Origin of the sequence: Amycolatopsis sp. CA-126428, from assembly GCF_002904335.1 — a bacterium.
Lineage (GTDB): Bacteria > Actinomycetota > Actinomycetes > Mycobacteriales > Pseudonocardiaceae > Amycolatopsis.
The window spans coordinates 166,169-259,493 of sequence record NZ_PPHF01000155.1; the positions used below are offsets into that span (position 1 = coordinate 166,169).

A 93,325-nucleotide genomic window follows, 5' to 3' on the forward strand; every position below is an offset into this window, starting at 1 on the left:
CGGTGGCGACGCGGCGGTTGCCGTCGAGCAGCTCGACGTCCAGTTCGGGCAGGTCCAGCTCCTGGTAGACGTGACTGGCGGCGAGGCTGCGGGTGATCATCGCGAGCAGGAACCGGGCCCGGGAGTAGGGCAGGTCGGCGCGCAGGTAGCGGATGTCGAGCAGGCCGGTGTCGAGCGCCGGGCGCCGGCTCGGGGCGAACCCCTTCGGCGCGTACGTGCCGTTGCCGACGAACAGCAGCCAGACCTGCGTCCGCTTGCCGTTGAGCCGGACGGTCAGCGGCTTGGCGTGCCGCAGCGTCCTGGCCAGCGCGATCGCCGCCGAAGGCCACTTCGGGTGCTTCTCCTGCAGCTTCTCCCGCAGCCGGACCATCTCCGGGTAGCCGCCGAGGCTGGCGGTGTTGACGAACCAGCGGTGGTCCGGCTCGCCGGCGCCGTCGATCTCGACTTCGCCCAGGTCGACGCGGACCGCGTTGCCGACCTCGGTGGCCGCGTCGGCGTCGGGCATGGAGCTGACGCCGACGTCGCGGGCGAAGTGGTTGAGCGTCCCCGCCGGGACCAGCGCGAGCGGCAGGTCGCGCTCGGCGGCGACCGAGGCCACCGCCGCGACGGTGCCGTCCCCACCCGCGACGGCCAGCGCGCGGACCGTGCCACGGGCGTCGATCTCGGCTTCGAGCTGGGCGCGCAGGCCGCGCTCGGGGTCCGGGTAGAGCAGCGTGGCCTTGGGCCAGGCGAACTTGACGTCCTCGGTCGGGTCCTGGCCCGCCACGCCGGAGTTCGGGTTGACGACGGCGAGCATGTCCTCGCCGTCGACCATCTCGGGCGCGTCGGCGTGGTGGGCGGTGCGGCCTGGGACGTCGTCGTGCAGCGGCCACCAGTGCCGGGTGGCCAGTCCCACGCCGACGCCGATGCCCAGGCCGACGCCGACGTCGGACGGCCAGTGCACGCCGGTGTGGACCCGCGAGTAGGCCACGGCCAGCGCCAGCGGCGCCACCACGAGCCCGGCCTGCGGCGACTCCATCGCCACCGCCGTCGCGAACGCGGCCGCGGACGCGGAGTGGCCGGAGGGGAAGGACGAGGACGTGGGCCGTTTCCGCAGGCGGCGACGCATCGGCGTCTCTTCTTCGGCCGGTCGGCGGCGGGGGAAGAGCGGCTTGCCGATCAGGTTGGCCGCGGCGCTGGCCCCGGCGATCGCCACGACCCCGCGCAGCGCTCCCCGGCGGGTCGCGCCCGGGCGGGTGGCCAGCAGCGCGGCGACCCCCCACCACAGGCGCGACTTGTTCGCCGATTTCGACAGCGTCATCAGTGCGTCGTCGACCTTCGAGGCGGGGAGCGCGGCACTGCGGCGCATCAGGGCGCGGTCGGTCCGGCCGACCCGCCGGAAGGCCCGGATGAGCTGGTGTGACAAGGAGTCCGCCTTCCGCACGTCGTCAAGAGCTGTGCTCCAATCGTGCCTGATTCGGGGAGATTTCACCGTCTGTGGCGTACTGGGGGCGTGTCGACGCCCGAACGGCGCACCGTCGACGGGGGTGCAGCGCCTACTCTGGTGGAATGCAGCGGCGGATCTTTGGCATCGAGACCGAGTTCGGGGTCACGTGCACCTTCCACGGACAGCGCAGGCTCTCGCCCGACGAGGTGGCGCGCTACCTGTTCAGGCGGGTCGTGTCGTGGGGACGCTCCTCCAACGTGTTCCTGTCGAACGGCTCGCGGCTCTACCTCGACGTCGGCTCGCACCCCGAGTACGCGACGGCCGAATGTGACGATCTGGTCCAGCTCGTCACGCACGACAAGGCCGGGGAGCGGATCCTCGAGGACCTGCTGGTCGACGCCGAACGGCGGCTCGCCGACGAAGGCATCGGCGGCGACATCTTCCTGTTCAAGAACAACACCGACTCGGCGGGCAACTCCTACGGTTGCCACGAGAACTACCTGGTGACCCGGGCGGGGGAGTTCTCCCGGATCGCGGACGTGCTGCTCCCGTTCCTGGTGACCCGCCAGCTCATCTGCGGCGCCGGCAAGGTGCTGCAGACCCCGCGGGGCGCGGTCTACTGCCTGTCCCAGCGGGCGGAGCACATCTGGGAGGGCGTCTCCAGCGCCACGACGCGCTCGCGGCCGATCATCAACACCCGGGACGAGCCGCACGCCGACGCCGAGCGCTACCGGCGCCTGCACGTCATCGTGGGCGACTCGAACATGGCCGAGCCGACGACCATGCTGAAGGTCGGCTCGGCGAACCTGGTGCTCGAGATGATCGAGGCCGGCGTCCAGTTCCGCGACTTCACCCTGGACAACCCGATCCGGGCCATCCGCGAGATCAGCCACGACCTCACCGGCCGCCGCCAGGTGCGGCTGGCCGGCGGGCGCGAGGCCTCGGCGCTGGACATCCAGCGCGAGTACTACGCCCGCGCGGTCCAGCACATCAAGGACAACGGCACGACCGCGGCGAACGAGCGCGTCATCGAGCTGTGGGGCCGGGCGCTGGACGCGGTCGAACAGCAGGACTTCGGCAAGATCGACACCGAGATCGACTGGGCGATCAAGCACCGGCTGGTCGAGCGCTACCGGCACAAGCACGACCTGGACCTGTCCAGCCCGCGCATCGCCCAGCTCGACCTGGCCTACCACGACATCCGCCGGGGCCGGGGCATCTTCGACCTGCTCCAGCGCAAGGGCCTGGTCCGCCGGGTCACCGACGACGGCGAGATCGAAGCCGCCAAGGACACCCCGCCCCAGACGACCCGCGCGAAGCTGCGCGGCGACTTCATCGCCGCCGCCCAGGCCGCGGGCCGCGACTTCACGGTCGACTGGGTGCACCTGAAGCTGAACGACCAGGCCCAGCGCACGGTCCTGTGCAAGGACCCGTTCCGTTCGGTCGACGAGCGGGTCGAACGTCTGATCAGCTCCCTCTAGCCCGTACCCGTCGTGAGTGGTAACGCGGGTTCTAACCCGCCTTACCACTCACGACGGGGATCGGGGCGTTCCCGACGAAAGTCGCGTGACGGGTGCGGCAGGATCGCCGCATGCGTGTCGTGCTGATCGTGGTCGCCTTACTGGTTTCGCTCGCGGTTCCGGCGTCGGCGGGGGAGCACCTGCCCGCCTGGGAGCTGAAGGCGACCGGCGTCACCGCCCAGTTCCGCGGCCTGGCCGCGGTCAGCGCCCGGGTCGCCTGGGTCAGCGGTACGCAGGGCACCGTCCTGCGCACGGTCGACGGCGGCCGCACCTGGGCGCCGGTCGGGCCGCCCGGGACCGAGGCGCTCCAGTTCCGCGACATCGAGGCCTTCGACGCCGACCACGCCGTGGTCCTCTCGATCGGGCCGGGGACCGACTCCCGCGTCTACCGGACCGACGACGGCGGCGCGCACTGGCGCCAGACGTTCCAGAACACCGACGCGGCGGCGTTCTACGACTGCCTCGCCTTCTTCGACCCGTGGCGTGGCCTGGCGATGAGCGACCCCGTCGACGGCCGCTTCCGGGTGCAGACCACCTTCGACGGCGGCCGCAGCTGGCTCCAGGTGCCCGACAGCGGCTTCCCGCCGGCGCTGCCCGGGGAGGCCGGGTTCGCGGCCAGCGGCCAGTGCGTCACGACGGCGGGCCCGTTCGACGCCTGGCTCGCCACCGGCGGCGGCGCGACCGCCCGCGTCCTGCACTCCGGCGACGGCGGCCGGCACTGGACGGCGTCGGACACGCCGTTGCCCAGCAGCTCGTCGGCGGGCGTGTTCGCCCTGGCCTTCCGCTCGCCGTCGCAGGGCATCGCGATCGGTGGCGACTTCGCGAACCCGGGCGCGCCCGGCCCGGCCGTCGCGCTGACCCGGGACCGCGGCCGCACCTGGACGACCCCGCCCCAGTACCCCGCCGGCTACCGCTCGGGGCTGGCCTGGCGCGGCGGGACGGTGCTGGCGGTCGGCCCCGGCGGCAGCGACTACAGCCCCGACGGCGGCCGGCACTGGACGTCGTTCGACACGGGCAGCTTCGACAGCGTCGACTGCGCCGGGGCGGCCTGCTGGGCCAGCGGCGCCGGAGGCCGCGTCGCCCGGCTTCGCTAGAGCACCTGGCCGGTCGGGCGGACCATGATCTCGTTGACGTCGACCGAGGGCGGCTGCTGCAGGGCGTAGAGGACCGCGCGGCCGATGTCGTCGGGGTGGAGGTGCGGTTTCTCGCGCTGCTCGTCGGTGAGGATGTCGGTGTCGGTGATGCCGGGGTTGATCAGCGTGACCCGGACGCCGGTGCCGACGGCCTCCTCGCGGATGGCTCCGGCCATCCCGGTCACGGCCCACTTGGTCACGGAGTACAGGCTCGCGTTGCGGATGTAGCGACCGGCAACGGACCCGGTGATCAGCAGGTGGCCTGCGGTTTCCTTCAGTGCGGGGAGTGCCGCGCGGGCGGTGTAGGCGGCGCCGAGGACGTTCGTGCGGACCATGGGCTCCCACACGCGCGGGTCGGGATCGTCGTCGCCGAAGAAGGAGGTCCCGATCCCGATCCCGGCGTTGGCGAAGGCGGCATCGAGCCGTCCGAACTTCTCGACGGTCTCGGCGACGGCCCGGGAGATGCTCGGCCAGTCACCGACGTCGGCGCCGAGGGCGAGCGCCCGGTCTTCACCGAGTTCGACGGCGAGCGGAGCGACGGATTCGGCCTTGCGGGCGACGAGGGCGACCTTGAACCCGGAGGCGGCGGCCAGGCGCGCGGTCGCGGCGCCGAGGCCGCGGGACGCACCGGTGATGAGGAGAACGCGATCATCCATGGCTCCAGACTAGGGAGTCAGGACGAGCCGGCCGCGCAGTCCGCCCGCGGCCAGCCGTTCGTGCGCGGCCCCCGCCTCGGCCAGCGGCAGGGTGCCGGCGACGCGGAGGGGGAGCGTGCCGTTTTCCGCCAGGCGGGCCAGCTCGGCCAGGCGTCCGCCGTCCGCGCGGATCCAGACGGTGCGGACGCGGATCCCGCGCAGGGGGATCGGGGCGGCGCCCGCGGCGAAGGCCACGAACTCGCCGCCGCCGCGGACCGCGTCGAGGGCGTCCAAGCCGAGCAGCGCCGTGTCGAGGGCGGCGTCCACCCCGCCCGGGACCACCGCGCGCACCCGGTCGCCCAGCGACGGCCCGCGTGGCACGAACTCGTCGGCGCCGAAGGCCCGCACCTGGGCTTCGTCGGCTTCGGAGGCCACGGCGACGACCCGCAGCTTCCGCGCGTGCGCCAGCGCGACGGCATACCCGCCGACCGCGCCGGCCGCCCCGGTGACCAGGACCGTGCCGGTGGTTTCGACCAGGTCGAGCGCCTGCGCGGCGGTCAGGGCGTTCAGCGGCAGGGTCGCCGCTTCGACCGCCGAAACACCCACCGGAGCGGGCGCGACCGCCGACGCGTCCAGGACGATCCGCTCGGCGTAGGCGCCGAGCGGCGTGGCGATCCGGTCACGCAGGCCGACCACCGCCTCGCCTGCCCGGAACCCGGTGTCCCCGGCGTCGTCGATCGACCCGGCGACGTCCCACCCCAGCCCGAGCACCGCCCGCGCCGGAACCACCCCGGCCGCACTCAGCACCCCGCTCCTGGTCGCCAGGTCCACCGGGTTCACCGCGGCCGCCGCCACCCGGATCCGCACCTGACCCGGACCCGGCTCGGGCACGGGTACCTCGGCGAACTCCAGGACCTCCGGCCCCCCGAACCGCCGGACCACCACCGCACGCATCGCCTGCTCCTCTCCACCGGGCACCTTCCCCCACGAACGTATGGGGAGCTACTCTCCGATGGGAAGTACGCACCCGCAGGTTCCCTGCTCACCAGGAGGTTCGCCCGGTGCCCACGCGCACGGCGGAACAGCGGCGGCAAGCCGAAAAAGCCGCCTACGACGCCTATCTGGCGGCGTGCCCGACCCGGAAGCTGCTCGACGAGATCGCCGGCAAGTGGGTCAGCCTGATCCTGGTCGCGCTCGGTGACGGCCCGCAGCGCTACAGCGACCTTTCGCGGCGCATCGCCGGGGTCAGCCAGAAGATGCTCACCCAGACCCTGCGGGTGCTCGAACGGGACGGTCTCGTCCGCCGCGAGGTGACGCCGGCGGTGCCCGTCCGCGTCGACTATTCCCTTACGCCGCTGGGGGAATCGCTGCGCGCGCTGATGGCCGGGTTCAAGGCGTGGGCCGAGGCCAACTTCGAAGCCGTCGACGCCGCCCGGACCGATTACGACGCGCGTACCCCGGACCTCACGATCGGGCCGGGCGGCGCGGGCTAGGCTCTACCGGGTGTCCACCGCACGCGCCGAACGACTGGTCAACCTGGTACTGGCCCTGTTGTCCACCCGGCAGTACCTCACTGCCGAAAAGATCCGCGGCATCGTGCCCGGCTACGGCGACGCGGCCAGCGACGAGGCCTACTTCCGGACGTTCGAACGGGACAAGACCGAGCTGCGCGAGCTCGGCATCCCCCTGGAGACCGGCCGCAACTCCGCGTTCGACGCGATCGAGGGCTACCGCATCGCCCGCCGCGACTACGAACTCGGCGAAATCGACCTCGCTCCCGACGAAGCCGCCGCGGTCGCGCTGGCGTCCCGGCTGTGGGACTCCCCGGAGCTGACCGGCCAGGCGCAGGGCGCGCTCGTGAAGCTGCGCGCCGCCGGCCTGGAGGTCGACGACCAGGCGCCCACCGTGGTCGAGCCGCGCGTGCGCGCCGAACCGGCGTTCGGGCCGCTGCTGGCCGCGGTCCAGAACGGCCAGGCCGTCCGCTTCGAGTACCGCCGCAGCGGCTCCCCGGAGCGGATCATGCGCACCCTCGAACCGTGGGGCGTGGTGTCGTGGCGGGCCCGCTGGTACGTCGTCGGGCACGACCGGGACCGCGGCGCCACCCGCTGCTTCCGGCTCTCCCGCGTCACCGGGCAGGTCCGCCCGGTCGGCAAGCCCGGCGAGGTCCGGCGCCCCGAGGGCGTCAACCTGCTCAAGCTCGTCACGGCCACCGTCGACAGCGAACCGGCCCCGGTCACCACCGCCCGGCTCTGGGTCGCCGACGGCCGCGCGGCCGGCGTCCGCCGCCGCGGCACCGTGGTCGGCCGCGCCACCGTCGACGGCGAAGAGGGCGACCTCGTGGAGATCGGGCTGCTGTACCCGGAATCGGCCGCCGACTGGATCAGCGCGCAGGGCCCGGACGTCGTCGTGTACGAACCCGACGTGCTGGCCAAGAGCGTCCAGGACCGGCTGGAAGCCGTCGTCGCCCGGCAGGGGAGCGCGTTGTGAGCGGGTCCACCGACCGGATGCCGAGACTGCTCGCCCTCGTGCCGTACCTGCTCGCGCGCCCGGGCGTCCGCATCGACGAGGCCGCGCACGACTTCGACGTCTCGCCGAAGCAGCTGCGCAAGGACCTCGAGCTGCTGTGGATGTGCGGGCTGCCCGGCTACGGCCCCGGCGACCTGATCGACCTGTCCTTCGAGGGCGACACGATCGTCGTCACCCACGACGCCGGGATGAGCCGCCCGCTGCGCCTGACCGGCGGCGAAGCGACCGCGCTGCTGGTGGCGCTGCGCGCGCTGGCCGAGACCCCGGGCGTGGTCGACGGCGACGCCGTCCGCCGCTCCATCGCCAAGATCGAGGCCGCCGCCGGGCAGGCCCAGCCGGCGGGCGTGATCGTCGGCGGGGGAGTCCGCGAAGGCAAGAAGACCGCGCGGACCCGCGAGGAGGTCGCCCGCGCGCTGCAGGGCGGGCGGGCGCTGCGGATCCGCTACTACACCGCCTCGAAGGACCAGATCACCGAGCGCACGGTCGACCCGATGCGGCTGCTGATCGTCCAGGCGGTGGGCTACCTCGAGGCCTGGTGCCGCCGCGCCGAGGACGTCCGGCTGTTCCGGCTCGACCGGATCGACGAGCTGACGGTCCTCGACGAGCCGGCGCGCCCGCCCGCGCACGCCCACCCCACCGACATCTCCGAGGGTGTCTTTCGTGAGCGTCCCGACCAGCGGGAGGCCGTCCTGGTCCTCGACCCGGACGCACGCTGGGTAGCCGAGTACTACCCGTGCGAGGAGCTCGACGAGCTCGACGGCGGCCGGCTGCGGATCCGGATGCGCTACGCCGACCAGTCCTGGATGGTGCGCCTGGTGCTGGGTCTGGGCGGGGAAGCGCTGGTGGAGAGCCCGGCCGACCTCGCGTCCGACGTCGGCCGCCGGGCCGCCGACGCCGTGGCCCGAGCCCGTCACCTTCCGTCAACCTGCGACCACTAGGCTGATCGCGTGCCGTACCTGCCCGCCGCCGTGCTCATCCTGATCGGTCTCGCCGGCCTCGTGGTCCTGCTGGTGCGGACCGTCAAGGTCTTGCGTGCCTTCCGGCAAACCACAAGCATGGTGGTGACGAACACCCAGGACCGGGCCGGGCTCGTCCGCGCCCGGTCGGCGGGACTGCGCGTCGCGTTCGCGCGGCGCCACCGCAAAGCGGAAAACCAGTAACATCCCTACCAGACGCAGATAGGAGGCCACCATGCTGAACGGATTGCAGCCGTGGCATTTGATCATCTTGGTGCTCGTCGTCGTGCTGCTGTTCGGGGCCAAGAGGCTTCCCGACGCGGCCCGGTCCATCGGCAAGTCCATGAAGATCTTCAAGGCCGAGACCAAGGATCTCACCGGCGATAAGGCCGCGGCGCACGAAGACGCCGAGCCCGTCGAGACGAAGCAGATCCCGGCCACGCCCGCCGCACCCGCTTCGACCGACCAGCAGGTCGCCGACCTGCAGCGGCAGCTCGACGAGCTGAAGAAGCAGCAGGCGGCCGAGCAGCCGCAGAAGAACGTCAGCTGAGCGGCTCCGGCCACACCCGGTCCCCGGTCCACGGAGCGCGCCGCACCCGGCGCGCTCCGGCGGACTCCGACGAGAACGGAACAACCCGTGGCGGAATCCGCCTCCGGAAACGGTGACAGCCGCACTTCCAAGCGGCGCAAGCGCAGCCGTCGCACCAACCCCGACGGCACGATGACGCTCATCGAGCACATCTACGAGTTCCGGCGCCGCCTCGGCTTCGCGCTGCTCGCCGTCGTCATCGGCGGCATCTTCGGGTTCATCTGGTTCGGCACCAACATCGGCCCGATCCCGTCGCTGGGCGACCTCGTCAAGGACCCGTACTGCGCCATCCCGCCGCAGCGCCGGCTCGACAGCGCCGAGGGGTGCCGGCTGCTGCAGACCGTGCCGTTCGAAGCCTTCATGACGCAGCTGAAGGTCGGGATCGCCGCCGGCGCCGTGCTCCTCTCGCCGGCTTGGCTGTACCAGCTCTGGGCGTTCATCGCGCCCGGCCTGTACAGCAAGGAGCGCAAGTACGCCCTGACCTTCGTCGGGTTCGCGTCGGTGCTGTTCGCCACGGGGGCCGTGCTGGCCTACATCCTCTTCCCGCACGCCCTGCAGCTGCTCATGGGCTTCGGGCAGGACGCGTTCGTCACCGCGCTCACCGCGGACAAGTACATTTCGTTCCTGCTGTCGCTGCTGATCATCTTCGGGATCAGCTTCGAGCTGCCGCTGCTGGTGGTGATGCTCAACCGCGTCGGCATCGTCAAGTACGTGCAGCTGAAGAAGTGGCGCCGCGGCATCGTGTTCGCGTTGTTCGTCTTCGCGGCCTTCGCCACCCCCGGCTCGGACCCGTTCTCCATGCTCGGCCTCGCCGGCGCGCTCACCGTGCTGTTCGAGATCGCCGTCCAGATGGCGCGCTTCCACGACCGCAAGCTCGAAAAGAGCCGTGGCGAGGAAGGCTGGGACAAGCTCGCCGACGACGAAGCCGCGCCGTTCGACTACACGCCGAGCACCGTCGACGACGAGCCGTCCACCCCGACCGCGTCCGGCGGCCGCTCGAGCACCGACGACGTCACCTAGTGGGGATCCACGCCGCGCTCGCCGTGCACCCGGCGTCGGGGCACGGCGCGGCCGCCCGGATCGCCGACACGGTCGCCGAGCGGCTGCGCACCGCCGTGGACCGCCTCGACGTCCTGGTCGCCAACTCGGTCGAAGAGTCCCGCGCGCTGATGCGGTCCTCCCACGCCGCCGGGCTGGACGTCCTGATCGTGCTCGGCGGGGACGGCGCCGCCCACCAGGGCGTCCAGTTCTGCGCGAATCACGACGTCGCGCTCGGCCTGGTCCCGGCGGGCACCGGCAACGACTTCGCCCGCGCCCTCGGCATCCCCGGCGAGCCGCTCCCGGCGGTCGACGCACTGGTCGCGGCGCTGCGCTCGGGCGCCCGCCGGCGGATCGACCTCGGCCGCGTGGGCGACACCTGGTTCGCGACGGTGCTGTGCGCGGGGTTCGACGCGAGCGTCAACGAACGCGCCAACCGGATGCGCTGGCCGGCCGGGCCGCGCCGCTACGACGTCGCGATCCTGGCCGAACTGGCGGCGTTCCGCTCCCGCCCGGTGGTCGTCGACACCGGCACCGGCCGCCTCGAACTCGACGCGACGCTCGTGGCGATCGGCAACACCCGCTTCTACGGCGGCGGCGTCCCGATCTGCCCGACGGCCGACCCCGAGGACGGCGTCTTCGACGTCACGATCATCGGCCACGCCACCCGCCGCGGCCTGCTCCGCCTGCTCCCGGGCCTGCGCACGGGCAAGCACCTGACCCACCCGGCGGTTCGCACGCTGCGCGCCCGCTCGGTGACCCTGGCGGGCAACACGTGGCCCGCGTACGCCGACGGCGAACCGCAGGGCACGGTCCCGGTGACGGCCAGCTGCGTGCCGGGTGCCCTCACCGTGCTGGCCTAACGGTCGTAGCCGCCCGCTCGCGCCACCAGGTGCCGGAAGTGGGCCGGGGTCAGCAGGCGGCCCGCCTCGGCGAAGTAGACGCCGCCGCAGCGGTGGCAGAACCAGCCCTGCTCCCACACCTGCCGCGCCGCCGGGACACCGCGCCGCTGCCGCCGGTGCGCCCGCACCCGCCGCGCGTACAGCCACACCAGCACGCCCGCCGCCACGAACACGCACACCGACGGCAGCGAGAACAGCCCGATACCCAGCGCCATCGCCGCCGCGCCGCCGGGCGGCGGGGCGTCGGACACCGAGAACGGCAGCAGCAGGAAACAGCTGCCGGCCACGGCCAGCACGATCGCCGCCGCCAGCAGGCCGCCGCCGCGGCGCGGGGGAGGGAAGGGGTCCAGCGAACGGGCGACCGCGGTCACGGAGACCCCGCTGACCTGACTGCTGGTGTAGACGAGGCCGTCGCCGGCCGGCACGGCCACCGTCGGGCCCTGACCACGGTAGAAGGAGTGCCCGCCGTGGTAGACCGCGGGCACGTGCTGCACCTGGTCCAGCGAGCCGCAGCTCGGGCACGGTTCCGTCATGCCCGCTCCGACGCGACCGGACGGAAACCGGTTCCGTGGTCCGTCCGGGTGTATAACGACCTATTCGGCAGATCGTCATACGCAACGTGCGAACTGTCGGAGGGGTGTGAAACCCTGGCGAGGTGGCCAGTAGCCCTTCTTCGTCCCCGGCCGAGGCCTATGCGGCCTCCGCGCGCCGCGGGAAGTACCCCCAGCTGACGCGCTTCGCCGCCGAGGCCTCCTTCGAGTTCGACCCGTTCCAGATCCGCGGGTGCGAGGCCCTGGAAGACGGCCACGGCGTGCTGGTCTGCGCGCCCACCGGGGCGGGCAAGACCGTGGTCGGCGAGTTCGCCGTGCACCTGGCGCTCGCCGAGGGCCGCAAGTGCTTCTACACGACGCCGATCAAGGCCTTGTCGAACCAGAAGTACGCCGACCTCGTGGCCCGGTACGGCGCCGACGCCGTCGGGCTGCTGACCGGGGACACCTCGATCAACGGCAACGCGCAGGTGGTCGTGATGACCACCGAGGTGCTGCGCAACATGCTCTACGCGGGCTCGTCCACGATCATCGACCTCGGGTACGTCGTGATGGACGAGGTCCACTACCTCGCCGACCGGTTCCGGGGCGCGGTGTGGGAGGAGGTGATCCTGCACCTGCCCGAGCACGTCCGCGTGGTGGGGCTGTCGGCGACGGTCAGCAACGCCGAGGAGTTCGGCGAGTGGCTGGTGGAGGTCCGGGGCGACACGACGGTCGTCGTGGACGAGCACCGGCCGGTGCCGCTGTGGCAGCACATGCTGGTGGGCAACCGGCTGCTGGACCTGTTCGCCGGGGACGACGTGCACGCGCCGAACGCCGAGCTGCGGATCAACCCGACCCTGCTGCGCCGGACGGAGGAGATCGGCCGCCAGTACGCGCCGGCGGGGTTCCGCGGGCCGCGGGGCCGGCGGGGTGCGCCGCCGCGGATGCCGCGGTTCCGGCCGCCGTCGCGGGTCGACGTCGTCGAGCAGCTGGACCGGGCCGGGTTGCTGCCGGCGATCGTGTTCATCTTTTCCCGCGCCGGTTGTGACGCCGCGGTGGCGCAGTGCGTCCGGTCGGGGTTGCGGCTGAACGGGCCGGGTGAGGTCGACGAGATCCGCCGGGTCATCGAGGAGCGCACGGCGGATCTGCCCGAAGGTGACCTGGGCGTGCTGGGTTACTGGGAGTGGCGGGAGGCGCTGGAGCGCGGGATCGCCGGGCACCACGCGGGCATGCTGCCGGCGTTCAAGGAGACCGTCGAGGAGCTGTTCGTCCGCGGGCTGGTGAAGGTCGTGTTCGCCACGGAGACCCTGGCGCTGGGGATCAACATGCCCGCCCGGACGGTCGTGCTCGAGCGGCTGGTGAAGTACAACGGCGAGGCGCACGTCGATCTGACGCCGGGGGAGTACACGCAGCTCACCGGCCGGGCCGGGCGGCGGGGCATCGACGTGGAGGGGCACGCCGTCGTCGCGTGGCAGCCGGGGGTGGATCCGAAGCAGGTGGCCGGGCTGGCCTCGACGCGGACCTATCCGCTGCGGTCGTCGTTCCGGCCGGGCTACAACATGGCGGTCAACCTGGTGGCGCAGGTCGGGGCGGCCGAGGCGCGCGAGCTGCTGGAGCAGTCGTTCGCGCAGTTCCAGGCCGACCGGTCGGTGGTGGGCACCGCGCGCCGGATCGAGCGGAACAAGGAAGCGCTGAAGGGCTACACGGCCGCGGTGACCGGCGATTTCGACGAGGTCCTGGAGTACGTCGAGCTGCGGGCGAAGATTTCGGCGCGGGAGAAGGCGTTGTCGAGGCAGAACACGGCCGTGCGGCGGGCCGGGACCGCGGAGTCGCTGGAGAAGCTGCGCAAGGGTGACGTCATCGCCGTGCCGGCCGGGCGGCGGGCCGGGCTGGCGGTGGTAGTCGATCCGGGGCTGGACCCGATCCGGGAGCCGCGTCCGGTCGTGGTGACCGAGGACCGGTGGTCGGGGCCGTTGTCGGTGGCGGACTTCCCGGCGCCGGTGGAGGTGCTGGGGCGGATCAAGCTGCCCAAGCACATCGAGCTGCGGTCGCCGCGGACGCGCCGGGACATCGCTTCGGCGCTGCGCAGCGCCGGGATTTCGCTGCCGGGCCGGCAGAAGCGGCGGTCGGGGGCGAACGAGGACGGCGAGCTGGCCGTGTTGCAGCGGGCGCTGCGGGCGCATCCGTGCCACGGGCTGGCCGAGCGCGAGGCGAACCTGCGCTGGGTGGAGCGTTATCAGCGACTGGCCGAGGAAACGAAGCAGCTGGAGCGGAAGGTCGCGGCGACGACGCACTCGCTGGCGCGGGCGTTCGACCGGATCCTGGCGCTGCTGGGTGAGCGCGGCTATCTGGGGCCGGAGTCGGCGGGTGACGGCGAGGATCGCGTCACCGAGCACGGCCGGCGGCTGACCCGGCTCTACAGCGAGTCGGACCTGCTGGCCGCGGAGTGCATCCGGCACGGCGTGTGGCGGAAGCTGAACCCGGCCGAACTGGCCGCGGTCGTGTCGACGCTCGTGTTCGAGGCGCGCCGGGACACCGCCGGTGAGCCGCGGCTGCCGGGTGGGGCCGTGCCGGAGGCGTGGCAGGAGACGGCGCGGCTGTGGGTGGAGCTGACCGAGGACGAGCGGCGGCACCGGCTCGACCGCACCCGGGAGCCCGACGCGGGGTTCGCGTGGCCGGTTTATCGGTGGGCCCGGGGTGAATCCCTGGAGAAGGTCCTCACCGCGGCCGAGGCCAACGGCCAGGAGCTGTCGGCCGGTGACTTCGTGCGCTGGTCGCGCCAGGTGATCGACCTGCTCGACCAGATCCGGGACGTGCTCGGCAAGGCGGATCCGGTGGGTGCGGCGGCGGCGGAGGCGGTGAAGGCGCTGCGCCGCGGAGTCGTGGCCGCGGGCGCGGCGTGAACTCGGTGTTAGCCCTGCTCGGTGGCCGCGCGGGCGGTGAGCGTGGACACGTGTGCTCGGCTCCGACCTGTGGTTGGATCGCGTGCGACACCGTGTGTGCGGCTTGCCGGTGTTTCGGGGTGGACAGCGAGATGAGCGAAGCAGGCGGAGGCAGACGATGAGCACGCCGTATGGCGGCAACGACCCACAGCAGCCCCAGTACGGGCAGCAGCCGGGCGGCGCGTACCCGCCGAGCGGTTCGCAGGAGCAGCCGCAGTGGGGGCAGTCGCAGCAGCCACCTTACGATCCGAACCAGCAGCAGCCGTGGGGCCAGCCGCAGCAGCCCCAGCAACCGCAGCAGTGGGGGCAGCAGCCGGGCGGGTACACCCCGCCGCAGCAGCCGCAGTGGGGCCAGCAGCCGCCGCCCTACGGGCAGCAGCCCGGAGGCGGGTACCCGCAGAGCGGGCCGCAGGCCCAGCCGCAGTACGGCCAGCAGCCCGGCGGGGCGTACCCGCCGAGCGGGCCCCAGGCGCAGCCCCAGTACGGGCAGCAGCCGGGCGGCCAGTACGACTACGGCCAGCAGTTCCCCGGCGCGGCCGCCCCGGAGGAGGAGAAGCCGGCGAAGTCGAAGAAGGGCCTGCTGATCGGCGTGGTGGTGGCGATCGTGGCCGTCGCCGTGTTCCTGGTCCTGGGGTTCGTCGCGCCCGGGTTCCTGAAGACGCAGGTCTTCAACAACACCCAGATGCAGACCGACGTGCAGAAGCTGCTGACCGAGACGTACAAGATCGACGGCGTCACCGGCGTGACCTGTCCCGCCGAGCAGAAGGTGGAGGACGGGGCCAAGTTCTCGTGCACCGCCACGATCGCCGGGAAGCCGCAGCAGGTGCCGATCACCGTGAAGGGCACCGGCGGCAACTACGAGGTTTCCCCGCCCGTCGCCAAGTAGGAGCGACCCCGGGCGGCCCCGAGTCCCGGCTGCCGGTGTTTCCGGTGGCCGGGTTTCGTCGTTTCCGGAGATGATCCGGGCATGAACGACTTCGAGATCCGGACGCTGGGCACCGGGGAGCACCGGGCGGCGAGCAACCTGTTCCGGGAGACCGTGCACAACCCGCCGTCCGACGACGCCGAATGGGTGTACGCGGCGCGGTACTACCAGCCCGGGGGTGCGCTCGGGGCGTTCGATCCGGAGCTCATCGGGACTGCCCGGTTCTTCGACGCGGAGCTGACGGTGCCCGGCGGGGCGCGGCTGCCGATGGTGGGGGTCACCTCCGTGGGGGTGCGCGCCGATCGCACTCGCCGCGGGGTGCTGCGGGCGCTGATGACGACACAGCTGGCGGACTTCGCCGCCCGCGGGGTGGTGTTCGCGAACCTGCTCGCGTCCGAAGCCGGGATCTACAGCCGGTTCGGCTACGGCTTGGCCACCCGGTACCGCACCTACAGCGTCGACCGGCACCGGGCGCGGCTGCGACCGGATGCGCCGATCGGTGGGGAGCTGGAGCTGCTGGACCTCGACCGGGCGCTGGAAGTCTGCCCCGGTGTGTACGACGGTCTCGAGCACCGGCCGGGGATGATGTCCCGGCCGGAGGTGCTGTGGCGGCTCTACGAGATGCAGCTGCGGCGGCACGCTTCGCCGGTGAAGGCGGTCGTGCACCACGGGCCCGGTGGGCCGGACGGGTTCGCGACCTACTCCGTCGGGGGCGCGCTCGCCCACCCGTGGACCAAGACCCTGGAGGTGGCGGACCTGTTCGCCGGTTCCGCGACCGCGTTCGCGGGGCTGTGGCGGTTCCTGCTGGGCGTCGACCTGGTCGATCGGGTCGTCGCGGATTCGCGGCCGCTGGACGATCCGATCGAGCTGCTGCTCGCCGACCACCGGAGCGGGAACGTCGACCGGATCGGCGACGAGCACTGGATCCGGCTCGTCGACGTCCCGGCCGCCTTGGCCGGCCGGGCCTACGGGCACGCCGGCCCGGTGGTCGTCGAGGTGACCGACCCGCTGCTGCCCGGCAACAGCGGCACCTACCTCGTCGGCCCGGACGGTGCCGGGCGCACGGACCGGCCGGCCGGGCTCCGGATGGACGTCACCACCCTGGCGATGGTCTACCTCGGGACCTGGCGGCCTTCGGCGCTGGCGGCGGCCGGCCGGATCGAGGTCCGCGACCCGGCCGCGCCCGAGGCGGCGGACCTGCTCTTCGGCACCCGCGTGGCGGCCTGGAGCGGCAGCCACTTCTGAGCGGGCGCGGAAATCCGCGTGCCGGGCCCGGTCGCGGGCGGCAAGATCGGGAGGATGACCGCCTTCGACGTCCGCCCGATCACCGAAGAAGAACGCCGCGGCACCTTCGACCTGCTGCGCCGCGCGCTGCACCGGCCGCCCGTCACCGACGACGTCTGGGCCCGGGCCGGGGATTCGTGGCCCGCCGCGCACAAGTTCGGCGCGTTCGACGGCCGCGCGCCGATCGGGATCGTGAGCTCCTACGAGACCGAGCTCGCCGTGCCGGGTGGTCGGACGCTGCCGGTCGCCGCGGTGGAGGGCGTCGGCGTCCGCGCCGACCGGACCCGCCGCGGCGTGCTCAGCGCGATGATGGCCGCCCAGCTGGCCGATTTCGCCGCGCGCGGGCTGCCGCTGGCGGCGCTGCACGCCAGCGAACCCACCATCTACGGGCGGTTCGGCTACGGCTCGGCGGCGCTCGGCAAGACGCTGCGGGTGACGCGGCCGGCGGCCCGGCTCCAGGAGCGCGTGGCGGCCGGCCGCGACGTCCGGCTGCTCACGCCCGAGGAGGCGGTGAAGGAGGTTCCGGGGCTGTACCGGCGGATCGGGCTGCACCGGCCGGGCATGATCGGGCGGCCGGAGCTGTGGTGGCCGATCTCGCACGACCGGTACGTCGGCCCGGACGGCGGCCGGCTCGTCGCCGTCCACAGTGGACCGGACGGGGACGACGGCTTCGTCGTGTACGCCACCATCGACCGCCGGTCGTTCGATTCACCCGATCACGGTGCCGCGCTGGAAGTCTTCGACCTGCACGGGGCGAGCCCGGCCGCGCGCGCCGCGCTCTGGCGGTTCCTGCTGTCGGTGGACCTGGTCTCGGAGGTGCACGCGCGGCACCGGCCGGTCGACGAGCCGCTGGCCCTGATGCTGACCGACCCCCGGCACGCGGCGACCACCGCCGTCGAGGACGACCTGTGGCTGCGGCCGATCGACGTCACCGCCGCGCTCGCCGCCCGGACCTACCGCGCGGCCGGCCCGGTCGTGCTCGCGGTGACCGACCGGCTGCTGCCGGCCAACACCGGGCACTACGAGATCGGCCCGGACGGCGCCCGGCGCACCGACGCGGCCGCGGACCTGGCCCTCGACACCGGCACGCTCGGCATGCTCTACCTCGGGCACTGGGCCGCGACGACGCTGGCGGACGCGGGCCGCATCGACGTCCGCGACGCGGCGGCGCTCGGGCGGGCCGACGAGCTGTTCACCACGACGGCCGCTCCGTGGTCCGGCACGCACTTCTAGGCGCCGGGCAGGGCCTTGAGCAGCCGTTCGACCGAGTTGCCGAGGTTCCACCGTTCGGCCAGCTCGGCGACCCGCTGCGGGTCGGCCGGCGTCGCGGGCACGGTGTCGGGGCGCGACTGCTCCACCGGCGCGTCGACCGCCACCCGGACGACGGTCGGGGCGACGGCGAGGTAGTCCGCCGCGTCCTTCAGCCGCAGCCGCGTCTTGAGCGGAACCGCGGAATCCCCGGCGTTGGCGGCGGCCAGCAGGGCGTCGAGCGACCCGAACTGCGTGATCAGCTTCGCGGCGGTCTTCTCGCCGATGCCCGCGACGCCGGGCAGGCCGTCGGAGGGGTCGCCGCGCATCATCGACATGTCCGCGTACGCGGGCCCGGCGGTCTTGCGGGGCAGGCTGTAGCGCTCGGCGATCTCGGCGGGCCCGAGGACTTCGGCCTTGGCCCAGCCCTTGCCGACGTAGATGACCGAGGTGGGCGTGGGTTCGCTGCGCACCAGCTGGAAGAGGTCCCGGTCGCCGGTGATCACCTCGACCGGGTCGGTCTTTTCGCGGGTCGCCAGCGCGCCGATGACGTCGTCGGCCTCGTAGCCGGCGGCTTCGGCGGTGGCGAACCCGAACGCTTCGAGCAGCTCGAGGATGATCGGCACCTGCGGGGTGAGCGTGTCGGGCACCTCTTCGACGTCCGGGCCGCTGCCGGTCTCTTCGGCCACCCGGTGCGCCTTGTAGCTGGGCAGCAGGTCGGTGCGGAACTTCGGCCGCCAGTCGGCGTCGAGACAGCAGACCAGCCGCGCGGGCCGCCGGTCGGTGAGGATCCGCGCGATCGTGTCGGCGAACCCCCGCACGGCGTTGACCTGCGTCCCATCGGCGGCGCGCATCGAGTCGGGCAGGGCGAAGAAGGAGCGGAAGTACAGGCTCGCGGAGTCGAGCAGGGCAAGGGATCCGGTCACCCGCACAGCCTGCCATGCCCCGGTCCGGGTGGGGGCCAAGCCACGCGACCCGGCACGGGGACGCGCTCGAGATGTGCGCGGCGGTGGTCCGGGCTCGCGTCGAAGGCCGCGGCTGACCGGTTCGGTCTTCCGGGGCCCGGAATTGTCGGTGGTGACCGGTAGCGTGGAAAACGGGGGGCGCCCCCGCGGGCCGGGGCGGCTCGCCCTCTGCGGGGCAGGGCGGCTCGGACCTGCAGGCAGGGAGCGGCGGGCGCTGGGGCGGCTCCACTCGCACCGGCGTGCCACTCGCACCGCCCATCGCAGCGCAGCCGGCGGCGGGGCCGAGAAACTCCACTCGCACCAGCGTGCCACTCGCACTGGCCATCGGAGCTCAGCCAGCGGCTGCCGGGCGGGCCCCGCTCGCACCGGCGTGGTGCCCCTCGCACCGCCCATCGGAGCGCAGCCGGCGGCGGCAGGCCGCGTCACCCGGCCCGGCATGTCGTGGGCCCGGGCGCGTCCGTCGCCCGCGGCGCCCTACTAGGCTCGGCTTCATGTCGCGCCGTTCCCTCCACACGCCCGCTCCCGACGCCGCCGCCCTGCGGGCGCGGCTGGACCGTGCCCGCGCTGCCGCGGCCGCCGCGGGCACCGATGCCCTGCTGATCGCGCCCGGCTCCGACCTGCGGTACCTGCTCGGGCAGGCCGGGGGCTCGTTCGAGCGGCTCACCACCCTCGTCGTCCCCGCCGACGGCACTCCCGCGCTGGTCGTGCCGAAGCTGGAGGCGCCCGGGTACGCCGACGTCCCCACCGATGACCTCGGCGTGGAGCTGCTGACCTGGGTCGACGGCGACGACCCGTACAAGCTCGTCGCCGACCGGCTCGGCAAGCCCGGCCGGGTCGCCGTCAGCGACTTCACCCCGGCGCTGCACGTCCTCGCGCTGCGGGCCGCGCTCGGGGAGGCCGAGCAGACCCTGGCCGGTCCGGTCGTGCGGGAACTGCGGATGCGCAAGGACGCCGCCGAGATCGCTTCGCTGCGTGAGGCCGGCGCGGCGATCGACCGGGTGCACGCCCGCGTCCCCGAGTGGCTGCGGCCGGGCCGCACCGAGGCCGAGGTCGGCGCCGACATCGCCGCGGCCATCGTCGAGGAGGGTCACGTCCGGGCGGACTTCGTGATCGTCGGCTCCGGCCCGAACGGCGCCAGCCCGCACCACGACGTCTCCGAGCGCGTCATCGAGCGGGGTGACGTCGTGGTCGTCGACATCGGCGGCCCGCTGCCGGCCGGCTACAACTCCGACTCCACCCGCACCTACGCCGTCGGCGAGCCGCGGGACGCCGACGTGGCCGAGACGTACGCGGTGCTGCAGCGCGCCCAGGCCGCCGCGGTCGCCGCGGTCAAGCCGCGCGTCACCGCCGAGGCCGTCGACGCCGCCGCGCGGGACGTCATCGCCGAGGCGGGCTTCGGCGAGTACTTCATCCACCGCACCGGGCACGGCATCGGCCTGGACGTGCACGAGGAGCCGTACATCATCGCCGGGAACGCGCTGCCGCTGGAGCCGGGCATGGCCTTCAGCGTCGAGCCGGGCATCTACCAGCCGGGCCGGTGGGGCGCCCGGATCGAGGACATCGTCATCGTCACCGAAGACGGCGTCGAGTCCGTCAACAACCAGCCGCACGAGCTCGTCGTGCTGGACGCATGACGACCGGCGGCCTGGAGCCGCTGGACCAGTCGATCGTCCAAGAGCTCGCGTCCGATGGCCGGCGCAGCTTCACCGACCTCGCCGAGCGGGTGGGGCTGTCGGTGTCGGCGGTGCACCAGCGGGTGCGCCGCCTCGAGCAGCGCGGGGTCATCCTCGGCTACACCGCGCGGCTCGACGGCGAGCAGATCGGCCTGCCGCTGACGGCGTTGATCTCGCTGACGCCGAACGACCCGGGCGCGCCGGACGACTACCCGCAGCGGATCCAGCACATCAAGGAGATCGAGTCGTGCTACTCGGTGGCCGGCGACGAGTCCTACATCCTGCTGGTGCGCGTCCAGTCGCCGCTGGCCCTGGAGGACCTGCTGCGCCGGATCCGGGAGGCCGCGAAGGTGTCGACCCGGACGACGGTGGTGCTCTCTACGCCGTTCGAGGGACGTTCGCCGACGTTCTGACACCGGCGCTCCGTCCGGCGGCCGGGGCGCTGGTACGGTAAAAGGTATGGCAACACGTAAGGTCACTCTTTCGCTGGACAGCGGCGCGCTGGAATTCGCCGAACGAGCCGCGAAAGCCCACGGAATCTCGGTCTCGTCCTGGCTGTCGAAGGCGGCCAGGCGCGAGGCGGTGCGCACGGGTTACACCCCGCAGAGGCCGGAACCGGCCGTCGCGGAATCGGACGAGGCCGAGCGCAGCGCGGCGGAAAAGGATCTGCGTGCGCAGGGGTGAAGTCTGGACGTACCACCCCCCGACCGATCCGGCCCGGCAGCGCACGGTGGTGCTGCTGTCCTCGGACGGGGTGAACGAGTCCGAGCGGCCCTGGCTGCTCGGCACCGAACTCCTCGACCGCGACCCGATGGACATCCTCGGCGTGGCGGTCGACGCCCGCTACTGGGTCTCGACGCTCAACCTCACCCGGCTCTACCGCCCGTGGTTCGACGAGCGGATCGCCGAGATCGACCAGGACGTCCAGGAACGCATCGACATCGCGTTGCGGGCCGCCCTCGACCTCTGACCCGCGTACCGGGAAGGCCGGCCGGCGTACCCCGACGGTCGGCTGGCGTACCTGGAGGGTCGGATGGTGAGCCGACCCTCCGGGTACGCGAACCGACTCCCTGGGTACGCGAGCCGACCGTCCCGGTACGCGAGCCGGCCCTCGGGGTCAGCGGGCCACGACCTCCGGGACCGCGTGGAGCTTGCCGTCCGCGCCGGCCAGGCAGGAGGCGTTGCCGTCCTTGGCCGCGATGAACTCCGTCAGGCAGTTGGCGATCGCGGTGTGGCCGGCGGCGTTGGGGTGGAACGACTCCTGCAGCGCGTGGCCGGCGCGCTCGGCCTGGGCGAGGTCGGCCAGCTGCAGCGTCAGCCGGGTGAACCACTCCGTCGCCGGGTTCGCGCCGCCGCTGCAGGCTTCGTGCTTGACGCCCGCCTTGGCCAGGTCCAGGAAGCGGGCCCCGGTCTGCCGAGCTGCTTCCTTCAGGCCGGAGGACAGCACACCGATGCCGGTCTGGGCGATCCAGCGCAGGTCTTCGGTGCGGAACGGGCAGCCGTCGAGGGTGCGCAGGTTCTCCGGCAGGTCCGGGCCGATCGGGGCCGCGTAGGACTGCAGGATCAGCTGGTAGTCCGCCGGGACGTAGCCGGCGGCGGCCAGCACCGCCTTCACGTCGGAGACCGCCTTCGCCACCTTCGGCACCATGGCGTCCACTTTGGACTGCCAGGTCTGCTTCAGCGCCGTGCTGCAGGGCGGGCCGCCGGCGTCGAACCAGGCCTTGAAGCAGTCGTTGACCTGGTTGGAGAACTTCGGCTCGTCGTTCGCGCCGACCGCGATCACCACCGCGGCCACCCGGTGGTCCTTCACCAGCGCGGCCAGCTGCTGCGCCTGCGAACCCTCGGTCCACTGCTTGACGTCGCCGAGCGCGACCTGCTCGGCGGGTGCGCCGGAGCAGCCGAGGTTGACGTGCGCGGTGATGCCGGGGGCGGCGATCTTCCCGGCGAAGGCGTTGGGGGAGCGGTGGCACCAGTTGCCGCCCTGGCCGTTCGTGGCGGCCGTGTACTGGCCGGCGCCTTCGCCCGAGACGGTGCTGTCACCCATCGTGACGACGGTGAGCGGGCCGGTGCCCGGCGGGCCCGGCCGCGGCTGTGGCCGCCCGGGCTCGCTTTCGGAGCCGAAAAAGACGAAGAACCCGGCCAGCAAGGCCACGCACGCGAGGACGAGGGCTCCCCAGTACCACCGAAGACGTCGCATCGCCGTCGATTCTACGGACCGGGTGATCGACTCCCGCTCCGGACACCGTGCGTCACGGCAGCCAGGTCCGCACCAGCCGGACGAGCGACGTGGCCAGGGTCTTCGAGCTGATCTCCCGGTCCCGCCGCCAGTGCCGGACCTGCTCGGCGGAGAGGGCCGCGAGCAGGACGTCCGTGGCGATCTCGGCGCCGTCCGCGCCGCCGGTTTCGAGCAGGTGCCGGCAGTGCTGCCGCCACAGGGTGTGCGCGCCGGTCCGGAACCGGGCGCCGGTCGTGGCGGTCTCGGACAGCAGGACGAGGTCCAGCTGCCGGTCGAGGAGTTCGAGGTAGGCCTCGATGAACGCGCCGAGGCGATCGGCGGGCTCCGCGCCGGGGCCCAGCGGTGGCGGGCCGGTGAGGATCTGCTCCTGGAGTTCGCGTTCGCGCTGGTCGAGCAGGGCCATGGCGAGGCCGCCCTTGTCGCCGAAGCGGCGGTAGAGCGTGCCTTTGCCGACGCCGGCGGCGCCCGCGACGTCGTCCATGGTGACCGCGTCGACGCCGCGCTCGGCGAAGAGTTTCTCGGCGGCTTCCAGAACGCGGATCCGGTTGCGGGCGGCGTCCGCCCGCTCGCGGACGGGCGCGCCGAGCACCGGCAGCTCGGTGGGCGTTGACGAAGCGGACTGCGGTCCGCTACGGTTCGAGGACATAAGCGGACTCTAGTCCGATTCTTTGCCCGGCGGAAGCCGGCACCCCCGCAAGGAGCCTCGTCATGCCCGATCTGCTGCACATTTCCGCGTCCCCACGAGGGGAAGACTCCCAGTCGCTGCGTCTGGCAGCTACTTTCCTGGACACCTACCGCAGCCTCCACCCGGACGCCGACATCGACGAATGGGACCTCTGGGACGGCTCGCTGCCCGCGTTCGGCCCGGCCGCGGCCCGCGCCAAGATGACCGTCTTCGGCGGCGGCACCCCGCAGGGCGAGGAAGCCGACGCGTGGGCGGCCGCACAGGCGGCGTTCGCCCGGTTCGACGCCGCCGACCGGATCCTGTTCAGCGTGCCGATGTGGAACTCCGGCGTGCCGTACGTGCTCAAGCAGTTCGTCGACGTCGTGTCCCAGCCCGGCTGGATCTTCGGCGTCGACCCGGCCACCGGCTACCGGCACCTGCTCGAAGGCCGCGGCAAGCGCGCCGCGGTCATCTACACCAGCGCGGTGTGGGCGCCCGGGCTCGGCCCGGAGTTCGGCGCGGACTTCCAGGCCCCGTTCTTCACCGGCTGGCTGAACTGGACCGGCATCGACGACGTGACCGAGATCCGGTTCCACCCCACCCTCACCGGCGACGCCGGGGAAGCCGCCCGCATCGCCGGCGAAGCCGCCCGCGACACCGCCAAGACCTTCTGATCCGGAAGGAGAAGCGTCGACGGCGAATCGTCCGGGCCAGGGCCGCCGCCGGCGATCTCGCGACCGAGGCGCCTCGGCCGCTGCCGGGCCGGGCCGGGTCAGCCCGCCTGAGTCAGGTCCGCGGCCGCCGCCAGTTCGGCCGCGACGTCGGCGATCGCCCGTACCGCCGGGTTGTCGTTGCCCGGCACCCACACCAGTTCCGTGCGGGCGACATCGCCGTCCAGGGGCACGAACGCCACGCCGGTGCGGCGCAGGCTGTGCGAGGAACGGGCCAGCCGGGTGACGCCGACGCCGGCCGCGACCAGTCCGAGCAGGCCCTGCACGGTCGTGGCCCGCTGCACCACCCGCGGGGTGAAACCGGCCGCGGCGAAGTCGTCGTCGTAGCCGCGGTGCCACGGCTCCCAGCTGCCGCGCGGGGTGAGCACCCACGGCTCGTCCGCCAGGTCGGCGAGCTTCAGCGAGGCACGCCCGGCCAAGGGGTGGCCGGTGGGCAGCACCGCGCACACCTCCTCGGTCAGCAGCGTCCGGGAAACCAGGTCGCCGACCAGCGGTGGCCGGGTGAACGCCAGGTCGAACCGGCCCTCGCGCAGGCCGTCGACGAGCTCGGCGATCGACGCCTCCGCCGTCGTCACCGCCAGCCCGGGCAGCCGCTCCCGCACCGCGCGGACCACCGGCGGCAGCAGGTAGTTCGCCGTCGTGGCGAGGAAGACGAGCCGGACGTCGCCGATCTCGCCGCGCACCGCCCGGCCGAGCGTCGCGACGGCTTCTTCGGCCCGGGCCAGCACCGCGCGGGCCTCGGGCAGGAACAGCCGGCCGACGGCGGTCAGCCGCGCCCCGCGCGCGTCGCGGTCGAACAGCCGCACGCCGAGGGCCCGTTCCAAAACGGTGATCTGCTGGGACAGCGACTGCTGCGCGAGGTGCAGGCCGGCGGCGGCGCGGGTGAAGCTGGTCGCTTCGGCGACGGCGACGAAGTAGCGGAGCTGCCGCAACTCGGGGGTCACAGGCTCCGACTGTAGCCGCGGCAGGACATCGGTGTTGGCGCCGCGGCCGTGATCATCCCCAGGATGGAACGGAGGAAAGCACTGGGAGGAAACGAAGATGACGAACACCGACGGCCGCGTCTGGCTGATCACCGGCTGCTCCGCCGGCTTCGGCCGGGAGATCGCGCTGGCCGCCCTCGCCGCCGGCGACCGCGTGCTGGCCACGGCCCGCCGCCCGGAAACCCTGGATGACTTGCGGGAACGCGGCGGCGAGCGGCTCCGGACCGCGGCCCTCGACGTCACCGACGCCGGGCAGATCGACACGGCGGTGCAGGCCGCGCTCGAGGCGTTCGGCCGGATCGACGTCGTGGTCAACAACGCCGGCAGTGGCTCGGTCGGCGCGGTCGAAGAACTCACCTTGGCCGAGCTGCGCGAGCTGATGGACGTGATGTTCTTCGGCGCGGTCGCGGTCACCAAGGCGGTGCTGCCGCACCTGCGCGCGCAGGGCAGCGGCACGGTCGTGCAGATCAGCTCGATGGGCGGCCAGCTGTCCCCGCCCGGCTACGGCGCCTACTGCGCGGCGAAGTTCGCCCTGGAAGGCATCTCGGAGGCGCTGGCCGCGGAGGTGGCGCCGTTCGGGGTGCGGGTGCTGATCGTCGAGCCGGGCGCCTTCCGCACCGAGTTCGGCGGCGGCCGCATGCACCGCTCCCGCACGATCGACGCCTACGCGGTGTCGACCGGCGGAACGCGTGAAGCGGTCGACACCATGGACGGCACCCAGCCCGGCGACCCGGCCAAGGCGGCCGCGGCGATCGTCCGCGCGGCCGGCAGCGACGACGCGCCGCTGCGGCTCGCGCTGGGCGCGGACGCCGTCGAAGCGATCCGCGCCCACCACGAGGCCGTCGCGGCGGACCTGGCCGCCTGGGAGGAGGTCAGCCGGGCCACCGCGCTCGATTAACCCAGCGGGTCCTGCAGCAGGCCGAGGACGTTGCCGTCGGCGTCGGTGAAGGTCGCCACCAGGCGCCCGTTGCCGACGTCCTTCGGCTCGTCCTTCACCTTCCCGCCCGCCGCGGTCACCTCGGCGAGCTTCGCCTCGATGTCGCCGACGTGCCAGTAGGTCACCGGCCCGGTCATGCCCTGCTGCGCCCCGTTCGGCACCAGGCCGATGTGCTGGCCTCCGGCGTCGTAGCCGACGTAGTAGGGCGCGTCGGCCTGCGGCTCGATGCCGAGCAACGCGGTGTACACGGCCTTGGCGGCGGCCAGGTCGGTGACGGGGTGCAGGACGGTCTTGATCCCCTGGGTGCTCATCTTCGGTGCTCCTGAAGTCGTGGTCTGCGGTACGTCGGCGACGCTATTCGCGGACCGCTGAACAGCGCTTCTCGATTCCTGATCGGTTGCCGCGGCCGCTACACTCCCGACCGTCATCCGGACAGGCGATGGGGGGAACCGCGATGAGCGGGAACAGGGTTTTGGTGGCCGGAGCGAGCATCGCGGGGCCGGCGCTCGCCCACTGGCTGTGCCGGCGGGGCGCCGAGGTGACCGTGGTCGAGCGGGCCCCCGGGCTGCGCCCCGGCGGGCAGGCGGTCGATGCGCGCGGGGTGGCCAAGGAGATCATCAAGCGGATGGGGCTCGACGCGGCGGTGCGCGCGGCCCGCACCGAGACCGCCGGTGCGCACACCGTGGACGCCGACGGCACCGTGCTGGAGACCTTCAGCGCCGACGACGACGGCGGCGACGGGTTCATCGCGGACATCGAGATCCTGCGCGGGGACCTGTCCGAGATCCTCCACGAAGACACCCGCGGTGCCGCCGAATACGTCTTCGGCGACCGGATCGCCGAGCTCACCCAGGACGCGGACGGGGTCGACGTCACCTTCGCGAGCGGCGCCCGGCGGCGCTTCGACCTGGTGATCGGGGCCGACGGGCTGCACTCCGCACTGCGCGCGATGGTCTTCGGGCCGCGCGAGCGGTTCGTCCGCCACCTCGGGCTCGTGCTGGCCTTTTACAGCGTTCCCAACGAATTCGGGCTGGATCGCTGGATGATCGACCACCAGGACCCCGCGTCCGGGCGCTCCGCCGGCCTGCGGCCCCTCAAGGACCCCACCCGGGCGATGGCCATGCTGTCCTTCCCCTCGGCCGGCTTCGACGTCGACTACCGCGACATCGACGCGCAGAAGAACCTGCTGCGGGAGCGGATGGCCGGCCTGGGCTGGCAGACCCCGCGCATCCTCGCGCACCTGGACGACACCCCGGACTTCTACCTCGACCAGGTCGCCCAGGTGGTCATGGACCGCTGGTCGGCCGGCCGGGTGGGGCTGATCGGCGACGCGGCCTTCTGCTCGTCGCCGATGTCCGGTGGCGGCACCGGGCTGGCCCTGATCGGCGCCTACCTGCTGGCCGGCGAACTGGCCGCCGCCGGGTGGGACCCCGAGGCCGGGTTCGCCGGCTACGAGCAGCGGATGCGCTCGTACGTCGAGGCCAACCAGGAAATCGGCCGGCTGCACATCCGGAGCCGTGGGGCGGACGCCGAGGACGCCGAGCTCGACATGGTGGCGCTGATGCCGCTGATCGAGCGTGCGATCAACGGTGCCGCGCTGCCGGGTTATGCCGGTGTGCCGGATGCGCGGGCTTCGGTCAGTCCAGCAGGGCGGTGAGGACTCCGTCGAGGAGGCGGACGCGGCGGTCGGCGATGCGGTGCACCTCGTCGTCGTGCGTCGCGACGATCACCGCCGCTCCTTCCTCCGCACACCGGCGCAGCAGCCGCAGCACGCGGGGCGTCGAGCCGGCGTCCAGGTGGGCGGTCGGCTCGTCGGTGAGCAGGACCCGTGGCCGGCCGGCGACCGCGCGGGCCAGCGCCACCCGCTGCTGCTGCCCGAAGGAGACCTCCAACGGGTAGCGGTCGCCGAGCTCGCCGATGCCCAGCTCGTCCAGCAGGCCGGTGACCCGCTCGGCGATCGCCGAGGGCGCCGGGCGCGGGACGTCGGAGCGCAGCCGCAGCGGCAGGGCGACGTTCTCGGCGATCGTCAGCTCGTTGGCCAGCCCGAGCGCCTGCGGCAGCACCGCGCACGTGTGCCACGGCGGCGCGCCGCTGATCGGGACGCCGTCGAGCAGCACGCAGCCGGAGTCGGGGGAGTCGAACCCGCACAGCAGGGCCAGCAGCGCGCTCTTGCCCGATCCCGACCGGCCCGACACCGTCACGAGCTCACCGGCGCCGACGCGCAGTTCCAGCCCGCGCAGCACCTCGATGTCGCCGCTGGGGTGGGCGAAACTGCGGCGCAGCCCGACCGCTTCCACGAGTGTCATGCCGGCAGCTCCCGTTCTTCGATGCCTTCGAGCGCGCCCTTGTGCAGCCGGGCCACCCGCGCGCCGAGGTCGATCAGGCGTTCGTCGTGCGAGGCGACCAGGACCGCGAAATCCTGGTCCACCAGGTACTGCAGGGTGTCCAGCACCAGGTCGGCCGACGCCTCGTCCAGCTGCGACGTCGGCTCGTCGGCGAGGATCACCGTCGAGCGCGCGGCGAGCACGCACCCGAACGCCAGCCGCTGCTGCTGCCCGCCCGACAGCGCCGAAATCTTCCAGCTGCCGGTGCCGTGCAGGCCCAGCTGCCCGAGGATGTCGTCCGCCGCGCACTCGGTCCCGGCGGCCTCGGCCGCGGCGTGCAGGTTCTCGGCCACGGTCAGGTAGCCCAGCAGGTTGTCGGCCGGGTTCTGGAACACCAGCCCCAGGTGGTGGCGCCGCAACGCCCGCCGCTCGCGGTGCTTGAGCCGGCGGACGTCGGCGCCCTGGAACGTCAGCGTGCCGCGCGCGGGCTGCTCGAACAGCCCCAGCACCCGCAGCAGCGTCGACTTCCCCGACCCCGAGGGGCCGGCGAGCACGGTCATCCCGCGCGCGGGCACGTCGAGGCTGACGTCGTCGACCCCGGTGACGAGCCCGGCGGGCGTCGGGTAGTCGACGCCGATGCCGCGCAGGGAAAAGATGGGCTTCTCAGGCACGGATCAGCTCCGCGGTCCGGGCGGTGCGCACCGAGCGCACCGCGATCCAGCCGGCCAGCGCGACCACCGCCACGCCGATCGCGACGACGGTCAGCACGAACGGCAGCGGATCCGGGAGTTCCGAACGCGGCGCGAGGAAGGTCGCCGGGTCGAACCGCGGCACCGACAAGCCCGCCACCGAGACCCCGCACACGACGCCGACGACGATCGCCAGCCCGCTCAGCGCCCCCAGCTCCATCAGGTGACTGGCCAGCAGCGTCCGCGGCCGCATGCCCATCCGCAGCACCAGCGCCCCGGCCAGGGCGTTCTGCCGCCGCCGGACTTCGACCGCCACGAGCAGCGCGAGGATCGCGACCACGCCGAGCACCGCGCCCAGCAGGGCCACGAACGAGAACGTCCACGACACCACGAAGAACGGCAGACCGTCCAAAGCGGACTCGCGGCTGATCCGGTTCGGGAGGTACACCCCCGCCGCGCGCAGCGCGGCGGTCGCCTCCGCCATCGGCGCCGTCGTCAGCACGCTCCACTTCGGAATGCCGTCCAGCTGCGCGTGGCTGAGCACCGTGCGCGAGACGACGTAACCGGGGGAGGTGCCGATCATCGGGAACACCGGCAGGTCCCCGGCGACGACCGCGTCGGGCAGGCCGTCGGGCAGCCGGGCGTCCTGCTTGGCCGTGTGCCCGACCCGGAGCACCGGTGTGCCGCGCGGGTCCGGCCGCGAGATCTTCTCGAGCAGCCCGGCCAGGTCGTCGCCGGGCACGCGGTCCACCGCGGCGCCGCGGGTGAACGTCGCCGGGTCGACCACCAGCACCACGCTGCCGGTCCCGGTCAGCTCGCCGACCACCGTGCTGGTCCCCGCCAGCGACGCGGGCATCGGGACCTGGCCCATGCCGATCGGGCTGTCGGTGTCGAGGCGGGCGTTGCTGCCGACGAAGATCGCCGACTTGGTGTCGAGGGCCTCCTCCTGGCCGTCGGCGATGCCGATCCCGGTGGCCAGCGTCCCGATCGCGAGGGTGCCGATGACGAGCACCCCGGTCACCGGGGCGCGGGCGCCGGCCAGCCGCCGGATCGCCAGCTGCAGCGCCGGGCGCGACCAGAACCGGGCCCGGTGCGAGGCGTGCAGCGCCAGCCACGCCAGCCGCGCGGTCAGCAGCCCCACCGTCAGCACCACGAACACCGGGTAGGTCAGGGCCAGCGGGTCCACCTGCGGCAGCGGATTGCCCAGCCGTGACGTCGTGCCGTAGTGCGCCAGGCGGGTCCAGCCCAGCCACGCCATGCCCGCCGTCGCCAGCTCCCAGGGGAAGTAGGCCAGCAGCCGCACTTGCTTGCTCCTGCCGCGGCGGATCCGGCCGAGCTCGAACTCCCGGTGCACCCGCACCGCGACGACCAGCGCCAGCAGCGCCAGCGACACCGCCAACGTCACGGCCGCGACGCCGGCGGCGCGCAGCTCGGCTGCCGGATCCGGGCTGCCGGGCGGGCCGTACACGCCGAGCAGCAGCCGCGCGGCGACCGCGCCGGCCGCTCCGCCGAGCAGGATCGGCAGGCCCAGTTCCGCGACGGCGAGCCCGCCGAGCGCCGCCGGGCCGCTGCCGCGCGCGGAGAGCAGCCGCAGCTGCGGGTGCCGCCGCTGGTACCACTGCAGGGCGACCGTGCCGAGGCCCGCGCAGCCGACCAGGACGCTGATCAGCGCGAGCGGCAGGATCGAGACGAACACGTTGTCCTGCGCCTGGCGGGAGATCTGCACCGAACGCTGGAACGTCGGGACGTCGGCGGCGATCAGCGAACCGAGCCCCTGGGCGGTCAGGTCGGCGCGGACGTCGGCGACCAGGTCCTGCGACCGCTGCAGCAGGTCCTCCGCCGCGCTCAGCGTCGTCGGCGCCGGCTCGTAGAAGGAGACGTGGAAGTACTGCATCGTCGGCAGCCCGATCGCCTGGATCGCGTCGTCGAAGGTCTTGCGGTCGGTGGCGAAGACGATGGAGTCGATCGGGTCGTCGACCAGCCGGTCGATCACGGCCCCGGACTGCTGGGAGCACCACCACCGCGGCGGCGGGTCGAGCAGGTCGCCGTAGATGCCGGTGATCGGCGGCAGCGGGATGCCCTGGAGGCTCGGTTTGGTGCCGACGCCGATGTGCTCGGCGTCGGCCACCACGTTGCCCAGCCACAGCCCCGGCGTGCGCGCGCCCTGCCGCAGCGTCAGGTTGTCCAGGCCTGCCTGGTCGCGGTAGCCGAGGCGGATCTTGTAGTGCGGGTCGCCGTTGAACTCGGCACCCCGCAGCACGTTCGTGAACTGGCCGACGACGGGCGCGCCGAACCCGTGGGCGGCCGCGTGCCGCTGGATGGCGCCGGTCACGGCGGGGATGTCCCGCACCGGCATGTTGCCCTTGCCGAACATCGGGCCGTAGCTGTCCGGGCAGGTGATGCCCGTTTGGTACCGCACCGCCGCGCCGCCGGCCGCCGACGCCTGCAGCACCGCGGCGCTGCCGAGGAAACACGCCAGCAGTGCGGTCACGGCCGCCACGACCAGCGTCAGCGGGCTGGAGAGGGCGGCCTTCGGGGCCGCCCGCCACGGCTTGGTCACTGTGCGTCGTCCATTCTTCCCCCACTTCACCCGCATGGACCAGGACGCTACCGGTGACCCGCGGTAGTTGGAACGTTTTTGTTCCGATCGTTGCTCACCCCATGTGTTCGCGCCCGGGTGCAATCACTACCGCCATCCGGCCTGTTTAGTGGTCTAGACCTTGACGGGCCGATTGGTCTGATCCAATCCTGAAGGTGTTCCCGCCGTGCTCCGCCGCCGCACGGCTCCCCGCCGGCTCTGGAGCGCAGATGCGTCGACGCAGATCTTTCTCCCGATTGTCCGTTTCCCTGGCCCTGGCGGCGTTCTCGGCCGGTTCACTGGTCGCCGCCGCCGGAACCGCCCACGCCGCCACGCCGCTGCCCGCGCACGTCTTCGCGCCGTACTTCGAGGCCTGGACCGGCGAGAGCCCCGCCGCGCTGGCGCAGCAGTCCGGCGCCAAGCACCTCACCATGGCGTTCCTGCAGGCCGCCACCAAGGGCTCCTGCACGGTGTACTGGAACGGCGACACCGGGATGCCGGTCGCCACCGGCACCTTCGGGGCCGACATCGCCACGATCCGCTCCCGCGGCGGCGACGTCATCCCGTCCTTCGGCGGCTACACCGCCGACAACACCGGCACCGAAATCGCCGACAGCTGCACGAACGTCGATTCGATCGCCGCGGCCTACGAGTCGGTGATCACCACCTACGACGTCCCCCGCCTGGACATGGACATCGAGGACAACTCGCTGACCAGCTCCGCCGGGATCGACCGCCGCAACAAGGCCATCAAGAAGGTCCAGGACTGGGCCGCGGCCTCCGGGCGCTCGCTGCAGATCTCCTACACCCTGCCCACGACCACCCGCGGCCTCGCCGACAGCGGCCTGGCCGTGCTGCGCAACGCCGTCACCAACGGCACCCGCGTCGACGTCGTCAACATGATGACCTTCGACTACTACGACAACGCCGCCCACGAGATGGCCACCGACACCCAGACCGCCGCGAACGGCCTGGTTTCGCAGCTGGGCACGCTCTACCCCGGCAAACCGCAGGCGCAGCTGTGGGCGACGGTCGGGATCACCGAGATGATCGGCGTCGACGACTTCGGCCCGGCCGAGACCTTCACCACCGCCGACGCCGCCACCGTCTACGACTGGGCCGTCGCCAAGGGCATCAACACCCTCTCCTTCTGGGCGCTGCAACGCGACAACGGCAGCTGCCCCGGTGGCGCGGCGGCGGACAACTGCTCCGGCATCGCCCAGGACACCTGGTTCTTCAGCCACGCGTTCGAGCCCTTCACCGGCGGCACGTCCGTGCCCGGCAACGACTTCTCCCTCGCCGCAAGCCCGGCTTCGGCCGCGGTGGACCCGGGTGGCTCGGCGTCGGCGACGGTGACCACCGCCGTGACGTCCGGCTCCGCCCAGCAGGTCACGCTGTCGGTCACCGGCGCGCCCGCCGGCGTCACCGCGTCGGTCAGCCCCGGTTCGGTGACCGCGGGCGGCAGTGCGACGCTCTCGGTCGGCACCACCTCGGCCGCCGTCCCCGGCAGCTACCCGCTCACCGTGACGGGCACCGCCGCCTCCGGCCGCCACAGCACCACCTTCACCCTCACCGTCAAGGGCACCCCGCCCGCGGGCGGAGTGGTCAACGGCGGCTTCGAAACCGGCACGCTGAGCCCGTGGACCGGCCCCGGCGACGCGGTCGTCGCCTCGCCGGCGCACTCGGGCACCCACGCGCTGCAGGTGTCGCCCTCGGCGTCGGCCACCGGCGAAGCGGCGCAGAACGTCACGCTCGCCGCGAACCACGCCTACACGCTCACGGCGTGGGTCCAGGGCAGCTACGCCTACGTCGGTGTCCGCGGCGGGGCCACCGCGAGCGCGTGGACTTCGAGCAGCGGCTGGACGCGGCTGTCGGTGCCGTTCACGACCGGCGCGTCCGGTGCGGTGACGGTGTACGTCCACGGCTGGTACGGCCAAAGTGCCGTCTACGCCGACGATTTCTCGGTCGGCTAAGGCTTTCGGCGGCGGCCCGGTTGAGCAACACGGAGGTTGGCCGGGCCGCCGCGGGCCGCGAGACTGCGGGGGACGATCTTTCGCCCACCAGGAGGAATCGATGCCGCACATCCCGCTCGACCCGCAGCTGCCCGGCATCCGGTCGCTGATGGCCTTCCGCCCCGAGACCGCCGTCCCGCTCAACCACCTGGCGCAGACGCTGCTGCGCGGCCCGGGCAGCCTGACCGTCGGCGAGCGCGAACTGATCGCGGCGGTCGTGTCGAACGGCAACGAGTGCCGCTTCTGCCACGGCTCCCACGCCGCCGCGGCGGCCGAGACCCTCGACGGCGGCCGCGCGGTGGTCGACGCGGCCTGCGCCGGGATCGACGACGCACCGGTGGGGGAGAAGGTGAAGGCGCTGCTGCGGATCGCCCTCGCCACCCGCGAGACCGGTCGCGCCGTGACGCCCGAACTGGTCGCGGCGGCCCGCGCGGAAGGCGCCACCGACGTCGAACTGCACGACACGGTCCTGATCGCCGCCGCGTTCTGCATGTACAACCGCTACGTCGACGGCCTCGCCACGGTCGCCCCGGACGACCCCGCGGCCTACGAGCAGATCGGGAAGGCGCTGGCCGCCGAGGGTTACGGCGGCTGAACCGGAGCTCCGACGTCGGATAGGCCCCCGCCGGCAACGTTGAGGGGGGACTTCGATGTCGAGCTGCCCACCTGTGCGGTCGGACCGCACGTCGAGTTCACCGAGATCGGCGACGGCATCCGGGCCGCCGTCCGGTTCCGGATCCCGGACGGCGCGAAGTGCGGGCAGGCCCCGGCCGACTTCCCGGTCAAGACGGCCGCACCGATCGGGGAGCGGCTGGTGATCGTCAACTCCACAGACCCCTGGGGACCCGGCGTGGGTCGCGGAAATCGAGTACGGCACCGAGGCGGAGTTCCCCGGCACCACCCGGGCGTGCGACCAGAACTGGCTGATCCACGACCTGCAGCGGCACCGCGCGGTGAGGCTCGCGACGGCTTTCCGGATTCGGAAGCGGTTTGGAAGCCGGAACCGGCACAATGCGGGGGAACGCGAAGGAGCCTGACGATGAAACGTGCTGTAGCTGCCGCTTTGCTCACCGCGGCCGCGCTCGCCGTGCTCGCCCCCGCGGCGTCCGCGACGAGCGGACCCCCGAACGACCCGTCGCCGGTCGGCGGGGTGGGCAGCGGTCCCTACATCGGCGATGTGCCGCAACCCGGTCCTGGGGGTCAGTGACCGAAGTGGTCGAGGACCACGGTGTCCTGGGAAACCCGCTCCGGGTGTCCTAAGGCACCAGCACGACGCGGCCCGGGCGGTTCCACGCCCGGGCCGCGTCCTGCAGCGGGACGCGCTCGTAGCCGGCCGTCAGCGCGCCCGTCATCGTCTGCGCCACCACGGTCAGCAGCGCTTCGCGGCGCTCGTCGGCGGTGAGCTCGTTGTTCGTGTAACCCAGGATGCGCAGCGACCGGCCACGCAGGACGGCTGAGGGCACCGCGCACACCTCGCCGGCCGCGCTGCCGAGGTTGACCAGCCGGCCGCCCGGGCGCAAGGTGCGCAGCGCCGCCGCGGCCGGGAGCCCGCACACCGGGTCGATCACCAGGTCGACCGGCCCGGCCGCCGCGCCGAGCCGCCGCGCCAGCCCTTCGGCGTCTTCGCCGTCCTCGAGCCGGACCGTGCCGTCCGCACCGAGCCGGCGGGCCTGGTCGAGTGCCGCGTCCGACCGCGCGCACGCCACCACCCGGCCCGCCCCGGCCACCCGCGCGAACTGGACGGCCGACTGCCCGACCACCCCACCCGCGCCGAGCACCAGCACCGTCTCACCCGCGGAGAGTTCTCCCGTGCCGGTCAGGCATCTCCACGCCGCGACGGCCGACAGCCCGAGCGCCGCGACGAGCGGGGGATCGGCCTCCTCCGGCAGGGTGACCACGTCGGCGGGCGCGGCCACGGCGTACTCGGCCATGCTGCCGTCCCCGGGCCGCATGCCCGCCGCCGTGGCGAACCAGACCGGCTTCCCCGCCAGCACCCCCACGCCCTGCACTCCGGGCACATAAGGCGTGGCGGGCACGCCGAAGTAGGACGTGCCGGATGCGCAGAGCAGGTCGAGCGGGGTGATCGGCGCCGCCGTCACCCGCACGGCCACCGCACCGGGCCCGGGTGCCGGTTCCGCGCGCTCGGCCACCACCGGGGGTTGCCCGGGCGTCCGGATCTCGGCCGCGATCACACCGGCTGCAGGACGAAGTCGTACCGGGCCTCGAGCCACGGCTCCGCCGATTCGCCGCCGTCCGGCGTCGGCCCGGGCTCGCGCGGCTCGAACGCGACCACCAGCTCCTGCTTCGTGCCGAACACGACGTCGCTGTCCAGGTACTGCGCGCCCTCCTGGAACAGGTGCGTGATCAGCGGCTCGAACCCGGCGGCGTTGATCAGGAAGTGCACGTGGGCGGGCCGGAAGTGACTGATGTCGGTGTCCCGGATGAGCGCGCCGACCGGGCCGTCCATCGGGATCGAATACCCCTTCGGCGCGATGGTGCGCAGGCAGTAGGTCCCGTCGGCGCGGCTGGTGTACTTCGCGCGCAGCCGGGCCTCGTCGACGTCGGCGACCTGCGACTCGTACGCGCCCTCCTCGTCGGCCTGCCAGACGTCGAGGACCGCGCCGACGACGGGGAAGCCGTCCAGGCCGCGGACCGTGCCGGTGACGTAGAGCGGCGTGCCGGGCAGGCCGTCGGACATGTCGCCGCCGAACTCCTTCTCCGGCGAACCCTCGATGTGGAAGGGGCCGAGCACGGTGGCCGGGGTCGCCTTCGCGTCGAAGGCGTGGTTCATCTGCACCACCAGCATGCTCAGGCCGAGGACGTCGGAGGCGAGGATGAACTCCTCCCGCTTCTCGTCGCTGATCCGCCCGGTCTCGGTCAGCCACCGCATCGCGGCCATCCACTCGGGCTCGCTCAGCCGCACCTCGCGGGCGAAGGCGTGCAGGTGACGGACGAGCGCCGACATCACCTCGGCCGTCCGCGGGTCGTGCGCGCTCGCCCAGCGCTGCGCGGCGAGCTCGGTGATGTTGTCCTCGGTGACCAGCTGCATCGGCGTTCCTCTCACGCGTGCGGATCCGGCGGGACCGACCGGTTGTTCAGGTCGACGGACAGGAAGATGTCGTTGGCGACGGGGTGGCGCAGCTCCTCGGCGAGCTGGCCGATCAGCCCGGCGGTGCGGGCCAGCAGCGCGAACCCGCGCAGCAGCTCCAGCGGCAGCCCGAGGTCGGCGAGCGCGGCGCCGCAGACGCCGGCCCCGTTGAGCGGCAGCGTCTTGCCCAGCACCCGCGGGTGCACCCGGCCGATCGCGGCGAACAGCTCCAGGTGCGGGCCGCGCAGGCCTTCGGCGTCGGCGATGGCGAACAGCCGCGGGGTGCGCGGGTCGCCGTCCTTGTGCACGTGGTGCCCGAGGCCGGGGACGAACTTGCGCTCCGCACGGCGCTTTTCGACGGTTTCGAGCGCGAGCGCGTCCCAGCCCGCCTGGTCGGTGGGCGGTTCGACGCCGGTGAGGACGTCGTGCAGGAACCGGCCGCAGTCCTCGGTGACGCCGAGGAACCGTGACCCGCCGCCCAGCAGGCCGGCCGCCAGGGCACCCTGGACCGAGTCCGGCGCGGACAGGTACGTCAGCCGGGTGACGATCGCGGTCGGGGTGAAGCCGTGGTCGGCCAGCGCGGCCAGCACCGCCTCGAAGACCCTTGTTTCCCCTTTGGACGGACGTCGTTGCGTCGCCAGCCAGAAGGCGAGCTCGCCGAAACCGACCGTGCCCATGACGTCTTCGGCCAGGTCCTGCCCGAGCAGGGTGATCTTGTCCTTCGTGGACGCCCCGAGGGCGGTTTCGTAGACCGGGTCAGCCATCGGCGGCCTCCGTCAGCCACGCCCGCAGTTCGGCGCCGTGTTCGTCGAGCTCCGGCGGCGGCAGCCGGTAGCCGGCCGGGGTCGCGGAGAACCGGATGGGGTGGCGGGTCGTCGGGACCGCGCGGTCGCCGGCGCCGACCTCGACGATTGGGTCGAGGCCGAAGCGTTCGGCCATCGCGAACCCGCCGTCGATCGTGTTGATCGGTCCACACGGGACACCGACCTTCGTCAGCGCGTCGAACCAGTCCACCGCACCGCGTTTCGCCAGCCGCTCGACCAGGAGCGGCCGGAGCTCTTCGCGGTTCTTCGTGCGGTCGGCGTTGCGGGCGAACCGCGGGTCGTCCGGGACCTCGGGCAGGTCGAGGACCTCGCACAGCCGGCGGAACTGCCCGTCGTTGGCCGCGGCGACGATCAGGTCGGCGTCGGCGGTCGGCAGCGGTTCGTAAGGGAACACGCTGGGGTGGGCGTTGCCCATCCGGTACGGCACCACGCCACCGGCGGCGAAGGCCGAGCTGTGGTTGACCAGCCCGGTCAGCGCCGAGGACAGCAGGTTGACCTCGACGTGCTGGCCCGCGCCGGTCGCGTCGCGGTGGCGCAGCGCGGCCAGGATGCCGATCACCGCGTGGTTGCCCGCCATGACGTCGAACACCGAGATCCCGGCCCGGTACGGCGGGCCGTCCGGATCGCCGGTCAGGCTCATCAGCCCCGAGATCGCCTGCACCATCAGGTCGTAGCCCGGCACGTGCGCGCCTTCGCCGGCCCCGAACCCGCTGATCGAGGCGTAGACGCTGCCGGGATTGGCCCGGCGGACCGTCTCGTAGTCCAGGCCGTACTTGGCCAGCCCGCCGGGCTTGAAGTTCTCGATCAGCACGTCCGCGCGGGCCGCCAGCTCGCGCGCGACGACGGCGTCGGCCTCGTCGCGCAGGTCGAGCGCGATGGACCGCTTCCCGCGGTTGACGCCGAGGTAGTAGGTCGAGACGTCTCCGCGCACCGGGGGCATCCACGTGCGCGTCTCGTCGCCCTGCGGCCCCTCCACCTTGACGACGTCGGCGCCCAGGTCGGCGAGCAGCATCGTGGCGTACGGGCCGGCCAGCACCCGGGAGAAGTCCGCGACCAGCAGCCCGGACAGCGGGCCGGGGGGTGGTTCCACGCGACGCCTCCACTCCTGTCCGTCTGTCGGACTGTTGTCCGCCAGTCTGCGACAGGGCTGGGTCCCGGTCAAGGCGCCGGTCATGAGCCTGCCGCGGCCGTCGTGAGTGGTAAGGCGGCTTCTAACCCGCCTTACCACTCACGACCGCGTGGGGGACGGCGTCGAGGCGGGCGAAGTCCGCGCTGATCTCGCCGGCGGTCTGCAGCAGCAGCGGCAGGTGGTGCTCCAGCAGCTTCTCGACCGGGGTCTCGGCGGCGTGGCAGTTGACGTTGACCCCGGCGATCACCCGCCCGGACCCGTCGCGCAGCGGCGCGGCCACCGACCGGATGCCCAGCGCGAGCTGCTCGTCGGTGAGCGCCCAGCCGCGGGCGCGGACCTCGCGCAGTTCGGCGTCGCGCTCGGCGCGCTCCGGCTGCCAGCGCGGCACCAGCCCCGACCGGGTCGGTTCCGCGAGCACCGCCTCCAGCTCCTCCGGCGGCAGCGCCGCCAGCTGGACCTTGCCCAATGACGTCGGCAGCGCCGGGAACCGGGTACCGATCTGCACGCTCAGGCCGACGATCTTCGGCACCGCGACCCGGGCGACGTAAACGATGTCCGAGCCGTCGAGCTGGGCGATCGAACACGACTCGTTCGTGCGGGCGACCAGGCGCTCCAGGTGCGGCCGGGCGACGTCCCACAGGCCCATCGAGCGCACGTAGGCGACGCCGAGGTCGAGCACGCGCGGGGTCAGGGCGTAGCCGCGCCCGTCGGTGCGGACGTAGCCGAGTTCTTCGAGGGTGAGCAGGATCCGGCGGGCGGTCGGGCGGGCCAGCCCGGTGGCGGTGGCCACCTCGGCGAGCGTCATCTCCGGCCGGTGCGGCCCGAACGCCGTGATCACTTCGAGCCCGCGCGCCAGCGCTTCGATGAAATCGGGACCGGTTCCCTCGCGTGGCATGCGCCACCTCCCTCTCCGATGGTCCTGACCGGCGATCTTTCGGGGGTCCGGGTGGCGGAGCCCCCGGCTCGGAGCGAAGCTCCGGGTGTTACCGCAGCGTAGCCGCGGGGATTGACACCGGCGCGGCACTGGGCAAAGGTGACTTCACCCACCGAGTGTCCGTGGAGCGGACAAGTGTACGCAGTGTTCGTAATGGAGGCAGTCATGTCCGGATCGATCGTCCTGCGGGGTGGCACCGTGCTGACCCTCGACGACGCGCGCCGCGTCCTCACCGGCGAAGACGTCCTCGTCGAAGGCGACCGGATCACCGCGATCGGGCCCGCCCTGGAGGTCCCGGCGGGCACGACGGAGATCGACGCCTCCGGCGGCATCGTCATGCCCGGGATGATCGACACCCACCGCCACCTGTGGCAGACGGCCATGCGCGGCTACGGCGCCGACTGGACGCTGACCCAGTACTTCGTCTGGTACTACCTCGAGTGGGGCAAGGTGTTCCGCCCCGAGGACATCTACGCGGGCAACCTGCTCGGCGCGTGGGAAGCCCTGGAAGCCGGCGTCACGACCACCGTCGACTGGTCCCACGGCCTGCAGACCACCCGGCACGCCGACGCGGCGGCCGACGCGCTCGAAGCCGTGCCCGGCCGGTTCGTCCTGGCCTACGGCAACATCCAGGACGCCCCGGCGAACTGGACGGGCACGGGGGAGTTCCGCGACTTCGTCTCCCGGCGCACGGGTGGCGACGGTGGCCTCGAGGACTTCCAGCTCGCCTTCGACGTCACCGGCGACCCGGCGTTCCCCGAGAAGCCGGCCTTCGAAGTGGCCCGTGACCTCGGCGTGCCGGTGACCACGCACGCCGGCGTGTGGGGCGCGACCGGCGACGACGGCATCCGGCTGATGTACGACCACGGGTTCATGACCCCCGAGACGATCTACGTCCACGGCGCCTCGCTGTCGGCCGACTCCTACCACCGCATCGCCGCCACCGGCGGGTCGGTGTCGGTCTCGACCGAGAGCGAGCAGAGCGCCGGCCAGGGCTATCCGCCCACCTGGGCGCTGCGCCAGTACGGCATCCCGGTGTCGCTGTCGATGGACACCTCGGTGTGGTGGAGCGGCGACCTGTTCTCGGCCATGCGCGCCACCCTGGGCGCCGACCGGTCCCGGGAGCACCTGGAGGCCCACGCCAAGGGTGAAACGGTGACGCACGCGGCGTTGCGCGCGGAACAGGTGGTGGAGTGGGCCACCCGCGGCGGTGCCGCGGCTCTCGGCCGCTCGGACCTGGGCAGCCTGGAGGTCGGCAAGAAGGCCGACGTCGTGCTGCTGAAGAACGACGACTCGCCGGTGTCGTTCCCGCTGCTGAACCCTTATGGTCACGTGGCGTTCCAGGCCCAGCGCGCCGACGTCCACACCGTGCTGGTCGGCGGCCGGGTGGTCAAGCGCGACGGCAAGCTGGCCGGCGTCGACCTGCCCGCCGTCCGGCGGCACGTCGAGGGGACGGTGGAGCACCTGCGCGCCCAGCTGGGCGAGGAGGCGTGGCAGCAGGGGATGAACCCCGACGTCCCGGAGGCGAAGATCCTCGACAACCCGTACACCTACACCGACTACCAGAGCGACACCACCCACGGCGGCTGAGCTACCGTTTCCCACCGTGGCCCAGGTCTTCGTCCAACCCGCCTACGGCACCGCGGACGCCCGCCGCTACGGCGCGGAAACCCTCGACTTGACCGTGGCCTTCCGCGAGCTCGCCGACCTGCTCGAGCCCGCGGACCTCGCCCGCCTCGACGCCCTGCACCCGGGCGGCCGGGCCCGGTTCTGGGGCGCGAAGGACAAGTACGACCGCCGGATGGACACCGTGACCACCGGCGACGTCGTGCTCTTCACCGGCCGCAAGCACGTCCGGGCCGCGGCGGAGGTGGGCCACGGGTTCCGCAACCCCGCCTTCGCGCGCCGCCTCTGGAACCCGGACCCGGGCAGGTGCCTGTTCAGCAACGTCTACAGCCTGCGCCGCTACCGGCGCGTCGAGCTGCCCTACGAGGCGATCTGGGCGCTGCCCGGCTTCAACCCCGGCGACAACTTCATGGGCCTGCGGTTCCTGGACGAAGCGAAGTCCGCCGCGGTGCTGGGCCTGCTTTCCGGCGCCTCCGCGCGCTGAGCGCGGTGCTCAGCAGCGCGGCATCACGTCGTCGAAGGTCGCGCAGTTGTCCTGGTACCAGGGGGTCGACTGCCACTCGTCGGCCGTCAGGATCCGGGACGTGTCGCCCGGGACGAACTTCCAGGGGCCGTAGTAGGAGTTGCTGAACCAGTAGTTGCCCTGGTCGCGGGTGATGGCGTCCTGGACGACCTTGCCCTGGTACGGCGACCAGGACGGGTACGTCCCCCAGTTGGACAGCAGCGCCATCTTGCCGCAGGACCCATTCGTGCAGCCGACGTGGGCCGGGTCGAAGCGGAACGTGTTGTCGTGCACCTCGACCAGCTGGGTCTTCCAGCGGCAGTCGTCGTACAGCGGCGGCGACGCGATGCCGGGCGCCGAGCACTGCGTCCGGTCGGCGACGAGCTTGGTGCAGGTGTTGATCGAGGTGTTGGCCGGGCTGTTGCAGAACCGGTCGGCGTTCTCCCAGGCGGTGATGCCGGACCAGTTGTCCTCGAAGGTGTTGTCGTAGATGTCGATGAGGTGGGTCCGGGCCGGCACCCGCGGCTCGCCGCCCGACTCGGACAGGTAGACGCTCGCCACCGGGAAGTTGTCACCGCGGTCCGCGCGGCGCTTGCCCGCCACCAGGCTGTTGCGGCGCAGGACGTTGTCGCGGAACACGAGGTTGTAGCTGATCTCGTAGAACAGCGCCTCGGCGTCGTTGTCCTCGATGAGGTTGTTCTCGACCAGGAAGTCGTTGTTGTCGGTGTCGGCCCAGAGCCCGGCGCCGTGGTTGTGGTGGATCCAGTTCCCGCGGACGTCGGCCTTGTCGACCACCCAGAACTTGACCCCGCCGCTGCAGCCGCACCCGGGGCTGCGCGTTTCCCAGTCGTCGGTGTTGTTGCCCGAGATTTCGTTGCCTTCGATGATCAGCGCGGTGATCGTGCTGTCCGATCGGTAGGCGTTCATGCCGTATTGCCCGTTGTTGCGCAGGCAGCTGTGCCGCACCTCCTGGCGGGCACCGGCCATGATTCCCGCGCCTTTGTTGTTCTGCACGGTGGTGTTTTCGATGATCCAATGTTCGCCGGAATCGTGGTTCACGACGCCCTGGTCCTGCGGGGCGACGAAGTTCTGGATGGTGAGCCCGCGGATGACGACGTCCTTCGCCTGCTGGGTGAAGGCCGCGCGGTTGATGCCCTGGCCGTCGAGCACCGCGCCCGGGGCGCCGAGGTAGACGTCGCCGTCCTTGGGGATGACCTGGCCGAACGGGTCCGCCGCCAGCAGGTGCGTGCCCGCGGGCAGCCAGAACGTCGTGCCGGGCGGCGACTCCTGCGACTTGTGGTAGAGGTCGCCGGGCACCGCGGCGTCGATGGCGACCGCGCCCGCGGGGGCCGTCGTGTTGGCCAGTGGCTGGTGATCGCACACCGGCCCGGGCGTCACTTCGGCGGCGGCCACCGCCGGGCCGGGCGACACCACGAACGCGGCCAGCAGAACGACAGCCAGAATGGATCTGATCGGCGACATGCCGTGAACCTACGCAATTGACCGCGCAACGGCTTGGGCCGAACGAGTCCATTCCTGCGCTTTTCGGGTGTACCAGGTACCGAAAAAACCAGTGATTACTCCACGACTGTGAATACCGTGGGAACAATCGGTGGACGGTTCTGTTACCGTGGCCCGGCGGCGGCTCGTGGCCGGAATTCGCCGCCGATGCGGCGCTCGGGACACCCATCCGGCCCTCCGCGGGTGGGCCGCCTGCCGCGCTCCGGGCGCCCGCCCGGCCGAGCGCGGCCGCGGGCGACCGGCCGACGGCGGCCGCGGTGGCCCCCGCCGTGCCCGCCGAGCCGTCCCGTCCCGTCCGGGGACCACGGTTCTTTCCGCTAAACCGAGGACTACCTGAGCGAGTGATTTCCCGCCATTCATTCCGGCCACTCCGGCTGCGGCGAACTAGGCTGGTCCGACCCCATTCCCGGACTGTCCTCCACTCGGTGCGTACCGACGCACCGATCGGGTATTTGCGCAGGTCAAAGCCGCATCGAGACCCCATGGGGGCGGTAACGTCACCTATCGGACAGAACTTCTGCCCCGGCGTCCGGGCCCCGAATGAAACCCGGTTGCCGCACTCAGGAAGGAACCCCGAAAAATCATGTCCACATTGCGACGACTGGCAGTCGCCGGCGCTTTCGCGTTGCCGCTTTCCCTCGTCATCGCCGGGCCGTCGACGGCGCAGCCGCTCGGCTGGCCGAACGACTCCTGGAGCGCCGAAAGCTCCAGCAGCTGGGCCGGCATCGGCGGCGCGGGCACGACCGACACCGACGAAGGCACGACCTGGTGGGGACACCACTGGTCGGACTCCGACTCGGCCGTGGCCGGCATCGGCGGCGCCTACGTCACGCACAGCGGCGAGTCCGGCGACGACGGCTGGAACCACGCCTGGCACCACCCGGCGCAGGGCGGCTGGCACGACGGGGACGACGACTGCGACTACGACGGCGACGACGGCGGCCACCACCACTACGTCAACGGCGACTACGACCACGACGTGACCGAGCACCACCACGTCATGAGCCACCCCGACCCGGTGGACCAGGAGCCGGCCGGCTACGTCGTCCACCCGGTCTACGCCGCCGACGACAACGACGATGACGCCGACGACGTGGGCTACTACGCCGAGCAGCACTCGGCCGGGGCGGACGGCGCCACCTCGGCGCACGTCGTCAGCCACGCGGGTGAGCACCACGCCACGTACGACGCGGAGAAGTACACGGCCGGCCCGTACGGCGCATCGTCGGAGGGTGCGCACGCGGTGGCCGTGCCGGACTACGCGGGTTACCACGCCTGGTACACCGCGGCGGGTGTGGGCGGTGCCGCCGCCCACTCGGTCACGGCGGTGGCCGACGCCACGGACGACGACGACGTCTGGGCCGACCACGACGCGGACAGCGACTTCGACTACGACCGGGGCTGACGCTCCCGATCGCAGCCGAGGCTGAGCGAGCCGGGTCCGCACCGCGCGGACCCGGCTCGCTCAGCAGGGTGCGTCCGGGTCCGCGGCCGGGGTGAACTCCAGCCGCAGGGAGTCGGTGCGCGGCAGTACCACGGCGGTCCCGTCGGCCTTGTGCCACTGCACGGGCAGGAGGAAGTACTGGCCGCCGGACTGCAGGATGAGCTTCAGCCCGGTGTACCGGTAATGATAGGCGGTGTCCGGGTTGCGGCAGGCGGTTTCGCGCACACCCGGCGCGGTGAGGTTCAAGCTCTTCGCGCTGTAGAGGACGGTCTCCGGCGGCCCCCCGAGCGCCGCCTCGATCTGGATGGCCCGGCCGACGCCGACCGAAGCGGAGTAGTCGGCCACGGCCCAGAAGAGACCCACGCTGACCAGCGCGAACGCCGCCAGCCACTCGGCCGTCGCGACCGCGGCCGGCAGCGGCTGCCGGGCCCAGACCGCGAGCAGGCGCGAGGCCGACACGAGGAACAGGACGCCGAGGGAGAGCCCGGCGCCGGGCACCGAGTACGACGAGGCGAACGCTTCGGGACGCACCACGCCGACGGCCGCCACCGCGAACCCGGCCAGCCCGCAGCCGACGGCCACCGGGGTCGCCAGGCGGAGCAGCCGCTCCCACGCCGCGTCGCCGAGCCGGGCGCGCAGGAAGCGGTACAGCCACAGGAGCGTCAACACCGCGGCCAGCACGACGGCGATCGGGGCGAAGAGGCCGTCCGCGCTGCGGACCAGGTAGTCCTGCGCGGTCAGGCCGGTCGTCGAGAGCGGGACGCCGAAGTAGTCGAGGAGCCAGTTGGCGTGCTGGCGGCCGAAGAAGAACAGCAGCCCGGTCAGCACGGTCGTCGGCGCGAGCACCGAGCCGAGCACGCGCAGCGCCTTCGACGGGCTTTCGGGCTTCGCCTCCGCCGGAGGGGCCGGGGGCCGCAGGGACCGGAGCCGGTTCGCCATCGCCGCCGCTAGCCGGTGGGTTCGGGTGGTTCGGTGAAGTCCCCGCAGGGGTCGGAAAGCACGAAGGTGATGGTGTCGCCGCGGTAGATCGGCACCGACTGGATGATCCGCTTGACCGTGCAGTCCTGCCTCGGGTCCGGCGGTCCTTCGATCGTCTCCCGCAGCGTGACGCAGAGGGTGCCACCGCACTCGTCCGCGAGCTGCGCCTCGGTCACCGGTCCCAGTGCGGCGTACGACGTACCGATGATCTCGATCGGCGCGGTCCGCACGGGCGACCCCTTCGCCGGCGGTTTCGCCGTCGTGGGGGTGGACTTCGGCGTCGGCGGCTTGCGGGACGTCTTCGCGGTGGACGACCCGGCGGTCCGGGAGACCACGGTCCCCGGCGAACTCCCCGGAGCGGCGGTCGACGCGGGTTCGCTCCCGTCGGTGGCCGACTCGGCGGCCGAGGCCGAGGCCGTGGTCGCGGTGCCGGTGGCGAGCGGCGTCGGCGTCCCCGGTGGTGCTGGACCGCCGCAGCCGGCCACCAGCAGGCCCAGGGCCAGGCCGGCCGGGCCGGAAATCCGTCGCATGCGCGCCACCTCGTTCTCTTGAATCCGTCGCATGCGCGCCACCTCGTTCTCTTGAAGCGGTAGTCGTCCCGGCACCGGGCCCGGTTACAAGATCGGACGTGAACGGGGTCCGGGCGCCGGCCGCGGTTGCGCTGAAGCGCCGGACCGCGGCGGCGGGCGTTGCCCATACGGGCAGCCGGGTGTACCCGAAGGTTTGCCGCTGCGCGGCTGGCCGGGGCGCCCGGTCGCGATCATCGTGGACGCACCGCCAGTGCGAGGAGGTCCGCCGGTGATCCACGAGGTCGACGAGGCGCTGCGCCGGCTGGTGAAGGACGAGGCGCTGCGCGGCAGCGAGGTCGACGTCGCCTTCGACGCACCCACCAAGGACTGGGCCGCCCGGCGCAACGCTCCGACGGTGAACATCTACCTCTACGACGTGCGCGAGGACATGCGACGCCGGTCGCGGGGGCTGCTCAACGAGTACGACCAGCGCGGTGAGGTCGCGGCGCGGCACCTGCCGCCCAAGCACGTCAAGCTGTCCTACCTGGTCACCGCCTGGACCCAGCGGCCGGAGGACGAGCACCGGGTGCTGTCGGACCTGCTGCTCGGCCTGCTGCGCCACGAAGCCGTGCCGGTCGAGATGCTCACCGGCTCGCTGGCCGAAATGGGGCTGCCGGTGCCGATGACCGTCGCGCTGCCGCCTCCGGAGGACCGCGCGTTCGCCGACGTGTGGACCGCGCTGGGCGGCGAACTCAAGCCGTCGCTGGACGTCGTCGTCTCCGCGCCGATCCACAGTGGACGCGTCTACCCGGCCGGGCCGCCCGCCAAGGAAGGCCTCAGGCTCGACACCGGCGACGGCGAGCTCCTCGGGCACCACGTGTCCGCGACCGGGGCCGTCGAAGGGCAGCGCCGGGTCGCGATGGCGCGCACCCACCGGAAGCCCCGGTGAGCCTGGAGTACCTGTTCGAGCGGCTGGCCCGGCTCGAACAGCGCATCCGCGACGCCGTCGACAGCCGTCGCGCGGCCGACCCGAACCCCGACGACCCGTTCCGCGGCCTGTACCTGTCCAACGAGACGATCGATGCGCTGCTGGACGGGCTCCGCGAGCCGTTCACGCCGTTCACCGACTCCGTCCCGGACGGCCGGCTGCGGCTGCTCGCCGAACGCGCGGGACTCACCGGTGTCGACGTCGAACTGCTGCTGGTCGCGCTCGCCCCCGACCTGGACAGCCGGTTCGAGCAGTTCTACGGCTACCTCAACGACGACGTGACCCGACGCCGCGCCAGCGCCGGGCTCGCGCTGCGGCTGTGCGGCCTCCCCGAGGCGTCGGCCGCCGGCCGCGCCCGGCTCGACGCCGACTCGCCGCTGGTCACCTGCGGCCTGCTCACGGTGGGCGAAGACGAACGGCCGTTCCTCTCGCGCACGCTGCGCGTGCCCGACCGGGTGGTCAACCACCTGCTCGGCGACGACCGGCTCGCGCCCGAGCTCGCCGGCTGCGCGCACCTGGGCACCGAGCTCGTCGAAGTGCCGGGCCGGGAGCGGCTCGCCCGCGCGATCCGCGGCCGGGTCGGGCTCGTCTACCTGAGGGAACAGCCCGGTGGCGGGGCCGAAGAGCTCGGCGTCGGCGCGCTGGCCGAGGCCGGCTACCCGGCGCTGGTGGTGGACGCGGCGCGCTGGCAGGCCGAGCCCGGCCACGCCGAGCTCACCGCGTCGCTGCGGCGGGAGGCGCTGCTGCGGGGCGCCGGGATCGTGCTGGGCCCGGTCGAGGACCCGCGGCTGGAGGGCCTGGCGCACCCGGCGATCCCGCTGGTGGCGCACGGCACCGGGGCCTGGGACCCGCGCTGGAGCGCGACGCCGCCGCTGCAGCTCGACGCGCTGCCGCTGTCCGGCGCCGCCCGCGCGGAACTCTGGCGCAGCCGCCTCGACGGCTGGCTCGCCCCGGGCGTCGACCCGGGGGAGGAGACCGCCCACTTCGTGCTGGGACCCGGGCAGATCGCCCGCGCGGCGAAGGCCGCGTCGGTGACCGCGCTGGCCGACGACGGGCTGGTCCGCACCGCCCACGTCCGGGCGGGGGCGCGCAGCCAGAACGCGGCCGGCCTGCAACGGCTCGCGCGGCGGATCGAACCGGTCGTCGGCTGGCCCGACCTGGTGCTGCCGGCGGGCGTGCTGTCCCTGCTGGACGAACTCGCGGCCCGGGCGCGCTACCGCGACCAGGTGCTCGACGACTGGCGGATGCGCCCGGGCGGCGGCCGCGGCCGGGGCGTCACCGGGCTCTTCGCCGGGGATTCGGGAACCGGCAAGACGATGTCCGCCGAGGTGATCGCCTCGTCGCTCGGGCTGGACCTCTACACCGTGAACCTGGCGACCGTGGTCGACAAGTACGTCGGCGAGACGGAGAAGAACCTGGAGCGGATCTTCACCGAGGCGTCCGGCGTCAACGGCGTCCTGCTCTTCGACGAGGCGGACGCGATCTTCGGCAAGCGGTCCGAAGTCCGCGACGCGCACGACCGGTACGCCAACATCGAAAGCGCGTACCTGCTGCAGCGGATGGAGACCTTCGACGGGATCGCGGTGCTGGCCACCAACCTGCGGGCGAACCTCGACGAGGCCTTCACCCGGCGGCTCGACGTCATCGTCGACTTCCCGCTGCCGGACGTCGCCCTCCGGCACCGGCTGTGGGACCGCTGCCTGGGCGTCCGGATGCCACGCGGGGCGGACCTGGACCTGGGGTTCCTCGCCGAGGCGTTCGAACTGGCCGGCGGGCACATCCGGTCGGCCGCGGTCACCGGCGCGTACCTGGCCGCCGAGGCGGGCCGCCCGGTGGCGATGAGCGACCTGGTCGGCGCGGTCGCGCGGGAGTACCGCAAGCTGGGCCGGCTCTGCCTCGACCGGGAGTTCGGGCCCTACCTGGCGATGGTGACGGACGGCTGAACTGCCCGTGGGGGCAGGTTTCGCTGCCCTTCCGGACGGGCCCGCCAGTCTGGCGCGCGGCGCGGCGGCGGGGCAAGCTTTACGGGCGGCGGAGGGAGCTGTCATGCGCGGGCACAGTCACGAAAACGACCTCGAACCGGCCCTGCGGCCGAAGGGCGACCGCATCGAGCGGGACGACCACGACCTCCTCGGCCGGGCGGCCGCGGCCGGCCGCACCGACGTCCTGGGTCCGGCGGGCATGCTGGGCTTGCAGCGCGCGGTGGGCAACGCGGGGACGTCGTCGCTGGTGGAGGAGGAGCGCTCACCGGTCCACGACGTCGTCGGTTCCGGCGGCGGCTCGCCGTTGGACACCGCGACCCGCGAGGACATGGAGACCCGCTTCGGCCACGACTTCGGCGACGTCCGGGTCCACACGGACGGGGCGGCGCACGACTCAGCGAAGTCGGTGAACGCGCAGGCGTACACGGTGGGCTCGAACATCGTGTTCCAGCGCGACAAGTACGACCCGTCCTCCGATTCCGGCAAGCACATGCTGGCGCACGAGCTGACGCACGTGGTGCAGCAGCGGAGCGGGCCGGTGGACGGGACGGACGCCGGGGGCGGGGTGAAGGTGTCGGATCCTTCGGACCGCTTCGAGCGGGAGGCCGTGTCGAACGCGGACCGGCTGATGTCTGCGCCGGCGGCCGCTGGGCCCGCGGTGCAGCGTTGTGAAGACGGCGGGCATTCCGCGGCTTCTCCGGAGGAATCGGCGGCTGTCCAGCGGGAGGAAACGCCGGAGGCCGAGGAAGGCGAAGAGAAGATGGCGCAGACCTTCGTGCAGCGTGAGGAAGAGGCCGAAGAAGAGGCCTGATCGGCTGAGTGCACGCGCTATTCCCAGGGGAAGCTGGGAATTTTGTCCAGCGCCCCCAGGGAGAAGTCCGGTTTGACAACGGAATCGAAGCGGTAGTAGAGGGCTGCCGTCCACACGGTGGCTCCCTTGTCGGCCAGGATGTCGCGGGCTTCGGCCAGGCTTCGGCCGGACTCCAGCGCGTCTTCGACCAAGAGAACGCTGTCCCCGGCTCCGAGTGGAGAGGGGGTCGTGTACACCTCACGGCGAGATCGGCTGCTATCCGTGTATGTAATCCCTATGCTCGACAGCTTTTTTACCCCGATGCCGTCCGAAAGCAGCCTGGCTGGGATGAATCCGCCTCGAGCAACCGCCACTATCAGATTCGGTCGACATTCGCTTTTGCGGATCAAGCTCGACAGGTCATTTGCAAGACTTCGCACGTGATCCCATGTGATGGCCTCCATGGTTTCCTTTCGGGGTCTCTCGGCTTGAAATTTGCGACGGTAGTATATACCCACGTCATCTCGCCTTGGATTTCAGGTGCTCGCATTGAAGTGGCAGCGGATCGTCAATGCGCGGAAATATCTCTCAGCTTACGCTGGATCTTGGCCAAGTCTGGATGCTTGAGTCTCTCAAAGATCGCTTCGGCGCGAGCCCATGCACTGCGCGCGGCATTGTGGTCATTTTGACCGTGGAATAGGTCACCTAAATGCCCTAGTGTTCCGGCCATGTTGAACCAATCGCCGGCGTCCTGGTACTTGTCGATGGATTGACCATAGTGCTCGGCTGCCTCGCGAGGGTTTCCCATTCGATGATGACAGTAGCCTATCGTGTCGAGCACGTGAGCCTCGCCGTGTGCGTCTTTCAGTTCCCTTGTCATGACAAGGACCTCAAGGCAACGCATCAGGGCGTGCGGATGGGATCCTGTTCGAGCAAGATTCCAGCTGAGTGAGCTGAGGGCGCGTATCTCGCCTTGTCGGTTTCCCTCGGAACGAAATATTTCCAGTGCGTCCGCGGCATACTCCAGTGCCTGTGTAAAATCACTTCTGCGCTCGCTGATCAGACCTAGGGTCAGTTTTACTCCGGCTCTACCGATGTGGTCCCCCAGTTTGGTGAACAGGTCGATGGCTTGTTGGGCATGATTGAGCGCGTCGCCTTCGTGACCTAGTCTCATATATGTACTGGCAAGGATTCGGTGGCTCCTCGCCTTCGCTGTACTGTCGGCAATGCGGTCGCCTGCTGTCAGGCTGTCAAGGTGGATGGCAATCAGATCGCTCCAGTATCCTTGGCGATAAAGAAACGTAGTCAAGTTCCACGGAAGATGCCAGGCTTGCTCGTAGAAGCGGTTTCGCGCTGCCATACGTGAGGCTGCGACCAGGTTGTCATGCTCCAGGTGAAACCATTCGAGAGCTTCTTTCCTGCCCTTGAATTGCTTCGTCAATGCGTTGCGCTGAAGTGGTGGCGATGGTACCAATTCCCGGGATGGATTGAGTTGCCTGTCCGCGTTGGCCGCGGTGTGCACGTAGAAATCGACCAGTCGGCGGAGGGCGGTTTTTCGGATGTCTTCCGGCAGGTCGTGTTGTGCCTGCTCAGTGGCGCCCAGTCGGATCAGGTCATGTATACGATATTGATGTGGCGCGTGTTGGTGAATCAAGGAAGCTTGTTCGAGGCCTCTCAATGCTTCTCTCGCCTGGTGCAAGGGTAATGCGTTAAGGCTGGCGATGGCATGCAGGCTGATGTCCGGTCCTGTGGCAAGGCCCAGGTGCCGGAACACGTCGGCATGTCGAAGGGGGAGAGCGCTGAAGGAACACCGCAACGCGGCGGGGAGGCTCGATGCGGGATCACTGTCGTTCAGGGCGTTCAGCCTGGATGGGGTGTCGTGCAGTTCATCTGCCAGTGCCGAAAGCGGGAAGTCGGGGTGTGCGGCGGCCTGCCCGGCTACAATGCTCAGAGCCAACGGAAACCCGTCGCAGTAGGCAAGCAGCTCGTCCACTGCATGAGGTTCGGCGTTGAGGCGTTGCGCGCCGAGCCGGCCGGTCAACAGGGTGCGAGCTTCCGCGTTCCCCATCGCGTCGAGGGGTAACCTCCGTGCGCCGTGGAGGTTGATCAGTCCGGTCAGGTGGTCGCGACTGGTGACCAGCGCCATGCAGGTCGGACTGCCTGGCAGCAGGGGAACTACTTGCCTTGTGTTGCGAGCGTTGTCCAATACAATCAGTATTCGCTTGTCGGCCAGCAAACTCCGATAGAGTGCGGACTGGTTGTCAAGCCCTGTGGGGATTGACTTTGAATTGATTCCCAACGCATGGAGAAATCCACGCACTGCTGACTCGGGATGCACCGGATCGCCGGACGGGTCGAAGCCTCGCAAGTTGACATACAACTGTCCGTCGGGGAACCGATCTACCCTGCGGTGGGCCCAGTGCAACGCCAGTGCGGTCTTGCCGATACCGCCGGCCCCGGCGATGAGCGAGACCGGGGTGGCTTGCAGGCAAGCGACAGCGTCATCCAGTGCTGCCAGCTCGTCGGCTCGCCCGACGAACAGCTGCGGAGCGGCCGGCAATTGGTGCGGTACGACAGTTGATGGTGGCATGGAATAGAGGTGGAGTCCCCCGTGGATGGCACCGGTCTGGACGAGTGATCCGGTCATCGATCCGCTGAATTCGTTCCGGCCATCCGGCGCGTCCACCACCACGTCAGTTTGACGCACGCCGTACCGCTGGGGCGCACCTTGCGAAACTCCTGAGCCGACGTCACCCAATCGGTGCACCTGAAAAGGTGACCGAGCCGGCTTCCCGGAGGTTCGTCACTCTTTCCCGTCGGGGCCGGTGAAGCCCGGGATCTCCACGTCCTTGCGGTACCGCTCGGCCGCACCCGTGTCGGCGTCCTTGGATCCCTTCTTGCTGTTGCACGACGCACACAGGACCTCGAGGTTGCCCGGATCGGCGTAGAACTGCGAGCGGTCGGTCTGGCCCTTCTCCCGGCCCTGGGTGTTCCAGTGCCCGGCCACGGACTTGCGGTGGTCCAGCGCGTAGTTGTCGGCGTTGTTCGGCTTGACGCGGGCGGCGACGTGCGGGGCGATGCCGAGGAACGGGACACCCGGGCAGGTGAACGTCAGCCCGTCCGGCCGCATCACCGCGGCGATCTTGGCGGCGTCGTGGCCGCTGTACTTGTGGGAGCCGCCGTAGAAGACCGCGCGGACGTCGTGGTACTCGGGCCGCAGTGTCTTGCCGTCGATCGTGTACTGCGTCTGGCTCGCGCCGCCTTCGGCCGGCGCGAGTTCGGGCCCGCCGTTCGGGGTGTTGGCCAGGAACTTGAGCACCGGGAACGCCGGCCGCCCTTCGGAGCTCCGGCTGCGGCCGCCGGCGTTGCGTTCCAGCTCGTACTGGAGCGTCACCCAGCCGTCGGGACGGACGTCGGTGACCTTGGCGACCCGGTTGGTCGCCTTCACGACGAACCGCTTGCCCAGGTAGACCTTCGCTTCGTCGACCGGCGCCATCGGTCCCAGCGGGAGTTCGCCGGTGTCGTCGGTCGGGTTGACCTCCAGGTGGGTCTTGAACTTGCCGTTGCTGGTGGGCACCAGCGCGATCGTCGTGAGCTGGTAGGTGTCCTTGATCTTCGGCAGCGCCGCTTCGACCGTGTGCTGGGTGGCGTTCGGCTTGCGCATCTCGGCGTCGGCCGCCTGCTTGGCCTGGGCCAGCGCCTGTTGCTTCTGGCCGGCACTGCGCGGGTCCGGTACCCCGCTGCCCTTCTTGCCCTTGAGCTTCGACCAGACCTTCTTGCCCGCCTTGACGATCGTCCCCACGACGGAGTCGATCACCTTGCCGACCGGGGCCTGGACCTTCTCCAGCACCGACTTGATCTTTTCCGAGATCCCGCCCAGCCCCAGCAAACTCGCCAGGAACCCCAGCACCATCGGCAACGCCTTCGCCAGCGTCCGCTCGATCAGGCCCGCCACCGCGCCCGCGCCACCGCGGGCGATCGACTCCACCGAGTCCAGGACCGAATCCACGAACTCCTTGATCTGCGCGGCCTTGTCCACGAAGAACATGACGATGTCGTAGATCGCCTTGCAGGCCTTGATGAACGCCGCCGCCGGGTTGAGCATCGAAATGATCCAGGTGATGCCCGCCTTGACGATCTTCTCGATCACGAAGTCCTTGATCTGGCCGAGCACCATCTCCTTCAGGTCGCCGAGCTTCGCGACGATCCAGCGCCACAGGCCCGGCACGCCCTCGGTGAGCAGGATCTTGACGACGTCGAGGGTCTGCTCCAGCTTCGCCAGCACCGGCTCCGGGATGAACCGCAGGATCCGCGCGCGGACGCTGGCCCAGGTCAGGCCCAGCAGCGACAGGACCATCTTCAGGATGCCCTTGGCGTCCAGCGCTTCCGGGATCTCGATGCCCGCGCTCGCCAGGTTGCCCAGCAGCCACCCCTTCAGGCCGTCCTTGAGGTGCTGGACGATGTTGGCGCCGAAGTTCATGACGCCGGTCTTGACCGCGTTGACCAGGTTGCCGAGGAACTCGATCGGCTTCGCGATGATCAACCCGACCGCGTTCGCGGCCCGCGAAAGCACGCCGAGCAGCATGTCCTTCAGCTTGAGGATCGTTTCGATCGCACCGCCGACGGCTTCCTGCGCCTTGCTCCACAGGCCCTTGTTCTCGGCCTGCAGCGTCTTGATCTCCTCGTCGACGGCGTTGCGGGCCTCGCCGTACTTCTGGGCCAGGTCCTCGACCAGCGCATCCTGCTTCTCGTCGACGGACTTCTCGAGGTCGTCGAACTGGCCGCCGAACTCCTTCGCCGCCTCGCCCGCGATCTTGCGCAACGCCGGTGACTGGGACGCCACCTTCTGCTGCACGCGGGCGCGGCCGTCGGCGATCAGCTGCTTCGCCTCGCACAGCTTCTGGCCGACGAAGTCCGCGATGTCGCCGATGACGCCCTGCATCTTCGACTCGTAGACCTTCTTGGCCTCGAGGAAGAGGTTGTTCGCTTCGGCGGGCAGGTCGGCGAAGAGGTCGTACGCCCAGCGCGCCGCGCCGGTGATCCCGTCGTAGCGCTCGTCCTTGTAGCGCTTCATCCGCGCCTGGTGGTCGGCGGTGAACGCGGCCTTGGCCTGCGCCTCGCCCGCCTCGAACTTCTTCGCCACCTGGTCGTCGAGCGCGCCCAGCACGCCCTCGACCTTCGTCTTGGTCTCGTCGAAGATCGCCTTGATCTCGCCGGTGATCCGCGCCCGGTCCTGCTCGTCCTTCGACTTCGTGGCCGACTTCGCCGCCTGGCCCCGCTGGGCCGACGACGACCGCGCGCCCGTCATGCCCGCCATCGCCGCCTGGCCGGACGCCTGAGCCGCGCCGGTCACCGCGGCCAGCTGCCCGGCCTCGGACTCGCGGACCGCGGCCGGCGCCGAAGCCGTGTGCTGCTCGCCTTCCCGCTTCGCCGCCAGTGCGCCGGTGAACTCCGGCTCGTTGGACTCGGCCAGCTGCTGCTCGGTGACGCCCGCCGCGGCCATCGCGCCCTGGGTTTCGCACTGGCCGGCGCGCAGATCGGTCTGCTCGGGCGGCGCCTTGTCCGGGGTCGCCCTGCGGGCGTCCGGCGGCGCCAGCGCCGGCGGGGCCGGTGGTTGCGGCAGCGGCGTGACCGGCTTTTCCACGGCCCGGCCGGGGTCCGGCGGTTCCTTCGTCCGGTTGGTGACGTCCTTGGCCGAGGCGTCCTTGCCGCTGGTGACCTTGCCCAGCACCTCGGTCTTCACCTGGTCCGCCTTGCCGGAGGTGGCGAACTTGTCGGCCTCGTCGAGGTTCTTCGGCGCCTGCTTGGCGATCGCGGTGTTCACCGCCGCGATGAAGGCCGCCTTGTCGAAGCCGGCCGGCTTCGCCGCGGCCATCTTGTCCGCCTGGGCGGCCTTGGCCTGCGCGTCCTTGTCGTCGGGCGGCGCCACCGCGGCGTCCTGCGCCTGCTTGACCTCCGCGCCGGCGGGCGGGTGTGCCTTCGCCGTCTTGGCCTTGCCGGCGACGTCGTTCTTCAGCGACTGGAACTTCGGATCGGACGCCGGCGTCACGCCGGGCGGCGCGACCGGGGGAGCGGGACAGCCCTGCCGCTGCAACGCGACCAGGCCCGACACCGCCGCGTTGCCCGCCGAGGACTGCAGGCGCAGCAACCCGGGCGGCGTCGTCCGCGGGGCGGGCCGGACCGGCCGCGCCGGCTGTCCGGACGGCTCCCGTGGCGCCTTGTCCCGGCCCGTTGGCATGCGTTCAACTGTCGGCTCTGCCGGGCCGGTTGCCAACGACCGGACGGGCGGGCACGGCTGCCCGAACGGGCAGTTGCCTTTAAGGGCAGAGATCGGTTCCCGCGGGCCTAGCCGCACGGTCGTTCCGCGCGGAACGCCCTGGCAGCAGCATCGCCGGGGACAAGACTTGTGCGTCGACAAGGGAGGCACGCATGCCCACCTATCTCACGCCGGGGGTGTACGTCGAGGAGATCGAGGCGGGCGCACGGCCGATCGAGGGCGTGGGCACCGCGGTCGCCGCCTTCGTCGGCTTCGCGGCGGACGGTCCCTTCAACACCCCGACGCTGGTGTCCAACTGGGGCCAGTTCACCCAGACCTTCGGTGACTTCCTCGAGGGCTGCTACCTGGCCCAGTCGGTCTACGGCTACTTCCTCAACGGCGGCAGCAACTGCTACATCGTCCGCATCGGCGGGTCGCGCGCCCAGAACAACGGCGCCGCGCCGAAGCAGATCGAGGCCCGCCAGGCCGTGCTCGGCGGCTACCGCTTCGTCGCGAAGGAGCTGCCGGAAGGCAAGCAGGGCGGCGAGATCACCGTCGAGGTGGCCGACCCGACCGGCGACAACCCGGCCGAGGACCGGTTCACCGTGCTGGTCAAGCAGGACGGCAAGGTCGTCGAAACGCACAACGTGACGACCAAGCGCACCAAGGAGAACGTCGTCACCGCGGTGCGGGAGAAGTCCGGCCTGATCACCATCGAAGAGGTCGCCACCGGCGGCGCGGTCACGAAGCCCGACAAGGGCACGGCGGTGCTTTCGGCGCCGCCGAAGGAGGCGGAGGCCCCGCCGGTCCCGGGCCGGGTCGCGGCGAACGACTACGTCGGTGACGTCGCCGACCGCACCGGGTTCGGCGGCCTGGAGGCCATCGACGAGATCACCATGGTCGCGGCGCCGGACCTGATGGCCGCCTACCAGCGCGACCTGATCGACCTCGACACCGTCAAGGCCGTCCAGCTGGCGATGATCGCGCACTGCGAGCTGATGGGCGACCGGATGGCGATCATCGACCCGCCGCCGGCGCTCAACCCCCAGGAAGTCCGCAGCTGGCGGATGGACGCGGCCGGCTACGACTCGAAGTACGCCGCCCTGTACTACCCGTGGGTGCAGGTCCTCGACCCCGCGTCGGGCACCAACACGTACATCCCGCCGAGCGGCCACATGGCCGGCGTGTGGGCCCGCACCGACGCCACCCGCGGCGTCCACAAGGCCCCGGCCAACGAGGTCGTCCGCGGCGCGCTCGCGCTCGAGACGCACCTGACCAAGGCGGAGCAGGAACTGCTCAACCCGATCGGCGTCAACTGCGTGCGGTCGTTCTCCGGCAAGGGCATCCGGGTCTGGGGCGCGCGGACGCTGTCGAGCGACCCGGCGTGGCGCTACCTGAACGTCCGGCGGCTGTTCAACTACCTCGAGGAGTCGATCCTCGGCGGCACCCAGTGGGTCGTGTTCGAGCCGAACGACGACGCGCTGTGGGCGCGGATCCGGCGCACGATCAGCGCGTTCCTGGTGATGGAGTGGCGCAAGGGCGCGTTGTTCGGGCTCACCCCGGACGAGGCCTTCTTCGTCAAGTGCGACCGCGAGACCAACCCGGCCGAGGGGATCGACCTCGGCCAGGTCATCTGCGAAGTCGGCATCGCCCCGGTGAAACCGGCGGAGTTCGTGATCTTCCGGCTGGCCCAGATGTCCGGTGGCACCAGCCTCGTCAACGAGTGATGAAAGGGCTTCGCAATGGCACTTCCCGATCTTGACAAGGCGGTAGGCCACTCCTTCGGGCTCGAGATCGACGGCGTCCAGATCAAGCAGATCTCCGAGGTCTCCGGCCTCAAGATGGAGCAGGACGTCATCGAGCTCAAGCAGAACACCGTCGACGGCAAGTACGTCATCAAGAAGCTCCCCGGGCGCCCCAAGGCCGGCGAGGTCACGCTGACCCGCGGCCTGACCGAGGACAACAGCTTCGAGAAGTGGGTCAAGGACGCCCACTTCGGCAAGATGGCGACCGCCCGCAAGGGCGGCGCCATCATCGTCTACGACTACGAAGGCACCGCGCTCAAGCGCTACAAGCTCACCAACGCGTGGCCGAAGAGCCTGGAGATCGGCTCGCTGAAGGCCGGCGACACGAGCGTGCTCACCGAGAAGCTCGTCATCACCTACGAGCAGATGGAAGTCGAGTGAGCCGATGCGCAGGGTGATGGCGTCGGCTCCGGTCGAGGAAGCCCCCGCCGCCCCGGCGGGGGAGCCCCGGGCGGAACGGCCGAAGCTGCGGACGGAGTTCGCGTTCGAACTCCCGCGCGGGTACGTCGACGACGAGGGCAAGGTGCACCACTCCGGCGTGATGCGCCTGGCCACCGCGCGCGACGAGCTGATCCCGCTGCGGGACGACCGGGTGCGCGAGAACTCGGCGTTCCTCACGGTGGTGCTGCTGGCCCGGGTGGTCACCCGGATCGGCGACATCACCGACGTGCACGCCGGGGTCATCGAGAACCTGTTCGCCTCCGACCTGGCGTTCCTGCAGGACATGTACCGCCGGGTCAACAGCGAAGGCCACACCAGGGCGGGCGTCGCCTGCCCCGAGTGCGGCCACAGCTTCGTCGTCGACGTCGCCGGTGGCCGCCTGGGGGAATCGTGACGTACGCGGCCGACCGGCTGCACGAGGAAGTCGCGTACGTGGCCTACCACCTGCACTGGTCCCTCGACGACATCCTCGACCTCGAACACCCCGACCGGTTGACCTACGTCGCCGAGATCGCCCGGATCAACACCCGGATGAGCCAGGGACGGTGACGCACGATGTGGTTTCGCAGGAAGGAGGCGGGCCCGCCGCCCGTGCCGGTGCCCGCGCCTGAGCCGGCCGCGCTGCCGGTGAAGCGCGCGGAGTGGCGGAGCGTGGCACCGATCCGGCGCGTCCTGACCGAGCACCCGCTGGTCAACCCGGTGCAGCGGTTCAGCTCGACGCTGTCGTCCTGGCAGAGTCCGGGCTACCTCGAGCCGCTCGGGCACCGGGTCGGCCCGGCGGAACCCGCCGGCGTCATCGGTGATCTGGTGCGCCCGGCGGAGGTGCCCATGCCGCTGGTGGAGCCGGGGCCGCCGTCCCGGCTTCGGGGCGCCTCGGTGCAGCGGTCCGGCGAACCGGACTTGCCGCTGGTGTTGCCGGTCGTCACCGCGCGCGAGACCGTGCCGCCGCTGACGTCCGCGGCGGCCGAGAGCGGCCCGCCGGTGCGGACCCTCCAGGCGATCGCGGAGCCGTCCCCTGTGGACACTCCGGTGGCCGGCGACGCCCCGGTGGTCCCGGTGGCGGCGCCGGAGCCACCGGCACCCCAACCCCCGGCCCCGGCCGAGCCGGCGCGGCCCGAGTTGCCGCTCGTCCAGCGGACCGAGCAGGCCGCACCACGGCGGCTCGGACTCGGCGCGCCGATGCTGCCGGATCCCGGCCCGCCTCTTCCGGTGTCGCGGCTCGCGGACGACGTTTCGCCGGTCTCGAGCGCTTCGGGTCCACCAGCTGAGCCGGTGTCGCGGACGACCGGTTCGCCGCCGGTGAACACTTTCCGCCCGTTCGACACCCCGGAGAGCCGTTCCGGGACCACGGAGCCGCCCGGGACACCGGGCGGCTCGACGAGCGTTTCCCCGTCCTTGCCGGTGGCGCGGATCGGCGAGGACGCGGTGGCGCCGGTCGTGCGGACGGGGGAGGGCTCGTCGGGTTCGGTCTCGGCGGGGGTTTCGCTGACAAGAGGGGTGGAGGAGCCATTTCCTCAGGTCCCGAGGGCGGCCGAGGCGCTTCCTGTCGTGCCGAAGGCTCAGGAGTCACCTCTGCCGGTGTCCCGGGCGGCTGAGACCTCGGCAGCGCCAGCTTCGTCGCTGTCGCGAATGGCGGAGACCTCGCGACCGGCGGCCGAGCCGCTGGTGCCGATGGGGTCGGCGGCGCGTGAGCCGTCGCTGCCGGTGGCGCGAGCGATCGAAACCTCGGCGGTGCCGGTGGGACCGGCGGCGCAGGATTCTCCGCGGCAGATGCCAGGCGCGGCCGGGAATCCGGTGGCGCCGGATTCGTCGCTGCTGGTGTCCCGGGCGGCCGAGAGTTCCGGCGTACCGGCGGCGCAGGAGCCACCGCTGCCGATGGCACGAGCGCTTCCGTTGCCGGGAACGGAAGGCAGTTCGGCGCTTTCCGCGGCACCCGTGGCGGACGAGTCCCCGGCACCTTCCGCCGGGTCGGCATCGCCGCTGCCGGTGTTGCGGGCTGTCGAGACCCCGGCGCGCCCGGTTGCGCCGGAGCCGCTGCCGCGGGCGACCGAGACCTCGGTGCTCTCCGTGGCACGAGCGGCGGAGGAATCACCGGTTCCGGTGACACGCGCCCTCGAGACTCCGGCACTCCCGGTGACGAGCGCGGCAGAGGCCGCATTCCTTCCGGCGACACGGGCGAGCGAGGGTTCGCCGCTTCCGGTCGCCCGGCCCGCCGAGGATGCACCTGCCGCGACAGACGCGATGCAGAGTGCTCCGCTCCCGGTGGCGGGGGCGTTCGAAAGCCCGGCAAGCTCGACGGCAGGTGCCGGGTCGTTGCCGGTGGCTCGGTCGGTCGAGGGGGCGACGAGCCCGATGGCAGGAGCTGCGCCGCCGTTGCTCCCGGTGGCACTGTCCGTCGACGGCCCGACCAGTCCGGTGGGAGGTGCCGCGACGCCGCTGCTTCCCGTGGCACGGTCCCTCGAAGGCCCGGCGAGTCCGATGGCAGGTGCCGCGGTGCCGGTGCTCCCGGTGGCTCGGTCCGTCGAAGGCCCGGCGAGTCCGATGGCAGGAGCTGCAGTGCCGGTGCTCCCGGTGGCTCGATCCGTCGAAGGTCCAGCGAGCCCGGCGGCAGGAACCGCCGTGCCGCTGCTCGCCGTGGCACGGTCCGTCGAAGGTCCGGCAGCCTCGACGGCGGGAACCGCGGTGTCCTCGCTTCCGGTGGCACGATCCGTCGAAGACTTCACCACCTCCACACCACCCCCGACGGCACGCACCATCGGAACCGCGCCCCTTCCGGTCGCGCGAACCCAGGAGGGCGCGCCCGCTCCAATAGCGGGAACCACAGCGCAGCTCTCGGCAGCACCGGCCGTTGACGGCGTGGCGCCCGCGATGCCACCGCTCCCGGTGGCACGAGCGGCCGAAATCCCGGCAGTCCCCGTGACCCGGGCCCTCGGCAATCCGGCCGTCCCGCTCTCGCGCGCCGTCGACGCCCCGGTACCCCACGCCGAACCGGCCGAACCACTGCCCGTCGCGAGGATCGCCGACCCGGTCCGACCGTCCACACCGGACCCGCCACCTCCCGCGCCGGTTGTCCAACGCGATCCGGAACCCGCCGTCGCACCCGCACCCGTACCCGCGTCCGCGCCGGCCGCGGCTCCGCACCAGCAGGCGCCGGAAACCGAAGAGCTCGTCAAGAAGCTGTTCGATCCGCTGCTGCGCCGTCTCAAGACCGAACTCCGTCTCGACCGGGAGCGCCGGGGCGCGCTCACCGATCGCCCGCACTGAAGGAGGAGCGCCGATGCCGGACACCGAAGAGGCCGTTGCCGTGTGCTACGTCGTCAAGCTGGACGACAAGAACCTCGGCAACCTCGGGGCGTTCTCCAGCTGCGACGGGCTCGGCTGCGAATTCGTCATGGAACAGCGGGAAGAGGGCGGCAACAACGGCATGGTCTGGCAGTTGCCGACCCGGATCAAGTACTCGAACATCAAGCTCTCGCGCCCGGTCACCGAGGCCAGCTCGCAGATCACCAAGTGGTTCGCCAGCCTGGCGAGCGGGATCGAACGCAAGACCGCCACCATCGAGGCGCGCACCCTCGAAGGCAAGGTGATCGCCAGCTGGGCCCTCGAAGGCGTCGTCCCGGTGCGGTGGAGCGGGCCGCAGCTCTCGCCCGACTCGCCGAAGGTCGCCACCGAGACCCTCGAACTGGCCCACCACGGCTTCCTCAGCCCGGCGAAGAAGGGCTGAGACGATGCCCTCGCCCGTCACCTTCACCTCGGCCGGCTCCCAGTCCACGGCGGCCTACAGTTCGGGCGCGCCCAGCAACCTCCAGCGCGCGGTGCTGAAAGTCCACAAGCCGCCGCAGTCCGGCGGGACCGGGCAGCCGCCCGGCGACTGGCTGTTCGACATCGAGTTCCAGTTCAACCCCAAGGAGTTCTCGGTCAGCAAGAACGCCAAATGGGGCCGGGACGCCCAGCCCAACGCCAAGAAGAGCGCGCCGCCGCAGTTCAAGGGGTCCGATCCGGCGAAGCTCTCGCTGGAGATGTTCATCGACGCCACCGACAAGATGAACGACGCCGTCGTCAAGAAGGTCGAGCAGCTGTTCACCTGCTGCGTGGCCACCGAGGACAGCCGTCAGCACAAGAAGCCCTCACCGCCGTGGGTGATCTTCAAGTGGGGTGGCATGACCGGCTTCCCCGCCTACGTCGCCTCCGTCACCGCGAAGTACACGCTGTTCACCCCGTCCGGGACGCCGGTGCGCGCGGTCTGCACGGTCAACCTCGAGGAGATCTCCGGCGAGCTGGGCGGGCAGAACCCGACGTCCGGCGCGCTCGCCGCCCGGGACACGCACGTGCTCGTCGCCGGGGACTCGCTGCCCTCGGTGGCGTTCCGCGCCTACGGCGACGCCGGGAAGTGGCGCGCGATCGCCGACGCCAACGACATCGACGACCCGATGCGGCTGCGGCCCGGCACCCGGCTCCTGGTGCCCGCGCTGGAGGAGCTCGATGGCTAACGAGACCTTCACGAACACCCTCGTGGTCGAGGTCGAAGGCACCGCGCTGCCCGACGACGTCCGGGTGATGCTCGGCTACGCCTACGTCGACGACAGCCGGAACCTGCCGGACACCTTCGTGCTGCGCTTCCGTGACCCCGGGGCCGTCGTGCTGGAGAAGGGCAAGTTCAAGGTCGGGGCGAAGCTCAAGCTCAAGGTCCAGACGTCCGACCCCGAAGCCCCGCAGGACCTGCTCTCGGGCGAGGTCACCGCGGTCGCCGTCGACCTCGACCCGCACGGCACGTTCACCGAGGTCCGCGGGTACGACCACGCGCACCGGCTGTTCCGCGGCCGCCGGGTCGCGGCGTACCCGAACATGACGATCGCGGACGTCGTGCGCAAAGTCGCCGGGCGCGCGAACCTGCCCACCGGGAAGATCGACGACGTCAAGGGCTTCGGCGGCCGGCCGAACACCCAGCTGAGCCAGGACAACGTCAGCGACTGGGAGTTCCTGTCCCGGCTGGCCGACGCGGTCGGCGCGCAGATCGCCGTCCGGGACGGGAAGCTGAACTTCGAGCTGCCGGAGAAACCGTCCGGCGCGCCCTCCACGAGCACCAAGGCGACCGCCGACCCGCTGGTCCTCGAAGCCCACGGGACGCTGCTCAGCCTGCGCGCCAGCGTCACCGCGGCCGAGCAGGTCCCCGAGGTGCGGGTCAACGGCTGGGACTACGAGAACAAGCAGCCGATCACCGCCACCGCGACCCCGAAGAACGCGGGCACGGACGTGCCCGGGGTGGATCCGGTCGCGCTGGCCGGGAAGTTCGCGAGCCCGCCCTTCCTCGACGCCGCCGCACCGCGGCGCACCCAGGGCGAGGCGGACGCGACCGCCAAGGCGCTGGCCGACCGGTTCGGCGGCGCCTGCACCGAACTCGACGGCGTCGCGAAGGGCAACCCGAAGCTGCGCGCGGGCGCCGCCGTCACGCTCACCGGCGTCGGCCAGCCCTTCTCCGGCAAGTACACGCTCACCAGCACCCGTCACCTGTTCAACGAGGAGGTCGGCTACACCACCGAGTTCGCCGTGTCGGGACGCCAGGAACGCTCGCTGTACGGCTTGGTCGCCGGCGGGGCGAAGCACTCGTCGTGGCCGGGGGTCGTCCCCGCGCAGGTGACCGACCTCAAGGACCCGGCGAAGCTCGGCCGCGTCAAGCTCACGTTCCCGTGGCTGGACAAGGAGTTCACCAGCACCTGGGCCCGCACGGTCCAGGCGGGCGCGGGCCACGACCGCGGCGCGCTGGTGCTGCCCGAAGTCGGCGACGAGGTCCTGGTGGGCTTCGAACACGGCGACTTCGAAGCGCCCTACGTGCTCGGCGGCCTCTACAACAGCAAGGACACGGCGCCGTCGAAGTTCACCAAGCCCGTCGTGGACGGCAACAGCGGCGAGGTGGCGCTGCGCGGGTTCGTCTCGCGGAAGGGCCACAAGCTCGAGTTCGCCGAGGACGACGGGATCATCCTGTCGTCTGCGGACGCGAAGTTCGTGGTCAAGATCGACCAGAAGAACCAGGTCATCGAGGTGACCAGCGGCAAGAGCGTCACGGTCAAGGCGCAGAACGGCGTGAGCATCGACGCCGGCGCCGGGCCGCTGGAGCTCAAGGGCCAGAAGGTGTCCGTGAAGTCCCAGACCGACGCCAGCATCGAGGCGACCAGCCAGCTCAAGCTGAACGGCACCGCGGGTGTGAAGGTCGAGGGCGCCACGGTTTCGGTCGCCGGCCAGGGCCAGACGGAGCTGACCGCCAGCGGTGTCGTCACCGTGCGCGGCAGCGTGGTCAAGATCAACTGACGGGGGAGCGACATGCCACCAGCCGCGAGGGTCGGCGACCCGACCGGGCACCCGGGCGTCATCGCCGGGCCCGGCGTGCCGACCGTGCTGATCGGCGGGATGCCCGCCGCGAACGTCGGGACGCTGCACACGTGCTCGTTCCCGCCGCCCGCGGTGCACCCGCCGACGCCGATCGCGCCGCCGGGCTGCCCGACGGTGCTGATCGGCGGCATGCCGGCCGCCCGGATGGGCGATATGGCCACCTGCGGCGCGCCGATCGTCATGGGCTGCCCGACCGTCCTGATCGGAGGCTGAGGTGACGGTGAGCGGGAAGGACTTCCTCGGCCGGGGACTGGCGTTCCCGCTGCACACGGACGCGACCGGCTCGATCGCGCTGGTCGGCGGCGAGCGCGAGGTCGTCGAGAGCATCCGGCTGATCCTGGCGACCTCGCCGGGCGAACGCCCGATGCGCCCCGAGTTCGGCTGCGCGGTGCACGACCTCGTGTTCGCGCCCGCCGACGCGGCGACCGCCGGGCAGATCGCCTACGAGGTCCGCACCTCGCTGGAGCGCTGGGAGCCGCGGATCACCCTCGACGACGTCGTCGTCAGCTTCGACGAGGCCGACCGGGGCACCCTGCTGATCGACATCCGCTACCGCCTGCGCGGCACCAACGACCCCCGCAACCTCGTCTTCCCCTTCTACGTCATCCCGCCGCACGACGCAGGCGAGGACGGTGCGTGATGACCCTCCCGATGCCCAACCTCGACGACCGCCGGTTCCAGGACCTGGTCGACGAAGCCAAGTACCTGGTGCAGCGCAACTGTCCGGAGTGGACCGACCACAACGTCTCCGACCCCGGCGTCACGCTGATCGAGACGTTCGCGCAGATGGTCGACCAGCTGCTCTACCGGCTCAACCGGGTGCCCGACCTGCACTACCTGCGCTTCCTCGACCTGATCGGGGTCCGGCTGTTCCCGCCCGCCGCGGCGCGGACCGACGTGACGTTCTGGCTCTCGGCCGCCCGGGACGTCCCGGTGGTCGTCGCGGCCGGCAAGCAGGTCGCGAGCGTGCGCAACGAGGTCGATGACCCGGTGGTCTTCACCGTGGAACGCACGCTGGACATCGTGCCGTGCTCGCTCGCGCACCTGGCGACCAGCACGGCCGACACCGGCTCGCCCCCGGTCGACCGCACCGACGAACTGCTCGTCGGCGGCGGCCCGGCGGTCTTCGCCGAGACCCCGGCCCCCGGCGACGCGGTCCTGTTCGGACTGTCGGACGCCGTTCCGGGCTGCGCGGTGCTGCTGCGGCTGGACTGCGAGGTCGAGGGCCAGGGCGTCGACCCGCGCGACCCGCCGTGGCTGTGGGAGGCCTGGGACGGCACCGGCTGGGCGGCGTGCGAGGTCGACCGGGACAGCACCGGCGCGTTCAACCGGTCCGGGGACATCGTGGTGCACGTCCCGTCCGGGCACGCGATGTCGGTGCTCGCCCGGCAGCGGGCCGGGTGGCTGCGCTGCCGCCTGGTCGAGGCCAACCGGAACCAGCCGTTCTACCAGCGTTCGCCGCGGCTGCACGCGGTCGAGGCCTCGACCATCGGCGGCACCGTCTCCGCCGTGCACGCCGAGATCGTCCGCAACGAGATCGTCGGGACCTCCGACGGCACCCCCGGCCAGCGGTTCCCGCTCGGCCGTCCCCCGGTGGTCGTGGGGGAGGGCGAACTGGTCGTCGAGGTCTCGGGCCCGGACGGCTGGCAGCAGTGGACGGAGGTCCGCTCGTTCGCCGACTCCGGCCCGGACGACCGGCACGTCATGCTCGACCGCGTCGGCGGCGAGGTCGCGTTCGGCCCCGCGGTGCGCCAGCCCGAGGGCGGGCTCCGGTACTACGGGGCGTTCCCGCCCAAGTCCGCCGCGATCCGGGTGCCCGAATACCGGTCCGGTGGCGGGCGGCGCGGCAACGTCGCCCGCGAGGTCCTCGAGGTGCAGCGGGACCCGATCCCGTTCGTCAGCAGCGTGGTGAACCGCCGTCCGGCGATCGGCGGGGTCGACGGCGAGTCGGTGCGGGACGCGGCGGTCCGCGGTCCGCTGCTGCTGCGCACCCGCGACCGCGCGGTCACCGCCGAGGACTACGAGCAGCTCGCGCGCGAAGCGGCACCGGAAGCGGCCCGGGTGCGGTGCATCCCGGCACACGGCGCCGACGGCCGCGAGACCGGCGCGATCCGGGTCCTCGTCGTGCCGGCGGTGCCCGACACCGGCGAACTCGCCTTCGCCACCTTGATGCTCGAAGCCGGCATGCGTGCCCGCATCGAGCGCCACCTCGGCGAACGCCGCTGCGTGGGTGCGCTCGTGTCCGTGGAACCGCCGTTCTACCAAGGTGTCACGGTGGTCGCGCGGCTGCGGGCCCGGCGCCGGACGACGGCGGGCACGCTGGGCGCCCGGGCGAGCCAAGCGCTCTACGACTACTTCAACCCGATCAGCGGCGGCCCGGACGGCGACGGCTGGCCGTTCGGGCGCCCGGTGCAGTCGGGGGAGGTGTTCGCGGTGCTGCAGCGGCTTCCCGGCGTCGAGCTGGTGGAGGACGTGCGCCTGTTCGCCGCGAACCCGATCACCCGCGAACGCGGCGAACAGGTCGACCGGCTCGACCTGCCGCCCAACGCGCTGGCGTTCTCGTTCGGGCACCAGGTCCGGGTCCGGGAGGCGGGCGCATGAGGACGGGGATCCCGGGGCTGCCGAGCCCGCACCCGATCGGCGAGCAGCTGCCCTCGGTGTACGCCGAGGACCGGTTCGTACAGGGCTTCACCGGCGCGCTCGACGAAGTCCTCGCCCCGGTCATCTCCACTTTGGACAATTTTTCGGGCTACCTCGACCCGGGTGTGGCGCCCGCCGACTTCGTCGGCTGGCTGGCCCACTGGGTCGCGCTGGGCGTCGACGAGAGCTGGCACCCGGACCAGCTGCGGCAGCTGGTCACCCGCTCGGTCGAGCTGCACCGGTGGCGCGGCACGCGCCGCGGCCTCACCGAACACGTGCGGCTGCTCACCGGCGGCGCGGTCGAGGTGACCGACAGCGGCGGGGTCGTCGCCGACCCGCAACCGGGTGCGCCGCTGCCGGATCCGGGACCGCCGTGGGTGCAGGTGCGCGTGCGGGTGCCCGACCCGGCCCGGGTCGACGTGCGCCGGTTGACGGCGACGGTCGTGGATGCGGTGCCCGCCCACGTGCGGGTCACGGTGGAAGTGCTGGAGGGCTAGCGGATGGTCATCTACGCGGAGTGCGGGCACCAGGGGCCCGCCGACGTCGAGTTCTGCGGTGAATGCGGCCGCTACCTGAAGTGGGACGACGACGGCCCGGTCGCGGTGCGGTCGCAGCCGGTGGTGCAGCAACAGCACCAGCAACAGCAGCAGGTCGTGCAGCCCGCCGAGCCGATCGCCCCGGTCCGGCAGCCGGTGCAGCCGACCGTGGAGGAGCAGGTCCTCAACCCGGGCGACCTGATCTGCGGCCGGTGCGGCAAGGGCAACGCGCCGGCCCGGAACTTCTGCAGCCGCTGCGGCGCGTCCCTGGCCGAGTCCGAGGTCGTCAAGACGTCGTGGTGGCGGCGGCTGTTCGGCCGCAAGCCGAAGGAGCTGAAGGCGGGGGCGCGGCCCGGCAAGGACGGCGTCCGCCGCCGGGCCGGCCGGAGCGGGGCCGCGCGCCGGACCGTGGGCAAGGTGCTCCGCCGGACCGTCGCGGTGGCGCTGATCTTCTCGGCCCTGATCTACGCGCTTTACCAGCCGTTCCGCGGGGCGATCAACACCGCGGCGGTGGGGCTGTGGAACCAGGTGACCGGCGTCTTCGAGGCGAAGCTGAACCCGATCCACCCGATCAAGGTGAGCGCGACCGCGCAGGCCGACGGGCACGCGGCGCCCCTGGTCACCGACAACGCCAAGAACACGTTCTGGGCGGCCCCGGGCGACCGGGAACAGGTGCTGGTGTTCACCTTCGACCACCCGGCGGACCTGCGGAAGGCGATCGTGTACTCCGGGGACGCGGCGAACTTCCCGGCCGCGCACCGGCCGCAGAAGCTGCACCTGGTGTTCTCCACCGGCAAGACCTACGACATGGTGCTGGCCGACACGCCGGACGCCCAGGAAGTCCCGATCGAGAACAGCGCCGGCGCCACGAGCGTCGAGCTGCACGTGACCGGGCTGTACCGCTCGCTCAACGGCACGGACGTCGCGATCTCCGAGATCGAGCTGTTCGAAGCCGGCTGATCCGCAAGGCTTTTGGGGAGGACCGACCATGCGCGCGAACCGAGCGGTGGCGGGCAGCGCGGTCGTCGCGGTGCTCGGCGGCTGGGCGATCAGCGGTGCGCTCGCGCCGACCGAGGCACAGGCACCGGCACCGGTGGCCTCGCCGTACCGCGTCGGGTACGTCAGCGAGGCCGGCACCGGCCTGTACCAGGCCACCGGCGAAGGCGCGGAGCCGGCGCTGCCCCGCACCATCGGCAGCGTCGACTCCGACGCGTCCGCGGGCACCGGAGGCATCGTGTGGGTGAGCCACCGCGCCGCGGTCGCCGGGGGCGCCGAGCGGGACGGCGAACTCTGGTACCTCCGCGACGGCGCCCCGGCGGCCGTGCAGCTGACGAACGACGACGCCGTCGACCTCCACCCGGCGCTTTCCCCGGACGGCCGCACGGTCGCGTTCGCCTCCGAACGCGCCGGCGGCCGGAAGCTCTTCGTGATCGGCGTGGACGGCGGCGGCCTCCGCCAGGTGACGTCCGGCCCGGCCGCCGACGACTCGCCGAGCTGGTCGCCCGACGGCACCCGCCTGGCCTTCAGCAGCACCCGTGACGACCCGGCCGGGGACATCTACACCGTCGGAGCCGACGGCGGGACGCCGGTGCGCCTGACCGCCGACCCGGCCGCCGACACTCAGCCGGCGTGGGGTCCGGCGCGGATCGCGTTCACCACGACCCGCTTCCACCCGGCCGGCGACGTGGTGCTGATGGCCGACACGGGCGGCGGGGTCACCCGGGCGGTGCCCGATCCCGGGGATTCGGCCGAGCCGGCGTGGTCGCCCGACGGCGCTCGCCTGGCCTTCACGACCCGCGCGCAGGATCCGCTCGGCGACGTCAAGCAGGTCGAGGGCGGCACGGTGTCGGTCATCTCGGCCCTGCCGGCCATCGGCGAGACCGAGCCGGCGTTCCGCGCGGACGGCCGGCCGGTGTTCACCGAGCTGCGCGCGAGCGGCACCGCGGACATCTGGAGCGCGGACGCGACCGGCGGCGACCGCCGGGACCTGACGAACCGCCCGGGCGCCGGCGAGTTCGACCCGGCCTTTTCCGCCGACGGCTCACAGCTGGCCTACACCCAGGCCGGCCCCGGCGAGGCGGCCCCGAGGACCGAGATCATCGTGGCGAACGCCGACGGCGGCGCACCCCGGCCCCTGACCGGCCCGAGGGACGGGATCAAGCGCGAGCAGCACCCGGCCTGGTCGCCGGACGCGACGGCGATCGCCTTCACCAACACGGCGATCCGCGGCGAGAGCCGCTTCGACACCGTGCGGATCGCCCGCGTCGCCGACGGCCGCGTCCTGGGCGAAATCCCGATCCCGCCGTACCTGTCCGGCGACGACTCGCAGCCGGTGTGGTCGGCCGACGGGACGAAGATCACGCTGACGCGGGCGGCCTCGCGGATCTCGCCGCCGCCGCCGGGGCGGGTGCAGCCGACGGTGGTCGACATCCCGGTCGGGCAGGGGTCTTCGGCGGCGATCCCCAAGACCGTGCCGACCGACAAGGTGCCGGCCAAGCCGGACATCGTGCTGCTGATGGACCAGACCAGTTCGATGGGCACCGCACTGGCCGCCATGCAGGCGAGCCTGACCGACGTCATGAAGACCATCACCACGGCGCAGCCGGACGCCCAGTACGCCGCCGTGGCGTTCGGCGACCGCAAGGACCCGGTCGACGCGAACAACCCCAACGGCCGCCTGTTCCAGGTGCAGCAGGGCCTCACGAAGAACCAGGCCGAGATCAAGGACGCCTTCACGAGGATCACCCCCGCCGAAGGCGACGACATCCCGGAGGACTGGATCTACGCCCTGGATCGCGTCGCCACCGGTGCCATCGGCTTCCGGCCGGACAGCAGCCGGATCGTCGTGCTGGTCGGCGACGCGCCCAGCCACGACCCGAGCGGCGACCGGGACCCCACGAAGGGCGTGACGCTCACCCAGGCGATCGAGCACCTGAAGGCCCAGGGCATCCGGGTGGTCGCGGTGTCGGCCCGGGTTGCCGGCGGCCTGGACAGCGATCCGAGCCACCAGGCGACCCAGGTGGTCGACGCGACCGACGGCGTCCTCGCGAGCACCGACCCGGGCAACATCAGCGCCGTGATCACCGAGAAGATCGGTGACCTGAAGGTGAAGGTGCAGCCGGTGCCGTTCTGCGACCCGGGGCTGACGCTGACGTTCACCCCCGAGGGGACCCAGTCGGTGCCGGGCGGCACGAACGCGAACTTCACCGAATTCGCGGCCGTCGCGGCCACGGCGCCCCTCGGGGCCTTCCTGCACTGCCGGGTCGAGTTCCGGTTGGCCGGCGAGCCCACCGTGCGGCCCGGCTACACCGAGGACGTCACCGTCCGGGTCAAGGACCCGCGGCTGCCGCTGATCACCCTGCACGACAAGACCGTCACCGGAACCGCGCCCACGGTCGTCGAATACTCCGCGACCGCCATCGACGCCGACCGCGAAACGCCGCTGACACCGTTCTGCACACCGTCGTCCGGCAGCCTCTTCCCGGTCGGGGCCACCACCGTGACCTGCACGGCGACCGGACGGGGCGGCACGGCCACCGAGACCGCCGTGATCTCCGTCGACCCCGGTGGGGAATTCCGTCAGGAGCTCTGGCAGGTTTCGCTCGTCGCGACGGCGGACAGCGTCGTCGCCGGCACCCAGCGCGATCTCTCGCCGTCGTTCGGGACGCCGTGCGGCGCCGGGCGGCAGGGCTCGGCGGACGTTTCGCCGGACGGCGCCGCGCTGGTGTTCCACAACGAGTTCCGCCAGCTCTGCGTGGCGCCCGCCGATGGCGGGCGCGCGCGGGTTCTCGTGCAGGACACCGATTTCGTGGACGACCCGGCCTGGTCGCCGGACGGCACGCTGGTCGCGTTCGACAGCGCGCCCTCCGAATCCCGGCCGGGCATCCGGATCGTGCCGTCGGCCGGGGGCGCCTCCAAGCCGCTGATCGACGGGCCGGGCGGGGCATCGCAGCCGGCGTTCCAGCGGGTCGCCGACGTCGGGGTGACGGCCACCGCCGTCCCGGCCGCCATCCCGTTCTCCGGGCTCACGACGTTCGAGTTCGTGGTCACCAACCACGGCGCCGCCGCGGCGCCCGGGACCGGGCTGTTCGTCCGGCTGACCGCGGGGCTGCGGCCGCAGGCGCCGATCACCGGCGTGGGCACCTGCACGCCGGACCTCGTCTGCGCCTTCGGGACGCTCGCGCCGGGTGCGCAGGCGCGGGTGCGGTTCAGCGCCACCGGCGCCGAACCCGGGCCGCAGGCCGCGACCGGCACGGTCACCACGGCGGGCCCGGACGCCGACAAGCGGGACGACTCCGCGACGGCCGTGGTCACCGTCGGCGAGAAGCCGGTGCCCCCGGTCACGCCGGGATCGCTGTCGGTGGGCCTGGCGGTGTCGGCGGTCCCGCTGTTCGTCGGCGGCGACGACGTCGGGCTGACCTTCCTGGTGCACAACGGATCCGGGGCACCGATGCCGGACGTCCGCCTGGTCACCCAGCTGCCGCCGCAGCTGCCGGCGACCTCGGTGCCGCCGGGGTGCACTCCGGGCGGCGGCAGCTGTGCGCTCGGGACGCTCGCGCCCGGCCAGACCGTCGAGATCCGGATAACGCTGGCGGCCGCGGCCGCGGCGGACGCGCCGGTGGCCGGCACGGTCAGCACTAGCGGGCCGGACAGCAACCCCGGCGACAACACGGCCAGTGCCCGGGTGGTGATCCGCCGGCCGGTGGTGACGGTGGACCCGGGCGTCGGCCCGGTCGGCTCCGTTCCGCGCGTGACGGGCACGGACTTCCCGCCGGGCGCGACCGTCCGGCTGGCCTGGTCGGCCGGGATCTCCGAGACACCCGGCCTGGTGACCGTGGGCGTCGACGGGAAGTTCGAGGCGCAGTTCCTGATCTTCCACCACGACCTGATCGGGCCGCGGACGGTGGCGGTGACCTCGGTGAGCGGGCCGAAGTTCGGGACGGCACAGTCGAACCCGATCCTGGTGGTGCTGCGCACGGAACAACCCCCGTTCATCACCCGCGGCTGAGCCGCGGCGAGCCCGCTGCCCGTAGGGGCAACCACCGGCGCACGGCCGCACACCCGTCCGCTGGTGCCGGATCCGCACCACGAAAGGGAGACTTCGGCGCATGGGAGCAACGGCGACGCTGTCCGAGGCCGGCCTGGTCGCGGAACCCGGCCAGGAGACCAGCTGCACGGTGACCATCCGGAACGCCGGGCAGGTCGTCGACCAGTTCGCGGTCGACGTGGTCGGCAACGCGAGTGGCTGGGCCACCGCGGAACCGGCCACGGTCAACCTCATGCCGGGGGAGACCGGGACGGTCACCGTGCGGTTCACGCCGCCGCGATCGTCCGACGTCCCCGCGGGGGCGATCCCGTTCGGCGTCCGGGTGTTCTCGAGCGAGGACCCCGCCGGCTCGGTCGTCGAGGAGGGCACCGTCGAACTCGGCGCCTTCACCGAGGTGACCGCCGAGATCGTGCCGGCCAAGGTGGAAGGCAGCTCCAAGGCCGACTTCGAGGTCGCCGTCGACAACCGGGGCAACCGGCCGGTGGTGGTCGAGCTGAGCCCGCTGGACCCGGAGGACGAGCTCGACTTCCGGCTCGAGCGCGACCGGGCCGAGCTGGCGCCGGGCACCGCCGCGTTCATCCGGATGCGCACCAAGCCGCGGAAGCGCTTCCTGCGCGGGCCATCCGTCCGGCACCGCTTCCAGGTGTTCGTCGTCGCCGACGGCGCCGAGCCGCTCAAGACCGAAGGCACCATGGTGCAGCGGCAGCTGCTGCCGAAGTGGCTGCTGCCCGCGCTCATCGCGCTGCTCGTCCTCCTGCTCGCCCTCGTGACGCTGTGGTTCACCGTGCTGCGGCCCGCGGTCAAGTCGGCCGCCCGCGAGGCCGCCGAAGAGCAGAACCACGAGATCGTGAAGGCAGCGCAGGACGCCGGCGCCGGGGCCGACCAGGCGAAGAAGAACGCCGACCAGGCCAAGCAGAACTCCGAACAGGCGATGAAGGCCGTCGGCCTGACCCCGCCGGGCGACAACCCCGCCCCACCGGGTTCCGGTCCCGGGACGCCGCCCCCGACCCGCGTCTCGAACGCCGCGGCCGACGGGACACCGACGGACTTCCGGGTGGCCGCGGACGCGAAGATCGACTCGAACGTCAACCGGTTCGCCGAGTTCCCCTACACCCTGCCGGACGCGACCAAGACGCTGGTGATCACCGACCTGATCCTGCAGAACCCGCGTGGTGACACCGGAACCCTGCGGCTGCTGCGGGATTCCGGCGGCACCAAGACCGTGCTGCTGGAGGTCGGGCTCTCGAACTTCCGCGACCTCGACCACCACTGGCTGCAGGCCTGGCGGTTCCAGCCGGGGGACAAGATCGTGCTCGCGGTCAGCTGCCAGAACCCGGCGGACCGGGGCCACTGCACCCCGTCGGTCTCCTTCTCCGGCCGCGTCGAGTGAGCCGTGCTAGATCAGCCCTTCGCGCATGGCGAACGCCACCGCGTGGGCGCGGTTGCGGAGCTGGAAGCGGTTGGTGATGTCGTGCAGGATCGACTTCACCGTCCGCTCCGAGTAGCTCAGCTGATCGGCGATCTCCTTGGTCTCGAACCCGTCGGCGACCAGCCGCAGCACCCGGGTTTCCCGCTGGGACATCCCGGCGAGGTCCCAGCCGTTCGGGCGCAGCACGTCCCGCTGCAGCCGGGACACCCGCGACAGCAGGCGGCCCAGCAGGTCGGGCGGCAGCGCGCCTTCGCCGACGGCCGCGGCCTTGACCAGCCGCACCAGCGTGTCCGGGGTGGCGTCGGCCCGGCGGATGATCGCCGACACGCCGTTGCCCACGACGTCCAGCAGTTCCGAGTCCTCCACCTCCCCGGCGACCAGGACGACACCCGCGTGGCCGGCGCACTGGAGGCTGCGCAGCAGCTGCCGGGCTTCCTCGTTCAGCCGCTCCACGATGACCAGCACCACGGCGGGCTCGCCGGAGTCCTCGTCGGCGAAGCGGATTTCGGGACGTGACCGCAGCGCGGCCGTGACGCCCGCGTGGGTGATGGTGTCGGTGGCGTGCAACAGCACCGGAACCTGGTCGGTGATCATCGGTGAGGCCCTCCCTCGAACGACGTCGGATCGTTCCACCCCCCAAGGATCGGGGTGCGGACGCTCGCCGAACAGGGACATGGAGTCCCGACCTGTCCCGCTTTCCTTACTCCGATCGGGCAATGCCGGCCTCTTTGGCCTTGGCGATGGCCTGGGTCCGGTCGGTGACGCGGAGCTTGCGGAAGATGTGGGACACGTGGTTGCGCACGGTCTTCTGGCTCAGCACCAGCTCTTCGGCGATCGACGCGTTGCCCATGCCCCGCGCGACGAGCCGCAGGATCTCCTGCTCGCGCAGGGTGAGCCGCGGGAACGACTCGTCGCGCGGGGTCGCCGTTCCCAGCAGCGACAGCACCCGGGTCGCGATCGCCGGGCTGAAGATGGCTTCGCCGTCGCCGATCACCCGCACCGCGCGGATGATCTGCTCGTTGCGCGCGCCCTTGAGCAGGTAGCCGCGAGCGCCCGCGCGCATCGCGGCGAACACCGCGGCCTCGTTCTCGAACATGGTCAGCATGAGCACGCCGGTGTGCGGGCTCGCGCTCACGATCCGCCGCGTCGCCTCGATCCCGTCCAGGTCCGGGAGGTTCAGGTCCATCAGGACGACGTCGGGTTCGAGCCGGCCCGCGTCGGCGACGGCGGTCAGGCCGTCGGCCGCCTCGCCGGCGACCTCCATGCCGTCGGTGGCCTCGAGCATCGCGCAGAGCGCCGCGCGGAAGACGGGGTGGTCGTCCACCACGAGGACGCGCAGGGACTCGAACACCGTCTCACTTCCCCGCGGCGAGGGGCAGCCAGGCGGCGATCCGCGTACCACCGGAGGAAACCGGCTCGACCCGGCAGCCGCCGCCGAGGTCGCCGGCGCGTTCCCGCATCGACCGCAGCCCGGTCCCGCCGACCGTGGGCAGCGCCTCGCCGTCGGTGCCGACGCCGTCGTCGACGATCTCCACGTGCAGGTCGCCGTCGAGCGGCCAGAGGTGCACGGTGCACTCCCGGGCGCCGGAGTGGCGGGCCACGTTCACCAGCGCCTCGCGGATGATCCGGTAGGCGGTGACCTCGACCTCCGCCGACAGCGGCGGCAGTTCCCCGCCGACCTCGACTTCGACCCGCAGCGGCCCGTGTTCGGCCGGCACCCGCCCGGTGAGCGTGGCGGCGTACCGGCGCACGGCGAGGACCAGCCCGGCCTCGTCGAGCGCCGGCGGCCGCGCGTCGGCCACGATCCGCCGCAGGTCGGTGATCGCGCCGTAGAGCTCGTCCTCGAGCCGGGCCAGCAGATGCTCGGTGCCCGCCCGGTCCCGCCCGATCAGGTCGCGGGCGGCGCGCAGCCCGAGCACGGCGGCCGTGAGCGTCGGCCCGATCCCGTCGTGCAGATCGTGGAGCACCCGTTTCAGCCGGTCCTCGTACCCCGCGGGACGACCGATGTCGGCGACGACGAATGTCCGGCGCATGTTCTCCCCGTCCGCCAGAAATGATCCGGCACCCCCTCGCGAACCGGGGCACCAGCCCTCGTGCGGGTAGCCCAGCCGGCTGCTCCGTTTCGCGTAGCGGGATGGTCACCCGCTGTACTAATCGCCGCATCCTGCCCCGGCGTTTCATTCGGAGCCACCGTCAAAGGTCACGGTATGGTCCCGATGCGGAAACGCTCGTAACGGTGCAGGTCCACGCAATGATCCGTCCGGCCCAGCGCGGCCGGCCCGTCAAAAACCATTCATGAACTGCGCCGCGAACCGGTGGAAATTCGACAAAGCCGGGACGCTGCACTTTCGGGAAGTCGCACGGCGGATGGACCAGAAGGCGACGGACAATTGGCGGAATGGCAACAGGGCCGCGTGGCCGGTTCGTTTCGCCGGCTGGTTCGCGAGCCGGGGGAGCGCGCCTTTCGCTAACGGATCTCGGGGAGTTCGGCGAGCTGGGTCACGGCGCCGGCGTCGGCCGTGCTGTGCCGGGCCAGCTCGGTGAAGAAGCGGGCCACGTGGCCGGTCGCCAGGTGCGCCCGGAACGCGTCGGTGTCGGCGTAGACCTCGTAGAGGTGGAAGGTCCCCGGCTCCGCGACCGCGCGGAACGACCGAAACTCCCGGCAGCCGGGCTCGCGCCGCACCGCGGCGGTCAGCGTCGTGATGGCGGCGGCCAGCTGTTCCTCGTGCCCGGGGACCGCCCGGACGACGGCGACCATCGGCCGCTCGCCGGGCGGGAGGCCGGCGCCGACCTCGGGCATGAACCGCCGGTCATCGGTGCTCACGGGACCACGACCGGCGTACCGGGCACCACGAGCCGGACGGGGATCTCCGGGGCGATGCGGGCTACCGCGTCCACGTAGTGGCGCGGGTCCTGGTCGCCCTTGGTGATCATCCGGTCGCCCAGGCGGCCGCTGTGGAAGGCGTAGTGGTGCGGGATCGCCAAGGCCGGCTTCAGGGCCGCGGTCAGGCCGGCTGCCTCCTCGGCGTCCATCACCACCTGCTCGAGGTGCATCGGCCGGATGCACAGGCCGTTCGTCGGCAGGATGGCCAGGTCGACGGGACCGAACCGGTCGGGGATCGTGTCGAGCTCCGGGACCCGCAGCGAGTCGCCGCCGAAGAAGACCGTGCGGTCGCCGGCCTGGATGACGAACGTGACTTCGTGGACGCCGTGCTTGCCCGGCGTCGCCGTCACCGTGAGGTCGCCGACCGTGGTGGCCTCCCACGCTTCGACGACGCGGATGTCGCGGAAACCCTTGTCCCGCGCGATGGCCGCGACCGTGCCGGGGCCGATCAGCGGGGTGCCGAGGTCGAAGCCGCCGGCCACGAGGCCGTCGAGGTCGCAGTGGTCGTAGTGCTCGTGGCTGACCACGACCGCGTCGACCCGGCCCAGGCCGGCGACGGTCGAGGCGACCGGTTCCCCTTGGTAGTAGGTCGCGGCCTGGGTGAACCACGGGTCGGTCAGGACCCGGAGCCCGCCGATTTCGATCAGCTGGCAGGCGTGCCCGATGCGGGTCACGCTCAACGAAGTGGGCATGCTGGTTCTCCTGGTGTCAGTTGCCGAGGTCGAGCAGGGCGCCGAGCAGTTCCTCGGGCGTCTCGACCTGCGGCAGGTGGCCGGTGCGGGGGAGGCGGGTGAACGTCGACAGCGGGATGGCGTCGGCGAAGGCCTTCCCGTACCCGGGTCCGGCGATGCCGTCGCTTTCGCCCCAGATGACGTGCACGGGGAGGTCGAGTTCGCCGAGCCGCTTGGCGAGCGTCGGGTCGGCCATGGCCGGGCCGGTGTAGCCGATCAGGGCCTGCACGTCCGGGCTCGGCCCGGTGCCCCCGCCCGCCGGCGGCACCGGAGCCTTGCCCGGGTCGTGAAAGGACAGTGCCCGGATCTCCGCGAGGGACATGGTGCTGATGTCGGTCAGCGGGTGGCCTTCGACTTCGATGCCGATCCCGTCGACGATCACCGCGCCGCTGACCCGCGGGCTCTTCAGGAGGGCGATCTCGGCGGCCAGCCAGCCGCCGAAGGAGTTGCCGACCACCGTGACGTCGGTGAGGTCGAGCTGGTCCAGCAGCCCGACGTACAGCCGGGCCAGTTCGGTCACGCCGGTCAGGCTTTCGGCTTTCGGGGTGCCGGCGAAGCCCGGGTGGGTGGGCAGCAGCACCCGCGAGTGGGTGCGCTCGGCGAGCAGGTCGGCGAAACCGGCCATCGTCGCGACACCGCCGCCGCCGTGCAGCAGCAGGAAGGGCCGGGTGCGGTCACGGTCCTGGAGGGTGACCTCGGCGGCGCCGACGGTGCGGGTTTCGGTGCGGGTGGGCCGGAGTGACCCGGCTGCGGGGAGAGTCGTCATCGTTCCTTCTCGGTCGCGGAGGCTCGTACCTAAGGAACCTTATATAAGGTTCCTTAGATAAGCAACCTGACTTCGATGAGTTAGGGTGAGCGGCATGAAGTACCGCCCCGGCGACGTCTCCCTGGCCGTCAAGCGCCTGCAGTACCGCCACCACCGGGCACTGAGCCGGGTCCTGGCGCCGCTGGGGCTTTCGCTCGTGCAGTGGGACACCCTGCGCCACCTGCACCGCCGCCCGGACGCTTCGCTGCACGAGCTGGCGGTGCTGACCTTCCAGACCGACCAGTCCTTCGGTTCACTGGCGACCCGGATGGCCGAGCGCGGGCTCATCGAACGCGTCCCCGGTCCGGGCCGCGCGGTCCGGCACCGGCTCACACCGGAAGGCGCGCGGCTGCGCGCCGAGGGACAGGACCTCGTCGACGGTGTCGCCGAGTCGTCGTTCCGCGACCTGTCACAGGTCGAACTCGACCAGCTGGGCGAGCTGCTGGATCGAGCCTTGGGCCCGGACCCGACCGCGTAGCCCGCGGTCGTCGGCGACCTCGCCCGGCACTAAGAAATGTATAACGTCATATACGGCGTGGGTGGTCTCGGTGAAATTCACGACCGAGAACCACGGATCAAAAGCGCTTCGACCGCGCCGGGCGGTCAGCCGGTGACCTTGCGGGCCACCCCGCCGTAGAGCTGCGTGTTGGTGTACGGATCATTCGACACGTCACCCGGGCCGCCCGGCCGCCACAGCGCGCAGCCGACCAGGCCGGGTTCGATCAGCTGGAAGTCGCCGAACATCGACTCGACTTCGCGGTAGGTGCGGGTGGTGGCCTGGTCGTGGCCGCTGGCCTGGTTGAACGTGCCCACGAGGCGGTTCATCCGGTTGCCTTCCTGGTCGCTGACCATGTGCGAGATCGCCAGGTAGCTGCCGGCCGGGAGGCGGCGGCGGTACTCGGCGAGCAGCCGGTGCGGCTCGACGGCGTCCGGGATCCAGTGCAGCATCGCCACCATCAGCAGGCCGATCGGTTCGCCGAAGTCGAGCCGGCGCAGTTCCGGGTCGGCGAAGATCCCGTCCGGGGCGGTGAAGTCCCCGTGCGCGATCGTGGCGTTTTCGCTGGTGCGCAGCAGCATCTTGCTGTGCGCGACGGCGATGGGGTCGCGGTCGACGTAGACCACGCGGCACCGCGGGTCGAGCTCGCCGGCGATCTGGTGGACGTTGCCGACCGTGGGGATGCCCGAGCCGATGTCGAGGAATTGCCGGATGCCCAGGTCCATCAGCGTGCGGACGACCCGGCCGAGGAACGCGCGGTTGAGCCGGGCGACGTCGCGGATGCCGGGCATGACCTTTTCGGCCTGCTCGGCGGCCTCGCGGTCGGCCTGGAAATTGTGCGCGCCGCCCAGGAGATAGTCGTAGGTGCGGGAACTGCTGGGTTTCGTCGTGTCGATACCCGGAGGAACCCATTCCTCTTGCTGGTGTTGTGTCATCGCGTCCCACCTCGCTCGCCTTCGAACGAAGAACATACTCACTCCGGCGGCGGACCCGATTACGCCATCGGTGTGACGTCAATTCAGCCGATGGGTGCTGTCGCGTGCGGCCGATCGGGCCTAGGGTGGCAAGCCTCCTTCCGGACAGCCAAGGAGAGGAAATGGACGGCCCGATCGCGCCAGGCCGCCGGATCCTGCTGGGGCACACGTCGTCGCTGTTGCGGCAGCGGGTCGGGTTCACGTCTTCGTTGCGGGCGCACGGCGATATCGTGCGGCTCTTCCTCGGTCCGTTGGAGACGTATTTCCTGACGAGTCCGGAGTTGGTCAATCACGTTCTCGTCGCGCAGGGGACCAGCTTCTCGAAAGGAATCATCTTCGATCGTTTCCGGCCGTTCATGGGAAACGGGCTGGTCATGTCGGAAGGAGCGTTCCACCTGCGGCAGCGGCGGTTGATGCAGCCGGCGTTCCACGGGGCCCGGCTCGCCGGGTACGCGGACACGATGGTGCGGGCCACCGGGGAATTGACCGGTACCTGGCGGGCGGGGGAGGTGCGCAGGCTGGACGCGGACCTGCAGCGGCTGGCCGTCACCGTCGTGGGGGAGACGCTCTTCGCCACCGAACTGGGGCGGCGGGCCGTCGCGGAGGCCCACCGGTCGATCCCGGTGGTGTTGAAGGCGGGGATGATCCGGGCGCTGTCGCCGCGGTTCCTCGAACACGTTCCGGTGATTCCCGCCAACCGGCGGTTCGACCGGGCCGTCGACCGGCTCCGGCGGGTCGTGCAGGAGGTCATCACCGGGTGGCGGGCCACGGGGGAGGACCGGGGTGATCTGCTGTCCATGCTGATGCTGGCCCGGGATCCCGGGACCGGTGCGGGGATGACCGACGACCAGGTCTACGACGAGGTGATCACGTTGCTGACGGCGGGCAGTGAGACGAGCGCCGTCGCGCTGACGTGGCTGTTCCACGAGCTGGCCCGGCACCCGGAGGTCGAGCGGCGGGCGCGGGCCGAGGTGGACGAGGTGCTGGCCGGGCGCGCGGCCACTTTCGATGACGTCGCGAGGCTGGCGTACCTGCGCCGGATCGTCAGTGAGGTCCTGCGGATGTACCCGATCTGGATCCTCATGCGGCGGGCCCTGCGGGACGTCGAACTCGGCGGGGTGCGGCTGCCCGCCGGTACGGAGGTCATGTTCAGTCCGTTTTCGCTGCATTTCGATCCGCGGTTCCACGAAGATCCGGATCGGTTCGATCCCGATCGGTGGTTGCCCGAGCGGGCGGCGCGCATTCCGAAGGGTGCGTATGTGCCGTTCGGGGCGGGTGGCCGGCAATGCATCGGGCAGGCTTTCGCGGACACGGAGATCACTTTGGTCGCGGCTTCGGTGCTGGCCGGGTGGGAGTTGTTCCCGGTACCGGGGGTGCCGGTGCGGTTGACGGTGACTTCGGCCGCGTATCCCGACCGGATGCCGATGACCGTGGTCCCGCGGCGGGTGGCCTGAGCGGCACCGGAAATCGATCGACCCGGTTTTCTTGATCGACCTCGGTTCTTGATCGGCTCTGTTTCTTGATCACTTTTCAAGTTTGCTCGGTACTGTTCTCTTTCGGAGGTAGTTTTTCGTGTTCGGATTCCGTGGTGGGATGAAGCGCGCCGCCGGTCGTCGCCGGCGGGCCACTGTGCTCGTGCTGGTGGCACTCGGCTTCCTGCTGGTGCCCGTGTCGGCCAGGGCGGAGGGCGCGAGCTGCCGGGAGTTGTACTTCCCGGTGACGCTCGTGGCGCTTCCGCAGACGATGCACGGCACCTTGTGCGTGCCGTCCGGTGGCGCGGGTACGGTGCAGGTGCTGATTCCCGGCGGTACGTACAACAGTTCCTACTGGGACATCGGGTACCAGCCGGAGCTCCGGTCCTACCGGCTGGCGATGAACAACGCCGGGTACGCCACGCTGGCGCTCGACCGGCTCGGTACCGGGCGCAGCACCACGCCGCCGAGCGCGGTGCTGACGACGATCACCGAAGCGGCGGTGGTGCACCAGGTGATCCAGGCGGTCCGGTCGGGTGCGCAGGGGCCGCGCTTCGGCAAGGTGATCCTGGCGGGACATTCGTTCGGTTCCGGGACCGCGAGCATCGAAGCGGCCACGTTCCACGACGTCGACGCCGTGCTCGTCACCGGGCTGGCCCACCGGTTGAACCTCACCGGGACGGCGGCGGTCTTCGCGTCCACTTACCCGGCCTTGCTCGATCCGCGCTTCGTCGCCGGCGGCTACGACCCCGGTTACCTGACCACGCTGCCGGGCACGCGGTACTCGATCTTCCACACACCGGGCCCGAAGGTGGACGGCGCGATCGCGTTCGACGAGGCGACGAAGGACACTTCGGCGTACGAGCAGGCGGCCGACCTGTTCCCGATCGGGATCATCGCGCCGTACTCGCTGCTGATCGACCGGCCGGTGATGATCGTGCTGGGGCAGGACTCGGTCTTCTGCGGGCTGCTGGCCACCAACTGCTCGTCCGCGGTCGCGATCAAGACGTCCGAGACGCCGTACTACGCGGCCGGGGTGGATCTGACGACGTATGCGCTGCCGGGGTACGGGCACGCGATCAACTACGCGCCCAACGCGCCCGACTACTTCCGGGCGGTCGTCGACTGGGCGAACCGGAAGGTTGGCCGCTGAGGTAGGCGCGTCACCGGGTGCGGGGGTCTCGAAAGTTTCGAATTCCCGCGCCCGTGTAAATTTCACGGATCGATTGTCCTTTGTGGACCTGTAGCAAGGCTTTGAGGAGGCAAAGCGCGCCGGCCCGGCGTCGGGTGCGCCGGGCCGCACGTGCGTGGATTGACAATTCCGCTTCGGGAAGTCCAGGCTGGCGCCACGCATGTTAGCGATAACAGTTGTCGTCTTGCTCATGCGCGTACCGATCTGGCCGTCCAACGGCGGGTAGCTGACCGGGAGAAGGTCGTCATGAACAGAAGAAGTTTCAGTCGCGGGAGCCGGCACTTGATCGCCGTGCTCGCCGCCGCCGCGACAGTCGCGGTGACGGCGTTGTTCGGGGCCGGTGCGGCCCAGGCCGACGTCACCGGCGCCCTGCGCGGCGTCGGGTCGGGTCGCTGCCTGGACGTCCAGAACGCCAGTCAGACCGACGGCACCGGCGTGCAGATCTACGACTGCTCGGGCGGAGCCGGCCAGCAGTGGACGTCGACGGCCAGTGGCCAGCTGACGGTGTTCGGCAAGTGCCTGGACGTGGCCGGCAGCGGCACCACCGCCGGCACCAAGGTGCAGATCTGGACCTGTCACGGCGGGGCCAACCAGCAGTGGCGGGTGAACGCCGACGGCTCGGTGGTCGGCGTGCAGTCCGGGCTCTGCCTGGACGTCACCGGCGCCGGGACGGCCAACGGCACCGCGGTGGCGCTCTGGACCTGCCACGGCGGCACCAACCAGCAGTGGACGGGCCTGTCGGGCACACCGACGACCACGACCACCACGACGACCGGGGGGAACACCGGCTGCACCCTGCCGTCGTCCTACCACTGGACGTCGTCCGGTGCGCTGGCGCAGCCGAAGAACGGGTGGCTCTCGCTCAAGGACTTCACCAACGTCGTCTACAACGGCAAGCACCTGGTCTACGGCTCGACGGTCAACTCGTCCGGGTCCTACGGCTCGATGGCGTTCAGCCCCTTCACCAACTGGTCCGACATGGCCTCGGCCGGGCAGAACGGGATGAACTCCGGCACCGTCGCCCCGACGCTGTTCTACTTCGCGCCGAAGAACATCTGGGTGCTGGCGTACCAATGGGGTGCCTGGCCGTTCATCTACCGCACGTCGAGCGACCCCACCAACCCCAACGGGTGGTCCTCGCCGCAGCCGCTGTTCACGGGCAGCATCTCCGGCTCCGGCACCGGCCCGATCGACCAGACCCTGATCGCCGACGGCTCGAACATGTACCTGTTTTTCGCCGGTGACAACGGCAAGATCTACCGGGCCAGCATGCCGATCGGGAACTTCCCGGGCAGCTTCGGGTCGTCGTACACGACGGTCATGAGCGACTCGCAGGCCAACCTGTTCGAGGCGGTCGAGGTCTACAAGGTCCAGGGCCAGAACCAGTACCTGATGATCGTCGAGGCGATGGGCTCGGGCGGCCGTTACTTCCGCTCGTTCACCTCGAGCAGCCTCGGCGGCTCGTGGACCCCGCAGGCGGCCAGCGAGAGCAACCCGTTCGCGGGCAAGGCCAACAGCGGGGCGACGTGGACGAACGACATCAGCCACGGCGACCTGGTCCGCACCAACCCCGACCAGACGAAGACGATCGACCCCTGCAACCTCCAGTTGCTCTACCAGGGCAAGGACCCGTCCGCGGGCGGCGACTACAACCGGCTCCCGTGGCGGCCGGGCTTGCTGACGCTGCGGCGTTGATCGCCTGAACGACTGTTGGAGAAGAGGAGCCCCGGCCGCTGGACGGCCGGGGCTCCTCTTCGTCGCGGGCCCGTTTCGCCCGGAATTCACCGGGAATTGCGCTGCCTTTTGGTGACACCCGGACGGGTTGAAAAGGTTTATGGGGGGAATCCGCGTGGTTGGCGGCCGTGTTCACTCGTCAAGGCGATCATGATCTTGCTCCGGTGGCAGCTTCGCCGAGCCGTCGGTTAGCGTGATCCCGGCCCGGGAAACGGCGCGCCACAAGCGCTTCGCCGACCGGCTTCCCCGAAGGCGTCCGATCAGCGGATCCGAAGAGCCTTCATTTTCGACCCAGGCAGGGTTGGCTGCTGAACCGGAGAAGAAGATGTCATTCGGCAATGACGCGACGACGATTCCGCGCCCGCGGCGGCCCCGCACCGGGCGCGCCGGCGGGGTACTGGCGGTGCTGCTCCTGGCCCTCGCTTCGGCCTGCCCGGCCGCGCACGCCTACCCCGCCCGGGTGCAGGTGTTCGTGGCGAACAGCGGTTCCGACAACGTCACCGTGTACGACACCCGGATGCAGGAGGTGGTCGCCACCGTCCGGGTCGGCCGGTCGCCGGTGGGCGTGGGCGCGGCACCCGGCGGGGACCGGGTCTACGTCACCAACGAGCTCTCCGACACCGTTTCGGTGATCGACGCCCGCACCTACTCCACCGTGGCCACGGTTCCGGTGGGCCTGCACCCGTTCGGCGTCGCGGTCGCCGGCTCCCACGCCTACGTGACGAACTTCGGGGCGGACACCGTTTCGGTGATCGACACCGCCACGAACAAGGTCGTGCGGCAGATCCCGGTGGGCCGGTTCCCGCACAGCCCCGCCGCCAGCCCGGACGGCCGCCGGGTGTACGTGACCAACAACGGCGCGGCCACCGTGTCGGTCATCGACGCCGGGTCCGACCAGGTCGTGGCCACCCTGCCGGTGGGCCGCTTCCCGGCCGGCATCGCGACCAGCCCGGCGGGCGACCGCGTCTACGTGGCGGCGACCGGCGCGAACAGCGTCGACGCCATCAGCGCGAGCGGGCCGACGCTGATGACGACGCAGCCGGTCGGCCAGGTGCCGATGGGGGTCGCGGTCACCCCGCGCGGTCAGGTCTACGTCGCCAACGCCGGCTCCGACACGGTGTCCCTGCTGGGCCGCAACCCCCCGACGGCGATCCCGGTCCAGGACGAGCCCGAAGGCGTGGCGGCGGCGCCCGACACGAGCTACGTCTTCGTCACGAACTCGGCTTCGGGTTCGATGTCGGTGATCGACATCGCGACGAACACGGTCATCGCGACCGTGCCCGTCGGCAGCGAACCGGAGGGCCTCGCCGTGACGTCCTGACCCCGGTGTATTTGCCCGGCACTTTCCGGCTCTGACCGGCACAGCTGTCACAGCGGAAGGAAGAACCATGCCGGATTCGCAGAGCTACCACGCCCGGGCCGACGCCGAACGCGCCCGGTTGCTGACGGGCACCACGTCGCCGTTCACCATCACCGTCCGGTTCGCCGGCGGGCTGACCCAGGCGCAGCAGGACGCCTTCGCCGCGGCCGCCGACCGGTGGGCGACGGTGATCGTCGGCGACCTGCCGGATGTCGTGCTCGACGGGGAGCCGATCGACGATGTGCTGATCGTCGCGAAGGGCGCCGACATCGACGGGGTCGGGCACGTCCTCGGGCAGGCGCACATCACCCACGTGCGGCCGGCGGGCCCCGAACCGTGGGCGCTGCTGCCGGTCCGGGGCGAGATGACCTTCGACCGGGCCGACCTGGCCAAGATGGAGGCCACGGGCATCCTCGGGGACGTCATCACCCACGAAATGGGCCACGTCCTCGGCATCGGCTCGCTCTGGGGCGCCAAGGGGCTGCTGGTCGGCAGGGGCACCAGCGATCCGGCGTTCACCGGGCCGGCGGCGATGGCCGAGTACCACAAGCTGCGCGGCTCCGGTGACCTGCTGCGGGTGCCGGTGGAGGACACCGGCGGGCCGGGGACCCGGGACGTGCACTGGCGGGAGCGCACCTTCGGCAACGAGCTGATGACCGGTTTCGTCGGCCACGCCCCGAATCCGCTCAGCCGGATCACCGCCGCTTCCCTCGGCGACCTCGGCTACCAGGTCGACGTCGACGCGGCGGACTCCTACGACCTGCCCGCCGCCGAGCCGGGGCTGACGGCCGCGGGGGTGGCGGTGCACGCCCTGGCGGTCACGCCGGCCCCGGTCGAGCTGCCCCGGCAGACCGTGCGCGCCTGATCGTCCGAGATCGTGGCCGGTTCCGCCACCGCGGAACCGGCCACCCGTGCGTCAACAGCTCGAATGCATCTTCAGGTGGGCGATGTCGTCCCACAGGGCGGTGTCGAAGGTCGCCCAGGCGCGGAACCGGTAGCGTTCGGCGCTGCTCGGCATCTTCTGCACGAACTTGCGCCAGTCCCCGCCGATGGGGTGTTCGGTGGCGAGCGAGCCCAGGATCGCCTGGCCGGCGTCGACCAGGTCGACGTTCCAGATGGACCAGACGGCGCCGTCGACCGTGCTGGTCACGGTGGCGTCGAAGGTGGCGGTCCCGTCGGGGGACAGGGTCCACTTGGCCCCCTCGAGCATCGTGCAGTTCCCCATCCTGATCGGCCCCCAGCGGAATTCCCACGGCGTCCAGCCGGTGAGCCGTCTCGCTGAGGCGTTCGCCGCCTGCATGATGACCGACGGGTCCATGTCGGGTGCCTTTCCGCTCGGCTCGCTCCTACCGCCGGACAGAGGCGCGGCGGGCGGCGCTTGATACGGGTCACCGACCGGGTGTCGCGGGCAGGGCGAGGGAGAGGGCGAGGTTCCCGTCGAGGAACATCAGCCCGCGTTCGCCGAACCGCCGGAACGCGGCTTCGACCGCGGGAACTCCCACGGCGAGGCCAAGTTCGCGGTGCACGGCCGCGGCGGTGCGGGGCCGGTCCACACAGGCGAGGTAGAGGTCGGCGAGCGTGTCGCGGAAGGTGTGGGTGCCGTGGCCGCCCGGATGGCGGCCGTCGTAGATCTGCAGGAAACCCGGCGCGCACCGGTACACCAGCACCGGCGCCGGATCCGCCTGCCAGGCCGCCGACCACGCCGAAACCGCGTCCCGCAGCGGTGTGTAGACCTCGGACGGCAGCTCGTCCTCGGGTTCGTACCCGAAGAAGTAGGCGACCCGGCGGACGTCCACGGTGGCCGGGTAGACGTGCCGGTAGCTGGCCTCGGGATCCCGGGACCGCAGCGGGAACCGGTCCGGCCGCGAGAACAACGGGCTGAACCGCTCCAGCCACAACCGCGCCGCGCCGGCCGGCGGCTGGAGGTGGACCAGGTGCGGGACGACCGCCGCCTGTTCGGCGTACGCCTCGGCCGGTTCGCCCGGGAACCCCCAGAGGATGTTCCAGGCGACGGCGATGCCGTAGTACCGCGCCCAGCGCAGGAGGTTGACGTTCTGCGCGGCCCGGACCCCCTTGTCCATCAGCCCGAGCACCTCGGAGCTCAGCGACTCCAGGCCCGGCTGCAGCTGGGTGACGCCGGCCTGGGCGAGCAGCTTCAGCTGGGCGCGGGACAGGTTGGCCTTGACCTCGTAGAAGAGCTGGTACTCGCGGCCGGCCTCGGCCAGCGCCGGCACCAGCGTCTTGAGGTAGGCCGCCTCCATGATGTTGTCGACCGCGTCGAACCGGAAGGTCCGGTACCGCCGCGCCTGCGCGTCCATCTCACCGAGCACCCGGGACGGCGACTTGGCGCGGAACCGCATGGTGGTGCCGTTGAGCCCGCAGAACGTGCAGTGGTGCTTGGCGCCCCACCAGCACCCGCGGGCCGACTCGAACGGCAGGGCGACGTGGCCGGTCGGCAGCCCCAGCCGCGCCGCCCGCTCGAAGTACTCGTCGTAGTCCGGGACCGGCAGGTCGTCGAGCCGCTCGTGCGGCGCCTCGGCGGGAGTCGCGACGACTTCGCCGCCCACCCGCCGGGCGACGCCGGGGATCCCTCCCGGGTCCGTGCCGTTCGCCAGCGCATCCAGCAGGCGCGGGAACGCGACGTCCCCTTCGCCGAGCACGGCGAAGTCGATGCAGGCGACCGACCGGACCAGCTCCAGGCCCATCTCACCTTCGAAGTTGGCCCCGCCGAACACGGTGACGACGCCGGGATCGCGGTCCTTGAGCCGGCGGGCCAGCGCGAACGACGCCACGTTCTGCTGGAACGTGCAGCTGAAGCAGACGACCCGGGCCCCGGCGAGCTCGTCGGCGGCGGCGTCGAGGAAAGCGGGCACGTCGCGGTCCCGGAGGGCCGCCAGCCAGTCCTGCGCCGGGTCGGTGGCGTCGTCGAAGGAGGACAGTTCGTCGCCGAACTCGGCGAGCAGTTTTCCGTCGGGGTCCGGTGCGTCAGCACCGAACGCTTCGACGGAGAAGAGCCAGTCACCGAGCTGCCGGCCACAGTGGTCGGCCAGCCGCTGGTACCGGTCGGCCCCGATCCGCACGGCGAAATCCAGGTTCAGGTGCAGGGTGCGCACTCCGAAGCCGTGCTGTTCCCCGATCGCCTTGAGCAGGCCGAGCTGGATGGACGGCCGGTCGGCGTCGAGGAACGGCATCGAGACGAGAACGGCGGGCGGCGGGGTCATGACAGCTTGATGAAGCCCCGTAGAACCTGGGGCCTCAGGTTTACCTCGCGGTGCGCCAAATCCGCAAGCAGCGAACCTTGTTCCGGCGTGAAGCTACCGCTGAACCCGCTCATGAGCTTCCCTTCGTCTTCGACCGCAAGCCAAGCGAAGACGAGGATGGCGCGCAGCAGCTGCTGTTGGTCTGCGGTCATCGATTCCTTCGCGCTATTGAGTGCATCGTGGAAATTGTCGATGTCCGTCGAGCTGAATTCGATCATGGTTATGCTCCAATTCAGACTATCCATTGGGTACTTCGGCCAGCCTCTTCAGCACTTCGTCCGCGTCCGGATGGGCGAGGTGCGCGAGGATGTCGTGGGCTTGGCGCCATCCGGCCCGGGCGGACTCGAGGTCGCCCAGTTCGCGGTGGAGGTTCGCCAGTTCGATGCGCAGCCGTGCCTCGGTCATCAGGCTTCCCCTGCCGTGCACGAGTTCCAGCGCCGTCTCGTAGCAAGCGATCGCCCGGGTGTGGTCGCCGAGCTGCTGGTGCGCGTAGCCGATGCTGTGCCAGGTCTGGGTCGCGCCCATCTGGTCGCCGAGCTCCACCTGCAGGTCGAGCGCCTGCTGGCAGTGCTCGATGGCCGAGGCGTGCTTGCCGAGCAGGGTGTGGAACCAGCCGACGGCGTTGAGCGCCGTCGCCTCACCGGCCCGGTGTTCGGCCGCGCGGAACCACTCCAAGGCGCGTTCCGCGTGCACCAGCGCGCTCGTGGCGTCCCCTTGCCGGTCGAGCAGCCAGGCGGACTGGCGGTGGGCGTAGGCCTGGCCGACCACGTCACCGCTGGCCGCATACAGAGCGAGCGCGGCCTGGACGTCGTTGGCGGCTTCGGCGTCCCTCCCGAACCGTCCGTGCGTGCCGCCCAGGTGCAGGTGCGCGAAGGCCTGCTTGCGTTCGTCGCCGAGGCGGCGCGCGGCGGCCAGGGCCGCGGTGAGCGCCTCTATCTCGTCCTGCCAATACCCGCGTCGCAGCAGGAACCGCTGCATCGACCAGGCGAGCTCCCAGACGCGGGCGTCGAACTCGGTGTCCGCGTGGACGAGCTGGAGCAGCACCCGGTGCTCGGCCTCGAACCACGCCAGCGCCCGCCGGTGCTCGGTGATCCGTTCCGGCTCGGCTCCCTCGGGCAGCGGGGTCAGCTCGGGCGGCACTTCGAGCCGGGGGTCGAGGAACCCGTCGGCGAGGTAGGCGGTGTGGGCGTAGTGGCCGAGCATGCGGTGGACGGCCGCCGCGCGCCCGGCGGGGGACTCTTCCGCGTGCGCCAGCTCCGCGGCGTAGGCGCGCAGCAGGTCGTGCAGGGTGTACCGGCCGGGAACGGGCTCGGCGATCAGGTGCGCGTGCGCCAGCTCGGTCAGCAGCGCCCGGGTCCGGCCCGTGGGCAGGCCGGCCAGGCTCGCCACCGCGCGGGTGCCGATGTCCGGGCCGGGGTGCACGCCGAAGAGCCGGAACAGCCGGGCCGCCGCGGGATCCAGCCGCAGGTACGACCAGGAGAACACCGCCCGGGGGTCGGTGGCCGGGTCGGCGTCGGCGAACTCGTCCAGGCCGCGGGCGTCCCGCAGCTGCCCGGCCAGCACGGCCAGCCCGAACCCCGGGTGGATCGCGGCGCGGGCCGCCACCACGGCGAGGGCCAGCGGCAGGTGGGCGCAGAGGGCGATGATCTCGTCGGCCGCGGCGGGCTCGGCCGCGATCCGGTCCGGGCCGATCCGCCGGCGGAGCACCGCACGCGCCTCCGCGGTGTCCAGGAGGTCGACGCCGATCGGGTGCGCGCCAGCCGTGACCAGACCGGTGAGCTGGTCGCGGCTGGTCACGAGCACCACGCTGCCCGGCGCACCGGGCAGCAGCGGGCGCACCTGCCCGGCGTCCCCGGCGTTGTCCAGCACGACCAGGACACGCCGGTTCGCCAAGAGCGTCCGGTACAGGCCGACCTGCGCGTCCGGGGAACGGGGGATCCGGTCGTCCGGAACGGCCAGCGCTTCGAGGAAGCCGCGCACCGCGTCGGCCGGGGGCACCGGCGACCCGGTCGGATCGAAGCCGCGCAGGTTGACGTACAGCTGACCGTCGGGGAACTCGCCGGCCACCGCGTGCGCCCAGTGCAGCGCCAGCGCGGTCTTGCCGACTCCGGCGGTCCCCGACAGGACCACGATCCGCGGCGCGGGAGACCGCTCGCTCTTGATCTCGTCGAGACGGCGCAACGCCCGCTCGCGGCCCGCGAACCCCGGCGTGTCCGGAGGCAGCTGCGCGGGGGTGGCGGCGGGCGCGGTGCGCGGACCCGGCGGCAGCTCGCCCCGCAGCAGCTCACCGTGCAGCGCCCGCAGCTCGGAGCCGGGATCGGTGCCGAGCGCGTCGGCGAGCCGGTTCCGGACGGCGGCGTAGCGTTCGACGGCCTCCGCGTCGCGCCCCACGGCGTGCAGGGCGCGCATGAGCAACACTTCGAGCGGTTCCGCGAGCGGGTACTCCGCCGCCAGCTCGGGCAGCGCGCCGATGACCGCGCCGGGCCGGTCGAGCCGCAGTTCCAGCTCGCCCCAGCTCACGGCCGCGTCGAGCCGGCGCCGGTGCCAGGTCGTGCGGACCCGCTCGGGCCAGTCGCCGTGCAGGCCCGCCAGCGGCGCACCCCGCCAGCCGCGCAGTGCCTCGGCCAGCGCCGCGGCGCGGTCGGTGTCGGTCGCGCTCAGGTCGTTCCCCTGCTCGACCAGGTGGGCGAATCGGTGCAGATCGACGACGTCCGGATCGATTTCCAGCACGTAACCCGCGGTTTTCCGGGTGACCCCGGCGGGGATACCGGTCAGCTCCGTCACCCGGTTGAGCAGCTGCCGTATTCGGCTGAGGTGGGAATACACCGCATTGCGGGCTTCGTCCGGTGGGTTTTCGCCCCAAACCCGGTCGATGAGCGTTTCGATCGGAACCGGGCGGCGGGCATCGACCGCCAATGCCGCGAGAACAACCTGCTGACGTGGGGTTCCGACGTCGAGCGGCTGTCCGCCGACGCGTAGCTGCACCTCCCCGAAAAGCAGAAATTCCATGCGGCGGACTCCCCGTGCTCGACACGTCCGAACCGGCCACGTCGATGCTGCCCGCACCGCAAGGTCTCGGCAAGGTCGGCGAACAGGGCGTGGCGGAATCGTGAACACGGGAACAGCCGAGTCCGAGGAGGGACCATGCGGGACGAGTCGCCGGCCCGATTGCTGGAAAATGCGGCCCAAGGTGCGGAATGGGCGTGGCGGGACCTGGTCGCCCGCTATTCTTCGTTGATCCACGCGGTGTGCCGGCAACACCGGATCGGCGGCGCGGACGTCCAGGACGTCAGCGGCGCGGTGTGGCTGCAACTGGTGGCCCACCTGGCGCAGATCCGCGAACCGGACGCCCTGCCCGGCTGGCTGCGCACCACCACCCGGAACGAATGCCTGCGCCTGCTGCGCCACCAGAACCGGCAGATCCCCACCGAGAGCACGACGTTCGCCGATTCGGCCACCCCGGCGCCCGACGCCACGCTGATCGGAGCCGAACGCCTGTTCGCCGCCCGTCGGGCGTGCGCCCAGCTGTCCCGGCAGGACCGTGAGCTGCTCGCGTTGCTGTTCGGCGACCCGCCGAAGTCCTACCGGGAAATCAGCGCGACGCTGGGAATCCCGATCGGCTCGATCGGCCCGTCGAGGGCCCGGTGCTTGGCCAGGGTGCGCAGCACGCCGGCGATCGCGGCGCTGCTGGCCGGGTAACGGCAGGATTTCGAGGGGCACACTTCCCGGAGGAAGCAGGCCGCCGCTTGATACACCTCACCGGAATGCGCTCCCGATGTCACGGCGGCTTTCCGCCGGCGGTTTCGTTTCCCGGATGAGGATGTCAGCTGCGCAGCATCTCGGCCACCAGGAACGCGAGCTCGAGGGATTGCTGGGTGTTCAGCCGCGGGTCGCACGCGGTTTCGTAACGACCGGCGAGGTCGACGTCGGAGATGGCCTGGGCACCGCCGAGGCATTCCGTGACGTCTTCGCCCGTGATCTCGAGGTGGATACCGCCCGGATGGGTGCCCAGCGCACGGTGGACTTCGAAGAAGCCCTGGACTTCGTCGACGATCCGGTCGAAGTGGCGGGTCTTGTAGCCGGTGGAGGACTCGTGGGTGTTGCCGTGCATCGGG

Annotated in this window: 86 protein-coding genes (1 of these 86 only partly in view); 51 read left to right on the forward strand and 35 right to left on the reverse strand. The window is 71.7% G+C overall.

The annotated features are described in order from the left end of the window. Positions 1–1,405, reverse strand: partial view of a bifunctional phosphatase PAP2/diacylglycerol kinase family protein gene (locus tag C2L58_RS39330; protein WP_103342777.1) — the 5' portion only. 77 nt of this gene lie to the left of the window's left edge; the window shows 1,405 of its 1,482 coding nt (coding positions 1–1,405); its start codon is at positions 1,403–1,405; its stop codon lies off the left edge, out of view. A gap of 143 nt (positions 1,406–1,548) precedes the next feature. Here C2L58_RS39330 and pafA point away from each other — a divergent pair, with 143 nt between their 5' ends. After that, positions 1,549–2,907: a Pup--protein ligase gene (pafA, locus tag C2L58_RS39335; protein WP_103342689.1), complete on the forward strand. Its 1,359-nt coding sequence runs from the start codon at positions 1,549–1,551 to the stop codon at positions 2,905–2,907. 110 nt (positions 2,908–3,017) lie between these two features. Continuing rightward, entirely contained in the window at positions 3,018–4,040 is a 1,023-nt protein-coding gene (locus C2L58_RS39340; RefSeq protein WP_103342690.1) for a WD40/YVTN/BNR-like repeat-containing protein, read from the forward strand. On the opposite strand, the gene C2L58_RS39345 is transcribed toward C2L58_RS39340, so the two are convergent. Further along, on the reverse strand, positions 4,037–4,735 hold the full coding sequence (locus C2L58_RS39345) for an SDR family oxidoreductase (protein WP_103342691.1): 699 nt from the start codon (positions 4,733–4,735) through the stop codon (positions 4,037–4,039). The genes C2L58_RS39340 and C2L58_RS39345 overlap by 4 nt on opposite strands. A gap of 9 nt (positions 4,736–4,744) precedes the next feature. After that, complete coding sequence (locus C2L58_RS39350; RefSeq protein ID WP_103342692.1) at positions 4,745–5,668, reverse strand: NADP-dependent oxidoreductase; 924 nt, start codon at positions 5,666–5,668, stop codon at positions 4,745–4,747. Positions 5,669–5,775: 107 nt separating this feature from the next. Between C2L58_RS39350 and C2L58_RS39355 the strand changes: the two genes are divergently transcribed. The 7 genes from C2L58_RS39355 to C2L58_RS39385 all read left to right on the forward strand — a co-directional run bounded on the left by C2L58_RS39355 (position 5,776) and on the right by C2L58_RS39385 (position 10,686). Then, a complete protein-coding gene (locus tag C2L58_RS39355) occupies positions 5,776–6,207 on the forward strand; it encodes a winged helix-turn-helix transcriptional regulator (protein WP_003065074.1) in 432 nt (143 codons plus the stop codon). A 10-nt stretch (positions 6,208–6,217) separates the two neighbouring features. Beyond that, a complete protein-coding gene (locus C2L58_RS39360; RefSeq protein WP_103342693.1) occupies positions 6,218–7,201 on the forward strand; it encodes a helix-turn-helix transcriptional regulator in 984 nt (327 codons plus the stop codon). After that, entirely contained in the window at positions 7,198–8,178 is a 981-nt protein-coding gene (locus C2L58_RS39365; protein ID WP_103342694.1) for a helix-turn-helix transcriptional regulator, read from the forward strand. The genes C2L58_RS39360 and C2L58_RS39365 overlap by 4 nt, the downstream gene beginning before the upstream one ends. Positions 8,179–8,187: 9 nt before the next feature. Beyond that, positions 8,188–8,400 (forward strand): bacteriophage holin, encoded by a 213-nt coding sequence (locus tag C2L58_RS39370; RefSeq protein WP_103342695.1) that lies wholly within the window; start codon positions 8,188–8,190, stop codon positions 8,398–8,400. Between the two features lie 31 nt (positions 8,401–8,431). Further along, on the forward strand, positions 8,432–8,746 hold the full coding sequence (gene tatA, locus C2L58_RS39375) for a Sec-independent protein translocase subunit TatA (RefSeq protein WP_103342696.1): 315 nt from the start codon (positions 8,432–8,434) through the stop codon (positions 8,744–8,746). 87 nt (positions 8,747–8,833) lie between these two features. Then, positions 8,834–9,805 carry a twin-arginine translocase subunit TatC gene (tatC, locus tag C2L58_RS39380; protein WP_103342697.1) on the forward strand — a complete coding sequence of 324 codons (972 nt, stop codon included), beginning with the start codon at positions 8,834–8,836 and terminating at the stop codon, positions 9,803–9,805. Beyond that, positions 9,805–10,686: a diacylglycerol/lipid kinase family protein gene (locus C2L58_RS39385; RefSeq protein WP_103342698.1), complete on the forward strand. Its 882-nt coding sequence runs from the start codon at positions 9,805–9,807 to the stop codon at positions 10,684–10,686. Before tatC ends, C2L58_RS39385 begins: the two co-directional genes overlap by 1 nt. Here the strand turns inward: C2L58_RS39385 and C2L58_RS39390 are convergent. Beyond that, entirely contained in the window at positions 10,683–11,258 is a 576-nt protein-coding gene (locus C2L58_RS39390; RefSeq protein ID WP_103342699.1) for a hypothetical protein, read from the reverse strand. The two genes, C2L58_RS39385 and C2L58_RS39390, sit on opposite strands and share 4 nt — an antisense overlap. 122 nt (positions 11,259–11,380) lie before the next feature. On the opposite strand from C2L58_RS39390, the gene C2L58_RS39395 reads away from it, so the two are divergent. The 4 genes from C2L58_RS39395 to C2L58_RS39410 all read left to right on the forward strand — a co-directional run bounded on the left by C2L58_RS39395 (position 11,381) and on the right by C2L58_RS39410 (position 17,639). Beyond that, a complete protein-coding gene (locus C2L58_RS39395; RefSeq protein ID WP_103342700.1) occupies positions 11,381–14,158 on the forward strand; it encodes a DEAD/DEAH box helicase in 2,778 nt (925 codons plus the stop codon). A gap of 157 nt (positions 14,159–14,315) precedes the next feature. Further along, positions 14,316–15,083: a DUF4333 domain-containing protein gene (locus C2L58_RS39400; RefSeq protein WP_103342701.1), complete on the forward strand. Its 768-nt coding sequence runs from the start codon at positions 14,316–14,318 to the stop codon at positions 15,081–15,083. 81 nt (positions 15,084–15,164) lie between these two features. Continuing rightward, on the forward strand, positions 15,165–16,367 hold the full coding sequence (locus C2L58_RS39405; protein WP_103342702.1) for a GNAT family N-acetyltransferase: 1,203 nt from the start codon (positions 15,165–15,167) through the stop codon (positions 16,365–16,367). 54 nt (positions 16,368–16,421) lie between these two features. Continuing rightward, positions 16,422–17,639 (forward strand): GNAT family N-acetyltransferase, encoded by a 1,218-nt coding sequence (locus C2L58_RS39410; protein ID WP_199191659.1) that lies wholly within the window; start codon positions 16,422–16,424, stop codon positions 17,637–17,639. Here C2L58_RS39410 and C2L58_RS39415 read toward each other — a convergent pair. Continuing rightward, positions 17,636–18,580 (reverse strand): 5'-3' exonuclease, encoded by a 945-nt coding sequence (locus tag C2L58_RS39415; protein ID WP_103342778.1) that lies wholly within the window; start codon positions 18,578–18,580, stop codon positions 17,636–17,638. The genes C2L58_RS39410 and C2L58_RS39415 overlap by 4 nt on opposite strands. Positions 18,581–19,110: 530 nt before the next feature. Here C2L58_RS39415 and C2L58_RS39420 point away from each other — a divergent pair. Genes C2L58_RS39420 through C2L58_RS39435 form a run of 4 tightly spaced genes read left to right on the forward strand, consistent with a single transcriptional unit; the run spans position 19,111 to position 21,262 of the window. Continuing rightward, a complete protein-coding gene (locus tag C2L58_RS39420; RefSeq protein ID WP_103342704.1) occupies positions 19,111–20,253 on the forward strand; it encodes a M24 family metallopeptidase in 1,143 nt (380 codons plus the stop codon). Continuing rightward, positions 20,250–20,705 carry an Lrp/AsnC family transcriptional regulator gene (locus C2L58_RS39425; protein ID WP_103342705.1) on the forward strand — a complete coding sequence of 152 codons (456 nt, stop codon included), beginning with the start codon at positions 20,250–20,252 and terminating at the stop codon, positions 20,703–20,705. The genes C2L58_RS39420 and C2L58_RS39425 overlap by 4 nt, the downstream gene beginning before the upstream one ends. A gap of 46 nt (positions 20,706–20,751) precedes the next feature. Further along, complete coding sequence (locus C2L58_RS39430; RefSeq protein WP_086852548.1) at positions 20,752–20,976, forward strand: hypothetical protein; 225 nt, start codon at positions 20,752–20,754, stop codon at positions 20,974–20,976. Next, positions 20,963–21,262, forward strand: a complete 300-nt coding sequence (locus tag C2L58_RS39435; RefSeq protein WP_013226701.1) for a hypothetical protein — start codon at positions 20,963–20,965, stop codon at positions 21,260–21,262. Before C2L58_RS39430 ends, C2L58_RS39435 begins: the two co-directional genes overlap by 14 nt. 147 nt (positions 21,263–21,409) lie before the next feature. On the opposite strand, the gene C2L58_RS39440 is transcribed toward C2L58_RS39435, so the two are convergent. Both C2L58_RS39440 and C2L58_RS39445 read right to left on the reverse strand, forming a co-directional pair. Beyond that, positions 21,410–22,489 carry a GDSL-type esterase/lipase family protein gene (locus tag C2L58_RS39440; protein ID WP_199191660.1) on the reverse strand — a complete coding sequence of 360 codons (1,080 nt, stop codon included), beginning with the start codon at positions 22,487–22,489 and terminating at the stop codon, positions 21,410–21,412. Positions 22,490–22,541: 52 nt separating this feature from the next. Then, positions 22,542–23,174 carry a TetR/AcrR family transcriptional regulator gene (locus tag C2L58_RS39445; protein ID WP_103342707.1) on the reverse strand — a complete coding sequence of 211 codons (633 nt, stop codon included), beginning with the start codon at positions 23,172–23,174 and terminating at the stop codon, positions 22,542–22,544. Positions 23,175–23,236: 62 nt separating this feature from the next. On the opposite strand from C2L58_RS39445, the gene C2L58_RS39450 reads away from it, so the two are divergent. Further along, a complete protein-coding gene (locus C2L58_RS39450) occupies positions 23,237–23,866 on the forward strand; it encodes an FMN-dependent NADH-azoreductase (RefSeq protein ID WP_103342708.1) in 630 nt (209 codons plus the stop codon). A 98-nt stretch (positions 23,867–23,964) separates the two neighbouring features. Here C2L58_RS39450 and C2L58_RS39455 read toward each other — a convergent pair whose 3' ends face one another. Beyond that, positions 23,965–24,867, reverse strand: a complete 903-nt coding sequence (locus C2L58_RS39455; RefSeq protein ID WP_103342709.1) for a LysR family transcriptional regulator — start codon at positions 24,865–24,867, stop codon at positions 23,965–23,967. 97 nt (positions 24,868–24,964) lie between these two features. On the opposite strand from C2L58_RS39455, the gene C2L58_RS39460 reads away from it, so the two are divergent. Next, positions 24,965–25,804, forward strand: coding sequence for an oxidoreductase (locus C2L58_RS39460; protein WP_103342710.1), 840 nt, complete (start codon positions 24,965–24,967; stop codon positions 25,802–25,804). Here the strand turns inward: C2L58_RS39460 and C2L58_RS39465 are convergent. Then, positions 25,801–26,154 (reverse strand): VOC family protein, encoded by a 354-nt coding sequence (locus tag C2L58_RS39465; RefSeq protein ID WP_103342711.1) that lies wholly within the window; start codon positions 26,152–26,154, stop codon positions 25,801–25,803. The genes C2L58_RS39460 and C2L58_RS39465 overlap by 4 nt on opposite strands. A gap of 143 nt (positions 26,155–26,297) precedes the next feature. Between C2L58_RS39465 and C2L58_RS39470 the strand changes: the two genes are divergently transcribed. Beyond that, entirely contained in the window at positions 26,298–27,500 is a 1,203-nt protein-coding gene (locus tag C2L58_RS39470) for an FAD-dependent monooxygenase (protein ID WP_199191661.1), read from the forward strand. Here the strand turns inward: C2L58_RS39470 and C2L58_RS39475 are convergent. From C2L58_RS39475 to C2L58_RS39485, 3 genes are read right to left on the reverse strand one after another with little or no spacing between them, the layout of a single operon-like run. After that, complete coding sequence (locus C2L58_RS39475; protein ID WP_103342713.1) at positions 27,481–28,149, reverse strand: ABC transporter ATP-binding protein; 669 nt, start codon at positions 28,147–28,149, stop codon at positions 27,481–27,483. The two genes, C2L58_RS39470 and C2L58_RS39475, sit on opposite strands and share 20 nt — an antisense overlap. Further along, positions 28,146–28,838, reverse strand: a complete 693-nt coding sequence (locus C2L58_RS39480; protein WP_103342714.1) for an ABC transporter ATP-binding protein — start codon at positions 28,836–28,838, stop codon at positions 28,146–28,148. Before C2L58_RS39480 ends, C2L58_RS39475 begins: the two co-directional genes overlap by 4 nt. Next, complete coding sequence (locus tag C2L58_RS39485) at positions 28,831–31,416, reverse strand: FtsX-like permease family protein (RefSeq protein ID WP_103342715.1); 2,586 nt, start codon at positions 31,414–31,416, stop codon at positions 28,831–28,833. Before C2L58_RS39485 ends, C2L58_RS39480 begins: the two co-directional genes overlap by 8 nt. Before the next feature lie 275 nt (positions 31,417–31,691). Between C2L58_RS39485 and C2L58_RS39490 the strand changes: the two genes are divergently transcribed. The 3 genes from C2L58_RS39490 to C2L58_RS49545 all read left to right on the forward strand — a co-directional run bounded on the left by C2L58_RS39490 (position 31,692) and on the right by C2L58_RS49545 (position 34,653). After that, positions 31,692–33,407 carry a glycosyl hydrolase family 18 protein gene (locus C2L58_RS39490; protein WP_103342716.1) on the forward strand — a complete coding sequence of 572 codons (1,716 nt, stop codon included), beginning with the start codon at positions 31,692–31,694 and terminating at the stop codon, positions 33,405–33,407. A gap of 100 nt (positions 33,408–33,507) precedes the next feature. Further along, positions 33,508–34,041: a carboxymuconolactone decarboxylase family protein gene (locus tag C2L58_RS39495; protein ID WP_103342717.1), complete on the forward strand. Its 534-nt coding sequence runs from the start codon at positions 33,508–33,510 to the stop codon at positions 34,039–34,041. Positions 34,042–34,485: 444 nt separating this feature from the next. Next, on the forward strand, positions 34,486–34,653 hold the full coding sequence (locus C2L58_RS49545) for a hypothetical protein (RefSeq protein ID WP_158264233.1): 168 nt from the start codon (positions 34,486–34,488) through the stop codon (positions 34,651–34,653). Between the two features lie 49 nt (positions 34,654–34,702). Here the strand turns inward: C2L58_RS49545 and C2L58_RS39505 are convergent, their stop codons facing one another. From C2L58_RS39505 to C2L58_RS39525, 5 genes are all read right to left on the reverse strand, one after another. Next, entirely contained in the window at positions 34,703–35,638 is a 936-nt protein-coding gene (locus tag C2L58_RS39505) for a quinone oxidoreductase family protein (RefSeq protein WP_233226191.1), read from the reverse strand. After that, on the reverse strand, positions 35,635–36,495 hold the full coding sequence (locus C2L58_RS39510) for a dioxygenase family protein (RefSeq protein WP_103342719.1): 861 nt from the start codon (positions 36,493–36,495) through the stop codon (positions 35,635–35,637). The genes C2L58_RS39505 and C2L58_RS39510 overlap by 4 nt, the downstream gene beginning before the upstream one ends. An 11-nt stretch (positions 36,496–36,506) precedes the next feature. Beyond that, entirely contained in the window at positions 36,507–37,298 is a 792-nt protein-coding gene (locus C2L58_RS39515; protein WP_103342720.1) for a citryl-CoA lyase, read from the reverse strand. Beyond that, positions 37,291–38,448, reverse strand: a complete 1,158-nt coding sequence (locus tag C2L58_RS39520; RefSeq protein ID WP_103342721.1) for a CaiB/BaiF CoA transferase family protein — start codon at positions 38,446–38,448, stop codon at positions 37,291–37,293. Before C2L58_RS39520 ends, C2L58_RS39515 begins: the two co-directional genes overlap by 8 nt. A 121-nt stretch (positions 38,449–38,569) precedes the next feature. After that, positions 38,570–39,382 carry an IclR family transcriptional regulator domain-containing protein gene (locus C2L58_RS39525; RefSeq protein WP_103342722.1) on the reverse strand — a complete coding sequence of 271 codons (813 nt, stop codon included), beginning with the start codon at positions 39,380–39,382 and terminating at the stop codon, positions 38,570–38,572. A 204-nt stretch (positions 39,383–39,586) separates the two neighbouring features. Here C2L58_RS39525 and C2L58_RS39535 point away from each other — a divergent pair, with 204 nt between their 5' ends. Together C2L58_RS39535 and C2L58_RS39540 are read left to right on the forward strand one after the other, a co-directional pair. Then, a complete protein-coding gene (locus C2L58_RS39535) occupies positions 39,587–41,011 on the forward strand; it encodes an amidohydrolase family protein (RefSeq protein WP_103342724.1) in 1,425 nt (474 codons plus the stop codon). A gap of 16 nt (positions 41,012–41,027) precedes the next feature. Beyond that, positions 41,028–41,531 (forward strand): hypothetical protein, encoded by a 504-nt coding sequence (locus C2L58_RS39540; protein WP_103342725.1) that lies wholly within the window; start codon positions 41,028–41,030, stop codon positions 41,529–41,531. 9 nt (positions 41,532–41,540) lie between these two features. On the opposite strand, the gene C2L58_RS39545 is transcribed toward C2L58_RS39540, so the two are convergent. Next, positions 41,541–43,031, reverse strand: a complete 1,491-nt coding sequence (locus C2L58_RS39545) for a right-handed parallel beta-helix repeat-containing protein (protein WP_103342726.1) — start codon at positions 43,029–43,031, stop codon at positions 41,541–41,543. 622 nt (positions 43,032–43,653) lie between these two features. Here C2L58_RS39545 and C2L58_RS39550 point away from each other — a divergent pair. Continuing rightward, the gene (locus C2L58_RS39550; RefSeq protein WP_103342727.1) at positions 43,654–44,475 is read left to right on the forward strand and encodes a hypothetical protein; all 822 of its coding nucleotides are present in this window, start codon (positions 43,654–43,656) and stop codon (positions 44,473–44,475) included. 60 nt (positions 44,476–44,535) lie between these two features. On the opposite strand, the gene C2L58_RS39555 is transcribed toward C2L58_RS39550, so the two are convergent. Together C2L58_RS39555 and C2L58_RS48925 are read right to left on the reverse strand one after the other, a co-directional pair. Beyond that, on the reverse strand, positions 44,536–45,453 hold the full coding sequence (locus C2L58_RS39555) for a hypothetical protein (RefSeq protein WP_103342728.1): 918 nt from the start codon (positions 45,451–45,453) through the stop codon (positions 44,536–44,538). Positions 45,454–45,461: 8 nt separating this feature from the next. Next, positions 45,462–46,022, reverse strand: a complete 561-nt coding sequence (locus C2L58_RS48925; protein ID WP_146073760.1) for a hypothetical protein — start codon at positions 46,020–46,022, stop codon at positions 45,462–45,464. Positions 46,023–46,290: 268 nt separating this feature from the next. Here C2L58_RS48925 and C2L58_RS39570 point away from each other — a divergent pair, with 268 nt between their 5' ends. The 3 genes from C2L58_RS39570 (at position 46,291) to C2L58_RS39580 (ending at position 49,782) form a co-directional block, all read left to right on the forward strand. Beyond that, positions 46,291–46,950 (forward strand): DUF4255 domain-containing protein, encoded by a 660-nt coding sequence (locus C2L58_RS39570; protein WP_103342731.1) that lies wholly within the window; start codon positions 46,291–46,293, stop codon positions 46,948–46,950. Beyond that, entirely contained in the window at positions 46,947–48,932 is a 1,986-nt protein-coding gene (locus C2L58_RS39575) for an ATP-binding protein (RefSeq protein WP_103342732.1), read from the forward strand. The genes C2L58_RS39570 and C2L58_RS39575 overlap by 4 nt, the downstream gene beginning before the upstream one ends. A 103-nt stretch (positions 48,933–49,035) precedes the next feature. Continuing rightward, on the forward strand, positions 49,036–49,782 hold the full coding sequence (locus C2L58_RS39580) for an eCIS core domain-containing protein (RefSeq protein ID WP_103342733.1): 747 nt from the start codon (positions 49,036–49,038) through the stop codon (positions 49,780–49,782). Between the two features lie 17 nt (positions 49,783–49,799). Here C2L58_RS39580 and C2L58_RS39585 read toward each other — a convergent pair whose 3' ends face one another. The 3 genes from C2L58_RS39585 to C2L58_RS39600 form a co-directional block, all read right to left on the reverse strand. Beyond that, positions 49,800–50,225: a phosphoribosyltransferase gene (locus C2L58_RS39585; protein WP_103342734.1), complete on the reverse strand. Its 426-nt coding sequence runs from the start codon at positions 50,223–50,225 to the stop codon at positions 49,800–49,802. A gap of 104 nt (positions 50,226–50,329) precedes the next feature. Next, positions 50,330–52,519, reverse strand: a complete 2,190-nt coding sequence (locus C2L58_RS48930) for an ATP-binding protein (RefSeq protein WP_146073761.1) — start codon at positions 52,517–52,519, stop codon at positions 50,330–50,332. A 45-nt stretch (positions 52,520–52,564) separates the two neighbouring features. Beyond that, positions 52,565–55,999, reverse strand: a complete 3,435-nt coding sequence (locus C2L58_RS39600; protein WP_233226192.1) for a phage tail protein — start codon at positions 55,997–55,999, stop codon at positions 52,565–52,567. A gap of 191 nt (positions 56,000–56,190) precedes the next feature. Here C2L58_RS39600 and C2L58_RS39605 point away from each other — a divergent pair, with 191 nt between their 5' ends. From C2L58_RS39605 to C2L58_RS39675, 15 genes are all read left to right on the forward strand, one after another. Continuing rightward, positions 56,191–57,744: a phage tail sheath family protein gene (locus tag C2L58_RS39605; RefSeq protein WP_103342738.1), complete on the forward strand. Its 1,554-nt coding sequence runs from the start codon at positions 56,191–56,193 to the stop codon at positions 57,742–57,744. Positions 57,745–57,759: 15 nt separating this feature from the next. After that, the gene (locus C2L58_RS39610) at positions 57,760–58,203 is read left to right on the forward strand and encodes a phage tail protein (protein ID WP_091311556.1); all 444 of its coding nucleotides are present in this window, start codon (positions 57,760–57,762) and stop codon (positions 58,201–58,203) included. 4 nt (positions 58,204–58,207) lie between these two features. Further along, positions 58,208–58,657, forward strand: a complete 450-nt coding sequence (locus C2L58_RS39615; protein ID WP_013226671.1) for a hypothetical protein — start codon at positions 58,208–58,210, stop codon at positions 58,655–58,657. After that, entirely contained in the window at positions 58,654–58,812 is a 159-nt protein-coding gene (locus C2L58_RS39620; protein ID WP_003098516.1) for a DUF6760 family protein, read from the forward strand. Before C2L58_RS39615 ends, C2L58_RS39620 begins: the two co-directional genes overlap by 4 nt. A gap of 6 nt (positions 58,813–58,818) precedes the next feature. Continuing rightward, positions 58,819–61,527 carry a hypothetical protein gene (locus C2L58_RS39625; RefSeq protein WP_103342739.1) on the forward strand — a complete coding sequence of 903 codons (2,709 nt, stop codon included), beginning with the start codon at positions 58,819–58,821 and terminating at the stop codon, positions 61,525–61,527. A gap of 13 nt (positions 61,528–61,540) precedes the next feature. Next, on the forward strand, positions 61,541–61,987 hold the full coding sequence (locus C2L58_RS39630; RefSeq protein ID WP_003098522.1) for a phage tail protein: 447 nt from the start codon (positions 61,541–61,543) through the stop codon (positions 61,985–61,987). 4 nt (positions 61,988–61,991) lie between these two features. Then, a complete protein-coding gene (locus C2L58_RS39635; RefSeq protein WP_103342740.1) occupies positions 61,992–62,753 on the forward strand; it encodes a CIS tube protein in 762 nt (253 codons plus the stop codon). Then, positions 62,746–64,569, forward strand: coding sequence for a VgrG-related protein (locus tag C2L58_RS39640; RefSeq protein WP_103342741.1), 1,824 nt, complete (start codon positions 62,746–62,748; stop codon positions 64,567–64,569). Before C2L58_RS39635 ends, C2L58_RS39640 begins: the two co-directional genes overlap by 8 nt. Positions 64,570–64,581: 12 nt before the next feature. Beyond that, positions 64,582–64,863 (forward strand): PAAR domain-containing protein, encoded by a 282-nt coding sequence (locus C2L58_RS39645; RefSeq protein ID WP_103342742.1) that lies wholly within the window; start codon positions 64,582–64,584, stop codon positions 64,861–64,863. Positions 64,864–64,870: 7 nt separating this feature from the next. Then, on the forward strand, positions 64,871–65,290 hold the full coding sequence (locus C2L58_RS39650; protein WP_103342780.1) for a GPW/gp25 family protein: 420 nt from the start codon (positions 64,871–64,873) through the stop codon (positions 65,288–65,290). After that, positions 65,290–67,251, forward strand: a complete 1,962-nt coding sequence (locus C2L58_RS39655) for a putative baseplate assembly protein (protein WP_103342743.1) — start codon at positions 65,290–65,292, stop codon at positions 67,249–67,251. The genes C2L58_RS39650 and C2L58_RS39655 overlap by 1 nt, the downstream gene beginning before the upstream one ends. Continuing rightward, complete coding sequence (locus C2L58_RS39660) at positions 67,248–67,787, forward strand: phage tail protein (RefSeq protein WP_013226663.1); 540 nt, start codon at positions 67,248–67,250, stop codon at positions 67,785–67,787. Before C2L58_RS39655 ends, C2L58_RS39660 begins: the two co-directional genes overlap by 4 nt. 3 nt (positions 67,788–67,790) lie before the next feature. Next, entirely contained in the window at positions 67,791–68,786 is a 996-nt protein-coding gene (locus C2L58_RS39665; RefSeq protein ID WP_103342744.1) for a zinc ribbon domain-containing protein, read from the forward strand. Positions 68,787–68,814: 28 nt separating this feature from the next. Beyond that, complete coding sequence (locus tag C2L58_RS39670; RefSeq protein WP_103342745.1) at positions 68,815–72,834, forward strand: VWA domain-containing protein; 4,020 nt, start codon at positions 68,815–68,817, stop codon at positions 72,832–72,834. A 100-nt stretch (positions 72,835–72,934) separates the two neighbouring features. After that, positions 72,935–74,263 carry a COG1470 family protein gene (locus tag C2L58_RS39675; protein WP_103342746.1) on the forward strand — a complete coding sequence of 443 codons (1,329 nt, stop codon included), beginning with the start codon at positions 72,935–72,937 and terminating at the stop codon, positions 74,261–74,263. Positions 74,264–74,269: 6 nt separating this feature from the next. Here the strand turns inward: C2L58_RS39675 and C2L58_RS39680 are convergent, their stop codons facing one another. The 6 genes from C2L58_RS39680 to C2L58_RS39705 form a co-directional block, all read right to left on the reverse strand. Continuing rightward, the gene (locus tag C2L58_RS39680; RefSeq protein WP_043785945.1) at positions 74,270–74,896 is read right to left on the reverse strand and encodes a response regulator transcription factor; all 627 of its coding nucleotides are present in this window, start codon (positions 74,894–74,896) and stop codon (positions 74,270–74,272) included. Positions 74,897–75,002: 106 nt separating this feature from the next. After that, entirely contained in the window at positions 75,003–75,653 is a 651-nt protein-coding gene (locus C2L58_RS39685; protein ID WP_103342747.1) for a response regulator, read from the reverse strand. Between the two features lie 4 nt (positions 75,654–75,657). Continuing rightward, a complete protein-coding gene (locus tag C2L58_RS39690; protein ID WP_103342748.1) occupies positions 75,658–76,335 on the reverse strand; it encodes a sensor histidine kinase in 678 nt (225 codons plus the stop codon). A gap of 434 nt (positions 76,336–76,769) precedes the next feature. Then, complete coding sequence (locus C2L58_RS39695; protein WP_103342749.1) at positions 76,770–77,126, reverse strand: putative quinol monooxygenase; 357 nt, start codon at positions 77,124–77,126, stop codon at positions 76,770–76,772. Beyond that, positions 77,123–77,878 (reverse strand): MBL fold metallo-hydrolase, encoded by a 756-nt coding sequence (locus C2L58_RS39700; protein WP_103342750.1) that lies wholly within the window; start codon positions 77,876–77,878, stop codon positions 77,123–77,125. The genes C2L58_RS39695 and C2L58_RS39700 overlap by 4 nt, the downstream gene beginning before the upstream one ends. A 16-nt stretch (positions 77,879–77,894) precedes the next feature. Continuing rightward, positions 77,895–78,683: an alpha/beta fold hydrolase gene (locus tag C2L58_RS39705; protein WP_103342751.1), complete on the reverse strand. Its 789-nt coding sequence runs from the start codon at positions 78,681–78,683 to the stop codon at positions 77,895–77,897. Positions 78,684–78,777: 94 nt separating this feature from the next. Between C2L58_RS39705 and C2L58_RS39710 the strand changes: the two genes are divergently transcribed. Then, complete coding sequence (locus C2L58_RS39710) at positions 78,778–79,200, forward strand: MarR family winged helix-turn-helix transcriptional regulator (RefSeq protein WP_103342752.1); 423 nt, start codon at positions 78,778–78,780, stop codon at positions 79,198–79,200. 125 nt (positions 79,201–79,325) lie between these two features. On the opposite strand, the gene C2L58_RS39715 is transcribed toward C2L58_RS39710, so the two are convergent. Next, positions 79,326–80,153, reverse strand: a complete 828-nt coding sequence (locus tag C2L58_RS39715) for an SAM-dependent methyltransferase (RefSeq protein ID WP_103342753.1) — start codon at positions 80,151–80,153, stop codon at positions 79,326–79,328. A gap of 161 nt (positions 80,154–80,314) precedes the next feature. On the opposite strand from C2L58_RS39715, the gene C2L58_RS39720 reads away from it, so the two are divergent. From C2L58_RS39720 to C2L58_RS39740, 5 genes are all read left to right on the forward strand, one after another. After that, the gene (locus C2L58_RS39720; protein ID WP_103342754.1) at positions 80,315–81,646 is read left to right on the forward strand and encodes a cytochrome P450; all 1,332 of its coding nucleotides are present in this window, start codon (positions 80,315–80,317) and stop codon (positions 81,644–81,646) included. A gap of 139 nt (positions 81,647–81,785) precedes the next feature. Then, positions 81,786–82,817, forward strand: a complete 1,032-nt coding sequence (locus tag C2L58_RS39725) for an alpha/beta hydrolase (RefSeq protein WP_233226193.1) — start codon at positions 81,786–81,788, stop codon at positions 82,815–82,817. A gap of 285 nt (positions 82,818–83,102) precedes the next feature. Then, positions 83,103–84,551 carry a non-reducing end alpha-L-arabinofuranosidase family hydrolase gene (locus C2L58_RS39730; RefSeq protein WP_103342756.1) on the forward strand — a complete coding sequence of 483 codons (1,449 nt, stop codon included), beginning with the start codon at positions 83,103–83,105 and terminating at the stop codon, positions 84,549–84,551. 364 nt (positions 84,552–84,915) lie between these two features. Then, positions 84,916–85,911, forward strand: coding sequence for a YVTN family beta-propeller repeat protein (locus C2L58_RS39735; protein WP_103342757.1), 996 nt, complete (start codon positions 84,916–84,918; stop codon positions 85,909–85,911). A 67-nt stretch (positions 85,912–85,978) separates the two neighbouring features. After that, positions 85,979–86,815 carry a leishmanolysin-related zinc metalloendopeptidase gene (locus C2L58_RS39740; protein ID WP_103342758.1) on the forward strand — a complete coding sequence of 279 codons (837 nt, stop codon included), beginning with the start codon at positions 85,979–85,981 and terminating at the stop codon, positions 86,813–86,815. Positions 86,816–86,866: 51 nt separating this feature from the next. Here the strand turns inward: C2L58_RS39740 and C2L58_RS39745 are convergent, their stop codons facing one another. The 4 genes from C2L58_RS39745 to C2L58_RS39760 all read right to left on the reverse strand — a co-directional run bounded on the left by C2L58_RS39745 (position 86,867) and on the right by C2L58_RS39760 (position 92,219). After that, positions 86,867–87,268: a DUF6294 family protein gene (locus tag C2L58_RS39745; protein ID WP_146073762.1), complete on the reverse strand. Its 402-nt coding sequence runs from the start codon at positions 87,266–87,268 to the stop codon at positions 86,867–86,869. A gap of 70 nt (positions 87,269–87,338) precedes the next feature. Next, complete coding sequence (locus C2L58_RS39750) at positions 87,339–89,171, reverse strand: RiPP maturation radical SAM C-methyltransferase (protein WP_103342760.1); 1,833 nt, start codon at positions 89,169–89,171, stop codon at positions 87,339–87,341. Further along, positions 89,168–89,428 carry a hypothetical protein gene (locus C2L58_RS39755; protein ID WP_146073763.1) on the reverse strand — a complete coding sequence of 87 codons (261 nt, stop codon included), beginning with the start codon at positions 89,426–89,428 and terminating at the stop codon, positions 89,168–89,170. Before C2L58_RS39755 ends, C2L58_RS39750 begins: the two co-directional genes overlap by 4 nt. A 19-nt stretch (positions 89,429–89,447) precedes the next feature. Next, positions 89,448–92,219, reverse strand: coding sequence for an AfsR/SARP family transcriptional regulator (locus tag C2L58_RS39760; protein ID WP_103342762.1), 2,772 nt, complete (start codon positions 92,217–92,219; stop codon positions 89,448–89,450). 135 nt (positions 92,220–92,354) lie between these two features. On the opposite strand from C2L58_RS39760, the gene C2L58_RS39765 reads away from it, so the two are divergent. Beyond that, positions 92,355–92,909: an RNA polymerase sigma factor gene (locus C2L58_RS39765; RefSeq protein ID WP_103342763.1), complete on the forward strand. Its 555-nt coding sequence runs from the start codon at positions 92,355–92,357 to the stop codon at positions 92,907–92,909. A 124-nt stretch (positions 92,910–93,033) separates the two neighbouring features. Here C2L58_RS39765 and C2L58_RS39770 read toward each other — a convergent pair. Continuing rightward, the coding region (locus C2L58_RS39770) for a 3-deoxy-7-phosphoheptulonate synthase (RefSeq protein WP_146073764.1) at positions 93,034–93,325 on the reverse strand (292 nt) is incomplete at its 5' end.

Excerpts from the sequence above, each read along its gene's own strand:
- pafA (WP_103342689.1), top strand. The coding sequence starts at position 1,549 with ATGCAGCGGCGGATCTTTGGCATCGAGACCGAGTTCGGGGTCACGTGC.
- C2L58_RS39340 (WP_103342690.1), top strand. The coding sequence starts at position 3,018 with ATGCGTGTCGTGCTGATCGTGGTCGCCTTACTGGTTTCGCTCGCGGTT.
- C2L58_RS39345 (WP_103342691.1), bottom strand. The coding sequence starts at position 4,735 with ATGGATGATCGCGTTCTCCTCATCACCGGTGCGTCCCGCGGCCTCGGC.
- C2L58_RS39350 (WP_103342692.1), bottom strand. The coding sequence starts at position 5,668 with ATGCGTGCGGTGGTGGTCCGGCGGTTCGGGGGGCCGGAGGTCCTGGAG.
- tatA (WP_103342696.1), top strand. The coding sequence starts at position 8,432 with ATGCTGAACGGATTGCAGCCGTGGCATTTGATCATCTTGGTGCTCGTC.
- C2L58_RS39390 (WP_103342699.1), bottom strand. The coding sequence starts at position 11,258 with ATGACGGAACCGTGCCCGAGCTGCGGCTCGCTGGACCAGGTGCAGCAC.
- C2L58_RS39400 (WP_103342701.1), top strand. The coding sequence starts at position 14,316 with ATGAGCACGCCGTATGGCGGCAACGACCCACAGCAGCCCCAGTACGGG.
- C2L58_RS39405 (WP_103342702.1), top strand. The coding sequence starts at position 15,165 with ATGAACGACTTCGAGATCCGGACGCTGGGCACCGGGGAGCACCGGGCG.
- C2L58_RS39410 (WP_199191659.1), top strand. The coding sequence starts at position 16,422 with ATGACCGCCTTCGACGTCCGCCCGATCACCGAAGAAGAACGCCGCGGC.
- C2L58_RS39420 (WP_103342704.1), top strand. The coding sequence starts at position 19,111 with ATGTCGCGCCGTTCCCTCCACACGCCCGCTCCCGACGCCGCCGCCCTG.
- C2L58_RS39425 (WP_103342705.1), top strand. The coding sequence starts at position 20,250 with ATGACGACCGGCGGCCTGGAGCCGCTGGACCAGTCGATCGTCCAAGAG.
- C2L58_RS39430 (WP_086852548.1), top strand. The coding sequence starts at position 20,752 with ATGGCAACACGTAAGGTCACTCTTTCGCTGGACAGCGGCGCGCTGGAA.
- C2L58_RS39440 (WP_199191660.1), bottom strand. The coding sequence starts at position 22,489 with ATGCGACGTCTTCGGTGGTACTGGGGAGCCCTCGTCCTCGCGTGCGTG.
- C2L58_RS39445 (WP_103342707.1), bottom strand. The coding sequence starts at position 23,174 with ATGTCCTCGAACCGTAGCGGACCGCAGTCCGCTTCGTCAACGCCCACC.
- C2L58_RS39450 (WP_103342708.1), top strand. The coding sequence starts at position 23,237 with ATGCCCGATCTGCTGCACATTTCCGCGTCCCCACGAGGGGAAGACTCC.
- C2L58_RS39460 (WP_103342710.1), top strand. The coding sequence starts at position 24,965 with ATGACGAACACCGACGGCCGCGTCTGGCTGATCACCGGCTGCTCCGCC.
- C2L58_RS39465 (WP_103342711.1), bottom strand. The coding sequence starts at position 26,154 with ATGAGCACCCAGGGGATCAAGACCGTCCTGCACCCCGTCACCGACCTG.
- C2L58_RS39470 (WP_199191661.1), top strand. The coding sequence starts at position 26,298 with ATGAGCGGGAACAGGGTTTTGGTGGCCGGAGCGAGCATCGCGGGGCCG.
- C2L58_RS39475 (WP_103342713.1), bottom strand. The coding sequence starts at position 28,149 with ATGACACTCGTGGAAGCGGTCGGGCTGCGCCGCAGTTTCGCCCACCCC.
- C2L58_RS39495 (WP_103342717.1), top strand. The coding sequence starts at position 33,508 with ATGCCGCACATCCCGCTCGACCCGCAGCTGCCCGGCATCCGGTCGCTG.
- C2L58_RS49545 (WP_158264233.1), top strand. The coding sequence starts at position 34,486 with ATGAAACGTGCTGTAGCTGCCGCTTTGCTCACCGCGGCCGCGCTCGCC.
- C2L58_RS39510 (WP_103342719.1), bottom strand. The coding sequence starts at position 36,495 with ATGCAGCTGGTCACCGAGGACAACATCACCGAGCTCGCCGCGCAGCGC.
- C2L58_RS39515 (WP_103342720.1), bottom strand. The coding sequence starts at position 37,298 with ATGGCTGACCCGGTCTACGAAACCGCCCTCGGGGCGTCCACGAAGGAC.
- C2L58_RS39525 (WP_103342722.1), bottom strand. The coding sequence starts at position 39,382 with ATGCCACGCGAGGGAACCGGTCCCGATTTCATCGAAGCGCTGGCGCGC.
- C2L58_RS39535 (WP_103342724.1), top strand. The coding sequence starts at position 39,587 with ATGTCCGGATCGATCGTCCTGCGGGGTGGCACCGTGCTGACCCTCGAC.
- C2L58_RS39545 (WP_103342726.1), bottom strand. The coding sequence starts at position 43,031 with ATGTCGCCGATCAGATCCATTCTGGCTGTCGTTCTGCTGGCCGCGTTC.
- C2L58_RS39550 (WP_103342727.1), top strand. The coding sequence starts at position 43,654 with ATGTCCACATTGCGACGACTGGCAGTCGCCGGCGCTTTCGCGTTGCCG.
- C2L58_RS39555 (WP_103342728.1), bottom strand. The coding sequence starts at position 45,453 with ATGGCGAACCGGCTCCGGTCCCTGCGGCCCCCGGCCCCTCCGGCGGAG.
- C2L58_RS48925 (WP_146073760.1), bottom strand. The coding sequence starts at position 46,022 with ATGCGACGGATTTCCGGCCCGGCCGGCCTGGCCCTGGGCCTGCTGGTG.
- C2L58_RS39580 (WP_103342733.1), top strand. The coding sequence starts at position 49,036 with ATGCGCGGGCACAGTCACGAAAACGACCTCGAACCGGCCCTGCGGCCG.
- C2L58_RS39585 (WP_103342734.1), bottom strand. The coding sequence starts at position 50,225 with ATGGAGGCCATCACATGGGATCACGTGCGAAGTCTTGCAAATGACCTG.
- C2L58_RS39600 (WP_233226192.1), bottom strand. The coding sequence starts at position 55,999 with ATGCCAACGGGCCGGGACAAGGCGCCACGGGAGCCGTCCGGACAGCCG.
- C2L58_RS39605 (WP_103342738.1), top strand. The coding sequence starts at position 56,191 with ATGCCCACCTATCTCACGCCGGGGGTGTACGTCGAGGAGATCGAGGCG.
- C2L58_RS39610 (WP_091311556.1), top strand. The coding sequence starts at position 57,760 with ATGGCACTTCCCGATCTTGACAAGGCGGTAGGCCACTCCTTCGGGCTC.
- C2L58_RS39615 (WP_013226671.1), top strand. The coding sequence starts at position 58,208 with ATGCGCAGGGTGATGGCGTCGGCTCCGGTCGAGGAAGCCCCCGCCGCC.
- C2L58_RS39625 (WP_103342739.1), top strand. The coding sequence starts at position 58,819 with ATGTGGTTTCGCAGGAAGGAGGCGGGCCCGCCGCCCGTGCCGGTGCCC.
- C2L58_RS39630 (WP_003098522.1), top strand. The coding sequence starts at position 61,541 with ATGCCGGACACCGAAGAGGCCGTTGCCGTGTGCTACGTCGTCAAGCTG.
- C2L58_RS39635 (WP_103342740.1), top strand. The coding sequence starts at position 61,992 with ATGCCCTCGCCCGTCACCTTCACCTCGGCCGGCTCCCAGTCCACGGCG.
- C2L58_RS39640 (WP_103342741.1), top strand. The coding sequence starts at position 62,746 with ATGGCTAACGAGACCTTCACGAACACCCTCGTGGTCGAGGTCGAAGGC.
- C2L58_RS39645 (WP_103342742.1), top strand. The coding sequence starts at position 64,582 with ATGCCACCAGCCGCGAGGGTCGGCGACCCGACCGGGCACCCGGGCGTC.
- C2L58_RS39655 (WP_103342743.1), top strand. The coding sequence starts at position 65,290 with ATGACCCTCCCGATGCCCAACCTCGACGACCGCCGGTTCCAGGACCTG.
- C2L58_RS39660 (WP_013226663.1), top strand. The coding sequence starts at position 67,248 with ATGAGGACGGGGATCCCGGGGCTGCCGAGCCCGCACCCGATCGGCGAG.
- C2L58_RS39665 (WP_103342744.1), top strand. The coding sequence starts at position 67,791 with ATGGTCATCTACGCGGAGTGCGGGCACCAGGGGCCCGCCGACGTCGAG.
- C2L58_RS39670 (WP_103342745.1), top strand. The coding sequence starts at position 68,815 with ATGCGCGCGAACCGAGCGGTGGCGGGCAGCGCGGTCGTCGCGGTGCTC.
- C2L58_RS39675 (WP_103342746.1), top strand. The coding sequence starts at position 72,935 with ATGGGAGCAACGGCGACGCTGTCCGAGGCCGGCCTGGTCGCGGAACCC.
- C2L58_RS39680 (WP_043785945.1), bottom strand. The coding sequence starts at position 74,896 with ATGATCACCGACCAGGTTCCGGTGCTGTTGCACGCCACCGACACCATC.
- C2L58_RS39690 (WP_103342748.1), bottom strand. The coding sequence starts at position 76,335 with ATGCGCCGGACATTCGTCGTCGCCGACATCGGTCGTCCCGCGGGGTAC.
- C2L58_RS39700 (WP_103342750.1), bottom strand. The coding sequence starts at position 77,878 with ATGCCCACTTCGTTGAGCGTGACCCGCATCGGGCACGCCTGCCAGCTG.
- C2L58_RS39705 (WP_103342751.1), bottom strand. The coding sequence starts at position 78,683 with ATGACGACTCTCCCCGCAGCCGGGTCACTCCGGCCCACCCGCACCGAA.
- C2L58_RS39710 (WP_103342752.1), top strand. The coding sequence starts at position 78,778 with ATGAAGTACCGCCCCGGCGACGTCTCCCTGGCCGTCAAGCGCCTGCAG.
- C2L58_RS39715 (WP_103342753.1), bottom strand. The coding sequence starts at position 80,153 with ATGACACAACACCAGCAAGAGGAATGGGTTCCTCCGGGTATCGACACG.
- C2L58_RS39720 (WP_103342754.1), top strand. The coding sequence starts at position 80,315 with ATGGACGGCCCGATCGCGCCAGGCCGCCGGATCCTGCTGGGGCACACG.
- C2L58_RS39725 (WP_233226193.1), top strand. The coding sequence starts at position 81,786 with ATGAAGCGCGCCGCCGGTCGTCGCCGGCGGGCCACTGTGCTCGTGCTG.
- C2L58_RS39730 (WP_103342756.1), top strand. The coding sequence starts at position 83,103 with ATGAACAGAAGAAGTTTCAGTCGCGGGAGCCGGCACTTGATCGCCGTG.
- C2L58_RS39735 (WP_103342757.1), top strand. The coding sequence starts at position 84,916 with ATGTCATTCGGCAATGACGCGACGACGATTCCGCGCCCGCGGCGGCCC.
- C2L58_RS39740 (WP_103342758.1), top strand. The coding sequence starts at position 85,979 with ATGCCGGATTCGCAGAGCTACCACGCCCGGGCCGACGCCGAACGCGCC.
- C2L58_RS39745 (WP_146073762.1), bottom strand. The coding sequence starts at position 87,268 with ATGGACCCGTCGGTCATCATGCAGGCGGCGAACGCCTCAGCGAGACGG.
- C2L58_RS39750 (WP_103342760.1), bottom strand. The coding sequence starts at position 89,171 with ATGACCCCGCCGCCCGCCGTTCTCGTCTCGATGCCGTTCCTCGACGCC.
- C2L58_RS39755 (WP_146073763.1), bottom strand. The coding sequence starts at position 89,428 with ATGATCGAATTCAGCTCGACGGACATCGACAATTTCCACGATGCACTC.
- C2L58_RS39760 (WP_103342762.1), bottom strand. The coding sequence starts at position 92,219 with ATGGAATTTCTGCTTTTCGGGGAGGTGCAGCTACGCGTCGGCGGACAG.
- C2L58_RS39765 (WP_103342763.1), top strand. The coding sequence starts at position 92,355 with ATGCGGGACGAGTCGCCGGCCCGATTGCTGGAAAATGCGGCCCAAGGT.